Raw genomic sequence first — 105,439 nt, 5'->3', positions numbered from 1 at the left:
GAGTAGTTTTACAGGCAAAGCCGAAACGGATGATAACCACCTACTGAAGTAGGTGGTTTAGGGCTGAAAACAAAAAGGAGGACATTTGTCCTCCTCTTGATGCACTCGATCATAATTCAGTTCAATGTTTACTTGAAAGCAATAAATGATGCTATTGAACGATGTTGGAAATAGACGTGCCTATGAATCCAAGCCTAGATAGCGTTTTTTGAATGCAGAAGCTGATGCAAATAAAGCTGACGCCAAAAGTGTAATAATAAAGCCAATTGCGTACTCAAATGCTTCATTAACCAGTAGCTGATAGCAGCTCACAAAAAAAATCAATACAACTGTAATAACATTAACTCGGTGAAACCAAGGGTGTTTTACAGATAACTTAGCGTAACCTTTTGATAACATTTGACTAATCCGCCAGACAACAATTAATAGTTTTATTTATAATCAACGACGATAGTAAGGCTTTATCGTATAAAGAGAAACGACTTTTTTAATTTTTTAGCTCAACATCACACGTCATTCAGTGACGTTTGACTTTAACCTCTTGACGCTTTTTCGTTCCACTAGAGTCGGTTCTAATTGTACGACCTGTGCCTCTGTTGACTTTTCATCCAACTTTCGGACAAGAGTCTCAACGGCAGCCTGCCCCAAACGGTACTTAGGCTGATGAATGGTAGTTAGCGATGGCGACATAAATTTCGCGATATGGATGTCATCGTAACCAATAATGGACAGGTCGTCCGGCACTTTAATATCGAGCTCATTTGCGGCGTTAATCACCCCCATCGCCATCATATCGTTAGAGACGAAAATCGAGCTAGGTAATGCGCCACGCTGAGCCATTTTTTTGAACGCTTGATACCCACCCTCACATTCGAAGTCAGACTCAATGATCCAATTGGCATTAAATTCCAAGCCAGCTTCGTTCATTGCTCGCTTATAACCTTCGTATCGCATTTGCGCTTGGTGTTTAATCAAAGGGCCTGTGATGCACCCAATTTCGGTATGGCCGCAATCAATTAAGTATTTCGCCGCTAAGTAACCGCCACGAAGTGAGTTGTCTTGGATTTTATCGCTTGTAAATAGCATCGGCCCCCAGTCCATTACCACAACTGGGATATCTGGGTAACGCTCAAATACATCGATACGCTCTCCTTCTAGCGACGAGCACATCAAGATCAAACCATCGACACGCTTTTGCAATAGCGTATTAATGGATTGACGCATACGTTCGTTATCACCCTCGGTGTTACATAAAATGAGGCTGTAGCCTTTTTGGTAGCAGCTGCGTTCGACGCCTTTTACGACTTCGCCAAAGAATGGGTTGGTTGAGGTTGTCACGAGCATACCAATGGTTTTGGTACGATTGACTTTGAGGCTACGCGCCAACGCAGAGGGCGCGTAGTAGTTAAGCTCTTTTGCGGCATTGTTAACGCGTTCAGAGATCTCTTCGCTCACAAAACGCGTCTTGTTAATAACATGGCTCACTGTTGAAGTGGAAACCCCTGCCAGTTTTGCGATGTCTTTCATCGTCGCCATGTTACTACTCCTATTTTAATGAGGCGTTGTGCGCCTTATTGTTCAGCGAGAAACGCGTCCACCTCTTCGCGGGTTGGAATCGACGTTTGCGCGCCAAAGCGGGTCACAGAAATTGCAGCCGCCGCATGTGCAAACTTAATCGCTGATTCTAAAGGTAAACCTTCTAGGAGACCAGTGACGAATGCCCCATTAAATGTATCGCCCGCAGCGGTAGTATCCGTCGCTTCAACGCGGAAACCCGAGATGATTTCGCCTCGACCGTTTTGGCTTAGCCAAACGCCTTTTGCACCGAGTGTGATCATGACAATTTCTATACCTTTACCATGTAGCACATTCGCCGCTTCTTGCGCGCTTTCGTTGTCTGTTACAGTAATACCTGTCAGAACTTCAGCTTCCGTTTCATTTGGCGTAATCACGTCAATGTAAGACAGTAATTCATCTGACAATTCACGAGCTGGCGCAGGATTCAAAATTACGTTGGTTTTGGCATCTTTCGCTACACGCGCAGCTTTCTCAATGCCGCACATCGGCGTTTCCAATTGCATTAGCAAGTAATCTGCTTGGCGAATACGCTCTAAATCTGGCTCAATCGCTTCTGCTGTCAGTTTGGCGTTCGCTTCAGCTGAAATGCAAATGCTGTTCTCACCACTGTCCGACACTTGAATCATCGCGATACCTGTCGGGCAATTTGGCTGCATCTTCACACCAGTGATATCGATGCCGTCCATTTTGAAGTTTTCGCGAATGTTAATGCCGAATGAGTCGTCGCCCACACAAGCGATAAAACCGATGTCTGCATTTAATCGCGCCGCCGCGACGGCTTGGTTGGCACCTTTGCCACCTGGGATAACTTGATAGTTGCGACCATGCAGCGTCTCGCCTGGGCGAGGGAAAGAAGGCACTTGAAGAACATGGTCAGCGTTTACACTACCTAACACCACTAACTTATTCATACGGTTATCCTCGGTTCTGAATGAACCCTTTTTAAAAACTGTTTAGGAAAATACATTAGATGACTTTAACTTCTCTTCCTGATGAAGGAGTCTCGATAAAAAGCCAAAGGCATCTATACCCCACACTTTGCAGTATTTTGGGTAAGTTTGCCCTCACCTCCTAAACGACAGATATAAACGGAGGAGAGAGCAAAAATTAGGATGATTTATTGGAACTTGAAACTTACTTAGTGACTACTTTTAGTGGTACTGGGATGTACTTTTCTACTTCTTCACCTTTCAAAACTTTGTCAGCCGTTTCAACACCTAAAGCACCGATAAGGTCTGGTTGCTGAGCAATAGTTGCCGCTAGTTTGCCACGGTTAACTGCTGCAATGCCGTCTTCCGTACCATCAAAACCAACGATAACGACATCTTTGCCAGAAGCTTGAACTGCGCGAAGTGCACCTAGCGCCATTTCATCATTCTGTGCAAATACCGCTTGTACATCCGGGTTAGCCGCTAGCAGGTTTTCCATTACGTTTAGACCTTTTGTGCGGTCAAAGTCAGCTGGTTGGCTAGCAAGAAGATCCATATCGCTGCCCTTCACGGCATTCATAAAGCCTTCACCGCGCTCACGCGCTGCCGATGTGCCCGCAATACCTTCAAGTTGAATGACTTTTGCTTTTTCGCCTACTTTTTCCATGATGTAGTGGCCTGCCATTTCACCACCAATTACGTTGTCCGACGCGATGTGACTCACAACTTCACCACGGCTTGCACCACGGTCTAATGTCAACACAGGGATCTTAGAACGGTTCGCCATACGAATTGCATTAGACACTGCATCAGAATCCGTTGGGTTGATAAGAATTGCTTTTACGCCGCGAATACTTAAATCCTCGATGTTCGACAGTTCTTTACTCGGGTCATTTTGCGAGTCCAGTACAATTAAGTCGTACCCCAATTCTTTCGCTTTTGCTTCCGCACCGTCTTTCATCGTTACGAAGAACGGGTTGTTTAGCGTCGAAACCACAATCGCCATGGTATCTTGAGCTTGCGCCGCTACCGATACGGTTGAAGAAAGAAGTGCAGCAGAGATAAGAGTTGCAAGTTTTTTCATCGTTCTAGTCCTTTGTGTAGGGTGAGCCAGTACACGTCCCCTGACTCGGTTTGTATTCACTGTTTTATATATACAGATTGTTATGAATTACTTGTTTTTGTTGTCTACCAATACCGCAAGCAAGATAACCACTGCTTTTGCAATCATTTGGTAGTAGGAAGAAACATCAAGTAGGTTAAGTGCATTGTTCAAGAAACCGATGATCAGCGCACCAATCAAGGTACCCATGATACGGCCTTTACCGCCCATCAAGCTGGTACCGCCAAGAACAACCGCTGCGATAGCGTCTAGCTCGTAGCCCATACCCGCTGTTGGCTGCGCCGAAGAAAGACGAGACGTTACAATAATGCCTGCAAGCGCTGCTAACATACCGCAGATGGCGTAGACACCAATCTTCACTCGGTCTACATTGATACCTGATAGGCGAGTCGCAGACTCATTGCCGCCTAGTGCGTAAACATAGCGACCAAAGCGCGTGTGGTTAAGTAAATACCAAGCCGCAGCGAACACAACCACCATTAACCAAACAGGAACTGGAATGCCTAGCGCGTAGCCAGTACCAAACCATGCGAACGCATCTGCGGTGTCAGTAAAGCCTGTCGAGATTGGACGACCTTCGGTGTACACCATGGTCACACCGCGTAGTAACGTCATGGTAACCAGCGTAGCGATAAATGCCTGCACCTTACCCTTCGCAATAATGATACCGCTGATCGCACCTAACGCTGCACCTGCGACTAAAGCAGTTGGAACCGCCACCAGCACCGGAACCTCAAGCGCAATCATGCTTGCCGCAAAGGCACCACACAATGCCAATACCGAACCAACACTTAAGTCGATGCCTGCTGTTAAAATAACTAATGTCATACCCACTGCGATAATGGCATTCACGGAGGTTTGACGAAGAATGTTGAGAATGTTGTCGACCGTAAAAAAGTTCGGGTTCAAAAATGACACAACAACGATCAGAAAGATCAAAGCTATCAGTGATTTTTGCTCAATCAGCCACTCTTTTGTGAACAACTTCTTGTTGCCAGTTTCGGTTGGTTTGCTCATGGTATTCGTACTCATGCTGCTTCCTCATTGATCTCTTTGCCTACGGCACAGGCGAGTAATTTTTCTTGATCGGCGTCTTTCGCATCAAATTCGCCAGTGATACGACCTTCATGCATCACTAAAATACGGTCGCTCATGCCGAGCACTTCAGGCATCTCGGAAGAAACCAAGATGATGCTCATGCCTTCGGCCTTAAACTTGTTGATGAGCTGATAAATCTCTTTTTTTGCTCCGACATCAACACCACGTGTTGGCTCATCCAGAATCAGAACTTTAGGTTTCGTCATTAACCCTTTCGCAATCGCAACTTTTTGCTGGTTACCACCAGATAAGTTGCCGATGATTTGATCTCGCGTTGGGGTTTTAATGTTGAATAACTTAATAAAATCTTCCACTGCAATCACTTCGTCGCTGTGTTGAATCTGGAAGCCTTTGGTCAGCTGGTTTAGCGAACAAAGTGACATGTTCTCCTTAACTGAAAGACCTAAAACCAAACCATCGCCTTTGCGATCTTCAGAGATGTAAGCGATACCATTTGCTAAGCCATCTTGCGGGCTAACCGGGTTAATAGTTTTGTTGTCAAGATTGATAACACCATGCTCACTAGGTAATGCGCCGTAAATGACTTTCATGAGTTCAGTGCGGCCTGCGCCCATCAAGCCAGAAATTCCGAGAATCTCACCGCGCTTGAGAGTAAAGCTCACATCCTGAACGCCAGACCCAGTCAAACCAATGACTTCAAGACAGGTTTCGCCATGTTGGACATCAATACGTGGATATTGCTCTTCTAATTTTCGGCCAACCATCATTTCAATTAGGCCATCTTCATCAGTGTCGGACACCTTGCACTCACCGATAAACTTACCATCACGAAGCACTGTAATATCATCACAGATTTCAAAGATTTCTTTAAGACGATGCGAAATGTATACGATGCCGCATCCTTGCTCGCGGAGCTCATTAATCACTTTAAACAGTGATTCCGTTTCGGTATCGGTCAATGCGTCCGTTGGCTCATCCATAATGATGACTTTCGACTCAAACGAAAGTGCCTTTGCAATTTCCACCATTTGTTGTTCACCAAGGCTTAAATCGCCAAGCAATGTTTTTGATGAGTGCTTTACATTCAGACGTTTTAAAAGCTTGTCAGCTTCGTCATACATTTTGCCCCACTGGATACGCCCTAAGGAGCCAGTGAACTCTCGTCCCAAGTAAATATTTTCGGCAATCGTCAGTTCAGGAATCAGGTTCAGCTCTTGGTGAATAATGCTAATACCAGCTTCCTGTGAATCGCGTGGACCTTTAAAGGCCGCCGGCTGACCTTGATATTGAATGCTCCCCGCATCCATGTGGTAAATGCCTGTCAACACCTTCATTAACGTTGACTTGCCTGCTCCATTTTCACCCATCAGCGCCATAACACGGCCTGGATAAACATTCAGGCTTGCTTTGTCGAGTGCTTTTACGCCCGGAAACGCCTTCTCAATTTCGCTTAGTTGTAGAATGGCTTGAGTCATAATCTGTCCTCAATATCTCTGGCTTAAAAAACCACGCCCGCTTGGAAAATAACGTTCGCATATGGCGAGCATTCGCCGGTTCTTACGATAGCGCGACTTTGCGCCGTGCGTGCTTTAAACGCTTCATGTGACACGTAGCTCACTTCAATAGATTTGCCCGTTTCTTCACTCTCTTTGCTCAGTTCGTTGAGCAACGCTTCATGCAAAACTGGGCTTGCATCAGAGAACTCTTCCGCAATGATGACCCCTTCGATTTGGGACTCAGATAGAATTACGCGAACAGTATCAAGAAAACTTGGGACCCCATGCGTTAGCGCCAAATCGATTCGCTGAACATGCTCTGGGATTGGTAGACCAGCATCACATATCGTGATCTCGTCAGTGTGGCCTAGCGTCGCCACCAAGTAAGAAATATCTGAGTTAATTAGGGTACTTTTTTTCATCTCATCGACCTTTCGGTTACACGTTCATACAACCATGAGCGCCTGTTTTAAAGTGTTTTCGTTATTAACAGAAAACCCATCGAAACGTTTCGATGAAATAATAATTCGTCATCGCAATTTGACCAGTGTGAGATCGATAAGGTGTGAGAATGATCTGTAATTCAATTGTCATTGAATAGGAAAAGTGCACTTGAGTCACACTTTACCATCGAAACGTTTCGATGATGGTATTTCCCTGTCATTACGGTTAGGTTTTATACAGGGAGGAAGGAAAAGAGACGTCCAACTACTGAGAAAACCTCTAGTTAATAAGCTCGAAACCTTTCACGTCATCACAATTCTTAGATAGCTGCCTGATTTTGGAGAACGCTCATCTTACAATCTGGTTACAATTTGCCAAAACACATCATCCGTTCAGTACCTTACCTGGTACGCGACGTTTGTAGGGACACAAACGGAAACTAAGAACCATAATGAAGTTAAGCAATAGAGTCATTTTGCTTGTCGCGCCAGTGATCTTATTAAGCGCGTTAGTATCTAGCTATATTATTTATAGCATTCAAAAAGTGACGCTCATCAAGCGGGAAGACAGCTATATTCAGTTGCAGATGGAAAAGCTCGCCGGGCAGTTTCGACAAGCGAATATTTTTCTTAATAGCTATGCCTATACGCTCAGTAAAAGTGATGTATTACAAGACTATTTGGTTAATCATAACAACCCCTATCGTGAGCGAGTCTTGTTTAATCGATTAGACGAGACCGCTGAAGTATTAAGCCATGGTTACAAAGGCGATGCGAGCATGGCGATCCTCGACGGCAAACAAAACCTTCTCTACTACACAGAAAACAAATATTACGAATCATCGGGCGTGGTCGACCCAAAGGTGTTAGAGTACATATCACGAAGTTTCAATGAGAGAGAGGCTTTCAGTCACACTGGCTTTATTTATAACTCCAGTGGACAAAGCATTCTTCTTCAATATGAGGTCGTCGACAAAAGAACGGGGACTCACCCTTTGAGCTTTGACTCGAAAAATGTGTTTTTTGTGGTAGTTTCCGTATCACTTGAAGCCTTTAACGAGATTAAGCATGAAATCGAGTTTGACACGCACAGCGTGATTACTTTCGCCGACAAACCCATTTATCTTGATATTCCTCTCGCTCAAACCATTGAGCTGCTGCCGCACTTTTATGCCGTGCTTTCTCCTGCCGAATATTTAATGTGGAATAAAGTCGATAAAGTGTGGCTAGAACTTGCTTTCTCCTTTGGCGTAGCGGCGTTTTTCACCATCACATTAATCATTTTGGTGTTGTACCGCTATGTGCTGCGCCCTGTTTCTCGCCTTGATAAGCAGCTGAACGAACTTGAATCTAATCAACGTGACAATATTGAAAAGCTAGAAACAAACGATGAAATAGGACGCCTCTCTGCACGCTTTTTTGATATGTATGAGGAACTTAATGTCATCTATAAAAAGACAAAACGCCTAGCTGAAACGGATCACCTGACGCAACTCGCCAATCGCCATCGTTTTCATGAGCTTGCCACTCGTGAACTTATCTCCCCTTCGCAGTTTCTGTGGGTTGTTTACGTCGATCTTGATAACTTTAAATACGTGAATGATAAATACGGGCATGAATTGGGAGATAACTTATTAAAAGTGTTCTCATCACACATCAAGAATGCCTGTCAAAAGTTCTCGCACGATTACAACAGCCCCTGCTTTGCCGCCAGGTTATCTGGTGACGAATTTGCAATTTTGCTGAGCTCAAATCAAGAGGTAAAACGCTTGCCTGATTTGCTTGCATCAGAGCTGCTAAAACCGATTAGTAATCTCAGTTCATCTTGGAGTAATTCATTTCCCGTTACGGCAAGCGTAGGTATTGCACAATATCCTCAAGACGGTACTGACATCGCGAAGTTACTCTCCAGTGCCGATGCGGCTATGTATCAAGCAAAACGGGCAGGGAAAAATCAATACGCCTATTATTCAGCCGCTCTCAATATTGAGTCTCAAAGACGAAGTCAACTTGAACGTGCGCTCCGAAAAAGCAATGTAGAGGAAGAATTTCACCTTGTTTTTCAACCCTATATGAACAATCGAAGCAACGAAATTGAGGGGTTAGAAGTCTTGTTGCGCTGGGAAGCCGAAGGTATCGGCCCTATCCCTCCAAAGGAGTTTATTCCAATTGCAGAGCAAGCCGGATTATTTGATAAAATTGACCGCTGGGTTTTCGCCAATGCAACGGCGGAATACCATCAATTAAGGAATATTTTCGGTAAGGATATTGTTCTTTCGGTCAATCTTTCATCAGCAGAGCTAAACTCGATAGAAATGGCAAACTACATCCATGAACAAGCGACACTGCACAGTGTTAAACCAGAATGTATTGAGATAGAAATAACCGAAACCTTTGCCGCAGAACAACAAGGAACGGCTCTACTTGATGAGCTATCAAAACGTGGCTACCGTCTTGCAATTGATGACTTTGGTTCTGGTTACACATCGTTAACTCAGCTCGTTCAGTATCCGGTTCAAAAAATCAAATTTGATCGAGAGTTCCTCGTTACATTGATGAAGACCAACAACGGCCATGTGATCAAACCTATTATTGAGCTATGCCATGCCCAGAATAAAACGGTTACAGCAGAAGGTATTGAACACAATATGATGCATGAATGGCTATCGGCATACCGCTGCGACTATATGCAAGGCTATTTATTTGGCAAACCAATGACTAAAGAACAATTGAGCTTGTGGTGGCAATCGGCAAATGACGACAGTCGATTTGATGCGTCCATGGCCAGCTCAATTAGGGTTTCAAGAACATAAGTTAAGGGGAGACGTACAGCTGTCACAACTGTGGCGGCTGTATTTAGTTATATATGAGCTTCATTGATAGATGCTCAGCTTTTGTTCCCCCATACCTATATCTATGACTTTAGTCGAGTAAATCACTATTTATTCGTTTTTAAACCAGCACTTCCTTGAAATCCAAACCGGTCAAATTCAGCGCTTTGACGCTATCGTACAAGCCACCTTTTTTGTCCGTGCAAAACGTTCTGAGCCCAGCACCTTTTACTCTGAACAAGTCAGATTCATTAACGGCTTCTCTATTCAAAACGAGTTTCTTAAACGGTCTAGCACGACTTAGCTTACCATGACGAAGATTATACTCGGTAGCAGAGGTATCAATGGCATCAATTTGAGTGACAATGTTTAATGCTCGCCAAGGCTTTCCTTGTAGATTTAATGGTAAAAATTCGACATTCTCGCTCAACACATCGAGCTTATCCGCAATAGAAGCGGATACAGCAAGAGTAAAAGATCCCCATGCTGCAATATCAGGCCTGGGTAATGGCTTTTCACCCTTAACGTCTAACCATTCAATATCAATACTTTTCCAACTGGCTTTAACAGACTCTCCATAGAGTTGGATAGGTTTGCTTGCCGTTACTTGAAGAGACATTTCCAATGGCGACTCTCGCAACATTGCAAAATCATTAACATTGGGAGTGACAATAAACACTTTATTAAATGCTGTCATAACCGTCCTTAAATCAATTTGAGCGCTTTCAAACCAAACATAATAAATAGAGTTTACTTTCACGTTCAAAAATTTAATGAATTTAGATCTGGCGTTCTTATCTTTTAATTTCTAAGTTTTATTATTTATATATTTTAATCCACACGATAGAATTATTTTTTAAATTTTTACTATGTACCCTTCCTTATGTAATCGAATAAATTAGAGAATAAACAATAGCACGCATCACTTCACTTTTGTCGAGCTCATCACTCTCACTTAAACGATACATTCACAAGTTCAATTTTTGTACGACTTAGACTTGGCTTTGTCAATCGTGAATTAAAAACAACCGACTCACCGCTGTTTTACTGCCTTTTCTTACCACCCTGTTGTTTATTCATACATTATAAATGCACTTATACACATAACGATTCGGCGTTACGATTTGTTACGAGTTAAATCACAAACTTTTGAGGTATTGGATAAAGCGTAGAAAAAGAAAACACATTGAAATAAAAAGAGTTTCTAAACTACGAAAAATAAAACGCCGTTTTTATAAATTAGCAACTTCACAAATATCCTTAAACACAGTTTTATTAATTACATATATCAGATATTATTTACGCCGAAGTTTATAGAAACCATCGTTAAACTTCATATTTTATATAAGTTTCAATTAGTTAGTTTTTAACTCGAAAACTTATCGTCAACCCAATATCAAGCACCTAAGCGTGCAATAAGAAACATTGGGAATAGAATTATATTGATGTGCATGTTGTTTTAACGAATGCATGAAGCAATCGGTAAATTTGTAACACCATAGAGTTTTATTTAGCCAAGATGAAAAAGTTAATTTTATTATTTACATGTGCGCTGTTGTCTGTCTCACCTTTTGCTTTTGCAAAACAATCAGATAACGAACCCAGGGATCATTTACGACCAAAGCAAGTTGAACATGTGTTTAAACAAGCCAAGCTAGATGGCATAGTAGACTTTAAGTTGTTCAGTGACGCTTACATCGCTTATCAGAAGACACCCGATAGAAAGAAGTCGGTACTAACGATCATCGACTATAGTAAACCATCAACTGAAAAGCGTTTTTATGTGGTTGATTTAGATAAAAAGAAGCTAATCTACAATACGTATGTTTCTCACGGCGTGAACAGCGGAAAGAAAACAGCGACACAGTTTTCAAATGTCGTGAACTCGCGAAAAACATCATTGGGCACTTTTTTGACTGATACCACTTACTACGGCTCAAATGGCTATTCACTTCGATTAGATGGGCTAAGCTCTGGATTAAACGACAAAGCTCGCGAGCGTTACATTGTCGTGCACGGTGCCGATTACGCAAACCCTTCCTTTATCAAGAAGAATGGATACCTCGGACGCAGTTGGGGTTGCCCTGCTTTACCAAAGAAGTTGTCTCGCGAGATCATTGACACTATAAAAGGCGGCAGCGTTATTTACGCAAGCGCGTAATACCGATGCGACACATATGACACATATGGGGAAGAAAAAAGAAGATTCTATTTCTTCCCCAGTAATAATCCTGTTAGCTTAATCGTCCTTGTGCAACGACTCTCTTTCCATTTTCGCTTACTCGAAAGCGAAAACTATTGTGTTATTCGCTGATATACCTAAGTGCGATCAGAAAACTCTGTTCATCCCCCTTCCATCTCGTTAGTATACGCTGAGTTCATCAGACACTGGCTTTCGTCGTTATCATAGTTCCACTAAGATTCCTTAATCATGGTGGGTAACTGTGGCTTTATATGTTTAGGGTTACTTCTTGCGTTATCTACACCATATATTATTGATGCTTTCTTTGTCCCTGCTCTCAGGGCTCATCACAGCTTCATATGCGCATGAGTGGCACCACACCAAACATTACACTTCCGAGCGCCTACTTAAACTCTCTCAACAAGACGATTTTGAGCTAGCACACACTGATTTTCATGCCTCAGCTTCTCTGAGCTCTTGGGGTTCAGAAAGTTACTACCTACATATAAAGCGCGAGTTGTTCGGGCTTGTCTCCTGTCGCCGAACATCAGCTACTGATGGCGTTTTATCATCAGATTTTACTCCTGATTATTTTTTACTTATTGCTTTCTCTTCTCCACCACTACTGGAGTTGGCAAAACAAGCATCTCGCTTACCTCTAGACAGTTATGGCGGACTCATGAGTCAACGCTCTCTTTATCGCCTCTCAGGAAGAAAGGAAGCGAACTTAATGTACGTCTTTACTCATGGTCGCAACGCCTTCTCTGTTGTTTAACTTTTTATGACATACAGAGAACACGAAAATGTAACGATAAGAGCCAATATGCTCATTGTTACTAGAACCAATTTGAGGTCCATATAATGACAAGAATCGCTACAACCATCGCACTAGCATTACTATTTTCAGCGGGCTCAACCTTTGCAAACACAGAAACTAAGCCAGAAGAAATGAGTAACGACACTCTGTTAGAGTGTGCCAACGTTTCTAACGCACGTATTGCAGTTCCGGAACACAGAGCGATGTTCAGACACTACTTAATGTCTGAGAGAGACTACAGCTTTGACCAGCTATCGTCTGCCGAACTTGAATTTAAAGCAGCAGATAAGAATGAGTCTGAAGTAGAGAACATCTACAAGTCTCAGTGCAAAGAAGTTGGCGAATACCTATATAGCATTGGCTATTAAATTCGAAACCCTAACGACACTCAAAAAGAAAGGCGCAATGTATGCGCCTTTCTTTTTACTGACAAAAACCTGTCGATTAGATGTCTAATCTGCATACAAGCTTAAAAGTGCAAATCAAAGTAAACTTACTGGGAAAACTCAGACACATCCTTGGGTTTACAGAACGCTCGACGTGCTTTAACAAACAAGAAACTAAGCACTCCAATCACAAGAGTAATTATTGGTGCCGCCATTAATAGCATTGTGATCGCTTTGCTCATATTTTCTGGTAACAAAGGAAGTAATGAACCAAAACCGCATAATACCAGCGTCCATAAAATCGCACTCAACCACGCAAAGTAATGGAATTTACTAATACGTTTCACTCGCAACCCCATCATTAATGGCAATAGGGAGCGAACAACCGGAATAAACCGCGCACAAAAAAGCGCAATCAATCCATGTTTACTGAGTAATACGTCGACTTGTTCCAGGCGCTTTTGAGGAACCGCACTCACCCAGCCTTGGACCTTAGGTAAGCGATTTAGCCACTTGCCTTGTAAATAAGCCGCCCAACTTCCCAATCCCGCACTAACAGCTATCACCAACATGATCATAATTGGGTCAAGGACGCCAACCGCCGCCAGCGTACCGGATAATACGACGACACTGTCGCATGGGAAAGGTGCAGCAGGAATAAAACCACTTTCCAAAAAAATAATCACAGCAACAACAAAATAAACTAAACCTGCACTGCCTGGCGCCATTAACGCCGTGAAATCTTGATGCCAAAAGGCACTCAAGACCTGAATTATCGAATCAAACATAAACCGTTCCTAAGCATAATTAACCAAAAGTTGCAAAAACATGGAATGTGTTAGCGAGCATGTATAAAGCGGTATATGAAATTCGATTCTTTTCTCACGCCGATTCTGTATTTAAAGTGAGTAAAAATACTTTCAATACAACAACCTAAAGCCTCATTGCCGATGCGTTTTAGCCGCCTCATCGAGTAAATTGCCGAACGATGCGCCCACCATGCTACATCAAGCATTTCAAACCATTCGGGCTCTACATCGTCGTTCGAGCTCATTTCCTTAGCATGGCTAACCCTCAATACATTCCGGCTGTTTAAACTCGGATAGTCTTGTTGTATTGAAGAGATAGGATGTTCTGAAAAGTGCTTCGACTTAGCGTCAACAGCAATATTCTGGTTATGAAAGGAAAGAAAATTTGGGTGTGAGTGCGCCAGGCTCATGCTCGGAGCCAACAAGCAGAAAAGTAGTCCGAGTAAAGCAATCAGGGTCGTACGCACAAAGGTAACCAAAACCAAAATAATAAGTTCTTTTAACCCTGTGCGTAACTATTGGCAATTAGTATTCTTAATCGTTAAGAATACTAATTATTTTTCACCGTAAGGGTAGCTTTCAAACATCTTCGCGATTTCTTCTTGGATGAGAGATTCTCTTTTCTCAGAGCTCATTGACTCAGACAGTTTACGACTTGAAACGCCTTTCCAAACGACTTGATTAGCCTTTGCATCAACCAGTTCAACCACCAACTTCCCATACTTACGTTCTTTATATCTTTCTGGGCTTGAAGTGATCACACCAAAGCTATTCCAGCCATAGCCAAAGCTCACCGACGATCCTGAAGAAACAAGCTCGGATTCTTCTACGATATCATGATGTACGTAAAGGTCACCGCCACTATTTACCTTAATTAAACCCTTACCCTCAAGCTGTTCAGCAAGCCCTTGCTCAATACGTCGACCATCAATACTGGTAGGAGCTTCCGCCTGAGCACCGAAGTCAAACGTTCTGTAAGCTGAAAAGTCGGCTTGTTTATCTACATCGGTTGTAACGGTAGTACAAGCAGATACCAGCATCACCACCAGCCCTAATATCAAACCTCTCATCATGTTAAATCTCCTTTGGTTAAGCTGACTGTTTCAGCAGAATTACCCTGTGTTATACATACGCATCAACAGTAAAAAGTAATCATTTCAATATCTAGTCTTGACCATGAAACGTGACTGTTCAATAAACGAGATTAACCTTTACACAGAAAATCTTGAATATCATCAACATCTAAACACCTAAGAATTCGGTGTTTACGACCTAATTGGAAGCCTCTAGGCTTAGTAACGAAATCGCGAGTGCCACAAAAAACCAGAGACAATGAACACTTTAACATCAGTCCGCTACTTTTTTAGGCAACTGACAAACATTTGATGAGAAAAGACTTTTCTTTTTCGTCCAGTGTGGCATATTAACCGAGTCCTATCGATGCGCGGGCATCGTATAATGGCTATTACCTCAGCCTTCCAAGCTGATGATGCGGGTTCGATTCCCGCTGCCCGCTCCAATCTCTTTATCTCAATTTACTCATAAAAATCCGATGGCGGAGCGAACAAACGGCGGCAGCGTTGTTTCCATGATAAGTTTGGTCGAGTTACGTCATAAAACATGTCTTTCCATTCTGCAAACGTCACGCGGATGGGATTAAAGCTGTTTACAGGTTTAGAAACCCCATACCGAACCGTTTCCACCTCTGGTTCAAACGTTCCGAACATTCGATCCCAAATAATTAATACACCCGCATAATTTTTGTCGATGTACTGACGGTTCACACCATGATGAACGCGATGGTGAGACGGCGTGTTAAATACCCACTCTAGTGGCCCGAGCGAACGAATTGATTGGGTGTGAACAAAAAACTGTAAGCCCAGATTAAACAACACAACGAAGACAACCCATTTTGGCTCAAAACCAATAATCACCAAGGGCAACCAAAAAATCCACATCCCCGCTAGCGGATACATTAAACTTTGACGAAAGGCGGTACTGAAGTTCATTCTTTCCGAACTGTGATGAACAACGTGCGCGGCCCACATCCAACGAATACGATGGCTAGCCCGATGAAACCAGTAATAGAAAAAATCTTGCAGGACAACAAGTAAAAGAAAAGCTGAGACGCTCATTTCGATATCAAACAAACGCCAATCAAACCACCACAAATACAACTGAGCAATCAGTAAACCCGTGAGTATGTCTGTCGCTTGGTGTAAGCCCGCAAGAACAAAATTACACGCTACTTCAGGGAAGTAATACGTCGCGCTTTCAGGCAAGCGTCCCCTTCTTTGTCCGAACCAATATTCGGCAAGCATGCAGAAAAAGAAAACTGGAGCCAGAATCATCAGAAGTAATTCTGGGCGGTCCATCAACTGCGTCCAATCCATTGTGTTTCTACCATTTTGCATAGTGATCTTCAGTAAGACCCATAACTTCTTCTAACTGATGTTTGATGCCATTTCCATCGATAATATAGCCAGAGAAATAACCGATGTACTGACGAAAGTTACTTTTGAGAAGCCAAAAATTTTTCTTCTCTGAGCGTCGATTCAAAGGCGTGAACTGTAAGTTAACTCGTTTATCTTCAGACGTAATATGCCACTTTTGCCCTTCATCACTTCGTGAAAACTGAAATTGCACAGGTTGCAAAAAGTGACGCTGACCATTAATCCACAATACATTTTCGCAATAGCCAGTTTCATTAACGCCAGCTGCCAAGTTCAACCCCAGACGCCTGTCATCCTCAAAGCAATTGATACTCGCCCAGCGCCAACTTGTTTCTCGCCGGATGTACCCAGCGGAAAAATCGTAACCAGCAGCCACCTCTGAAAGATCTTGCTCTTTTCCTAATATGAACAAGTTACCTTCTACTGCTAACGCATTGTGCTTCTGAGTATATGTCCAACCCGCATAACCTGTTGGCGTACACAACATTAATGGCAAACTCATATTTTCTGGACGTAAATAGAGATCCGCATTGACTGACTCTGTCACAAAGTGGACGTGCCAAATACCATCCTTAATAGAAAACTGAACTCTTTTGTTAGCAAGATGGGCAAGACTGCACCAACTGGAAGGATGAGTTTGATAACCTATATTAAAAGGTTTCAACCATTGTTGCTCAATCAACTTATTCTTTTTAATATCAAACAGGTAGCAAAAGCCGGATGCTAAATACCGTATATCAGCAATCGCTACTCCAATGACGTAATTAGGTGTGACCAAATTGACGAACTGAAACTGCTTATAATCGCGGTAACGGCGCCACTTAGACACAGGCTTATCCATCTCATCGAGGTAGGTAAATTTATCTAGCTGTAACGATGTTGGAATTCCATCAAGGTGGCCAAACGCTGGTAGGCCATTCTGCTGAATAAACGAGTTCAGAACCTTAAGCTCATCCATATAGTTGTCTTTTCACAAGTTATCACACACAAAAACTTTAACATGACGTTAACATAAACAATTTGCGTAACTGCACAACAACATCGACTAAAGTGATTTCTGCTTGTTATATGTGAAACTGATCACTCAACCACCCGCTTACTTAGCTCGCCCTACCTATCTCAACCAACACTGCCTGGGTTAGAAGCTGCACATTCTCATCCGCAGGAAAGACCACTACAACCATTGAATCTTGGTCAAAATCACTATTTAATGGAAATACATTCACATAAACTGATTGCTTATTCACATCAAGGAAGAAATCTATGTCATACATACACGATACTATTGTTGCGTTGCAACACAGTAGCCCTGCGCAAAAAGAATTTTACCAAGCGGTAGAAGAAGTATTAACTTCTCTCGCGCCGGTAATAGAAGGCAATAATAAATATAAGGAACAAGCGATTATCCAGAGGATCGTCGAGCCAGAACGTCAAATCATGTTTCGAGTTCCTTGGGTTGATGATGCTGGAAATGTACAAGTAAACAAAGGTTATCGAGTTGAATTCAACTCTGCTTTGGGGCCGTACAAAGGAGGATTGAGATTCCATCACTCAGTCAATGCGAGCATCATAAAATTTCTCGGCTTTGAGCAAATCTTTAAAAACGCACTGACTGGCCTTCCTATCGGTGGCGGCAAAGGCGGTTCAAACTTCGATCCTAAAGGAAAATCCGACGGCGAGATCATGCGATTTTGCCAATCATTTATGAACGAGTTGTACCGTCATATCGGTCCTGCCACCGATGTTCCCGCAGGCGATATCGGCGTCGGGGCGCGCGAAATTGGCTATATGTTTGGTCAATACAAACGATTGACGGGGCGCTACGAAGGTGTGCTTACAGGCAAGAGTCTTCTTTGGGGTGGCTCACTCGCCAGAAAAGAAGCGACAGGATATGGCGCCGTCTATTTTGCAGAATGCATGCTCAACGACCGCAACGATTCATTGAAAGGGAAAACTTGCCTCGTTTCTGGTGCTGGCAACGTGGCTATCTACGCCATTGAAAAACTGTACCATATGGGAGCAACGCCGGTTACATGCAGCGACTCTCGAGGTACGATCTATCATGAGCACGGTATTGATCTTAAGCTCCTAAAACAACTGAAAGAAGTGAAAAGAGCAAGCTTAGAAGAATATTTAGAAACTTACCCTGAAGCAGAATACACACCAGAGGGCGACTATCCTAATGAAGGACATGCTGTTTGGCGATATCAGGCTGATGCTGCCTTCCCTTGTGCGACTCAAAATGAATTAACGTCAGACGACGCACTGGCTCTTATCGAAAACGGATGTATTTTGATTAGTGAAGGGGCGAACATGCCAACCACCCGTGATGCTGCCAATATTATCGTGGACTCGGACATAGCTTATGGGCCTGCCAAAGCAGCCAATGCAGGCGGCGTTGCAACCAGTCAACTTGAAATGGCGCAAAACGCCAGCATGCAAAACTGGACGTTTGAACAAGTGGATAGTCAGTTGCAAACCATCATGAAAAATATTTTCATCAATGCAAACGAAACCAGTAAAGAGTTTGGCCAACCTGGAAATTTAGTTTTAGGCGCCAACATTTCAGGCTTTAGAAAAGTCGCTGATGCAATGATTGAGCAAGGTGTCGTCTAGATGAACGAGCCAGCAGGATGACTGCTGGCTTAATATAACTCCGCAATAGGCCGCGCTTTTTGATAAAGAGCTCCACTTAATTCGCAATAAGCGTTGTCACTTCTGTTTTAACGGAGTTGGCGATAAAGCAATTCTCATGGGCCATGTGGTGCAGTTTTTCTAATTGAGATGGTGTCGGTTGTTTTTCACCTGAAAATGTTATCTTAGGGTTTAACGTTACCTTTGATACCCACTCTTTTCCGTTTTCGCCTTTTTCAAGCTCCCCTACCGCTTCATCGAAGTAACTGTCCACAACGTAACGCCGCTTTGCTGCAATAGACAGGAAAACGAGCATATGACAACTAGAAAGTGCCGCGACAAACGCTTCTTCTGGATCAACGTTTTCTTCTACGGATAGTGGTAATGGTACTACGTGGGGAGATGGAGATGCTGGGACTTGCAACCCTCCATCAAATTGCCAAATGTGTGCCCTACTATACTTATTATCCTTAAACTCTTCGCCAGCTTTACGATGCCATTTGATTAAAGCGGAATGCTTACTCATTCTAACTCCCTGATTTTCCGACGACGAATCAACACTATCCGTCCTTGCCACAGTAAACCACAACAAAATGAGTTAAGGAAAGCATCGCACTCACAGGGACTATAAAATCTGTTGAGGATCGGCATTGTTCTTCTGGATATCATCCAAAAGTCTATGAGACTGATGGATGTTGACCTGTAACCGATTGATCAGCATCTGCAACTGCTCAATCTCGGGACTTTGGTTGGCTTTAAGTTGAGTTTCCAGGGCCTCCGTTTGGCTCGCCAAAATAGGTAAACTTAGGTTCAGTGCCATCCCTTTCGTTTTGTGCAACGTCAGCTCTAATGAAGCAAAGTCTTCAGCCATAAAGTATTCAATAAGCTCATCAACAGATGTCTCAAAATCGACAATAATGCTTTTTAGCAGCTCGTCGAGCGCTTCTGGCTCATCTCGTAAAGAAGCAAACATGCCTGAGCGGGAGAGTTCTTCCTCTGTTAACCTTAAGTTCTCGATTGGCTTACGCTGCAACTGAAGCACATTGCTGTCACTCGTTAGTGGCGGATTCTGTTTCGGTTCGAGTCTGGCGGCAAACTGTTTGAGAGCGTCTGAAAAGCTCTCATGCTGTAGCGGTTTTGTAAGCACATGGTCTGCTCCTGCTTCAATAAAGCTATCATGGGCTTCACGAAATACGTCTGCCGTGTACGCAAAGAGTAATGTCTTGATACCTAACTCTTGTCGGATAACGCGTGTCGCCTCAACGCCATTCATCTCGGGCATATGGTTGTCCATCAAGATCAGGTCGTACTCGTTCTCTTTCGCCTTTTTAACCGCGATTAATCCATTTTCTGCAACATCCACTTCATGCCCAAGCTTTTCGCAAAACCCCTTTGCCACAATGGCATTCACACGGTTATCATCAGCAAGTAGTATCTTTAAATGGTGTGATTTTGCGCGAGGTTTCGGTGCTTCTTGCTGCTTTTTCGGAGCAGATTCTACCCAAGGAATCGGCAACTCAACGATAAATTGACTTCCAACGCCTTCTATACTCTTCAGAGTAATATGGCCACCCATCAAATCGGTTAGTTTTTTGACGATGGCTAACCCAAGCCCTGTTCCGCCGAACCTTCGAGTCGTTGATGAGTCTGCTTGCTCAAACGAGTTAAAAATATGCTCGTGCTTGTCTGGCGCAATACCAATACCGGTGTCGCTCACGCGCATGACCAACAACTGATTCGATTCATCTAACTCAGTTCTAACCAGCACGTGCCCTTCATTAGTAAACTTCACCGCGTTACCGGCGAGATTAAACAAGATCTGTCGTAAACGCGCACAATCCCCAGTAAATTCAGTATATTCAGAAATCTCGTTTTCCAAGATTAACTCGATATTTTTTTCATCAACAAGTGGTTTTATTGCGCTACACACCGGAGAAAGCACTTGATCGAGCTTAAACTTAGCTTGCTCAAATTCCAGTTTGTTTTCTTCAACTTTAGAAAAATCCAAAATATCGTTGAGGATAGTCATCAGATGCTGGCCAGAGTCAAGAATAACCCTAATGTGCTCTTTCGTCGTCGGCTCTTTGGTCTCTTCTGCAATCATTTGAGAAAGCCCTAGTACGCCATTCATCGGCGTTCTTAGTTCGTGACTCATTGCAGCGAGAAAATTTGATTTCGCTTTTGCCGCTCGCTCGGCTTTGTTTCTCGCCTCTTCAATTTCAAGATTCAACTGTTTTAAGTTATGCATTCGGTGATGCGACTGATAAACAAACGCGCTAACTAGAAACATCACCGCGATAAATACAAACAGCCACGTAAAACGCGCCTCACTTTGAGCAATATTGAGTAACCGATGCTCTGAGCTTTCGACAAACTCAATATAAGTGTGATCAAGCAGTTCATTCGTCAGCAATTCAATTCTTTTATCACTCGTTTGAAGCCGTTTAAGGAAGTTCGCTTCCTTTTCACTCTCAACTTCAGTTTGTGTTAGAAGCAACTGGTTGAGAAATTCAAAATAACGACTGCCACCCAATGATTGGCCGCGCTCGGTAGAAACATCTTGCTGATATAAATTGAACAACATGAGTAATGCATACCGATTTTCTACCTGAACACCAATTAACATATCAAGCTTCAACGTTGTTTGAAGCACTCGCTCCTTAAACTGTTCAAGCGTATCCCTAACTTTTATACGATTGGGTGTCACGGGAAACCAAACAGATGCCTTTGATGATTCCAACAGTGCCTGTGCTGCGATTTCTATCTCTACTAAAGATGTTGTTAACTCATAGTTTTTCCTATCTTCAACGGCATATCGGTTCACGATAACATCACGCTCTTCAATCAACTCATGTCCGATATTCATTAGCCCTGCATGAAATTCTTGAGCGTTTTTTGAATTCATATACGACATATACGCCAGTGTGCAGCACGTCAGTATCCCAATAAAAAAGCAAAAGTTGATCAGTTTGAATTTATTCATTTTCCAACACCTCTAAAATTATGGGTCTAGGTGCTGTCAACGACTGCAAGAATGCTTCAATGTCCGCGACATTCTCATCGTTCATCGTTATACCGAGCTGGGTTTTAGCCATGATTTGTATCGCGTCGGATAACTTATCGACTTGCCCATTATGAAAATAAGGACTCGTTAGCGCGACATTGCGTAAACTGGCTACTCTAAAATAGAATCGCTCTTCATCTTCTATCGTAACGAGTTGCCTGCCCGAGTCCTCTACTACTGGCTTATCCTTGAAATAGGCGAACCTTTGGATCATCGCTCCGCCGATATTTTTGCCCTGATGACACTGCACACAACCTGAAGTCTGAAATGTTTTCCAACCTCTGATTTGCTGTTCACTCAGTACATGCGTGTAACCCAATAAGTAAGCATCGAATGGTGCGCCAGGCGTCTGCAGCCCTTCAACAAACTCCACAATAGCGGACTTGATATTATGAACGTTAATCGGCAATTCACCGTCACGATTAAATAGAGCTTGATAATGTTCACTCTCTTTTACATATTGCTGTATTGTTTGCCAGTTTGAGTCCATTTCCATTGGATTATGGATTGGACCATCAATCTGAGCCATCAAGGTGTTTTCCGTACCATCCCATAAAAAACGATAATTTAACGCCGCATTAAACACTGTTATAGAATTTCTAATTCCATCACCTTTCACCCCCGTAGAGACTGGTGTATTTTCAGCGCCATTGGTTTGCAGATTGTGGCATGTCGCGCAGCTGACATTACCATTTGACGATAATTGAGGATCGCGGAAGAGATGCCAGCCAATTCTCGCTAGCTTAATATCTACATTAGGATCACCCTGTATGGGCTGAACTAGAGAGATATCACCTAACATCTTCGCGTTTCTTGCGATTGTTGTTTGGCTCAAAATGAGTGTTACAACAGCTAGTGCGATTGCGCTGAATTGCCTCATCAACTACATACCTTAAACTTGTCATTGATATGAATTTAGTTGCATTTTGGCATTTTTTCCACCGACAGGAAGTTGAAAAACCGAGTTAAGTATTGCTTTGTTTAAGGCTTTGGTTGAAGAGGGAGTAATAAGGCGAATAGGAAGAAACCTATCGCCTTATGAGTAGCTAACGTATTGAAATCTGAGTTTAGTGTAGAAAAGCCAAAAACCGTTGAAACCAAGTCACCTCTCCATACGAGATCAGATCGAAAATAGTAAAGAATACGGCACAGATAACGGCCAACTTAATCAAACGCTGAACAATAAACATAAACGTCACAATTACCAATAATTTGCTTTAGTTTACTATCTCACACAGCGTTTATATATAAAAAAGTAGTCTCCTAATTAGCCTCGGCAACTTATTCATTAGAACCTATACTCAAGCATCTCTAAGTTATTTGGATATACTTGAATTAGGATTTCAAAAAGTCCCTGTGACCACACAAGGAGGACTGCATGAAACGACTATGGATATGGTTCTTACCTTTACTCTTGATGGCCAGTCAAGCACTGGCGAATACCGTTTGGATTGTTCCTGTCAAAGGCGCTATAGGGCCTGCTACTAGCGACTATTTATCTCGTGAAATAGAAGAAGCTCAACTAAACGGTGTCAGTTTAGTGATCTTAGAGATGGACACACCAGGCGGCTTAGATAGCGCAATGCGAGATATTATTCATGCGATTACCACCTCCTCGACTCCCATTGCGACTTGGGTCGGCCCATCTGGTTCTAGAGCCGCCAGTGCCGGAACATACATCTTGCTCGCTAGTCACGTAGCCGCCATGGCTGAAGCGACAAACCTCGGAGCTGCAACGCCCGTCGCGTTAGGTGGTGCGCCTCAACCTCCTTCATCGGATGATGGCAAAGATCAAAACGCGGAAGAAACGCCAGAAGGAACCAACGAAAGCTCAGAGAAAGTTCCCGCTAAAACCGCAATGGAGAAAAAGGTAATTAACGACGCCAAAGCCTACATTAAAGGCTTAGCAAAACTTCATGGACGAAATGCAGAATGGGCAGAGAAAGCAGTAAGCGAGGCGGCGAGCTTGGATGCAACAGAAGCATTAGAATTAAACGTGATCGATTACATCGCCAATTCGCCAGAAGACTTAGTCAAAGCCATAGATGGGCAAACTGTTAAAGTAAACAATCGCACTGTGACATTGTCACTTGAAAATCCAACATGGGTTGAAAGAACGCCAGATTGGCGAGCAGAAATGTTAGCCGTTATCACCAACCCAAACGTTGCCTACATTCTAATGCTCATCGGCATCTACGGTTTACTTCTTGAATTTTACAACCCAGGAATTGGCTTACCCGGTGTGCTAGGTGGGATTTGTCTGCTTCTTGCCATGTACGCACTACAAATGATGCCCGTCAACTACGCAGGTCTTGGTCTGCTGTTACTCGGTATTGCACTAATGATAGCGGAAGCATTCAGCCCGAGCTTTGGTATTTTGGGCTTAGGCGGCGTTGTCGCCTTTGTTCTCGGTTCAATATTTCTCATGGACAGTGAGTTACCAGGATTCCAGGTCGCCCTTCCTTTGATTTTTGGTATTGCCATATTTTCCGTAGCTCTAATCGTGCTGACTGTCGGCCTGCTGCTTAAAATTCGTCGCCGGCGTGTAACGACGGGTTTAGAGACATACCCTGGGAAGGTCGCCGTGGTAAGCGATGACTTTATCGATGGCGAAGGACGCGTTCAACTCAACGGTGCGTTATGGCGAGCTAAAGCCAAAGACCATCAACAATTCAAACAAGGTGATCACGTCACCATTGTTAATGTTAAAGGGCTGACCTTAACTGTGATGCCTGATGACCGCCAAAATAAATAGGAGGCGCTTTATGATGCTCTATACCGTTGCGGTGATCGTGGTGCTGCTGTTCGCACTAGCGACCCAAATGTTCAAGGTTTTGAGAGAATACGAACGTGGGGTTGTGTTCTTTCTTGGTCGATTTCAAGAAGTCAAAGGACCTGGTTTGATCATCCTTATCCCATTTATTCAGCAAATGGTGAGGGTTGATTTACGTACTGTCGTTTTGGATGTGCCGACACAAGATTTAATTACCAAAGATAACGTTTCTGTGCGCGTCAACGCGGTCGTTTATTTTCGCGTAGTCGATCCTCAAATGGCGATTAACAATATTGAAAGCTACAGCGATGCCACCAGCCAGTTAGCACAAACCACGCTGCGCTCGGTATTGGGTCAGCATGAACTCGATGAATTGCTATCAGAGCGAGAACGCCTCAATAAGGATTTACAATCCATTCTCGATCAACAGACTGATGACTGGGGAATCAAGATTGCTACGGTTGAAGTCAAACATGTTGATTTAAATGACAGCATGGTCAGAGCCCTAGCCCGTCAGGCAGAAGCAGAACGTAACCGTAGGGCGAAGATCATTCACGCTACTGGTGAGTTAGAGGCTTCAAATAAATTAAAAGAAGCAGCGCAAATGCTCAACGAAGCACCGAATGCACTGCAATTACGTTACATGCAGACACTCACTGAAATCACTACAGACAAAACATCCACTATTATTTTTCCAATGCCGATCAATCTTGTCGAAGCTGTCAGTGATATCGCCGAAGCGGTGAAAAAGAATAAAGAGACACAAGATAAGTAAGATTCTGCCCCTAGGAAGTAACGACCACTCACGTTACTTCCTTATTTGGTACTCGCTTTAAGGATGTGCCCATCTTCTTTATCACATTCTTGTTTCATTACTTCTAAGCCCGTTTTAAAGCATGTTCGCCAAGCGGTTTCAACATCGGCATCGTACCCGGAATCACACTGTCGAACCGTTTCTAACAAACTCTCAAGCCAAACATCAAAATCCTGCGGCTCTATACCAATATCTGCACTTGCATGCTTTTTCCCATACTTTTCCACCATTTTGTGCGCTTCGGTCGAGGTATCTGCCATCATAAAAAATACGATAGACCCTCTAAGCATTCTCACTTGTTGGTGCATGTCTATACCGTCAAACTTCTGTCTAAAGTTGGCACTTTTCGACCATAAATTTTTGTAGAACAAGTCGAAAAACTCCTGATCTGAAGTACAACGTTCATAGCTATCATTAAAAACTTCAATCACGTTCATGTTGCTTTCCCCTACGCCTCAATATGAGTTTAATTTAATATCAAATAAAAGCTTCCAAATAAGGACTTTTAAGTTTCAAATCGATCAACTCACATCGATTTTCAACAAAAAGTAAAAAGTGATTTAAATAAACACCCTCTTATCAATGAAAAAATATCCATTATCATGAACCCATATTCGAGGTACGCATGGTTGTCGATGCTAGTGCATCCTCATCTGTCATCACATAAAGAGGATATAAACGTGTCCCATCAAATCATTACCGATCTAAATAGCCGTTACACTGCAAAAAAATATGATGAAACCAAGCGCGTTTCTCAAGAAGACATGGCGATAATCAAAGAAGCACTGCGTTTGTCGGCGTCTTCTATCAACTCACAACCATGGAAATTCATCGTTATTGAAAGTGATGAAGCGAAGCAACGTTTCCACAATACGTTTGCAAATATGCATCAGTTTAACCAACCACACGCGAAAGCCGCATCACATACGATTCTGTTTGCTTACGATCCTAAATTTACTAAAGAGAAATTTGCGAAGCGTGTGGATGCAGAAGTAACATCTGGCCACTTGCCAGCGGAGATGTACAACAACTTTATGGGTGCTTACGCTTTTGCCGATGCAAATACGGACGAAAATGGCTTCAACGGAAACTGGACAAAAGCACAAGTCTATTTGGCACTAGGCAACCTACTACACACATTGGCACGACTAGGCATTGATTCAACACCGATGGAAGGTGTCGATCCGGCTCTGATTGGAGAAGAGTTTAAAGAAGAGCTCGAGGGCCATATTTGTGAAGTTGCGCTGGCAATTGGCTACCATAAAGATGGGGAAGATTATAATCATGGTCTTCCAAAAGCACGCCTTGCAATGGATGACGTAATTACGACTCTATAGTCGACCATTGTCTTAGCTTAGCGACTTAAATCATTATTTAAACTAAAAAGAGCCGCATTAATGTGCGGCTCTTTTTTACTTGGTTCTGCGTCAACGTTACGCAACTTGCTCTGACTTAAAATTACCAAGCAATGCATCGTAAAGCTCATTGTCGCTTAACACACCAACCAACTTATTATCTTCAACCATAAGCAGAGGCTGATTGCTACGCTGTTTAAGTTCAATCGCTTCTCGCATACTGATTTCTGGACTAACCTGAACCAGAGAGTTTTCATTAACTTCGTCAAGGTTCGAAGAGTCGCTCTTCCATTGAATCAACGATTTATCTTTATCCGCTAAACTTAACCCCTTGCTCTCTTGTATCACCCAAATATCTTTGTCAGGGCAAATCAGAACACGCGTATCTTCGCGAACCAAATCGTCACGCATTAAGGAACGTCCCTTCAGTACATTTAATGGATTAGTGTGAGCAACAAAGTCCGCCACATAATCGTTTTCTGGAGCAAGAATGATCTGTTCTGGCTTGCCATGTTGAATCAGCTTTCCTGATTCCATAATGGCGATGTTGTTGCCGATTTTAAGCGCCTCATCCAAGTCGTGACTTACAAAAAGAATGGTTTTGTTTAGCTTTTCTTGAAGCAGAATCAATTCATCTTGAAGCTGAGCACGAATCAATGGATCAAGTGCTGAAAACGGTTCATCCATTAACAAGATATCAGTGTCCATCGCAAACGCTCGCGCTAGGCCAACACGCTGCTGCATACCACCAGAAAGCTCGTGCGGGAATTTGGTTTCCCACTCAGATAAACCGACCATTTCGAGCTGTTCACGCGCCTTTTTACGACGCTCTGCTTTACCAATGCCTTGCATCTCTAGACCAAACGCTACATTGTCTAACACCGTTAACCAAGGCATCAATGCAAACTTCTGAAACACCATGGACACGCGGTGCGTACGAAGGTGGCGCAGTTTCTGTTCGTCACAGTTAGAGAGCTCAACCATATCGTCGCCATCTTTAATTTTCAGAGAGCCACGAGAAATATCGTTCAATCCGTTAACCGTTCGCAGCAAACTTGATTTACCCGAGCCTGAAAGCCCCATCAAGACACAGATCTCACCCTGTTTCACGTTCAGCGAAACATTATCAACCCCAACCACTTGGCCAGTTTCATCAATGATTTCTTGTCGAGACTTCCCTTGATCTAGTAGTGCTAGCGCCTGTGCTTGTTGCTGACCAAAAACGACATCAAGATTTTTAATAGTAATAGCGTCCATGATTATGCCTCCTTCTGGTTTGGTGCTTTACACAAGCGATCAAGAATGATGGCAACGAGTACAATCGCTAAACCAGCTTCAAAACCTTGCGAGATGTTTACCGTATTCAGTGCGCGTACGACTGGTTTACCAAGTCCATCAGCACCAACAAGCGCCGCAATGACTACCATAGACAGAGACAACATAATGCACTGCGTAACGCCAGCCATAATACTTGGCAATGCCGCAGGTAACTCCACCTTAAACAGTAGCTTCATACGGCTGGCACCAAATGCTTTACCCGCTTCAAGTAGCTCCTCCGGCACTTTAATAATGCCGAGGTACGTCAATCGAATTGGCGCAGCGATAGCGAAAATGATGGTCGAGATTAGACCAGGGACAATACCTAAGCCAAACAGAACCAAGGTTGGAATTAAGTAAACGAATGTCGGGACGGTCTGCATTAAATCGAGTATTGGCCGCAACAAGGTGTATAACCAAGGACGGTGCGCCGCCATAATGCCCAACGGCACGCCAATTAATACGGAAATCGTTGTCGCTGCAAACACAAGGACAAAGGTTTCCAGCATTTCTTGCCAGTAACCAAGGTTGAGAATTGCGAGTAAGGCCAACACGATAAATACGACAAGAGGAATGCTGCGATGTAAGAACCAAGCAATTGCCGCCGTCATAATGATTGGCGCTGCAGGTGGCATCCATTTAAAAATGTCCACCACGAAAAGAATGATCGTTTCAAGTGTAATAGAGATTGCATCGAAAAAACCCGATGCATTGATGGTTAACCAATCGACGCCAGTTTCCATCCATTGGCCCAACGGTAGTTTGTTGTCCGTAATAAAATTCAAAATAAAACCTTTGTGTTAATGAAGCGGGCAAAACTGCCCACTTTTTAAAAAAAACGAGCTCAAATACTGCTTATTAAGCGTTTGTTTTTAAGTAGTTTGTAATAGCTGTTAGCGCATCTTGGCCATCTACCGTTTTCACGCCCTCTAGCCACGCTTCAATTTGCTCTTGGTTTGCATTCAACCATGCTTGCGCTGCTTTTGATGGCTTCTGTTTCTGGTTAAGAATCGCTTCCATCAGTTCATTTTCCATTTCTAGGTTAAACTCTAGATTTTTCACTAGCTGACCTACATTTGGACACTCAGCGAGGTAATTTTTACGTACGTTTGTGTAGACGTTCGCGCCGCCGTAGTTAGGACCGAAGAAGTCATCACCACCCGCTAGATATTCCATTTCAACGTTACTATTCATTGGGTGCGGCGCCCAACCTAGGTACACAATCCATTGATTGCGGCGTGCGGCACGTGATACTTGAGACACCATGCCAGCTTCACTGGACTCAACTAGGCTGAAATCTTTTAGGCCGAATGCGTTGCTATCAATCATTGACTGAATTAAGCGGTTGCCATCGTTTCCTGGTTCAATGCCGTAAATGCGATCTTTAAATTTGTCGGCATGTTTTACTAGGTCAGCGAAGTTGGTTACGCCTGCGTCATAAACGTATTTTGGAACCGCTAGCGTGTACTTTGCGCCAACGAGGTTCGCGCGTACGGTTTCAACAGTACCTGCATCACGGTATTTCGCGATATCACCTTCCATCGTTGGCATCCAGTTACCTAGGAAAATGTCGATATCGCCATTAGCCATAGAGGAGTAAGTTACAGGCACAGACAGAAGATCAGTCTTCGTTTTGTACCCCAACCCTTTAAGTAACTCTGATGTAACGGCAGTGGTCGCAGTGATGTCAGTCCAACCTACATCTGCGAAACGAACCGTTTCACATTGGTTGGCGTAAGCGCCTGTTGCTAAAGTACTTAGTGCAATTGTTGAGAAGATTTTTGTCATCTTAGACATGTTGAATTCCTTGTAATGATTACTGACTTTTTCATTTTATGAGATCGAATCGAGATCTCTTTTTGGCGGATGCATTCGTTGCATCTCTTGCCAGTCCGGTGCAATCCAAACTGGTACGTTGTTCGACGTTTCTAGGGCGTTATCCAAAATCATGTCCGCGGCGCGTTCTGCCACCATAATCGTTGGCGCATTTAAATTACCGTTCGGAATAGTTGGGAAAATAGAAGAGTCCACCACACGCAAGCCTTGAATACCGCGTACTTGGCATCGCTCATTTAAGACGGCTAATGGGTCATTATCTGCGCCCATTTTGCAGGTACAAGATGGATGGTAAGCACTCTCGACGTTTTGCTTCACCCATTCATCAATCTGTTCATCCGTTGTGATGTTCAGACCGGGTTGGATCTCATCCCCACGAAACTCATCCATGGCTGGCTGATTGAGGATCTCGCGAGTAAGGCGAATACAATCACGCCAATCCTGCTTATCTTGTTCAGTGGAAATGTAGTTAAACTCAATCTTCGGCTTATCATTCGGATTCGCAGAGACAACTTCGACCGACCCGCGACTTTCTGGCTTGTTAGGTCCAACGTGCACTTGGAAACCATGACCATCAAAAGCAGCTTGCCCGTCATAACGCATTGCCGCTGGCAAGAAGTGATATTGAATATTTGGCCACTTTAGCCCTTCTCGAGAGCGGATAAATGCACACGATTCAAAGTGGTTAGTCGCACCAAGGCCTTTGCGAGTTAATATCCACTCAGTGCCAATCAAGCCCTTGCTCACCAAACCTAATTTGCTGTTGAGCGTGATAGGTTGTTTACAGTGATATTGGAAGTACACTTCTAAGTGATCTTGCAGGTTTTTACCTACCCCCTCCAACGAGTGTTTCACCTCAATGCCCGCTTTTTCTAATACTGCCTTAGGGCCAATGCCTGAAAGCTGCAACAGCTGAACGGAGCCAACCGAACCCGCACTCGAAATCACTTCATTATTCGCAAAACATTGCTGAATTGAACCTGACTTTTCAAATTCAACGCCTACCGCTTTCTTGCCTTCTGCACCAGTTTCTTCTAATAAAACTCGATGAACCGTCACCCTCTTCATTAGGGTGAAGTTTTTGCGTTTTTTAGCGCGGCTTAAGTATGCATTAGAGGTCGAAGCGCGTACGCCTTTGTCGACGGTCATATGCATTGGGCCAAAGCCCTCTTGCTGATAACCGTTGTAATCTTTTGTTTCTGGGTAGCCCGCTTCTTTGCCTGCATCAATAAAAGCTTGGTACAGTGGATTGAGCTTCATATCGTTGCCGTTACATGTGCCGACTGGACCGTGATCGCCCCGATATTCATCAGCACCACCAATCCAAGACTCTGCTTTACGGAAATAAGGCAAACACGACTGATAATTCCAGCCTTTCGCGCCTTCCTCTTCCCACTGGTCAAAGTCACAAGCGTGTCCGCGAACGTAAACCATGCCGTTGATAGATGAGCTACCGCCCAGAACTTTTCCGCGAGGACAATGAAGTTGGCGACCATCCAACCCTTGCTCTTCAACCGTCTCAAACTGCCACGCGTATTTTTCAGTGTTCATCGGGTAAGAAAGCGCTGTTGGCATTTGGATAAAAATACTTTTATCCGACCCACCCGCTTCGAGTAATAGGACCGAATTTTGACCACTTTCACTTAAGCGATCCGCTAACACACAGCCGGCCGAACCCGCACCGACGATGATGTAATCGTAGTGTTGTTGCATTTTTATTCTCCTAGGAGTTAATACTCATCACCGTAGATAAGTGAACGAAATTAGCGTAGGAAAAATGCTTGAGAACAAGGCGGAAATTTTGATAAGTAGTTAACCTACAATCAAAATTGACAACGTAGTTATCGAGCATTTTAACAAGCTAAAGTGGTCAGTTATCTACTATGAGTAGTATCATTTGTAAGGGCTTTCGAAGTCGCTTAGCTGAACCAGAACACTCTTCGTTTGTGTGTAATGTTTAAGGGTTTCGACTCCGTTTTCACGGCCAACACCTGATTGCTTGTAGCCGCCAACTGGCATTTCCGCAGGTGAGTCACCCCATGTGTTCACCCAACAAATACCCGCTTGAATTTGATGGATCACACGGTGCGCACGAGATAGGTTTTGAGTAAATACACCTGCCGCTAAGCCATAATCGGTGCCATTTGCACGCGCAATCACTTCCGACTCATCGCGGAATTTCAGAACTGACATTACCGGGCCAAAGATTTCTTGTTGAACGTGGCTCATGTCATCATCGCAATCGACAAATACGGTTGGAGCAACAAAGTTACCATTGGCTAGGCCATTGTCTGTTACTTTGTAGCCGCCAGTCAGTAACGTCGCGCCACTCGCTTTCGCGGCTTCAATCGCTCCTAGAACTTTCGATTCATGATCTTTAGAGATTAGCGCGCCAATTTGCGTGTTCTCATCAAGCGGATCGCCGACGACTAACAGCTCGGTTCGGGCTTTAAGCTGTGCGATAAAGTCGTCATAAATACCTTCATGGACAAATACACGTGTACCGTGCGTACAAACCTCACCTTGGGTGTAGAAGTTCGCCACCATGGCCGCAGAAACGGCATCGTTTAACTTCGCATCATCAAAAATAATCAGTGGAGACTTACCACCAAGCTCCATCGTTACTTGTTTTAGTGTCTTAGCGCTGTCACTCATGACGACTTTACCGGTGCCTGACTCACCCGTGAATGACACTTTTGCGATATCAGGATGCGCCGTTAGCATCTGTCCTACTCGGTAATCCCCTTGCACGACATTAAATACGCCATCTGGCATGCCCGCTTCTGAATAAATTTCGGCGAGCTTAAGCGCCGTTAATGGTGTTTCTTCTGATGGCTTGAAGATCATTGCGTTGCCCGCAGCCAGTGCTGGCGCCGATTTCCACATCGCAATTTGAATTGGATAATTCCAAGCGCCAATACCCGCGCAAATGCCCAATGGCTCACGACGTGTATAGAAAAACTGATCGTCGCTGAGCGGCTGCTGTTCACCTTGTAGACTTGGAGCAAGGCCAGCGTAGTACTCAAGAACATCGGCACCTGTTGTGACATCAACCGCGATAGCTTCTTGAATGGGCTTACCAGTATCTGCCACTTCCAATGCAGCCAGCTCGTCATTACGCTCACGTAAAATGGCAACGGCTTTGTGTAAAATACGGCTGCGCTCAATCGCAGTCATCGCCGACCATGCAGCAAAACCTTTCTTTGCCGATTCAATCGCTGCTTGAAGATCGTCTTGGTTCGCTTGTTTAATGTTGGCCAATGGCTCACCATTCGCCGGATTGTAAGTGGTGAAGTGTTCATCTGAACACCCGTCGTACATCGCACCATTGATATAGTGTGCTTTCATTTCCATTTTGAAGACCTGTAACTTTTATATTTTTTCAGAATAAAACGTAAGTTGTTTTTCGAGATAATCGTTGATGATGATTCTCGCTCTTTCTGCATCAATGCCTTGCGGGTTGAGCGTTCCGCGCAGCCAAATTCCATCAATAAGTGATGCAATACCATGAGCAACCAATTCAGCCTGCTCTGCATTTAATAATGCTTTGAGTTCTTTTCTTAGGTGGGACAATAGACGTCGTTCGTTGACACGCTGCAAACGCTTGAGCTGCTCGTCATGCATTGAGTACGACCAAAACGCCAGCCAAGTCTTGGCAACTTGGTTTTCTGCCTGATAGCCGACAAAATTACCATCAATGATGGCGTTAATTCTTTGGTGATGAGCATCACTTGGCAGCTCACGTAACTTCTGTGTGATAGTGGACGAAAGCTGACGCAAGATTTCGCGCATCGTTTCCTCCAGCAATCCGTGCTTACCACCGAAATAGTGGTTGATAATCCCCGTTGATACACCGGCTTCTTTGCTGATTAACGAAATACTCGCCGCGTGTAAACCGACTCTATCAATCACTGACATTGTCGCTTTCACAAGCTGCGGTTTTCTGATTTCAGGCATCCCCACCTTTGGCATTTTGCGTCCCTGTTATTTTTAATTGAACGGTTAGTTAAATATAAAATGCCTGAAAATTAATTCGAACTCAAATTATTTTTAAAGAAAAATGTTAGTAAAAAAGGATGAAAAGTTGAGGGTGTACGAAAAATTGCTCGGTAAGAACTTGTCGGGATAACTAGATTTCAGTTTAAGAACAAACAAATAAAGCAAGCAAAATCAGACACTTAAATGTCGATCCATTTTTAAAACGATGATGAACGAGTTGATTTTTGAACAACAAAAATCTGTGCCACAAAAAATTTATATCGACCACTAATCATTTCACCTGTACATGGTTTGTTTGTACAAAGAATAGACACTCTAGTTTGTTATAGTTTTGTAGACACAAGTGGCATTCGCACTTTGAAGGTGAAGGAGGCAAAAAGAGAGGTTATATTGAACGCCATGAATATGCGATTCGATATCTCCTTAAGCCATTTTTAAGTAATATCGCCAAGTGACTTTAAGATTTTAGATTCAGCGTTTTATATTCGAAGCAAGGATCTCAAAGTCACTTGGCTATCAAAGTAAATGGGAGGGATAAGTTCAGATTCATCGTGCGATGAGCCTGAACTTTTGATTTCTGTTACGCTAGCGAGCGACCTTTCACGCAGTTGCGTCCGTTCGCTTTCGCTTGATAAAGCAATTTATCGGCCTGATCGCAAAGTGATTTAAAGCTCATCTCATTATCTTCAGTGGTAACGACTCCAAAACTACAGGTCACTCTCACTTCTTCTTTCTGTTCCGTAACAAAGCCATGTAGGGATAAAGCGCTACGTAAACGTTCGGCAGTAATAAGGGCGTTTTCATGGTCTGTATTGGGCATAACAACAACAAACTCTTCACCACCAAAGCGAGCAACAATGTCGTTCTCACGTACAGTTTCCTCCAACACTTTGGCAACGCCCGTTAGTACGGTATCTCCAAACACATGCCCATAGGTATCATTTACCTGCTTGAAATAATCCACATCGATTAACGCTAAAGTTACTGGCCCCGATTGTGGCTTATTTGGCACCATTTTCTGTTTATCGAGTTTGCTATCTACCCATTTATTTAAAGCTAGATAACCGTACTTAACTTGCTCGACTTGCTCAAAAACAAAGTGTTGTATTTTTTTTTGCTTAGATTGAGGTACCGGTTTCTCTTTTCGCTCACGCCTCACTTCTACTGGCTTAGTGAACCAGTCCTCTAAAAAACGGCGATTGAACAACCCTGTCAATGTGTCTGTCTTTGCGAGGCGACGCATTCTGAAACGCGAGCGATTGACGACGAGAAATACTACCGCCATCAAAAATAGAACACCGATGAGCGCAAGTAGCGCTTCACCCAATAAGTAAAAAGTACGACGGTTATTTTCTAGCTCCATACGCTGCAAAACATTGTTCCAGTTGAGATCTTCGTTCTCATATTCAAGTCGTTCCAACTCAAATAACGTCTGCTGGCGCTCAAGATTTTCAACTTCTCTTTGATTGCTAAATTGGATAAATTTATCGTGATAGTTACCGTAAGTTTCGAATGCTAGTTTAAAGTCATTGCTTCCCGCATAGGCCATAGCGGCGACTTTTAGTAGCTCCATTTGCTGTTGCTTGACGTATCGACTCTCTATAATCTCCGGCAGCATTGGCGCGATCATCGCTAAAAGTATTTCAAATTGCTGCTGCTCTAACATATATTCGGCTTGTAACAACTTAAATGTTGCCAAATACGCGCTAGACGTTTCTCTGTACTGTAAATTCTCCGCCAGCTTCAAGTGGTTAACCATCTTCTTTTCTTGTTTCGTCTCGCGATATAAAGCTGCAAGTTCAAGGTTAACTCGAAATCTAAAGCGTCCATCACCGATAATTTGAGCCAGCTTTAACGCTCGCTGATATGACGCTATCGCCTCTTCGTATTGGAACTGTGCTTTATGAAGTTTCGCTATCGTCAAAACGCTCAACAACTCATTGAACGACATACGCCTATCCCTAAAATAGCGATATGCTTGTTCCAAAAGCGCCTCAGATCGGTCGTAACCCTGAATTTTGACAAGTACGTCACCTAGCTCTAGTGCTGCACGTTCGACCAGCCCGTGAACACCTGAAGATTCAGCCGCATCCATGGACGACATAAGTGCAGCATAGGATTTTTTAAACTCACCTTGCTCATCGTAATAGCGTCCTTTTAGCAACAGGATTTCTGATTCAAGTTGCTTATCACCATTCTCACGCGATGTTTCCAACAAGCTATCCAACGCAGAAAGCGCGGTATCGATATCGCTCTTTCCAACCATAGTTCGCATCTGAATCAACTTAAACAGGAGATACTCATGGCTCTGTGGACGCACAAGCTCCAATCCTTTTTGAACGACACTCTGACTCTCTTCTACGCGCCCTAGCAGCTCTAAAACCGTGGCCTTGGCAAGCCAGTAACGCACCAACAGCGCTGTTGGTTGGTTTTGTAGTAAAGACTCTTCTTCTAACGCTTCAATCAAAGCTAAAGAACTCTGAGGTAATGCGTAAATTTGATTTTCGATGCCTTCTAACGACTGTAAAAACTTACCTTCCTGTTCCACCTTTTCTGTGGAGGCCTGAACAGAAAAACACAGACACCCCAATAATAGCGGCATCGTCCTAAGCGAATGAAATAGTGACATTATTGCTCTTCCCTAATGGGTAGTTACTTCAGTGTAATTGAGAATTCTGATTATTTATTATTAAGACAACTGAAGGTTATTCAGTCAGCCTCATATTCCCATGTATTTTGCGCTGAATAATAAATCACCATCTTTAGATGCCGAAATAGTTTTCGGTTACAATATGACCAATAAGAATGTTTTTTACACACCAAGAATGACGATCTCGTTAGTGAGACAAAAGATCGTCTTAGTTGTGAGTTGATACATTTACATGACAAGCAATATAGAACTAACCATTCACATTAGAAATAGAATCAATTTTTATACCGTTCGATGAGATAGCAGTCGACCATGCATCCAATACATTTTTCAGATAGAAGCAATAAAAGAAAGGAGAAAATGGAAGGAAGCGGACAATCAAACTCGCTCCCCTTTTTTATGTTGCAGAAGGGGTTACATTCGCATTCCGCCATCGACTTCGAACACTCTTCCGGTCACGAATTCGTTGGTTAACACGTATTTTATGGTCGATGAAATTTCATCCGCCAAACCTAAACGTCCAACCGGAATCATTCCGATTAAACGTTCCATCGCTTCAGGTTTTATTTGGTCTGTCATGGCAGTTTTGATGACACCCGGAGCAATCGCCACTGAGCGAATTCCGAAACGCCCTAACTCTTTCGCCCACACCGTTGCCATGGTGGCTACCGCCGCTTTAGATGCTGAATAGTTGGTTTGACCAATATTCCCGGCACGCGCAACGCTGGATATGTTGATCAGAACCCCTTTGCTATCGGTGTTCAGCATTACCTTGCTCGCTTCACGGCCACACAGGAAAGTGCCTGTTACATTCACATCTAGAACAGACTGAAATTGTTCCAGCGACATCGTGTTAACCTGACCATCTTTGACTTTAATGAACATACCATCACGCATAATACCTGCGTTATTGATAACGCCATTGAGCTGCTTGAAATCTGCCTCAATTTGCTCAAAAGCACTGCACACCTGCTGTTCGTCAGTCACGTTCGTCACATAAAAACGAGCGGTAACGCCGAGAGATTCACATTCCGCTTTCGTTTCAGCCAGTTGCTCTGAATTGAGGTCGATAAGCGCAAGATGAACGCCATTTTCCGCCAGTGACAGTGCCATTTGTTTACCCAGCCCCTGCCCTGCCCCCGTGATCGCAATGACCTTATTTGCTAACTCCATAAGCGCTCCTTAGGCCTGATTTTGCTTTTGGTAGAACTCAAACAAGCTTGAAAAATCTTTTTGCCCGTTGCCCTGACCGTTGTGAAAATTAAACAGATTACGAGCCAAGCTGCCCATTGGCGTTGATGTTTGACAGGCAACTGCCGCTTCCATCGCAAGACCCAGATCTTTAGCCATTAACTGGCTCATAAAGCCGCCTTGATAACCATTGCTTGCAGGCGTATTTTCCATCACACCTGGACAAGGGTTATACAGCTCTAGCGCCCAGTTACGCCCTGAACTTTGCAACATGATGTCGGAAAGCACTTTGGGATCGAGTCCGTTTTCCATCCCTAAATTGAGTGCTTCACAGGTGCCGCTCATCAAAATGCCCAACATCATGTTATTGCAGATCTTCGCCACCTGACCAGCTCCAGCATCGCCTGCATGGAAGATGTTTTTACCCATGTGGCTAAGCACCGCTTTGGCTTGAACAAAGTTCTCTTGTGAGCCGCCAACAATGAAAGTTAACGTACCTGCTGCTGCGCCCGCAACGCCACCAGATACTGGTGCATCAACAAAACTGATACCAAGTTGCGATGCTTTTTCGCCAACCAAACGAGCAGTCGCCGGATCGATGGTGGAAGAATCAATCAGCAAGGTACCTGATTCGACGCTATCTAAGATGCCATCTTGACCAAGATAAACGCTTTGAACGTGTTGGCTCGCTGGCAGCATAGTGACAACCACGTCAACACCTTGTACTGCCTGCTGAACGGAATCGGCACTTGAAGCGCCCAATGCGGTCAACTCCTCAACTGCGTTTGGGTTCAAATCAAATACTTCGACGTTCAAGCCCGCTTTGAGTAGATTCTTAGCCATAGGCGCACCCATGTTACCAAGGCCAATAAATGCAATTTTGTCCATATCGTATTTCTTCCTTGTACTAAAGTGCCGCTATAGCTACCGACGATGCGGTCAGTGGGTATTCTGCTGAGTCAATTGGCGAGAAGAAGCGCTCCAAAACTTGTGGCGTTACGTCAGAAACCGTGCGATGTTGCCAAGTCGGTTGATTGGTTTTATCAATAATCAGCGCACGAACCCCTTCTCTAAAATCACCTTCTAAGCCACAACGTAGTGTTAGGTTAAATTCCATATCAAAACACGCTTTCAAAGAGAGGTTTTGATACTGCGTTAACTGCTGATAAGTGATACTGAGCGACAACGGACTGCCATAGTTCAGTGACTTCTGCGCATTGACGAACCACTTGTTATCAACGTTAGCACGGCTGATTGCATCAACAATTGACGCTAAGTCACCCGAACATAACTGCTCAATCAATTCCGCATAGGGCATCAACATCCCTTCGGTTGGCTCGTCCACGTGTACCGAACGCAGCGTAGTGGCGATTTTTTCGTTGATGTTCGCTTCACCTTTCCAACTTACCGATGCAAGCAGATCCAGCAGCACTTGCTTGTTTTCTGGCTGTGCAATCCATTGGCTTAACCCCAACGCTTTCATATCTGTTGCGTTAATTTGGCAAGCCGTCAAACTTAAGAACAGTGCCAAATGTTTTGGCAACTGGTTCAGGAAGTACGTCGCGCCTACATCTGGGTAAAGGCCAATTTTAATCTCTGGCATTGCAAAGCGTGTGGTGGTTTCTGCAACGCGATGACTTGCTCCCATAAACAGGCCAACTCCCCCGCCCATCAAATAACCATGTCCCCACGCAATGATCGGTTTTGGATAAGTGTGAATAAGATGGTCACAGCGATATTCGAGGTCAAAGAAGGTTTCCATCGCTGAAAATGCAGAATCAAAGTCTTGCTCTTTGTTTTCAAGTGCACGGTAGATCGCTTGAATATCGCCACCAGCACAAAACGCTTTTTCACCTTGAGCATGCAAGAATACCGCGACGATGCTGTCGTTCGATTGCCACTCTACCAGTTGGTTATAGAGCTGCTCGATCATCACGTAACTCAGCGCGTTGAGAGCAGCTGGATTATCAAGCTCCAACACACCAATGGCAGAACCGTCAGCACATTCTATCTGTGAAACATTTACTGTACCTGTCATTTGGCCTCCGCTAGCTGTTTGTCCATTGTGGCTTACGCTTCTGCAAGAAGGCATTCACACCCTCAGTCTGATCTTGTGTATTGAACAGCTGTAAGAAGAGTTCACGCTCCAAGACCAATCCGGCCGCGTGAGTTTGGCTGCGTCGGCCTTGAATAAGCGTTTTGCATGCAGACACGGATTTCGGCGATTGGCTCGCAACACGCTGTGCAAGTTCCATAGCCGCTTCCAGTGCTTGGCCTTTCGCCACCACTTCTTCGACTAAACCAATTTTTTCCGCTCGCTCGGCCGTCACACGCTCACCACACAAGATCATACGCTTCGCCCAACCTTCACCTACCAACGCGGTCAGGTTTTGTGTCCCACCCGCACACGGCAGCAAACCTACCGACGCTTCAGGAAGTGCCATTTGTACTTGTTCTTCTGCGATGCGAATGTCGCACGCCATTGCCACTTCCAAACCGCCACCCATCGCGTAACCATTAATTGCCGCGATGGAAACCCCATCGAATGCAGAAAGCGCTTCAAACGCTTCACCAAATGCGAACGCCATATCTGCTGCTTGCGATTTATCGCCGGATGCAAAGTTGTTGAGATCCGCTCCAGCAGAAAAGAATTTCTCACCTTCGCCTGTTAATACCAACGCATAAATAGAGCGATCATTGCTAAGTTCAATCGCCAACTCTTTTAGCTGATTTAGAGACTCCAGCGTCCAGGTGTTTGCTGGCGGGTTACTAATCGTGAGCTTGGCAATGTGCGCTTCACGTTCCAATTTGATTTGTGCAATCATAATCATTTCGTCCTTTAAACAGTATCAATCTAAACCAGCTCAACGCCCTCGGTGAGTAAACGTCTTGCAACGATCAAACGCATAATTTCGTTGGTGCCTTCGAGGATTTGATGAACGCGAACATCTCTGAAGTGGCGCTCTACTGGATATTCTTTGATGTAGCCATATCCTCCGTGAATCTGCAGAGCTTGGTCACATACCTTAAAGCCAACATCGGTGGCAAAGCGTTTTGCCATTGCACAGTACGCGCTTTTTTCTGCATGTTGGGCATCGAGTTTTGCGGCAGCAAGTCGCACCATTTGACGCGCGGCAACCAGCTCAGTAGCCATATCAGCCAACTTGAATTGCAGGGCTTGGAATTGCGCCAGTGAACGTCCGAACTGTTTGCGTTCAGTCATGTATTGTTTGGCTTCGTTCAGTGCTTGTTGTGCCGTGCCGACGGAACAAGTAGCAATGTTGATTCGGCCGCCATCCAGACCAAGCATGGCAAACTTAAAACCTTCGCCCTCTTCACCCAACAGATAGTCGGCAGGAATGCGGACATTTTCGAAGGTAATCATGCGAGTTGGCTGGCAGTTCCAACCCATTTTGGCTTCTTTTTTACCGTAGCTAATGCCTTCGCAATCAGCAGGAACAACGAATGCAGAAACGCCACCCGCTCCTTCACCACACGAACGCGCCATCACGACCAATACATCTGTATCACCCGCACCCGAGATAAACACTTTTGCTCCATTGAGGACAAACTCATCGCCATCACGCACTGCGCTAGTCGTTAGAGAAGCGGCGTCAGAGCCGGCATTAGGTTCGGTTAAACAGTAGGAAGCGAGCTTTTCACCCGAAATTAGATCCGCGCTAAATTGCTGCGCCACTTCTGCTTTGGCAAAGCTGGTGATCATCCACGTCGCCATGTTGTGAATGGTCATAAACGCAGTAGTCGCGGTACAACCCATAGCCAACTGCTCGAAAATGATCGCCGCATCCAAACGAGATAACCCTAAGCCACCATGCTCTGGCGGCGTATAGATGCTCAGAAAGCCCAGCTCACCCGCCTGACGCAGTACATCTTTAGGGAAGTGATGGTTTTCATCCCACTCGGCCGCATGAGGCGCTAACATTTGGTCTGCAAACTGCTTTGCTACTTCGGCAAACGCGAGTTGATCTTCGTTTAATTCAAAATCCATCTTGAAGTCCTAAGGTCTAATTCGTTGCATTTGTATCCGAGCCAAGCCCACTTAAACGGTGGCGCTTGGCTAGAGGTGTCGCTAATCCAGTAATTAGCTAAGTTGAATGGTCATGTTTGGACCGCTTGGAATGTCATCTTCAAACCAACGCGCGGTGACAGTTTTCGTCTCGGTGTAGAAGCGAACCGCTTGTTTACCGTAAGCATGCAGGTCGCCGTAGAAGCTGCCTTTCCACCCAGTAAATGAGAAAAATGGCAATGGCACTGGAATCGGCACGTTGATGCCTACGTTACCTACTTCGATATTGTGTTGATACTTTCTCGCGGCAGCGCCGTTCGCCGTGAAAATAGACGTACCATTACCAAAGCGGTTTGCATTGATCAGTTCAATCGCTTCATCTAGGTCATCCACTTCCATAGTTAACAGCACAGGCCCGAAAATTTCTTCCTGATAAATCGACATGTCTGTGGTCACGTTGGTAAATAGTGTTGGCCCCACCCAGTTACCGTTCGGAAAGCCAGGCACTTGGCAGTCTGTCCCGTCCAGAACACAATTCGCGCCTGACGCTTTGCCTTCATTAATCAGATTCACCACTCGCAGCTTCGCTTGAGGGCTAATCAGCGGACCATAACCGGCGGTTTCATCATCCCACGCGCCAGGCTGAACCTGAGCTAACGCCTCTTTAAGCTCTGGAATCCATTCTTTGGTTTCGCCGACAAATACGGCAACCGAAATCGCCATACAGCGTTGGCCTGCAGCACCAACTGACGCGCCAACTAGGTTATTGATGACTTGCTGTTTGTTTGCATCCGGCATGATGACCATGTGGTTCTTAGCACCTGCAAATGACTGCACGCGTTTCAGGTTGTCTGTACCTGTTTTGTAGATGTACTCACCAACGGGCACAGAGCCAACAAAAGAGATCGCACGAACAGCTGGATCAGTCAGAATGCGGTCGACTTGCTCTTTGGTCCCGTGAACAACTTGCAATACGCCTTTTGGTGCGCCAGCTTGTTCAAACAGCTCCGCCAGTTTCATTGCCGTTAGTGGCACTTGCTCTGACGGCTTCAAAACAAAGGTGTTGCCACAAGCGATCGCCATCGGGAACATCCACAATGGAATCATCGCAGGGAAGTTAAACGGTGTAATGCCAGCACAAACGCCGAGCGGTTGAATGTAAGAGTAACCATCAATATTGGTCGCGACGTTCTCAACCGTTTCGCCCATCATTGAGCTACAAATGTTCGCCGCTTGTTCTACGACTTCAATCCCACGCCAAATGTCACCCTTTGCATCCGCGAGGGTTTTGCCTGTCTCACTTGAAAGCAGTATCGCCAACTCATCGTGTTGCTCTTTTAACAGATGTTGGTAGCGCAACATCAATCTAGCACGCTCCGGCGCTGCAACTTCTTTCCAGCGTTTGAACGTTTCTGTTGCGCTGGCAATCGCCGCATTCATTTCCGATTCCGTGGCACAAGGTACTTGTGCAATCACTTCGTTGGTTGCCGGGTTGGTTACATCTAGCCATTGTTTTGAATCGGAGATGGCAAATTCACCACCGATATACTGCTTTACTTGTTCTGTCATGATGACATCCTTGTATTTTTCAGCTTGTTACTGACTACTGTTATGTAAGTGAAACTTTGTTGAGAGTGATTTAGCAGATTTCAATCGCGATAGCGGTAGCTTCGCCGCCGCCAATACAAAGCGATGCAACGCCACGCTTACCACCAGTTTGTTTTAGCGCATGAATCAAAGTGACAAGGATTCGATTGCCACTTGCGCCTATTGGATGCCCCAGCGCACACGCCCCTCCGCGAGGGTTCACTTTGCTCTCGTCCAGTTCGAGAGCTTTCACCGCGTATTGAGTCACGATAGCAAAAGCTTCATTGATTTCCCAAAGGTCCACGTCTGATTTGTCCCAGCCCGTTTTTTCCAGCAGCGATTCAATCGCGAAGACTGGTGCGATGGTGAACTCATCAGGCTGTCTTGCATGCGTGCTGTACGCGACAATTTTGGCTAGAGGCTGAAGGTTTTCCTGACGACCAAACTCACTATCGACTAAGATCATTGCCGACGCACCATCCGAAATGGAACTAGAGTTTGCTGCGGTTACGCCGCCATCTTTGGCAAACGCAGGGCGTAAGGTAGGAATTTTAGTGACGTCGAGTTTGCTCGGTTGCTCATCATCTACAACCAAGGTTTCGCCGCGCCGACTTTTTACGTTAACAGGCACGATCTCTTCTTTGAACAAACCTTGCTCGATTGCTTGCTGCGCACGAGTCACCGACTGCTGCGCCCAGGCATCCATACTTTCACGGCTGAACTGATACTTTTGCGCCGTCTGTTCTGCAAAGACACCCATCAGCTCGCCTTGGTAGGCATCCTGCAAACCGTCATAAAACATGTGATCAAGCACTTGCTCGTGACCTAAACGGAAACCATCACGCGCTTTCTTTAATAGATAAGGAGAAGACGACATGTTTTCCATGCCACCAGCGATGACAGCATGCGCATTACCAGATTGAATAAGGTCATATGCCAGCATCACGGTTTTCATACCCGATCCACAAACTTTGTTCAGTGTCGTACAACCAATCGATTGTGGCATTTCAGCTTTAAGGCTTGCTTGTCTTGCAGGCGCTTGCCCCACACCGGCGGGTAAAACGCACCCCATCAACACTTCGTCTATTTTGTGCACATCGAGTTGGCTTTCGGCTAGCGCCCCTTGAATGGCTTTCGCACCGAGTTCCGTGACATCTGTTGAAGCTAATGCACCTTGAAAAGAGCCGATAGGCGTTCGCTTAGCGGCAACAATCCATGTTTCATTTTTCATTCCATTAACCTTTTGTTGACGTTTACGTCATAACTATACTAACATTTACGTTAACGTCAAGTTTGAGGTTATTGTTTGTTCGAGTGATTCTTTGATTTCGAGTAAATGCGAGTGATATCAAGGCTCAAGAGTGGATGTTGTTTGTTTACTTTAACGTTAACGAATTGTATATTCATGTAAATGTTATACGAAAGTCGTAAGGTTAAGGAATGAACACATTTAAGATCAGCGAGCTCGCGAAAGAGTTCGACATTACTACTCGAAGCATTCGCTTCTACGAAGATTTAGGTCTCCTAACTCCAGAACGTAAAGGCAACACTCGAATCTACAATGGTCGTGATCGAATTCGACTAAAACTGATTTTGCGAGGTAAGCGATTGGGCTTTTCTCTTGCAGATATCAAAGAGTTATTTGAACTCTACGATACCGATCAAAGTACTGAGCAGTTGAACTATATGATTCGGTTGATCGAAGAGAAGAAGGCAGCATTGCAACAGCAAGCAAACGACATTCAAGCGGTAATGATGGAGTTAAATGCTGCGCAGTTGCGATGCCAAAACACACTGAGATCCATGAAAGGCGAAAAAGTCACCTAACACCTCAACTCTGGGATGTAGGTGACGTAAAGGCAAGGACACGCAATGAAATCTACCTACTCTTCCCTGAACTTTGTTTATGACGAAAATACCGATTTGCTTCGCGAGCAAATCAATAGTTTTGCTGCAAGAGAAATTGCGCCGCTAGCGCAATCTATCGACCAAACTAACGACTTTCCAAACCATCTTTGGTCCAAATTAGGTGACATGGGTCTTTTAGGTGTGACCACCAGCGAAGAGTTTGGTGGTGCAGGCATGGGCTATCTCGCCCACGTTATCGCTATGGAAGAAATCAGCCGAGCATCCGCTTCGGTTGCGTTAAGTTACGGCGCCCACTCCAACCTTTGCGTCAACCAAATCCACCGTAACGGCACACAAGCGCAAAAAGAGAAATACCTACCTAAGCTCATCTCCGGTGAACATATCGGCGCCCTTGCTATGAGTGAACCCGGCGCCGGCTCTGATGTGGTCTCTATGCAGCTTAAAGCCGAACGTAAAGGCGATATTTTCCTGCTAAACGGCAACAAAATGTGGATCACCAACGGCCCTGATGCACACACCTATGTTGTCTACGCAAAAACCGACCCAAGCCAGCACTCCAAAGGCATCACGGCATTTATTGTGGAACGCGGATTCCCTGGATTTACTCAAGCACAAAAACTCGACAAGTTGGGTATGCGCGGCTCGAATACGTGTGAGCTGGTCTTCCAAAACTGCGAAGTCCCTGCGGAAAACATTCTCGGCGAAGAAAACCAAGGCGTGAAAGTATTGATGAGCGGCCTCGACTACGAGCGTGTGGTGCTTGCAGGCGGCCCACTTGGCATCATGCAGGCGTGTATGGATATCGTTGTGCCTTACATTCACGACCGTAAACAGTTCGGTAAATCCATCGGTGAATTCCAGCTAGTTCAAGCAAAAATCGCGGATATGTACACACAAATGAATGCCGCTAAAGCGTATGTTTACGCCGTCGCTGCCGCTTGTGATCGTGGTGAAACCACACGTAAAGATTCTGCTGGCGCGATCCTCTACAGCGCAGAGCTGGCAACCAAGATGGCACTGGATGCGATTCAACTACTTGGCGGTAACGGCTACATCAACGAGTTTGATACGGGCCGTTTGTTGCGAGATGCCAAGCTGTATGAAATCGGTGCGGGCACTTCAGAAATTCGCCGCATGCTTATTGGTCGCGAATTGTTTAACGAAAGCGCCTAATCAACATACCTAGGCGTTCTGAATCTAAATAAATTCCTTATTCAACCTAAATCTTATTCAACATAGATAAAGGCGGGTGGTGTCACCCGTCTACCGAATGGAGATCGGCTATTTATGGCTTGTTTGACGACCAATATTAATACCCACTCAGAGCAGTATCAGGAAAACTACCGCTCTATGGCGTCACTTGTAGATCAACTTTATACCGTGACTGCCCAAATAGAAGATGGTGGTGGTGAGAAAGCCCGCGAGCATCAGCAGAAGAAAGGCAAACTTCCGGTACGTGAGCGCATTCTTGCCCTCCTCGATCCCGGTTCATCCTTCTTAGAAATTGGCCAGTTCGCGGGTTGGGATGTGTATCCAGATTACGTTCCATGCGCGGGCGTAGTAGCGGGTGTTGGCGTAATTGACGGCACCGAGTGCATGATCGTCGCCAATGACGTGACGGTAAAAGGCGGCAGTTACTACCCACTTACGGTGAAAAAACACTTACGCGCACAAGAAATTGCAAAAAAATGCCAACTGCCGTGTGTTTACTTAGTCGATTCTGGCGGCGCTAACCTACCCCGCCAAGATGAGGTCTTCCCAGACAAAGACCACTTCGGTCGTATTTTCTATAACCAAGCCCGAATGTCAGCCAAGGGTATCCCGCAAATCGCTGTGGTCATGGGGCTATGTACCGCTGGCGGCGCTTATGTTCCTGCGATGTGTGATGTTTCCATCATAGTCAAAGAACAAGGTACGATTTTCTTGGCAGGTCCACCTCTTGTAAAAGCAGCGACAGGTGAAGAAGTCAGCGCGGAAGATCTTGGTGGCGCAGACGTTCACTGTCGCACCTCTGGTGTGGCGGACTATTACGCAGAAAATGATCACCACGCGTTAGAGTTGGCAAGACAAGCGGTTTCACAAATCAACCACTTGAAACCCGTTCAACTCAAGCAAAAAGCACCTCAGGAACCACGTTTTCCTGCCCAAGAGCTGTACGGCATCGTCGGAACCGATCTTAAAAAGCCGTTTGATGTTAAAGAGGTCATTGCCCGAATTGTTGATGATTCCCAGTTCGATGAATTTAAAGCCTTGTTCGGCGAAACCTTGGTCTGTGGCTTTGCCCATATTCACGGTATGCCGATTGGCATTGTCGCTAACAACGGCATTCTATTTTCGGAATCAGCACAAAAAGGCGCGCATTTTATTGAGCTGTGCGCACAACGCAAAATTCCTCTGCTCTTCTTGCAGAACATCACGGGCTTTATGGTCGGTCAGAAGTACGAAGCCGAAGGCATCGCCAAACATGGTGCGAAAATGGTAACTGCTGTTGCGTGTGCAGACGTGCCGAAGTTTACCGTGGTTATTGGTGGATCGTATGGCGCAGGAAACTACGGCATGTGTGGCCGCGCTTATGATCCAACCATGATGTGGATGTGGCCAAACGCGCGCATCTCCGTCATGGGTGGAGAGCAAGCGGCTGGCGTGATGGCGCAAGTGACCCGCGATATCAAAACTCGCAAAGGTGAAAGCTGGAGCGCGGAGGAAGAAGAAGCGTTCAAACGTCCAATTGCGGAGCAATATCAGACTCAAAGTCACGCTTATTACGCCAGTGCTCGTTTGTGGGACGACGGCATTATTGACCCTGCGAAAACCCGTGATGTTGTCGGCATTGCTCTGTCTGCTGCGCTTAATGCGCCAATACCAGACAGCAAATTTGGCATCTTCCGTATGTAGCCGGATGCAAGGCAAACCTTAACTCCTCGCGAATACCGATGTTTATACAAGTAACGGTTAGCGAGCATTGGAATAGAGACTGAAATGTCAGACAAAGGAAGTCACATGACCGGACTACTGCTTGAAAAAGACAGCAATGGCGTTGCTTGGTTGAGCCTCAATCGACCAGAGAAACACAACGCGTTTAATGATGAATTAATTGCTTCACTTATCGAAACCTTGGAAAAACTTGAGAGAGACGACTCTCTACGTGCATTGGTACTAACGGCGCAAGGGAAACACTTTTCTGCGGGTGCGGATCTTGGCTGGATGCAGTCAATGGCCACCAAAACCGAGAGTGAAAACCTGCAAGATGCACAGCAACTAGCAAAACTTTTGCATACGCTGGATACCTTTAGCAAACCGACTATTGCTATGGTGCATGGCGCTGCATTTGGCGGCGCACTTGGGCTTATCTGCTGCTGCGATATCGCTATTGGTACACCTGAAAGCCGCTTCTGTTTGAGTGAAGTGAAGCTCGGTTTGTTACCCGCCACCATCGGACCTTACGTAATCCGAGCGATTGGACAACGACAAAGCCGACGCTACTTTTTAACCGCGGAACTGATTGATGCCGAAACCGCGCTATCGATGAGTATTCTTCATCAGATAGACGCTCAACCACGTGAAGCCGTCAATCGCACCATTGATCACCTGCTCAACAACGGTCCACAAGCCATGCAGGCTGCAAAAGCACTTTGTTTACGCTGTGATAACCAACCTATCGATCATTCATTAATTGAATACACCAGCCAAGCTATTGCAACCGCTCGCGTGTCCAGTGAAGGACAAGAAGGACTAGCTGCATTTTTTGAAAAGCGCGCCGCCAATTGGAGGAATCATGTTTAAAAGAATACTGATCGCAAACCGCGGTGAAATTGCCTGCCGAATCATTAAAACCGCAAAAAGCATGGCTATCGAGACGGTAGCCGTCTATTCCGAAGCGGATCGCAGCAGCTTACATGTTAAACAAGCGGATTTCGCTGAATTCATTGGCCCCGCTCCTGCGAGTGAATCGTATCTCGATATCGATGCGATTATCGGCGCTGCGAAAAAATGGCAAGCCGATGCTATCCACCCTGGGTATGGTTTTCTTTCCGAGAACCCGAAACTAGCCAAAGCGTGCAGCGAAAATGGCATCGCCTTTATTGGCCCTTCCACCAGCGCAATTGAAGCAATGGGTTCGAAGTCGCAAGCCAAAGCCATCATGTCTGAGGCGAACGTACCATTGGTTCCGGGCTATCACGGCACAGACAACAGCGTAGAGCATTTATTAGCAGAAGCGGAAAAAATCGGTTACCCAGTGATGCTTAAAGCAACCCAAGGGGGCGGCGGTAAAGGCATGCGAGTGGTCAATAGCGCAGCCGAAATGCCTCTGGCCATCGACGGTGCGCAGCGTGAAGCACTTTCAAGCTTTGGCGATAAGCAGCTTCTAATCGAAAAATGTATATTGCAGCCTCGCCACGTTGAAGTTCAGGTATTTGCTGACCAACATGGCAACTGTGTCTATCTTTCTGATCGCGATTGCTCCATTCAACGCCGTCACCAAAAAGTAGTCGAAGAAGCACCAGCTCCCGGTCTTAGTGATGAACTGCGTAAACAAATGGGTGAAGCTGCGGTTCAGGCCGCTCAAGCGATCGACTATGTTGGCGCTGGCACGGTGGAGTTCTTACTCGATAGCCGAGGTCAGTTCTACTTCATGGAGATGAATACCCGTCTGCAAGTTGAACACCCTGTCACTGAATTGATCACTGGCGTTGATTTGGTGGAGTGGCAATTCAAAGTCGCAGCTGGCGAGCATTTACCTATTTCACAATCTGAAATCACCCACAACGGTCATTCAATTGAGCTGCGAATTTACGCAGAAGATACAGACAATGACTTTATGCCGTCGACTGGCCGCATTGACTACTTAAAAGAACCCGTATCAGACAGTAATGTGCGCCTAGCGTGCGTACGCGTTGATAGTGGTGTTACCCAAGGCGATAGCATCAGCGAATATTACGATCCAATGATCAGCAAGCTGATCGTCTGGGGGCAAACTCGTGATATCGCTCTAAACCAGCTTAAGCAGGCGTTAACTCAATATCACGTACGTGGCGTAACGACAAACATTGGTTATCTGCACAGTATTATTTCGCAGCCAGCCTTTGCCGAGATTGAGCTCGATACAGGTTTCCTCGTCACACATCAACAAGGCATAAATGAGCAGCAAGACGTGTCGGATTCAATCTGGCTTACATTGGCGGCGGTTGCTCGCTGGAATGATCTCATTTCAAAATCAGACAGCTCAACGTTACCCGCGCCAACCAAACGAGGTTTTAGACTGTCGGTTGACAACGTTTACCGATTTAACTTCACGGATGCCAATGCCAACCATCAGGTACGTTTGCAACAATCATCGCAAGATACAGGATCTCACTTCACTGTCCGATGTGGTGAGGAGCTGCATCAGGTCATCCTGCTTGAAAGTGACAACCAGTTTATCGTCGATATTGATAATGTGCGTTACACCTTTAATGCACTTAGCGATGAACAAAGAACAACACTATTTTATCTTGGTCAGCAGCGCACGTTCGCTCATCAACCTAACTTTGACTCTGCAAAAGATGTAGATGATGAACTAAGTCCAACCGCACCACTCAACGGCATAATTTCAGCAGTTATGGTGGCTAAAGGTGACGAAGTGGCGGCGGGCGATCCGCTTTTGGTACTCGAAGCAATGAAAATGGAATACACCATCACGGCTCCGGTAGCAGCAAAAGTCGACGAATTGTTTTATCAGCACGGGGACCAAGTACAGCACGGTTCCATCCTGCTGAATTTGTCTTTGATATCGGATAACGTCAGTGAAGATAAGGAGCGCGAGTATGCTACCAGCGAAAGTTAATATCGTCGAAGTCGGCGCTCGTGATGGTTTACAAAATGAAACGTCAGTGACGCTGGTTGATAAAATCCGTTTGATTAACCAACTAAGCAGCAGTGGCTTAAAGCATATTGAGGCGGGATCTTTCGTCTCTCCAAGGTGGGTGCCTCAAATGGCCGATTCCGATCAGGTGTTTGCTGGTATCTCAAAAAAGCCTGACGTGGTTTATAGCGCGCTCACACCAAATCTCGCAGGGTTAGAACGTGCGCTGGAAAGCGGTGTAAAGCGAATTGCGGTGTTTGGCTCCGCTTCAGAAACGTTCAGCCAGAAGAACATCAACTGCAGCATTGCGGAGAGCCTTGCCCGTTTTGAACCCGTTATCGAATTGGCGAACCAGCACAACATACCTGTGCGCGGGTACTTGTCTTGTACCATGGTGTGTCCATATGAGGGAGTAATCAAGCCAGAGCAAACTACCAAGGTCGCCAATACGTTGTTTGATATGGGATGTTATGAGATTTCGCTCGGTGATACTGTCGGTAAAGCAACACCTAATCGCGTTATCGCCATGCTGGATTCGTTGTTAACGCTACTGCCAAAAGACGCGCTCGCAGTACATTTTCATGACACTTATGGACAAGCATTAGCCAATATCTACCAAGCCTTGTTAATGGGCATCAACACCATTGATAGCGCAGTAGCGGGGCTCGGCGGCTGCCCTTACGCGAAAGGAGCCAGTGGCAATGTTGCAACGGAAGATGTACTTTATCTGTGTGAGCAACTTGGGATTGAAACGGGCGTTGACCTTAGCGTCATCAATGAAGCGGGTTGGCAAATTTGCCGTGCGTTAGGAAAGTCTCCTGCTTCTAGGGTCGCATTAGCTCTGGGCGATCCGTATAGCTTGTAAATCATCAACAACCAATCAGGTAATGTATTTCAACGGGCATGCAGACGTACGTGCCCGTTTTTTGTTGTTACTCATAAAAACCTTAACGCTCAACGGTCTTCATCACATTAATTAGTATCTGATTTCAGCTACAATTTAGTTTCAAACCGAACATATAAAACAGGATCAGGTAAATGCTCATAACATTTCGTTGTCGAAGCCACTCAAACGTCACAATGTTTGGTGATATTGCATTAGATATGCTCAAAATGATGGGTCACAGCGGCACGGTGCCGGGATCAATTTCCGCTCAAGATGTTCCTGACGCGCTATCAAGATTAACTTCTGCTCTATCTGCGAAAAATGCAGCTGAAGAAAACCTCCCTACTGATGTAGACGAAGAGGAAGAACAAGCAGAGCCCGCGGTAAGCCTAGGACGCAGAGCGTTTCCACTGATTGAGTTGCTAAAATCAGCAATCAAAGAAGAATGCGAAGTCATGTGGGACAACCAATAACGCCTTCAAACTTGTTTCTAGCGAGGTGAATCCGTGTTGTGACCGCCTCGCTATGGTTACTCGACACCAAGATAAGAACACCAATACCGCTTATCGCCCTATCCGTTTCTCTCCCTAGACAACTTGATTTCCCCATCAATGTGCACATCTCGTTGTGGAAACGCGATTTCAATGCCGTGCTTTTCGAAAGCTTCGTAGATTTCAAAACGCATGGCACTTGCGACCGAGCGAATACCGCCCTCAACCGTTGAGTTAATCCAAAAATAAGATTCGAAGATCAAAGCATTGTCACCAAAGTCTTGAAAAAACACATCTGGCGCTGGCGAACTCAGAACTTGCGCTTGCTGCGAAGTCACTTCCGCCATTAAGGCAGCAACCTGTTTGACATCGCTCCCATACGCGACACCGACGACGACAGAGCCACGAACTAATCTGTCGCATAACGTCCAGTTGATCACCACGTTCTCAATCAACTGACTGTTGGGTATGAGCATATGAACACCATCGGTTCGCCTGATTCTCGTTGAGCGTGTATTTATTTGCTCGACAGTGCCTTTGGCGCCCTCAACCTCTAAAAAGTCCCCAATTCGGATTGGCTTTTCACCAATCAAAATCCAGCCACTTATGAAGTTGTTAATGATGTTTTGCGCACCAAAACCGAAGCCGATAGCGATGGCACCAGACAGAAAGGCGAACGCGGTGATTGGCACATTGATCATCGAAAGTGTGGTCATAAAAATAATGGCTAGAGCGATGACAAATAATATCCGTTTAACCAAATGAATCACGTTAGGATCTTTCCCCGATGAGGACATTCTTGACGTAACGGTTTTGATTAAAATTTTGGACAACCATAAAGCGACAATCACCCATGTCGGCACCATCAATATCGCCCATAACGTGATAGGTTGTTCGTTAAAGGTAAACAGTGTTGTTTCTAAAAATGAAATGACCCGTTCGAACATAAAGTGCTCACTCTTGATTCATCGTTGCCAGCAAGCCAGAGCGCATAAGTCATAAATTTTTGGATCAATCGATAGCGCAGCGGCTCAATTAAGTTCTTCTTATTAACTATATTGTAATCTACATAAAACGCTTCGAGTGGTTTCCCACTTTGGCTTCAACCGATTAAGCCATTTAGGGAATACGTCTTTGTGAACTAAACGAGCCAATCAACCAACTGGATACGCAAGGCAAATCAGTGATAACTTTCTGATTTTTAAGCATCAAATTTTCACTTCGAATCACTCTCACCTATTATGCACCTTATTGCAAATAACATTGATGGAATGATTGTTATGTCAGAACTGACTCGGATGCGCTCTGGAGAAACCTATAATTGTCTGGATGAAGAACTAAAGCTAATGCGCGCCAAAACTGCGCAGCTTGTCTTCCAATTTAACCACGAGCCAAACCCAGATATCCGTAGACAACTATTGGCGGAAATGGGCGTCCAATTAAAAAACAGCGCCTGTATAGAGCCACCGCTACAACTTACCTACGGTTGTCACTTGTCCATCGGAGAAAACACCTACATCAACTGGGATGCCATTATTCTGGACAATGGGCAGGTTGAGGTTGGCGCGAACGTCATGATTGGGCCTAGAGTGCAAATTTACACAGCCGCTCATTCACTCGATACACAAAGACGCTTAGCCGGAGATGAGATCGCCAAACCGGTAACAATTGGCAATAACGTTTGGATTGGTGGGGGCGCAATCATACTGCCGGGCGTGACCATTGGCGATGAGGCCGTCGTCGGCGCTGGCTCTGTCGTAACCAAAGACGTTGCGCCGGGCGATCGAGTTGTTGGAAATCCGGCGCGCTCCATTAAACCAAAAAACTGAAGAAAGTCGCTATTTCGCCAAATGCTCGCGAATAATATTAGCGAGCAGATTGAGAGCATGAACATATTTGTCATTGAGCTCAAAAGAAGCGTTAAGACGAATACAGTGATCGTATTGTTCTGTCAGGCTGAACATCTTTCCCGGTGCGATGCTGATATTACCTTTTAGCGCTTCTCGATATATCTGCAAGGCATCAATATGCTTGGGAAGCTCTAACCAAATAAAGTACCCACCGCTTTGGCTTAACACTTTGACTGCTTCAGGTAACAGCTCACTAAGCAGAACCGTCATCTTACTTTTACGTTCAAACAGCTTTTTCCGTAACTGCTTCAAATGAGATTCATAATTGCGGCTTGTTAAATAGTGTACCAATGTCATTTGCACTGGTGCACTCGTCGCTAATGTACTCATTAACTGTAACTTTTGTACCTCTAGCGCCCGCTTTCCCGCCGCAACCCAACCAATACGTAGCCCTGCGATTAATGATTTTGAAAACGAGGAGCACAACATGGTATTGCCCGTGTCATCAAACATTCTTAGTGGATAAACCGAGTCATTCCCTGCATGCAGTTCGCTGTACACGTCATCTTCAATCACTGGCACGTTATATCGCTGTGTCAGTTCAATCAGCTTTTGTTTTTTCTCGTTGGAAAGCGTAAAACCCAGAGGATTCTGGAAGTTCGACATCAGCCAGCACGCTTTCACATCGTGTGTTTGCAGCGCTCGTTCCAATGAGTCTAGGTCAATGCCCGTGACTGGGTCTGTTCTTACTGAGAGCGCTTTCAAACCTAACCGCTCTAAGGATTGCAATGCACCATAAAATGCAGGCGACTCCACAACCACCCAATCTCCCGGTCTTGTGCTGGCTTGCAAACTGAGCGTTAACGCCTCCAGCGCGCCTGCCGTAATGACAATTTCATCGGGTGAAATTTCAATGCCTTTCGCAGCATAACGCTTCGCGATGATGGTGCGTAATTGTTCGTTTCCCGGCGGTAAGTTATCAAAGGTGGTGGAAATCGGCATATTGCGAGCGGCTGCGCTCATCGCCCGATTCACGTGATAGCGTGGATACAAACTTGGGTCTGGATAGGCAAAGCCAAAATTGATCATGGATGGATTTTTACTCGCCTGCAGAACATCAAAGATAAACTCATTGATGTCTACCTGCTCTGTCCACGAAACCGCGGCTGGCGCTTGGGGTTCATTTGAACTCTTAATATTGGGAGCGACTCGATAACCAGAGCGCGGCTGTGACGTTACCCAGCCTTGAGATTCCAGAATTTGATAGGCATGCAACACCGTCATCAAGCTTAAACCCGAGTGTTCAGATTGGCGACGCAGAGAAGGCAGCTTGTCACCCGGATGCCATATCCCCGATTTTATCTGCCTTTTAAGCTGTTCCACTAACTCTTGATACTTCGCCAAACGCAAATCCCCTTCCCTAAAGCCGAATTCAAAATAATAACACTTCAATATTTAATCTGTTATAGGTTTATAGTCACTGTCTGTACCTACTTCCCTCATTCCGCTCCTCTTAAAATAGCTCTCTCATAAAACTTAAAAGATCAAAGGAAGTTTAATGTTTGGCCTCGACGCATTTATGCTTGCACGGATACAGTTCGCCTTTACGGTATCCTTTCATATTATTTTCCCCGCTATCACCATAGGTTTGGCCACCTATCTCGCAGTGCTGGAAGGCTTATGGCTAAAAACACGCAATCCCGATTACCAAAAGCTCTATCATTTCTGGTCGAAAATTTTTGCGGTTAACTTTGGGATGGGCGTTGTATCTGGCCTTGTCATGGCCTATCAATTCGGCACCAACTGGAGTGGTTTCTCCGACTTCGCTGGTTCTATCACTGGCCCATTACTGACTTATGAAGTGTTAACGGCATTCTTTCTCGAAGCCGGATTTCTTGGCGTAATGCTGTTTGGTTGGCGTCGCGTCGGCGAAAAGCTGCACTTTTTTGCAACCTCGATGGTGGCGTTAGGAACGATCATTTCGACGTTCTGGATTCTCGCCTCCAACAGTTGGATGCAAACGCCACAAGGCTATGAAATTGTCGACGGACGTGTGGTGCCAACCGACTGGTTTGCTATCGTTTTCAATCCTTCATTTCCTTATCGTTTGGCGCACATGAGCGTCGCGGCTTTCGTCAGTTCAGCACTCTTTGTAGGCGCGTCAGCCGCTTGGCATTTATTGAGAGGCAATCAATCGACTGCGGTAAAAACCATGTTTTCGATGTCGCTCGGGATCTTAGTGTTCCTTGCGCCACTCCAAACCGTGATTGGCGATGTGCACGGGCTAAACACTCTGGAACACCAGCCCGCCAAAATCGCTGCCATCGAAGGACATTGGGATAACAGTGATGGCAAACCAACCCCATTGATATTGTTCGGCATGCCAAACATGGAACAAGAACGCACAGACTATGCCTTAGAAATTCCTGTTTTAGGAAGTTTGATCCTACGCCACAGTTTAACTGAGCCAATCCCGGCACTGAAAGACTTCCCGAAAGAGGAACGACCGAACTCACCTATCGTCTTTTGGTCATTTCGAATCATGGTCGGGCTAGGACTTCTGATGATTTTACAGAGCTTCTACAGCATATGGTTACGAAAAAAGAACACGCTTTATACCTCGCGTTGGTTCCTCAAGTTTTCATTATTTATGGGGCCATCTGGTCTTATCGCAATACTCGCTGGCTGGTTTACGACAGAGGTTGGTCGGCAACCTTGGGTCGTTTATGGCGTACAAAAAACGCGTGATGCGGTTTCTGCACACGGAGACCTACAAATGAGCATCAGCCTGCTGTGTTTCCTTGTTGTGTACAGCTTGGTGTTTGGTTTTGGGTATTACTACATGATCCACCAAATCAAGAAAGGCCCCGATGCAATCGAACACGATGAGCACGACATGACGACCGTTTCAGGCCGCATCTAGAATTTGTCACAAAGTTAAGGTAGAGAATATGCATTTTGATTTATCCGTGATTTGGTTCGCGATCATCGTTTTTGCCACTTTGATGTACATCATCATGGATGGCTTCGATTTGGGTATTGGAATACTGATGCCCTTCATCAAGGATGAAAAACAAAAAGACGTCATGGTCAACAGTGTCGCGCCAGTTTGGGACGGCAACGAAACTTGGATTGTGCTTGGAGGCGCATCTCTATTTGGCGCTTTTCCGATGGCTTACGCGGTAATTATTGAAGCGCTAACCATCCCTTTAACGTTGATGTTGATTGCTTTGATCTTTCGTGGCGTCGCGTTTGAGTTTCGCTTTAAAGCATTGGAAAATCACTTAAAGTTCTGGGATCGCTCTTTTATGGTCGGCTCGATTTTAACCACGTTTTTCCAAGGCATCGTTGTTGGCGCGGTAATTCAAGGCTTTGCGGTGGAAAACCGCGTCTTCGTAGGTAGCCAACTCGACTGGCTCAGCCCTTTTCCCATCTTTTGTGGTTTGGGTTTAGTCGCAACGTACGCGCTGCTTGGTAGCACATGGCTCATCATGAAGACGGAAGGTGAACTGCAAAACACGATGCACCGCTTCACTAACAAAACACTACTGGCGATGATCTCCGCATTAGTCATTGTGAGCGCTTGGACTCCACTTGCTTACCCTGCCATTGCGGAAAGATGGTTTTCTCTGCCTAATTTGTTCTACTTACTGCCCGTACCTGTCATTACTGGGCTGGTATGTTTGAAGATTGCCGACTCCGTTAAAAAGCGTAAAGAGCGCAGCCCTTTCGTGATGGCGTTAGTGATCGTGATTCTCGGGTTCGCTGGGCTTGGCATCAGTATCTGGCCAAATATCATTCCTCCTAGCATATCAATATGGGAAGCAGCGGCTCCTGCAAGCAGTCAGCGCTTTATGCTCGTTGGAGCAGTGATCATCATCCCGATTATTCTGGCTTACACCTTTTGGAGTTACTACGTCTTCTCCGGAAAAGTAAAAGAAGGCGAAGCGTACCATTAACGAGTTGATAAGGAGTGAGTATGAAAATCAAAAATTGGTGCCGCCAATGGGCTTGGATGGTTGGAATATGGGTCGTTAGCGTCGCTGCATTAGGGTTAGTGTCTATGTTATTTCGCGTCATGATGACCGCTGCAGGGTTAAAATCTTAGCTCGGCACGTTTAAGTCAATAAAAAATGGATGCCTCTAGATCTTGTGTAAGAGCTAGAGGCGTTTGCATTCAAGTCCGACTTTTCACGTGTGCAGACAATACGATCGTAGATTCTAAACCGCGAGCCACTTCAAAATAACCACCAGCACGAGATAGCTGACGAGCCGTCAATTTTTCTTTGCCTAGCTTTTCAAACCAATAAGGCGCCAATGAGCACTGAGCCGAACCTGTGGCAAGATCTTCTGAAATACCGATTTTAGGTGCAAAGTAACGCAGCACATAGCCACTATCAGAACTTTGAGCCGTCACGATGACAGCATGAAACTCATCAATTTTAATCAGCTCATCAAAGTTAGGTTGATAGCGAACAACATCATCTTCTGATTCGAGAACAACAACCAAATCACGCGTTGTAAAAGCATCTACGGGGTGATTGGAAAAGCCTGAAATACCCAAGGGGATGGCATGAGGCTTGGCTAGCCAACTTGGCATCACTATCCGATACATTCCATCCAGTCCAGTAACGGTAACATGACCATACTGACTTTGTAGAATGACCTCGTTCTTATGATAGTTGGAAATGATTGCAGCGCCTGCGCCCAAACTTCCGTGTCCGCATAGGTTGATCTCTCCTTCTAGGCTAAACCAGCGAATGTGGTAGTCACTGCCAGACTGAACCACAAATGATGTGACAGGTTGAGCGACCTGATGAGTGATTTGAAGTAATTCAGAATCACTCAGCCAGTGATTTAGTTCGACAACGCCACATGGATTACCTTGAGCTAACTCATCACAAAATACATCAAATATTTGCGCTTTAATCATCCATCACCCTTGCGGTTTAACCATGCATTAAATCAAGGTCCTCGTCATTATCATCTCGATAAAAACGAGAGTTCAGCTATCAAGTCAACTTGATGTAGGTAATATATACGACAACAGAGTCGCAATCTTCAGTAAGTTTTGTTCGTTGGGTACAATCGACAGGTTATATGACAAAGCTTTAAGCCTCAACATGACCGATGTGCATGGCTACTTTTAGCGCTTGTTTATTGAGATTAGACGCCTCCCAAGCAACAACAACACGACTAGTGAGAGGGATATCCTCAATCTCGGCGACTGTCGCGGAATCATCGAGATGTTCAGCCAGTGAGCGCGGAACGAGAGCGATACCTAACCCAGCCTGCGCCATGGCAATCGTCGTACGAAGTTGCGGTGCTGCGAACTGTGGTTCGAGCCTTACTCCTGCGTCGGCAAAAAGTGTGCTCATGCCATCAAACAATGCGGGTCCAGTCTCTCGTGGAAACAGTAAAATTTTATGGCCTCTCAACTGTTTCATCTGGATACAGGGATATTTTGCCAGTTCGTGCCCCGCCGGAATCACCGCGACAAACGGGTCGTTAAACAACACCTTGTGCTCAAAAGGCTCACTGGCGTAACAGGGTAGCCGCATGATTGCGAGATCAAGTTGTTTGCTTTTTAACTGAGTGGCAAGCTCTGGCATTGATAGTTCCGCCGTCTGTAAATGAACCCCATTCTCTTGAATACGCCCAATCCTCTCCAATACCTTAATGCAGGTTGATGTTGACGTCGCGAACGCGATTTTAACCTGCGTATTTTCACCACGGGCAATCTGTCGGGCTTTTGCTTTAGCGCGTTCCACATCAGCAAGAATATTTACCGCATCCGTATAAAAGACTTGCCCTGCATGGGTCAGTTCTACTCCTCTAGACAAGCGCTTAAATAAGTCCACGCCAAGCTCGTGCTCTAGCTTTTTGATTTGTTGACTCAAAGGAGGTTGCGCAATCCCTAACTGTTCAGCTGCTCGGGTAAAGTGACGAGTCTCGGCGACCGCGACAAAATACTTCAGGTAGCGAAGTTCCATATATTTTCCATATCAAAATAAATCTTTTTTATATTGGATTTAGCACCGTGTAGAAGTCAATCTAAATATACTCTTCATTGCATAACTGGTCTTACTCATGCGTGGATTTTATAACCCTCTATGCGCTTGTTCGCTTGAAGTAGCGAAAGAATTTTCTGAATACCATCACGTTACCGGAGATGGTGAGATTTATCAGACTTCGTTAATGAGTGCTTTGATAGCTGGTGTTTACGAAGGCTCAACAACCATAGAAGAACTGCTGAAACATGGGGATTTTGGTTTAGGTACGTTCAATGAATTGGATGGTGAGTTGATTGCTTTTGATAAGGAAGTTTTTCAACTCAAGTCGGATGGCTCCGCAAACCCGGCAGACCTAGCGCAAAAAACGCCCTTTGCTGTCATGACTTTTTTTAAACCTGATATCGAGCTGCCACTGACATCGCGCATGTCACGTCATGAAGTCCATAACCTCATAGACGACATGGTTCCAAGCGATAACCTATTTTGCGCAGTGCGCATTGATGGCGTTTTCGATTCAGTTCGCACTCGTACCGTACCTAAACAAACACGCCCTTATCGGCCAATGCTTGAAGTGGTCAAAGAACAACCAACATTCCGCTTCACGCATAAGCAAGGCGTGGTCGCCGGCTTTCGCAGTCCTAAATACACGACTGGCATTAATGTGCCCGGCTATCACGAACACTTTATTACCGATGACCGCCAAGGAGGTGGTCATATCCAGGATTACAGCATTTCGTCAGGGTTCCTCCAGATTGGCAAAGTCTCACGGCTAGTGATTGATACCCCAGTATCGACAGACTTCCTCAACGCCAATTTGGCTCCGGAAGATATAAATACCGCCATAGAAAAGGCGGAAAAGTAACAAAGTCAGGCAAATAATAAGGACAACAAATGCAATCCAAACCTTCAAATAAAAATGGAGCTCAGTTGATCGCTCAACAGCTAGAGTCTCTCGGCATTAAGTACATTTTCGGTATTCCTGGTGCAAAAATAGATCGACTGTTCGATGCGATTGAAGACACTAACATCCAAATGATTCCGGTACGTCACGAGGCTAACGGCGCGTTTATGGCGGGCGTTATGGGAAGACTAACCGGCAAAGCAGGCGTCACAATGGTTACGTCAGGCCCTGGCTGTGGAAATCTAGTTACGGGGGTTGCAACAGCAAACTCCGAAGGCGATCCGCTGATTGCTATCGGTGGTGCGGTGAAACGAACTGACCAGCAAAAACAAACACACCAGAGCATGGATACCGTCAGTATTTTTCGCTCTATAACTAAGTTCAGTGCTGAAGTGCAGCATGTGGACGCCGCAAGCGAGATCATGGCGAACGCATTTCGTATCGCAGAGTCAGGTCGTCCTGGGGCTTGCTTTTTGAGTCTCCCCCAAGATGTTTTATCCGAGCAAACCCAAACGGACATTATTGTCCCCTCGCCTTACACACAGCCTGGTTGCGCAGACATCGCAGCAATCGAAGAAGCGGTCAGTCGAATCAGTAAAGCAAAGCGCTGTGTGGTTTTACTTGGCCTTCACGCGAGCCGCAGTCAAAACGCTGCTGCTATCGCTCGGTTTCTTCAAAATACGCAGCTACCCGTTGTCGGCACTTACCAGGCCGCCGGCACGGTAGACATCAATTACTATCATCACTTTGCTGGGCGTGTCGGTTTGTTTAATAACCAACCTGGCGATGTTTTACTGCGGGACGCCGATTTAATTCTCACCATCGGCTTTAGCCCAATAGAGTATGACCCTGAGCTTTGGAACAGCCACCGCAACCCAGTGATTCACCTCGATATTGAACCAGCAGAATACCAACTTAATTATCAGCCTTGTGTTGAAATCGTCGGAAACATTGCGCAGTCATTAGACAAAATGGGCAGCTATATCTCTGAATATGCTCGCCTTTCCCCAACGGCACTTTCAGTACTGGAAGAGGTAGCACTGCAACGGCAAGTGATCAAGACCTATCCCAATGTCTATAACAAGCAAGGGTTTCATCCACTGGCGCTAATTAAAGCCATGCAATCCATCATCACACCAGATACCACGCTATGCCTTGATATGGGGAGCTTCCACATCTGGATCGCTCGTTACTTAAGCTGTTTTCGAGCTCGCCAAATGCTGGTGTCTAACGGCCAACAAACGATGGGCGTTGCACTACCATGGGCCATTGGTGCCAGCCTACTAAAACCTGGTAGCAAAGTGGTATCGATATCGGGAGACGGCGGTTTTATGCAATCGAGCATGGAGTTAGAAACCGCGGTTAGACTGAACTGCAATATCGTCCATATTGTGTGGGTTGATAACGCCTACAACATGGTAGAAATGCAAGAGATCAACAAATATCAGCGCTGCTCTGGTGTGAAATTTGGACCAATTGATTTCAAGGCCTACGCCGAATCATTTGGCGCGAAAGGCTTCGCAGTGACTAGTCAACACGAATTGCTACCGACATTGAATAAAGCCATGGACGTTGAAGGACCAGCAGTGGTGGCTATCCCCGTAGATTACAGCGACAACGACAAACTGATGTTGCCGCGCACAGAGAAAAATCAAGATCCCGTTTTTGTAAGTTTCGAAGGAGAAATCGCATGAGAGGATTAAAAAATAAAGTCGCACTCGTGACTGGCTCTGCCAATGGCATTGGTTTGGCCATCGCAAAACGTTTGTATGAAGAAGGCGCAAACGTCGCTCTTGCCGATTGGAATGAAGAGCAGTTGGCAAACGCCGTTGAGGGCTTTGATAAACAGCGTGTGTCTGCGCATTCCATTGATGTTTCTGATCCAGACAAAGTCGCAGCACTGATTTCTGATGTTGTTACCCGTTTCGGTAAACTGGATATTTTAGTAAACAATGCTGGCGTACATGTCCCTGGTACCGTGATTGAAGGTAGTGTGGAAGACTGGAAGAAGATCTCTGGTGTAAACATTGATGGTGTTGTTTATTGCGCGAAATTTGCTTTACCTGAACTCTTAAAAACGAAAGGTTGTATGGTAAATACCGCGTCCGTTTCCGGTTTGGGTGGTGACTGGGGTGCCGCATTCTATTGCGCGAGTAAAGGCGCAGTGGTGAACCTTACCCGAGCGATGGCATTGGACCATGGTGCGGATGGGGTAAGAATTAACGCCGTATGCCCAAGTTTAGTAAAAACCAACATGACAAACGGCTGGCCGCAGGACATCCGCGATAAATTCAATGAGCGCATTGCGCTTGGCCGAGCAGCCGAACCTGAAGAAATTGCGTCTGTCGTGACTTTCTTGGCAAGTGATGACGCATCTTTCATTAATGGCGTAAACCTACCTGTAGACGGCGGTGCCACCGCATCAGATGGTCAACCTAAAATAGTATAAGCATGAAATAGACAGATCAGTAAGAGACGTTCTACTACCTTTCGGATCGATGCTGATCTGTCGCTTTACGCTCTGAGCACATAACCCGTGCCAGCAATAAACTCAACCACTCAACCGCTGTTAGAGATATCTCAACAACTTAAAACCAGCAACGAGAAATTAATTTTTCACACAAACCGACAAACTATGTGAGCATTCCATCAGGCATAGAGTAAAGACTTATGTATCAGCGATTCACAAAGAACCAGAAAGTTTCCGCGAATACTTCTTCAAAAAGATTAAAAGCGACTAACGTTTCTGCCACACCATCCATTGTTCTCTGCCTTTAAAAACCTCAACACTGTTTGCCACCACTGAGGATTCCACAAGCTTAAACGCCGGCTCTAGATAACCCTCCAACTCCCCACTTCGCAAACAAAATGGAGGGAAGCGTGATAGGTAATTATCATCAATGACGAAAAAACCAATTAGAAAACCTCCGCTTGGCAATAATTTATCCACCATAGAGAAATATTCTGACCACATGTCTCTCGGTAGTGCTGCGAGAAAGGCCCGCTCGTAAATGACATCAAACGATTGAGAAAAATCGGCATTAAATACATCACCCAATACGACTTTATCTTTGTAGTTACCTAACGCTGATTGCGCCATTTTTACCGCTTCTTGGCTGTAATCCATCGCGATCACGTCATGCCCATATTGAATAAAAGTGCTCAGTTCATAAGCGGCACCACACCCAGGAATAAACACTGAATGGCCTACATGAAGTGAATTGTCGAGATAGTCCTTGAGTTCTTGAGGTGTCGATTGGGCATCCCAAGGCATAGTGCCTCGGATAAACAAATCATCCCAGAATTGTGTGTTAATCATTGGTGCCTGTTTCATTTACCCGCTCCCTGATTGCGGTAGTAAAAAATAAAGGGATACGCAGCGCAATGTGGTATCCCTTTTCTAGCCTTTTGTCTGAAGTTGTTAGTTTTTTATGACAACCACTTTCTACTGCACTTATGCCACCAATGAGTTAACTGCGAAGATCATTGATTAACGGCTGCTCCGCTTGGTTCGGTACAAACTGGACATTGCCTTTCAGTTTAGTGACAGACTGGAGTGTTGCTTGAATGTCCTCTGCTGATACATGCACATCATGACAACAGAAAGTAATGGCATCGTTGAAGCCATCGCGCTCAATTTTCAAGGAGCCTTTAATATCGTGGCGACGACAGACTTCTTGGATCTGATGCGGATAAACAAACAGCCCTTTTACTTTCACCGCGGAGTCTGCTCGTCCCATCCAGCCCTTAATTCGTGCATTCGTGCGTAGCGAATCCGAGCCCGTTTCTAGGTATGCCGATAAATCTCCCGTTGCGTAGCGAATCAGCGGGAACTTCTCATCGAGCGACGTTACAACGACTTCACCGACTTCTCCCGGTTGTACAGGAACACCATCAGGATCAACGATTTCAACAATAATATCTTCGGCAATCACTAATCCTTGTTCACCAGACACTTGATAAGCAATCAAACCAAGTTCTGCGCTTGCGTAGGCTTGAAAGACTGCAATGCCTTTTTCCTCAAACATCTGTTGCATGTCTGCTGTAACCGCTTCACCAGAGACCAGAGCTTTCTCAAAGCTAGGCAGCTCATCGTATTTCTCTTGGTACTTTTGTAGCAACGTCAGCAAATAGGAAGGTGTACCAGTGTAACCATTAGGTTGAAGCTGTTTAATTGCCTCTATTTGCGCTTCGGTATTGCCTACCCCAGCCGGAAATACCGAACAGCCACAAGCCCTTGCGCCACCATCCATAATAAATCCGCCAGGAGAGAAATGGTAAGAGAGCGTGTTATGCACTAAATCACCCGCACAGAACCCAGCAGCGTGAAACGCGCGCCCCATACGCCAGAAATCGGCCTCATCCGTTTGAGCCTCATATAAAGGCCCAGGAGACTGAAAAACACGCGCCATTTGACCAATGGCAACGCTATTTAAGCCACCAAACGGCGGTTTAAGTTGCTGCTGATTAGGTACATTGAACTTACGTGTAATCGGGAACTGAGCAAGCCCTTCACGATTGTTTGCCAATGTAGGATCTAACTCAGAAAAATGCGCTGCGTAATGTTCGCTATTGGCTTTCGAATTCTCAATCAGCGCTGGCAAACGTTGAAACAGCGACTCTTCTCGCGCCTGTAGAGACAACGATTCTTTCGCATCAAATAGTTCGTTCATCCTTGCTCCTTACAACCAACGCTTACGACGTTTGTAAGATTTCAGATTCTTAAAGCTCTTGCGATCTTCATCGCCGCCGCCAAGGTAGAATTCTTTTACGTCTTCATTGTTTAGCAATTCGTGCTTGCTGCCATCTAGTACGATTTTGCCTGATTCCATGATGTAACCGTAATCGGCCGCTTGAAGAGCGAAGTTGGCATTCTGTTCAACCAAAAGCATGGTAATACCTTGCTCTTTGTTGATCTTGTTAATAATGCTGAATACTTCTTTAACTAGCAGTGGAGAAAGCCCCATAGACGGTTCGTCCAACAAAATCATCTTCGGTCGAGCCATTAACGCTCGGCCAATCGCTAACATTTGTTGCTCACCGCCAGACAAATAGCCCGCCAGGCCAGTGCGCTCTTTGAGTCGCGGGAAATAGTCAAACACCATTTCGATGTCTTGTTCAACTTCGTTGTCAGTGCGTGTATAAGCGCCTAAGCGAAGATTTTCTATTACCGTCATATCTTCAACAATTCGGCGCCCTTCCATAACTTGGAAGATGCCCGAACGGACGATCTCTTCCGGGCTTTTGTTGTCTATACGCTCGCCCATGAAGTTGATTTCGCCGCGCGTCACTTCACCATCTTCGGTTTTCAATAAACCAGAAATGGCTTTCAACGTTGTGGATTTACCCGCACCGTTGGCGCCCAGTAAGGTCACAATCTGCCCTTTTGGAACTTCTAAACTCACACCGCGAAGTACTAGTATTACTTCGTCGTAGACGACTTCAATGTTGTTCACTGAAAGCAGTATTTCTGCCGGTTCGATATTCGTTGCTAATTCAGCCATCAAGCTACTCCTTGCTAGGGTGAGAGTGTTCTCTCACCCATCCTTATTTTCAGTAAGCTTTGTTATTAATAAGTCGTAGATTAGTAACCTAGCCAATCGTCACGACGTGACAATGTCACCTGAGATACTTTCTTAATATCAACTGCGCCGCCATCGTTGTTGCCCATAAAGACGTTCACGGTTGTTGTGCCTCGGTGATCTTCCGGTTTCCAGTTCGCAGGGACACAAACACCTTCTAAGCCTTGTGGTACCCAGTTGTCATGGACATACATGCCCTTCTTGATGTTTTCACCTGTGATACCACCGTTGTCTTTCGCCCACTCCATCGCTTCTTTCATATAGAACGCAGAACAAATACCGCGAATGTAATGGTGAGTTCTGAATTCGCCCGGCTCTGATTCAGACTGCTTAGAAATCTCACGAACCAGCTTCATGCCTTCGTTATCGTCTCCCCAAAACGCCGTCATACCTGGGAAAACGTAATCTTTAAGGCCATCGCCTGCTGCTTCAAGCACTGGCTTGTCGCCGCCCCAAATGTTTGCCATGTACTGGAACTCTGTCCCAACCGTGTTACAAGACTTCACTAGTGAGATAACCGAGCTACCGATATTGGCAATGTAACCGTAGTTGGTGCCTGACTCTTTCAGCGACAAACATTGCGCTTTGAAGTCCCCTGGTTTTAGTGACACAACGACTGGGTTTTGCACATCAAAACCAAGCTCTTTGGCGTACTCTGCACACGCTTCTTTTGGCGCATTCGGGAATGGATGGTTATCGCCAATGTGCGTAAATTTCGGCGCACCTTGATTGCCCTTAGATTCCCAATCTTCTTTCGCCCACTTAACTAGCGCACGGCACGCATCTGAGTACGACGCACCATAAAAGAAATTATAAGGCGCTGGTTTCGCGGTTTTTGGGTTTTTGCCAGTTGGGTCAGTTAAGTGACCAGAGTAAGAAGCAGAGAACACCGGCACTTTGTCTTTGGTAACAAACGAAATAAGCGCTTCGGTATCCGCCGTACCCCAACCTTGCAGCGCAACCATGTCTTTACGCGCAACCCAACGTTTATAGTTAGAAATCGCCACTGGTACTTTGTACGCCATGTCTACTGTTTCAAATTCGAGCTCGGTACCGTTAATGCCACCGTTTTGGTTAATCCAACGCAATGCGTCTCGCACGCCAGAACCATAAGGCTTGCTCACATAGGCAGTTGGTCCAGAAAAGTCGACTAATTGCCCGACAAACACAGAATCTTTTGCCCAAGTTGCGGTAGTAAACAGTGCAGATGACAGCACCAACGTTGTCGCTAAATGTCCTTTGTTCATAACTCGTTGTCCTTGTTATTGAGGTATATTCCACTTAATTCCACGTTAATATGAGAACGGATAGTGTTTCCAATATGCTCGAATCTGTTGCCAGCGATGCGATAATCCTTGAGGTTCGAAAATGAGGAACAGCATGATGACTAGACCAATCGCCATTTCTTTGAAGTAAGCCAGACCATCAGTGAAAGCGGTGGTATCACCAAACGCTGAAAGCCCCGTTACGCCAAACTCCAAAACTTCAGGCAGCAATACGATAAATATCGTCCCCATCAATGTGCCTTTGACTGAACCCAAGCCACCAATGATGATCATTGCCAAGAACTGGATAGACATCATGATGGTGAAGCCTTCTGCTGATACAAACCCTAGATAATGTCCGTAGAGTGCACCCCCGATGCCCGCATAGAATGCACACACTCCAAATGAGAGCAGACGATACTTGGTTAGGTTGATGCCCATGATCTCTGCTGACAGATAGTGATCTCGTACTGAGACAAACGCGCGACCGTCACGAGAACGGATTAAGTTTGATGCCCACATATACATGAAGATCAGCGCAAACAGAGCGATGTAGAAGAAGCTTTCGTCAGTCGTAAACTCAAAGCCAAACAAATTAATTGGGTTCGCGCTTGCACCGTATGAGCCGCCACTGAACCAATCTGCGCGAGCAAAGAAGTCCTCTAGAATAAACTGCGCCGCCAACGTTGCGATAGCTAGATATAAACCTTTAATTCGAGCCGCTGGCAGACCAAACAGCATCCCCACAATCATGGTTAAGTAACCCGCAAGCGGAATCGCAAACACGACTGGAATGTTAAACTGGTTATTTAGCCAAGCCGATGCAAAGGCGCCAAAGCCAAAGAACGCACCGTGACCTAGCGAGATTTGTCCGGTAAAACCAACCAAAATGTTTAAGCCCAATGCCGCGATACCGAGGTATGCAATCTGAATAAACAGGTTTAGGAAGTAAATATCCAAGACCAGCGGTGCTGCCAGCATGGCGATGACACCTGCAATCGCAAGGCTTCTGATGGTTTTGGTTTCAAAAATTGGCGTATCGCTTTTGTATGTGGTTCGAAAGTCCCCACATGGGCGCATGCTAAGTTGAGCCATGTTATTTCTCCTTAAATACGCTCAATATCTTTGGTACCAAACAGGCCATATGGCTTGAAGGCAAGAATGATTAACAGCACATAGAATGGTGCGATGTTGTATAAGTTACCCACTTGCAGGTATTGGCTATCAAAAAACTCAGCCAAGTTTTCTAGCACCCCGATGGTGATACCACCGACAATTGCGCCGACTACCGAATCTAAGCCACCTAAAATAACGGCTGGGAAAACTTTGATACCAATAATGGATAGCGCGTCAGATACGCCGTTAACGATACCGATAACAATCCCTGCTGTTGCAGATACCATTGCCGAAATGGCCCAACTGATGGCGAACACTTTCTTGATGGAAATGCCAAGACTCTGGGCTACTTGCTGGTTGAATGCCGTTGCGCGCATTGCCAGACCCATTTTGCTGAATTTGAAGAACCAGTAGAACGCGCCCATGATGAGCATTGAGAAGATCAAGCTCAGAATGTAAGCAAACTCAACATTCAAACCTCCGATATTCACCACGTTGGTTTCGAACACTTGCGGGTACGAAACAGCCGAGACGCCGAATATCCACTTCATCAGCGCTTGGAAGAACATAGATAGACCGATGGTCACCATGATCACAGAGATAATCGGTTCACCAATCAACGGTCTGAGCACAATGGTTTGCACGGCGATACCAAAAATCATCATGAACGCGAGCGTGAGTAAAAAACCGATAAAAAATGGTAACTGTAGGTGTACCAATGCCGCCCAACATACCCACGCGCCAATCAACAAAAACTCACCCTGAGCAAAGTTGACCACCTGGGTCGATTTGTAAATCAATACAAAGCACATGGCGACAACGCCATACAACATGCCAACGATCACGCCATTAATGACGAGTTGCAGTAATAAATCCGTATTCACTATGCGATCCTCCGTTGTTCGCTATCCACTAGTGTTGGCTCATGCTCAATAAGCGTTTCAATAACTAGCGACGTTTGAATGCGTGTTTTGGTGCCATCTTGATAAGTGATCACTGTATCGACATCGACTTTTGGATCGTCGCTGTAGATGGTTTCGATGATGTCTCCGTATTTCTCTGCAACCACACCACGGCGTACTTTACGTGTGCGAGTTAGCTCTCCATCGTCGGCATCCAGCTCTTTGTAAAGTAGAATGAATTTGCTGATCTTCTGTGCATCCGGTAGGGATTCGTTCACTTTTTGAACTTCTTCACGAATCGCTTGGTACACTTCTGGTTGAGCAGATAAGTTGGTGTAGTTGGTAAATGCCAAGCCGCGTTGCTCTGCCCACTTCGCGACAATCGCATAGCGAATACAGATGATGGCAGACAGCCAAGGTCGACCTTTACCTACCACCACGGCTTCTGCAATAAACGGCGAGAACTTGAGTTTGTTTTCGATAAACTGTGGCGAATAACGGTCGCCATGGCTGGTTTCCGACATATCTTTCAGACGATCAATCACCACCAAGTGACCGGAATCTTTAAAATAGCCCGCATCGCCTGTGTGCATCCAACCATCTTGAACATCTTCATCATATGCTGCTTGGTTGTTTAAGTAGCCAGTAAACATGCCTGTACTTTTCGCGATGATTTCACCAACGCCATTGCTGTCCGGGTTGATGACTTTCACATCTGCATTATCAAACGCAACACCAACGGAATCGTAATCCACATCATCCGCTTGGTGCACGGTGTATGCGCCACACATTTCGGTCTGACCATAAAGCTGCTTAAGTGGCACACCAATAGCTTGTAGGTAACGGAAAGTATCCGGTCCCATCGCCGCACCGCCGGTTGCCGCAGATGTCAGGTTCGAAAACCCTAAACGGTCACGCAGAGCACGCAGAAGAATCCATTCAGCCAACTTAGAGCGTTTACCCTGCTCCAGCGCTTTGTTGGCTAAGCTCATGCCCAGTTTGTACATCTTTTGCTTAAACGGTGTCGAATCCATCATTCGTGCAGACACGTCTGCCACAATGTTTTCCCACACACGTGGCGCTAACAGCACAAAGTTTGGACCGATTTCACGCAAGTCGGACATCATGGTTTCTTGTTCTTCCACAAAGTTAACGATTTGACGAGAAATCAACGCCTGACCAACCACGTAAACCTGCTCCATAATCCAAGGCAAAGGCAGAACAGAAACGTAGTTGTCGCCTGGGGAACGAGGGTCTGCACGCAAGTAAGCCGCACAGTGATCCAAGAACGTGCCACTGTGTAGCTGAGCCAATTTTGGTTTAGAAGTCGTACCCGACGTAGTACAAAGAATTGAAAGATCGCTGCCTTTGGTTTCAACAACCATATTGAGATATTTGTCTGGGTCCGCTTTATCAATCAGCTGACCTTTTTTGTAGACCTGTTCAACATCAATTAATCTTGGATCATCGTATTTACGCATTCCACGAGGATCGCAGTAAATAATGTATTCAACGCTAGGAATTTCATCACCAAGCTCAAGCAGCTTGTCGCATTGCTCTTCATCTTCGGCAATCACGACTTTTGCTTTGGCATAGTTGATAAGGTACGCCACCTCTTCGTGCATAGAATCTTGATAGATGCCCAGCGAGAAACCTTTGATCGCATGTGCCGCTAACTCGCCCCATACCCATTCAGGACGGTTATCACCTAGCAAACCAACGACATCTTGCTCACCAATACCTAAATCTTGTAGTGCCAGTGCCATCCACTTGACGCGGTTTTCATAATCCTTCCAAGTGAACTCTCGCCATATACCAAACTCCTTTTCACGCATTGCGACTTGCTCGGGCCAGTTCTTGGCATTGTGTTGCAACACTTTTGGAAAGGTATCTAAGCGGGTTATATATGCCCAATCATTATGTTGCTGTGCCATTATGCACTCTCCTCTAATGTCGGTAGCTCTTCGCCTAAGTACGCTTGTTTCACATGTGGGTTGGCCATCACTTCTTCAGGCTCACCTGTAGCAATGTGTTTCCCGAAATCCAAAACCAAAACGCGATTAGAGATGTCCATGACCACGCCCATGTCGTGCTCAATCATGATGATCGTGATATCTAATTCTTCATTCAGATCCATGATGTAACGTGCCATGTCTTCCTTTTCTTCCAAGTTCATACCTGCCATTGGTTCATCAAGCAGCAGTAACTTAGGTTTTAAGGCAATGGCACGAGCAAGCTCTACACGCTTACGTAAGCCGTAAGATAGGGTGCCTGCAGTCGCTTTTCGGATGTGCTGGATTTCTAGAAAATCGATCACGTCTTCCACATATTTGCGGTGCGCCATCTCTTCTTTCTGCGCATTAGAGAACCAATAGAGTGGCCCCGTGACGAAGTTGTTTTTTAGTAGGTGGTGTCGGCCAACCATGATGTTGTCCAGTACCGACATGTGAGAAAAGAGCGCTAAGTTTTGGAAGGTTCTTCCCAACCCTAACTCAGCTCGTTGGCTAGGTGTCCGTTTAGTTACATCATCTCCAGCGAAGATTACAGAGCCTTTGTTTGGTGTGTATCGACCAGAGATGCAATTGAGCATTGAGGTTTTACCTGCACCGTTTGGGCCAATGATTGAAAAAATTTCCTTTTCATTCACATGGAAGCTCACGTCAGTTAAAGCTTTCACCCCACCAAAAGCCAATGAAATATCGTTTACCTGCAACAGAGGCGATTCCGATACCATAGTTGATCTCCCTTTCGTTATTTTAAGTGCGTTCCATTGAGCACTATTTGATCAAACCTAACTTTGATACTGGTAACCGCTTTTACACCTATGCATCAACTTTGTATTCAGTTTACGTAAACGTCAATTTAAAATCAGAATAGTGCCTGAAAGATTAAGTTGCAATCGAGTTCATCGAGAAAGATTTGAACTAACGCAAACTTTAAGTAAATAAATTGTTAATAAAAATTATTCTCAAACGCTTACATATTTGGATAGTTCGGACCACCACCACCTTCTGGCGGAGTCCAGGTAATATTTTGACTTGGATCTTTGATGTCGCAGGTCTTACAGTGGATACAGTTGGCCGCATTTATTTGCAGCTCTGGCTGCTGCTCCCCCTGTACGATTTCATACACGCCAGCCGGACAATAGCGCTGTGCTGGCTCTGCATATAATTCAAGGTTCTGCTCAATAGGGATCCGCTGGTTCTCCAGTCGTAAGTGGCATGGTTGATCTTCCTCATGGAAGATATTGGATAGATAAACGGAAGAGAGGCGATCGAAACTTAACACGCCATCAGGCTTCGGATAGACAATTTCATTGCTGTTTTCCGCCAATAACAGAGACTGATGATCAGGCTTATCACAGCGGATATGCCACTTAGCTTTACCTTTTAACACGTTATGTTCCAGCAGCGCTAAACCACCGCCCAGCCACGATCCAAAGCGGTGGATTCCACTTGAGAAGTTACGTGCTTGATAAAGCTCTTCATACAGCCAAGACTGTTTGAAATGCTTTTGATAATCAGCAGTAACTGACTGACTCTCAAGGGCTTCACATACTGCTTCAGCGGCAAGCATTCCAGATTTTATTGCGGTGTGTGTGCCTTTGATTTTAGCGCCGTTAAGTGTTCCTGCATCACAGCCAATTAACAAGCCACCAGCAAACTGCTGCGTGGGAAGCGAATGAAAGCCGCCCTTGGTAATCGCTCTCGCGCCATAGCTAATAGGCTTCCCATTTTTGAGGTATTGCTCAATCAACGGGTGGTGTTTAAAACGTTGAAACTCATCAAATGGACTCAAGTGCGGATTCTTATAATTCAAGTCAACAATCAACCCGACGGCAACTTGGTTTCCCTCTAAATGGTAGAGATAACTGCCACCTGTAGCTTCATTTGATAACGGCCAACCTAATCCGTGCACTACTAAACCTTGCTGATGCTGCTCTGATGGGATTTCCCACAGCTCTTTAAAACCGATAGCGTAGTGTTGAGGCGTTTTCTCTTCAGCAAGATTAAATCGGTTAATCAACTGCTTACCAGTATGCCCCCGTGCGCCTTCAGCAAATAAAGTAAACTTCGCTCGCAGTTCAATACCAGGTTCGAAATTTCCTTTTTGTTCACCATTTTTATCTAATCCCATATCGCCCGTGATCACGCCACAAACACGACTATCTTCATCGATGATCGCTTGACTGGCGGTAAAACCTGGGTAGACCTCCACCCCTAAGTTCTCAGCCTGCAACGCCATCCATCGGCATAGACTGCCCAAACTTATGATGTAATTACCTTTGTTATGTAACGTATTAGGCACCGCCCAAGAAGGCAGTTCATGACCATTGATGTCATTGCCTAGATAGTAGGTTTTATCTTGGTTTACTTTGGTATTGAGCGGCGCGCCTTTCTCTTCCCAGTCGGGAAAAAGCTCATCCAAACTCCGCGTTTCAAACACCGCACCCGATAAAATATGCGCTCCAACTTCAGAACCTTTTTCTACCACGCAAACAGAGAGGTCTTGTTTTTTTTCTGCTGCTAATTGTTTGATTCGGCATGCCGCAGACAAACCTGCGGGACCAGCGCCTACAATCAGAACATCAAATTCCATGCAGTCTCTTTCCATGATTGCATTCCTTTTTCTTTGCATGTTGCCAACTTGTTAATCAACAATATATTTAAAGTTGACGCAAACGTAAAGGTAAATTAACATCATTTTAAAGACGTCATCACATCGTCTTCACTGTAAACACATAGTCTTCACTGTAAAAGGAATCTAACGTGAAAATACTAGTGCCAATCAAAAGGGTCATTGATCCCTACGTTAAAGTTCGCGTGAAAGCGGACCATAGCGATGTTGAAACCAATAACGTCAAGATGACGATTAATCCATTTTGCGAAATAGCCGTTGAAGAAGCCGTACGACTAAAGGAGCAAGGTATTGCAGATGAAGTCATCGTTGTCAGTGCCGGCGGTAGCCAGTGTCAGGAGCAACTACGTACTGCGCTTGCGTTAGGTGCCGATCGCGCTATTCATATCGATACTGAAGACAAAATAGAGCCATTGGTCGTCGCTAAGCTGCTCAAAGCTCTGGTTGAGCAAGAACAAGCACAGCTTGTGATTACGGGTAAACAATCCATTGATACTGACAACAACCAAGTGGCTCAGATGCTGGCCGCCCTACTTGACTGGCCTCAAGCAACTTTCGCTTCCGACGTGAAGATTGAAGATCAAAAAGTTCAGGTCGTGAGAGAAGTGGACGGCGGCTTGATGACGGTCACGATGAACTTACCTGCGGTGATCAGTACTGACTTACGCCTGAATGAACCGCGTTTTGCCTCTTTGCCTAATATCATGAAAGCTAAGCGCAAGCCGTTAGATACCATCACACCTGACAGTCTGGGTGTTGAAGTGGTATTTAGCCAAACCATTCAAGAAATCACACCGCCAGCGCAAAGAAAAGGTGGCATCAAGGTTGAATCTGTCTCAGAGCTTCTCGATAAGCTGCGTAACGAAGCGAAGGTGATTTCATGAAGAACTTAATCATAGCAGAGCATGACAATAACCAATTGCATGCGGACACACTCAAAGTGGTTAATGCAGCAAAACAAGTCAGCCAAGACAATGTTTTGATCGTAGTGGGCCACCAGTGTGAAGAAGTCGCTCAGCAAGCTTGTCGCGTTGATGGTATATCAAACGTAATTTGTGTCGATGATGAGCAACTTAAGCATCAATTTGCCGAGAGTATCGCACCTACTGTAGTGAGTATTGCTGAAGGTTTTGACGCAATCTGGGCTAGCTCATCATCAAAAGGGAAAGATCTTGCACCGCGAGTAGCAGCGAAGTTCGGCGTTGGGCAAATTTCCGATATTGTCCAAGTTATCGATGAAAACACTTTTGTCCGCCCTATTTACGCAGGAAACGCATTTGCCAAAGTGACCACCAGCGACAAGGTTCGCGTCATCACCGTGCGCGCGTCTGCGTTTGAGCCGGTTACTTGTCACAACCAAGCTGATATTAAGCATCAGCAGGTAACTATCTCAGCTCCAATGGTTGAATTGGTTTCTGTCGATAAAACCGTGTCAGAGCGCCCTGAATTAAGCGCGGCAGAGGTGGTTGTGTCAGGTGGACGCGGGGTCGGTAGCAAAGAGAACTTCGCATTGATCGAACAAGTGGCCGATAAACTAGGTGCTGCCATTGGCGCTTCTCGCGCGGCGGTTGATGCCGGGTTTGTTGCCAACGACTTACAAGTGGGTCAAACCGGTAAAATCGTTGCACCTAAGCTTTATATAGCGGTTGGGATTTCCGGTGCCATCCAGCATCTTGCAGGAATGAAGGAATCCAAAGTGATTGTCGCGATCAACAAAGATCCAGAATCTCCTATCTTTGAAGTTGCCGACTATGGATTGGTTGGTGATTTATTTGAGGTACTACCTCAGCTTGCCGAACAACTTTAAACGATCAGTTAAGGGGCGAACACTGCTATGTTCGCCCCTTTATTTTGTTTTTGGTCATATTCAAAAGAATTGAAATTAGAGGGACCTATGCCAAATTCTGCACCTATTTGGTCACCATCTGCTGAGCGCGTCAGCAATAGCAACTTATTACGGTTCATCGAAAAGGTTAATAAAGACAAAGCCGAAGGTACCGTAATCAACAATTACACGTCTCTACACCAGTGGTCCATTGAGCACAATGATGAATTTTGGCGACATACTTGGCAGTTTTGCAACGTAATCGGAGATATAGGTTCGCAAATCAAGAGCCTTGGCAGTCCCAAATGGACACAAACAGGTTCTAATCATCACCATGTAAATAGAGACACAGTATGGTTTGCTGACGCCACGCTGAACTACGCAGAGAACCTCCTATCTCAGGCTGAGCAATCACCAGAGCGTGAGTTTATTGTTTTTAGCAATGAAAGCGGTGAACACAGACAACTCACCGGTAAACAGTTGCTTGAACAAGTTTCTGCCATTCAACAATGGCTACTCAATTGTGGTGTCGGTAAAGGCGATGTCGTTGCGGGTTATTTGCCCTACCTTCCTGAAACCGTTATTGCCATGCTGGCCACCACCAGTCTTGGTGCCATTTGGACTTCAACCTCTCCTGATTTTGGTATCGATAGCGTCGTAGAGCGTTTTGGTCAGGTCAAACCGAAAGTTCTTTTTTGCTGTGATGGCTACCAGTTCGGAGGCAAAGCTTTCGATATGACGAACAAGAACACCACTCTTAGTAGTAAGTTAAGCAGTGCCTCCGAAGAGACTACTATTAGCGTATGCCAAATCGAATATTTACAAAACGCTGAGAGTGCTAGCACTTCTGAGTTTGTTTCTTGGTCCGATATTACTCACCACTTTTCTCCACAATCAATTCAATATCAACCAACGCTGTTTAATGACCCGTTATTCATTTTGTATTCTTCTGGTACAACAGGTCAACCTAAGTGTATTGTCCATTCCGCAGGCGGTACCTTGCTCAATCACCTCAAAGAACATCAACTGCATTGCGACATCAAATCGCAAGACAAGGTTTTCTACTACACAACATGTGGTTGGATGATGTGGAACTGGCATGTTTCCGCTCTTGCGAGTGGTGCTGCCTTAGTGATTTACGACGGTAGTCCGGTTTACCCTGATCACTCCGTCTTATGGCAATTAGCAGAAGAACATAGCGTGTCGCTGTTTGGTACTTCAGCGAAATACTTAGAAGCACTGGAACAGGCAAACTGCTCTCCAAAACTAGAACATAACCTGAAGTCACTCAAAACTCTTTGCTCAACTGGTTCGGTGCTTTACCCAGAACAATTTAGTTATGTCTATCAGCACATCAAGCAGGACTTACATCTCGCTTCTATCGCTGGCGGCACGGATATTTGCGGATGCTTTGTACTGGGAAACCCTATCTCACCAGTTTACAAAGGTGAATGCCAAGGCGCAGGGCTGGGAATCGACGTGCGTGTTTTGGACGACGAGGGAAAAACCATTACACAGCAACGCGGCGAACTAACTTGCAATAACTCACTACCTAACTTCCCTATTGGCTTCTGGCACGACAACGGCGAACGCTATCACAACGCTTATTGGAGCAAGTTTACCGATATCTGGCACCATGGCGACGATGTGATGCAAACCGAACATGGCGGTTTTATTTTTTATGGCCGTAGCGATGCGACATTGAATCCAGGCGGCGTACGAATCGGCACCGCTGAGATCTATCAGCAAGTGAACGCGTTACCCGAGGTCGAGGACTCCATCGCCGTCGGCAAGTTAAACCAGCAGTCTGAAGAAATCTGGTTACTAGTAAAACTCGCTCACAACGTCGAGTTAACCCAACAACTCACCGATTCAATTCGCCAAACATTGAAAACAAAATGTTCACCGCGCCATGTCCCACGACAAATTTTTGCTATCAGTGATATTCCTAAAACTCGCTCAGGCAAATTGGTTGAGCTAGCAGTGAAACAATTGGTAAACGGACAAGCTGTAAAAAACATTGGTGCTATTGCTAACCCAGAAGTGCTGGAAGAAATTAAAACGCTTTTCAACATAGAAAGTGGCGCCACTGTCAATTAGAGACTCAACAAGTCTTCCAACAATACAGACGGGTATAACCTAACTATATTTTAGCTCGCTCGATAACTCCTCCCCACTTTCGTGGAAACTGAGCGAAATATGCTTCATGTACACAAAAAAGGTGAGATAATTCTATCTCACCTTTGAGCCATATGAGCTGGAGCATTAGTTTGGGGGTTAAGCTTTTATCAGTTGGCTCATATCTTCGCGAACTTGTGGCACCGTTAAACCAACGATGATTTGAAGGCTCTCTTGATTTCTAACAATATTCACCGCTCCGTGCTGTGTGAAAAATGCGTTCTCCTTTACCAGAGAGACATCTTTAACTTTAACACGCAGACGCGTCGCGCAATTAGTTAACAAGTCAATGTTTTCTTTTCCACCCAAACCTTCAATAAAGGCACTAGCTTGTGACGGACTTGCGCTACTGCTATGGACCGCTTTCGCTTCTTTGTAGTCAGCTTTGGAATACAACTTACTATCTGCACCTTCACGCCCCGGAGTAAGTATGTTGTATTTTAAAATAAGCGCGCGAAACGTAACAAAGTAAACACCAGTAAACATGAGACCAATAATAATCTGAATCACGTATGTTCCTGCATGGTTACCAGCCAAAGGCAACCAGTTTTGGAAAATGAAGTCTATCAAGCCAGTCTGAAAGTTACCGGAAACACCAAACATAAAGGCGATCGTTGCCATTGTCGCAGATAACAACGCATGCAAAGCAAACAGCGCAGGTGCGATAAATAAGAATGTAAACTCTATTGGTTCGGTTATCCCTGTAAGAATTGCTGTGATTGCGGCTCCGAGCACTAACCCCATCACCATCTTTTTATTTTCTTTTTTCGCAACTGAATAGAGTGCTAGTGCGATACCCGTACAACCAAACACTTTACCCATTCCCGTCAACATCAAACCACCCTGAGGAAATTGTGTCGTTAAACTTTCCGAGCTCTGGGCGAATGTCTGTATATTTTGAATCCAATAGGCAACCGTTCCGCCATCGACTGCAACTGGCCCATAAAAAACGGGACCATATACGAAATGATGCAACCCCGTTGGTATCATGATTCGCTCTAAAAACGTAAATAGCCATACCCCTAACGATCCAGCAGAAACCAAAAATGATTGCAGATTGTTAATACCATGCTGAATACTTGGCCAAGTCAAACAAGTTAGAATTGCTATCACGACCATAATGGGGAAACTAATGATCACAACCAATGGCGTTCCGCCAAATACAGCCGCCCAATCCGGTAGCTTTTTATCAAAGAATCGGTTGTGAACCCAAACAGAGAGACTTGCAATTAAAATGGCACCTAGTAAGTTGGTATCAAGCGTTAGAATGCCACCAACTTCAGTCAAACCTCGCTCACCTTCCGTATAGTTCACGCCCAGTTCTGGTCCCCAAAATTGAAGGATTCCACCAATAACGTAGTTAAACGTAATGTAGGAAACGAGTGTTGCAAGTACAGCGCGACCAGATGCTTTTTTAGCTAAAGCGATAGGTAACCCAACGGCAAAAATAAGTGCCATATTTTTAAATACAGCGAGAGATGCCTGTAAAATGATCGTCGAGACTTTAACCCAAGCACTCCCCTCTAGTGCCCAAGGAAACACTTCTTGATTTAACAGCACAACAGAGAAACCCAATAACATGCCCGCTGCTGGAAATAATAGAACGGGAACAAACATCGCGGCTCCGAACCTTTGAATAATGTCTTTCATATAAACCTCTTGTTTCATTCACGGAGCCTACAAGTAGGCCCCGAACGTCCAGTTGTTATTGAAAAAATTGAGGAAGGTAGGCTTTATTTTCTTCTAGTAATTGTTTTGTTATTTCTTTAGCTTTTGGCACATTAACCACGGTACGGTTAAGTGTGAGTGCATTAATCAGCTTTTGCTGACTTCCTTCGTACCAAGCATCCACAACTAATTTCTCGTAACCAAGTTGGCTCTCAATCATGGCTTTTTGGAAGGTTGGGATTTTTCCTACAGTAAAAGCTTTCGGTCCATCACTAGTTAGCGCAGCTGGAACTTCTACCATGGCGTCATTTTGTAAATTTGTAATAGCACCATTATTCGGTACGATGACGAGATACACATCGCTCAAGTTGTAGGCTAGCGAAGCCGCGACTCTCACCATGTATCGACCATGGATATCGGCATGCAGTGTTTCGTGCTTCGTGGTGCCCGCTTCAATTATTCTTGCGTTCAATTCGAACACTCGTTTCTCACGGCCGTTAATTACCTGCCTTGCGCGAGTATTGTTGATATCCTCTTTCGCCACCATTTTTTCAGGGTACAAATAGTACTGAAGATACGTATTCGGCAAAAACTCTGGATTATCAGCAAGCATTGTTCTCATGTTTTTGAATGTGGCTTGCCACGATGGGTCATCCGCTATTTCCGCATCAACCGCACTGATCCCTTCTTTTAGGATGATATTTTTAATTTTGTCCGTTAAGTCTTCACCCTGTTTGTTACGAATTTTGGTAAACCAGCCATAGTGATTAAGCCCAAAATATTCAGGAACGAAGTCCCAAATTTCACATCCTAACAATTGCGCATAGCTGACCATAATCGCTGCTGGCATATCACAGATATTTAGAATTCGCTTATCATGCGGAAATTCACGATTTAAAGCTTCAGCGACAATTGCCGCCGGGTTGGTGTAATTAAGAATCCACGCATCTGGACACGTTTGTCGGATCTCATTCACTAGCTGGATCATGTCGCCGATAGAGCGAAGTCCATATGCCATTCCTCCCGCGCCACATGTCTCTTGCCCAACACAAGAGTTGGATAGCGGGATTTGTTCATCGCGCTCGCGCATGGCCAACCCACCAGTGCGGATCTGGATAAAGAAAAAGTCCGAATCTGCGAATGCGACAGATTTATCCGTTGTATAAACAAACTCTTCAACTTCTGGATAGTGTTCTCGCAATAGAATTTCAGTAGCTAATGCATTCGATTCTTGGCGTTTCTCATCTATGTCGTAAAACACGACTTTTGCGAGTGGAAAGTTATCTTTTTCGGCAATAAGGCTGTTCATCATACCAAGTGTGTATGTACTGCCAGCACCAACAATCGTTAATTTTTGACGTTTCATTTCGCTACCTCAAATGTTTACCCTGAAAATGTATAAAATAAGTATTAATACTTTATGATACATTTAAAGTGTAAGCACAAAGATACGAGATAAAGATCACACAAAGATCCTAAAGAAAAGTATTAACTACATCTCAGATCACATTCTTGCTATCATGATCCAAGACTTAGCGAGGTATTATGAAACCCAAATACATAGACATTGCGGAACGATTAGAAAAAAAGATCAAAGATGGGGAACTACAACCTAAATCGATGCTTCCAAAAGAGAGTGATTTGCAAGAAGAGTTTTCCGTAAGCCGCGTAACCATCAGAAAAAGCTTACAAATTCTGGTCGACAATAATTTAATTAGTCGGACAAGAGGTAGTGGAACTTATGTAAACGATCTAAAAGCCCAACATGATGCCTTACATTTGCTGGGTTTTATCGAGGAAGTCAGTAAACAGGGGAAAACGCCTAGCTCTCAAGTCATAAAGTTCGAACTTAAAAAACCGAATGAACAGGTTGCTAAGCAGTTAAATCTCTCGCCCAATGATGATACATATGAAATACATAGACTCAGATGTATTAATGATGAGCCTGAAATTTACGAAGTCACTCATATGCCAGCAGTGTTATTTCCAGACTTGAGCATAGCCATAATGAATGGTTCTAAATATGAGTACATTGAAAATAGCAAAGGATTGAAAATTGCGAAAAGCAGTCAGTCTGTCAAACCGTATTTGTTAGATGCAGAGACGGCCTCATACCTGAATGAATCAGAAGCTTCCCCTATTCTAAAAGTTGAGTCCACTGGTTACCTAGAAGATGGTCGTGCATTTGAATATACCGTCAATTACTTCCGACTTCATCAATACAGCTTCGAGTTTATTTCAACTAGGACGTAGTACTATTCGACGCTAATGGTTAATCATTGCGCCAAATCTTATATCCGACCTCTCGCATTGCTCTGCCGAGCAGGTGGGAGGCGACTGGCGCAGTGAGAACGATAAACAACATCGTACCGATAACCCGAGAGATCACGGTAACTTCAGGGAGTGAGAAAGCGACCGCTAATAACAAGCAGCTCACTCCGACAGTTCCAGCTTTGGTCGCTGCATGCATTCGGGTATACAAATCAGGAAGCCTCAGGACACCTAGACTTGCAACCAAGGTCAACAATGTTCCTAAGCATAAAAATAGTCCAATCAACACGTCCATTATTCTTTCTCCTTTCTTTTAACGATCAAACGTGCAAATGCGATCGTGCCGAGAAATGCGACCAAACCTAATGTAATGGCGATGTCTAACAGAGCGTCCTCACCGCTGTCTAAGGTGTAAACCGTAATAAATCCGATAGTGATAAATGAAATCAGATCTAACGCCACAACTCGATCAGCTAGCGTTGGTCCTAGAATTAAACGAGCAAAAGCCATAACAAAGCTGAGTAGTAGCCCAGAATAGGCAAAAGTGACCGTTATTTGCAGCCAACTATCCACGCGTCACCTCCAAAATTCGATGCTCTAACCCATCTTTAATTCCGCGAATAACCTCTTCATGTTCAGGTGCAAACATGGCATGAACGATAAGATACTTTTTATCAGCCGTAACATCCAAACTAAGCGTACCCGGTGTTAAAGAAACCATGTTCGCCAGTAATGTGATTTCTAGGTCAGAATCGACCTCCAGAGGGACATAAACGATATCAGGCTGACTCAAATGAGTAGGTGTCACGACGTCCCACACCACTTTCGCAACCGATATAACCATTTCATAAGCGAAGTACGCCAATAACTTCAATGCAGATGCAAAACGTTGAAAGTAGCTCGTTTTCAATCCAAATGGTTGACTCAACCTTAAAGCAAAAAAACCGACCGTAAATCCGACAACAAAATTCAGACTCGAATAGCTGCCATTAAGCATCATCCACGCTAACGCTAAGAAAAAATTGAGGAATAGATAGATCATGTATTTCCTCCTAACACCACTCTGATGTATTCAGTCGGATTTAACAGTTGTTCTGCAGCTTGAACGGAAAATTGATAAAAAGGCTCCGCCACTAAGCCAATGATTAGCGTCAACGTTGTCAATACAATAATTGGAACGCAGTACAACCAATGTACTTTGGCCTGCAGAGTCTGTTCTGGCTTCTCTCTAAATGGCTTTTTCCAAAATGCCTCACTCCAAATTTTCGTCATCGAGTAGACGGTAAGCAACCCCACCAATAACGCGGTACCTGCTAACCAGTAATATTCAGCCTGTATGCTCGACTTGATGACCAATAGCTTTCCCCAGAAACCCGATAGCGGTGGGAAACCGGCCAGAGAAAACGCAGGGACAAGAAACAAGAACGCCAACCAAGGCATAGCTTTATATACCCCACCCAAATGTTCAAGTTGACTAGAGCCATATTTGCGCTCGATGAATCCACCTATTAAGAACAAATTCGCTTTTACAATGATGTGATGAACAATGTAGAAAATGGCACCGGCTAAAGCTAAGGGAGTGTAAATAGCCAACCCCATGATCATATAGCCTATTTGGCTAATAATATGAAAAGAAAGAATTTTCTTAATGTCGAATTGGCTAGCCGCTCCTAAAACGCCCGTTAACATGGTTAGCCCTGCGACCCAAATTAACGTCGGTTGCCAGCCACTCTCGGCGAGCGGAAATACTAAGGTGAAGACTCTTATCAACGCGTATACACCGACTTTAGTAAGCAACGCTGCAAACAGTGCCACCACACCGCTTGGCAACGTGTGATAAGAAGCGGGCAACCAAGCAAATAAAGGAAAGAGTGCCGCTTTAATAGAGAAGGCAAACAAAAACAGCGCGGACAGCATCATGTTGATGCTCAATTCATTTCCCCCAACTTTGGTGTAGAGATCGGCCAAGTTCAAGGTGCCCGTTGCGCCATACAATAAACCGATAGCAAGTAAGAATACCAGCGTCGAAATCAGGTTCAACATCACGTACTTTACTGCACCATCAACTTGAGTTTTCGTTGCATCTAACACCATTAAACCAAATGATGAAATGAGCATGACCTCAAACCAAACATACAGATTAAAAATATCTCCAGTCAGGAAAGCGCCATAAACGCCAGCAAGCAACACGTGCATTAGCGCATGGTAATTGCTATAGGAGGGCTTTCGGTGAAGGTCCGCCATCGCGTAGAAAACACATATCGCACCAATCACCGCCGTTATCATCACCATAGCAACGCTGAGGTAATCTGCGACAAACACGATACCAAATGGCGCACTCCACTGACCAAAAGCAACGGCTTGAATACCATTATTTATGATGTTTTCTGTGAGAAAGCCCGCAACGAAAAGGTTCGAAATCGCACTTACACCGCTCAACCACTCAACACTTTTTGTTGAGCGACGGACGAAGAAGATAGTCAACGCCGTACTCAGCGAGAGAACAACCGGTAACGTAAGCAAAATCGAACTCATTGACCCTCCTCAGAACGTTGCATTTCATCGACGTTTGCAGTTCCAGTGTCTTTATAAGCTCGATAGAACAGCATTAAAGCAAAAATAAGTAGTCCAAAACCGATGACTATCGCAGTTAAGATAAGCGCTTGAGGTAAAGGATTTGCCGCGCTATCTGGTGGTAAAAGAGCATTATCGCCAATCAATGGCGGCTCTCCAGGCGTCAGCCTTCCAGCGGTAAAAATAGCAAGGTTAACCGCACTACTGAGTAACATGATGCCGAACAAAAGGCGCAAGATATGCTTTTCAAGCATTAAATAAACACCTGCTGCGACAAAGACTCCAACGACAACACTCCAGACTATTTCCATCACTCTAGCTCCTCATTAATACGAAGCAGCATACCCATCACGCCACCTATAACGGCAAGGTAAACACCAACATCAAAAACCAATGGCGTCCCTAGTGGTATCACGTCTTTCCACCACAGTCCGGTCAAAAACGGTTTATCAAACGCAAAGCTCAAAGCACCAGAAACTAAGCTCAATGCGATGCCAGATAACGCAATGAGAAACGGTTTGAAATACAACCTAGAACGAACGTATTTCGGTGATTCCGCGAACATGAGAAGTGATAAACCAATAACGGCAATCAACGCACCAATAAAGCCACCACCCGGTTCGTTATGACCACGTAACAACAGATACACTGAAAATACGAGCATGAGTGCCGAAACAATGTGTGCCGTGGTTGCAAAAATTAATGATTGGATACGATTTTGCTTTTTCGCTCTTGTCTTAAGCAAACTCACTGCCGCAATCCCAGCAATAACAACGACGACAACTTCTCCCAATGTATCAAATGCGCGAAAGTCGACCAGAATAACGTTAACAATGTTTCGCCCATGTCCACCCGGGACACTGTTTTCTGCAAAGAAATCTGACACCGAAGAGTCCATCGGCTGAGACGTGATTCCTAACAAAAGTAAAGTAACCGAAACTCCTATCACACCTGCTATGCAAATATTCGCTACTTTACGTCTTATTGAATGCTTGGGCACGGTGGTTAGACGTGGCATATGACGCATTAACAATGCAAGAAAGACCACCATTAATGTTTCCACTAACAGTAAAGTCTTCGCAACGTCCGGGGCGCTATAAATCATAAAAACAAGCGTAGTCATGAAGCCAATCATACCAAGCGCAGAAATCGCAAGAAGTCTTGCGTGGGACAACGTACATACGAGCGCAGCACCAATCAACAATAAGGCGATACCAATCTCATAGAAAGTGACACTTGAAAGTTCGCCAACCAAAGGCAGAGGAATAAGCGCTACCTGACTCAGTAACGCAACGGCAAGTACCGTGAAAAATAATAGGACATAGCGACTCAATTTCTTTTGCTGTAACCGCGCCGTTTGCCACTTCGCCACTGTCATCATGCCATCTAATAGTCGTTCAAAAATATTCTCCGCTTTGGGGACGAATAGATGTAACCGCTGAAAAAATGCAGACACAGTAGGATAAACACGGTACACCACATACCCCAACGCTAGCGTAATAACGCTTAACACTAACGGTACATTCACGCCATGCCATAGTGATGTCTCTTTAAGAGTTGCTGTGGGCAGAATGTCAGCAGAGCCCGGAAAAATAATATTGCGATCTAACCAATTCAAACCGAATAACGGAACTAGGAGGCTGCCAACTGCCAAGAGCAAAGGCGAGATCCACATGGCTTTTTTTGTCTCAACTGGCTTAGTTTCAATCGGCACGAGATCACGGCGAGCAAAGAATGGTCTCGCAATAAGCATAATGGTTAGCGCGACCATCAGTATATTCACGATTAAAAGTACAAAGGCGATCCAGTTATTGAGCTCTACTGCGGATTTGTACATATATTCTTTGCTCAAAAAGCCTAACAACGGCGGGAACCCCGCTTTAGACAATGCAGCCAAACTCCCCGCAACCATGCTGATGACGAGAACTGACTTCAGGCCGTACAATTGATCAATATCTCGTGTTCCTGTCGCTTTGTCGATATTACCCACCACCATAAACAGCGCAGCTTTATAGAAAGAGTGAGCGAGAATAAACATCAATACTGCACTAACGGCCAAATCTGTGCCCATACCTAGTAATAATGTTAATTTACCCAAAGCAACATTCGTGCTGTAGGCTAGCATCAGCTTCAAGTCAGTTTGTTTTAATGCGACAAATGTGCACCAAATGGCCGTGATACTCCCAGTGATGACTAAAGCATAAAACCAGATCTCGCTATGGGCATAAACTGGCGATAAACGTGCTAATAGGTAAATGCCTGCCTTTACCATTGTTGCCGAGTGTAAATACGCACTGACCGGAGTGGGAGCTGCCATCGCGTTAGGTAGCCAAAAATGAAACGGGAATTGCGCAGATTTAGTAAATGCACCGAGTAGTATGAGCACTAGAGATGGGATAAACCATTCATGTTGCGCAATAGTGTCTGCCTGCTCGATAATGGTATTTAGCTCATAACTCCCTGCCATTGCTCCCAGCAAGATAAGACCAGCTAGCAACGCTAGTCCACCAGCACCGGTAACAATCAGCGACTGCAAGGCGTTTTTCCGAGACGTTTTATTTTCGTGATTAAACCCGATCAGTAAGTAAGAAGTGATGGTGGTGAGTTCCCAGAAAACAAATAACAACAGAATGTTATCGCTCATCACAATCCCTAGCATGGCAAGCATGAATAGGGTTAGATACAAATGAAAGGAAAACCGGCTATCACTTTCTCGTAAATAAGCCAAAGCGTAGATTTGAATCAGTGCGCCAATCCCACTGATCAGTCCCGCAAAAAGAAATGAAAGACCATCTAATCTAAAGCTAAGGTTGATATCGAGGTTTGGTATCCATTCCGCATTCCAGCTCACGCCTGCAGGATTATAGATGTAGAAGAGAAAAGAGAAGATTAAAACTGGCAGCGCAGGGAAAATCAGTAAGACCAACTGATTATCTAGGTTTTTCGGCAGGTTTTCTTTACCCGTTATGTTATTCAACATCGCAGCCCATTCGTTATTATAAGAAGGTACGCCCTATTCGGCGCAAATGACAAACTCCACTGTATTGTTTTAGCCCAAGCGCTTCAAAAACGATCATGAAACCAAGGGAAAAGTAGCAAACAGTAATCACTGAGTGCTACTTAGAGGAACGCCGATACAAACCGCTATTTGCTGTCTGCTACGGCATAAGAACGTAGGTCACTACTTACGTGTTCTTGGCTGAATGTATATGGATTATAGTCATCAGCTAACTCGAATGCATCGTAGGTGCAGTCACCGATATCATTTCTCGGACAAACATAAACATTCGAACGTTCTATCATTTCTGTGTGGCATTTCGGGCATAGGTTTTTCATGTCACTCTCCTCTGATAACTTATTGATACATTGATAATTCCATGTTCTAGAGATCCATCTCCCTCCTTTACCTAAAACAATCACTTAAACCCAACTTTGTTACACCCCAATTACTGAATCGGTGAGACAAAACCATCGGGCTTAAGAGCGACCAAACTACAGTTAATCGATTGCAAAATATTTTCAGCCGTATTACCAATGACATAGCCAGATATACCAGTCCTCGCTAAGGTACCCATGACCAACACGTCTACCTCAATACTTTCTACGTAATCTGGAATCTTTTCGTCGGGTTTTCCATGCAGGTGGTGAATCACAATTTCACCTGTAATCCCAGACTCCTCCAACAGCTGTTGCAGAGCTTGTTTATGATCGGCTTTTGCCTTGTCGAGTTCATGTTTCAACTCAGCATCATCGACTTGAATCCAAGCGTTATCATTTAGGTAGTTTTCTAAGTAATACTCCCAGCAAGAAATCACGTGTAAACGACTATCGCAGGTGTCGGCAATCGAACGCGATAATTCGAGTAAACGCACGGCTAATGAGTGCTGTTCATCGCTTGCCGTTAATGGGTCGATAGCCACAGCAACACGGCGCTTATCTCTTGGCTTATCAATTGGTCGGTGCAACCAAAGCGGACAAGGGCATTTTCGTAACAGAGTCATATCAATAGCTTTGAAACCCTCAGCACCTTCACCGAGCGGTTCAGCTTCTTTGATGATGAGATCTTTGTTATCAGCTAATGCTTCTTGAATAATACAGACAGCGGGCTTTTCACTGCTTTTCACAGTAAGAGGAAATGCGAGATCCTCTTCAGAGAGTCCCAGCTTCTGTCTGTATTCGTGAATACTTTGTTTGAGGGAGTCTTGCAGCGATTGCTCATAACTTTGCTGATACTGGATCATGTCTGTTGGGAAATCAGGACACGCTATTAGCCCTGAGACAGGCACTTTGTTGCTAGATGCAATCCTCATCGCTTGTTCGAGGGCGTCACTATGGCCTGGCAATCCTTGTGTTGCAAAAAGTATGTTTGCGAATCGTTTCATACACACCTCCTTGTTTGGTTAAATGTTAACCACCCACAAAGTATAATACCTAACGGATAATTGTAACGGCTTGTGACGTTGATGAAATCAATTCTCATTAAGAGACGGATATTGCTTCATTTTGTTTTACGTCACACTCTCCTTTCTTCACAACTATCGCCTTCGACCTAAATAAATTCCGCTACCTAAAGTTGAGACCAAATAAAAACCCAAATTACTCAAAGTTTTTTCTCACCTTGAGTAACTTGGGTATAAGCAATAACACACTTAGTGTACGGATTTAAATGGATGACCTAAATTTTCACGCAACTTAGTTTAAAGATGCCATCTCAATCACGAATCGATATGCAAAGTTTTACGGCTTTAGTGACCTAAAATCGCCGTAACTCAATGTTAAGGTTGTTGTTTTGTCGGTGCCAAAGCAATTTCACGAACACATACACCTTGCGGTTGCTGATAAGCAAACAGCACTGCTCGTGCAATGTCGTCTGCTGCCAACACGCCGCCCATATCCACCTTCCAGGCGTCATAACCATCTTTAATATCTTGAGACGTTGTATGTGAAAGTAATTCCGTTTCCACTGCACCAGGTGCAATCGTCGTAACGCGAACATTCGATGACGCAACTTCTTCACGTACGTTTTCAGAAATAGCATGAACCGCAAATTTGGTACCGCAATAAGCAGCATGATCAGGGAATGTTTTCTTGCCCGCGATAGAGCTGATGTTAATGATCGTACCACTGTTACGTGCTTTCATAGGTGCTAGGACGGACTGCATGCCATTGAGCAAACCAATTACGTTCACATCAAACATGCGCTTCCACTCCGATGCTTCCTGAGTATCTATCTGACCTAGAAGCATAACGCCTGCGTTATTTACAAGTGCATCTACCGGACCATACAACGCTTCAGCTTTCTCAATTGCAGCCTCAAAAGAAGCTTTGTCGGTCACATCTACCTTTTCACAAAGCGTATTTGGTAAGTTTAATGCTTCCAAACGTTCTACACGTCTTGCTAACAAAAGAAGAGCATGGCCCTGTTCACTGAAGTGACGTGCAATCGCTTCACCAATGCCTGAACTAGCGCCTGTAATAACAATTAACTTTTTCATTTTGAATCCTTAATCGAACGGTTTACATCAGTGGCGGTAAGTTTAAGAAAACTTTGTTTGTTGATATATACCGACCTAGTTGAAACACTGTTGTTATACTGCAACAATACTTTTTTGAATTATGAAGAAGTCATCATGCAAACACACATCAACCTTGCGGATATTCGCTCTTTCGTCCTAATCGCTCAACTAGGAAACTTCACGAAAGCAGCAGAGCAACTTGGCGTTTCTCGCTCACACGTTTCACGTCAAATAACAAATCTGGAGCAACAGATTGGTGTCACTTTGCTACAAAGGACCACTCGAACACTGAACCTCACCGAAGCAGGCAAGGTTCTGTATAAACAGTGTGAAACTGCCCTTCACAATATTGATCAAGCTGTTATGGCAGTGGTTGATGATGTGGAAGACTTAAGAGGTGACATTCGTATCAACTGTGTGGGGGGCTATTTAGGAGAAGACGTTGTCGCAGATATCGTTGCTCAATTTCTAATCCAACACCCACAAGTGAGCATTAACTTAGATTTTAGCAGCCATCGTGTCGATTTAATCGCGGATGAATTCGATATCGCTTTTCGAATGGGAAAGTTAGACGACTCCAACTTTATCGCTCGCAAACTGATCGATGTGGAAATGGGGACATACGCAAGCCCAAACTATTTAGAAACATATGGCTATCCTTCTCATCCAAAGGACTTAGAAAAACACGTTTGTTTGACAGGTAGTGTGACACGGTGGGCATTTGAGAACACGAATACAAAGCAGTCAACTGAACACCAGATACGTGGACAGTTACGATGTAAGAGTGGCAGAGTAATGATAAAAGCAGCCCTGGCGGGAAATGGCATCATCCGTGTGCCAGCACTTTATTGTCAACAAGAACTCCAGACAGGCAAGCTAAAAGAAGTGTTTACCAATTGGAGCATTCCGAGTGTGGAATTTTCACTCCTTTATCATCACGACCGACATCAACCAAAACGCATCCGAGCCTTTGTTGATTTTACCACGCAATACTTTCGCAAACTGCAGAGTAAAGACAAGTAACCTGCACGTTGGTACCTGTCTATGTATGCTTTATAGGCTGAGCCTGTGAACCTGGGGGTTGTTCTAGAAAGAGTGTGAGCATTTTGACGCTTAAGGCTTGGTTTTCATAAACGTCAGAGGTGTTTGTCCAGTTTGCTTTTTGAAAAATGCAATAAAAGCACTGTCTGACGAAAACTCCAGCCAATCGGCAACTGCGCTGACTGGCATGCCCGTTGATAACAATTCAACGGCTTTTAAAAGCCTCCACTGTTGCCGCCAATCTTGATAATTCATACCCGTTTCCGACTTAAATAATCGTGTTACCGTCTTGGTGCTTGCCCCAACTTTGCTTGCAAGAGTAGTAAGCGAAGGAGCTAGAAATGAAGGTTCAACCAACTCTCGACGAAACGTTGTTAAGCGCCGATGCGATGGCAAAGGCAACTGAAACGAATAACGTTTCGCAGCATAAAACTCCTCCCAAAAAAGCGCCGTCGTATTTACCATCTCGCTGCTAGGCTTATCCCACTCCCAAAATGACATTTTATCAATAAGAGCTTGGAGTAAATTATTCACTTCTATCATCGTGATCTTACTCGGACAGGCAAACTCCTCACAATCAAAATACAAAGATCGATACGCCACCACATTCGTCATTAGTGCACGATGCGGCGTATTAGGTGGGATCCAAACCGCCTTTGTCGGTGGCAAAATACAAATCGAGTCTTCCAGAGCAAAACTCATACAACCTTGAGGTGCGTACAATAACTGCCCTTTCTTGTGCATATGCATACCTGAGTCGTGCTTGCCAATATCCGCAGCAATTCCCACTACATAATTAGTAATCTTGTCTGCATCAAATTGTGTTTTTTCGTTAATAAGCGCCATTTTGTCCGAATATTGATGTATTTGGTTTTTATGTTGTTATTAGATCAATCATAGCCTCATTTATACTGCCCGCCAACTTCATTAACGATGGGTAACAATATGAATACTAAGCCCTCTTTATGGCTCATGCTGGTTATGTTGATGTTTCCGCAAATTGTAGAAACCATCTATAGCCCAGCGTTGAGCTCAATCGCTCTATCATTTGATGTAAACCACGCACAAGCAGCCCAAACATTGTCGATCTACTTCCTAGCTTTTGCCATTGGCGTTGTAGTTTGGGGAGTTCTCGCAGATAAACTGGGAAGAAGGCCCACCATGCTTATTGGGCTCTTTATCTATGGTTGCGCATCTTTACTCGCAACTCAAACCGAAAGCTTTGCTGTTGTCATGGCCGCGCGAGCCCTAAGCGCATTTGGTATCGCGGTAGGATCCGTTGTCACACAGACCATGCTTCGTGACGCGTTTGACGGTCAAGAACTGAGTAAAGTCTTTAGCTTAATGGGGATGGGTATATCAATCAGCCCGGTAGTTGGCATGCTATTAGGCGGGCAGCTTACAGCGCTTGGTGGATACCGTTATGTGTTTTTTGCCTTGTTTTTAATCGCGTTAGTATTGCTCGCTTATAACGTTATTAAGCTTCCTGAAACACAGAAGGAACAGACACCAGTACGGTTGCATCAACTTAGCTGGGAAATGGTAAGAGACGCGCGAATTTGGCGCTCAGGATTATTGGTTGCTTTGTATAACATTGCTCTATTTTCTTATTACCAGCTTGGCGCATTTACTTTCTCAGCACTTGGGTATAACTCCGAACAATTTGGATACAGTGGCATGGTACTGGGGTTAGGCACTCTGCTTGGGAGTTATTTAAACAAATCCCTAGTGTCTAAAAATGTTCGAAAAAGCCAACTACTTTGGCTCTCAGCAGTATTGCTTAGTTTGGGATCAGTCGGTGTGTTGATTCTGAGCCAATCAATCTGGTTTGTTGCTCCAATGGTGTTAGTCGTCATGTCTTATGGGATTGCGATACCCAATATACTCAGTGACGCACTTGTTGATTATAAACAACAGGTAGGTAGCGCAGGCGCTTTATTTGGGCTCATGTACTACATCATGATCGGGACGGGATTAGCGATGGCTGGAACAGCACAAAACTTAGGTGTCGTTCTATTAGCATGTAGCTGTTTAGCGATTTTATTAGCGTTTTCTAAAAGGCAAGTTCATACCAACTTGTGACCAGATACTACGCATTGCTTGCCTAATCTTCCGAAGATTGGTCTACATCTTTTCTAACGGTTAACTAAAACGTAAATAAAAAGCGCCTGTCGGCGCTTTAATTATCCATAGATCTTATTGCCATGTTGGCTCACCGTACTCTGCACAACGTTGCTTGTCGTAATTTTCAATGCGCCCGCGTTTACCTACAAACTGAACCTGAACAACCATTCCAGCTTCAACATATTCACTGAAATAATCGCAAGAAACACGAAAACTAGTATCGCGTATCACAATTGGTACCCATTCATAGCCGCCGCTGCGTGGTAAGTAAGACTTGAAGGTAATGACCCCGTCATCTGAAACGTTGATTTCTTCATCATATTCATTCAACTTATAAAAACGTTGTCCATCAAACTCTGCCTTTGCTTTTTCAATTATTTCCTTCGTTGCTGTCGATTGCATCGGCGTATTTGACACCAGTTGACACCCAACAATAGATGTCAATACGGACAAAGCCAAAGCGAGTTTAGTTATTTTATTCATTTACCTAACCACTGTATAATTATTCAACACTTACCATTTTAAAAGGAGGGAGACCATACTTTATTTTAAAGAAAATAAAAAGCGCCTTTCGGCGCTTTTTATCTGAACATTTCTTATCCAAACATCTCGAGTAAATTTTATAGAAAAGCTAACTCTTTATTACAATGAATTTTATTTAAGCTCTCACTGGAATCTATTGCTATTTAATCCCAAGCTTCAAACTCATTAGGCTTTACGTGTTTTATTTTTAATCTAACGTTGGGATCCAGAGCTGTTTCAGTTCCCAATTCACTGTAGTACTCAACAGCATTTTCATCTTCAATCATGTCAACGAAGCTAGCAACGACACTCAACCGTCCACCACCTCTAGTCAATGAAAAGTACGCATTCTTGTTTTCATTTACTTCAAATTTCAAAGGAATGAATTCAGGTTCTTCAAGAGAAATATCTATCCATTTATAGTTATCTAAACTCTTCCCTTTTCGTTGGGCATAAACTGTTTTCAACCCATTTTCGTCAACAACGAAGTACATCGAATTCTCGGCTTGATTAAAACAAGCTTTCAAGCCACCGCCTTTATTTTCCAAATTACATGTAAATACAAAAGGGTCTTGTTCGCAGCCTGAGTTTACAAAAAATGGGAAGCGTAAAAATCCAAAACACTTATTATGATTAACAAGCAAGGATATCACCTTTAAATTTTAACTCTTAATTTTTTGCATGCGTATAAAAATAACTTTTAATTCTATTATAATAATGAATTAACGCACTCCACTGATTTTATAAACATGCAAACATTAAATTATCATCCCTTACATGTTAACTTAAATATTCACCCTTATTCGTTCAGCTCCTATATTCGCCGTCTTACCACTCATATAGTTTTCAGAGCTCTCACTATGATTTCAGTTCTCAAACCAACAAAAGAAGCGAACTATTTATCTAATTTAGCATTAAAACAAACATCTTCATCATTCTTAAAAAGTTTTTACATTACTAAATATATATTTGGCAGTGTCAACATTGATATTATACAAAAAGTTAGTAGAAAAATTATCATATACTATCTAATCTCAATTATGACTTTGAAATAGATTTCACTCATCATAATTAAAACTAGTCAACTCTTCAGCATCAAGTACAAACTTTCTAATGTCAATAATTCGGTCAAGATAACACTGGCGTTGTAATAGTTGTCCCGCTTGACCACCTTGATAAATTTCAGCATAAATTGCACATGACTCAGAAGCGACTCTATACTCTTTTTCTACATTATTAGAAATAATCTTTAAAATTCTACCAATATCTGAATTGGTTTTATTAGTGTCAAAAACCTTATTGATCAATGACTGATTAAATTCAATTTCCTTGTCAATACAACTAAAAGCCTTATCAATAGAGCCTGTGGAGTTATTCGTACACTGCTTGTAGCTATCAGTATAATCGCTAGCTATCGATGAAAATGAAAAAAGTAATACTAGTAAGCCAAGTAATTTCATTAATTTTCCTCTATAATTGCATTTTGGTCTAAAAGCGCCAAAAGTTTAATCTTCTCACTAAGAGCACGTTGTCTTAAACCACCCCACCATGTAGGGGAGCTCTTAAAAAGTAAGTGTGTTTTATCATGTTTATAGTTTTGAACAAGCTCGATAATCTCTCTGCTAGAAAGCTCAGTACTTTTACCAACAGCTCTTGATATTAAAGATGTTCTTGCACCAAACTGGACGCTAGTTGACCATATCATGTCAAGTATTGCAGCTTCGTTAGTATTTTTGATAATACCTTCTGAGATAAGCTTATTATAAAGTGGGTCAAAATGTGTTTCTTTTATAAACTTGTGCTGTGCATTTCTAAAGCCAACCGCATCACTATTTGCTATACGCTTCCAAGTTTCATCAAACGCATCACTACCTACGGTCAACTCACAAAAATGGTCTCTATATTTAGAATTTTTTACAAAACGATGCACAACTTTAAGATTAGACGACAACTGGTAAACACCATATGATTTACCACCATGATCCCCTCTACCTGACGAAATAACCCCCGGGCCTCTTCCACCTGATTCATAAATTTCAGATGTTTTACCCAGTTGCACGACGAGTTTTGGAGACAGATTGAATAAGGAGAACGGCCAATAATGCCAAAGACTCTTATCACCGCTTAGTTGCAAATCACCTTGTAAATCTTGCATCCATGAGAACTTATCTGCTCTTTCCAGTTCGAATTGCGAGAAAAGATCAAAGCTATCCATCACTTGATCGCGCCATGGGGAGTTACGGTAGTCCTCTATAGTCACAAAACCAGCGGAGCACTTAATATCTAGAGCTTCCTTTGCGGTCTGATGGATTGATTCATAAAGACTTTGTGACGACTCTGTATGCCAATCTGTAGGATGTTTCACAATAAATCGCTCAAAGTGTTTACGCTTACCGTCTAAGTATACTTTGGCATCGCGAGCAGTGAACGAGGAGAAGTCCGTTACTTGATCTTCTGTCACAGATTCAAGTAATTGCTGAATAAACGAATTACTCATATCAACGGCACCGCTACTATCGGCCCCATCGAGAACAACAAGTGGATTTTCTTCCGCATTTTTGGGAGAAATCTGTTTTTTTAAAAATTCGGGCGGCTCCTCAAAAGAGAACATCTCGATATGCACACGATTATCTTCTTTCTTAGTTCCAATTGCATCGTTACTGTACTCATGCAGTCCCATGTAACCGATATCTTCCCCAGCTGAAACCTTTATCCCCTCTCTAAATAGGAGTGGGAGTAAAGAAACCACACTACCGTCCCTAATCATTGCCGCCTTGTCCGACATCCATTTAGGTTCTGAAACTGGTTCTGATAGGACAGCAGAGGAATCTTCTAAAATGTCAAAGTCACTATTGAGACCCGAAGCAAACCAAACAATCTTGTTTAACAGTGCTTTTTCGCTACCACTTGCCGATTTACCATTCTCTACCACACGGCACTTTATCATTTTGTAGGTATTTTTGTCGATCTGGTATGGATGGGTCTCCTTCTCTTCTGCATACAGGTATTCAAGTAATGTTCCTTTAGACATCGACTGTTTTTTTTCACCAGAATTAGTAGGCACATCACTATGTTTGAAAGTGCGTACATTTCTCGCTTCTTGTAAACGGTAACGCGTGGTTATAGATGAATTGGCGCCAATATCTGAAGGTGGCGCAAGGTGCATATAAAGTGTATAGAACTTAAATACATCTTCATTATCTTCGGGGTTTACAGCCTCATGCTCGATAAGCACAAAGTTATTACTATACTTAAACTCTTGCTCTTGGTACGTTGATGTTAGGTAATCAGGATTTATGCGAAATGCCACTATTTTTCCATCAAGCATCGCTTGAATAGGTCTGAGCCCTTTCCCCCACGGTAACATTTTTGATGTTAAGTGAATGCCACTATGCCAACCGTACCCTTGTCCTATTAAATAACGACCGCTCTTAGCTTGATCAAACAATTTCGTAAAATCACTGAGCGTGTAGTAAGCGTCACCTTCTCGTTGCGCTATCGGAAAAACTGCATCCATGATTTAAATGTCCTAGTCAGAAAAGTTATCGTCAAAAGTGACAAATGATGGGCGGTTCAAGTTGTTTGACTTCGTGTACACCACCGCATTAACCCTACCTAAATTAGTAGCAAAGCTAGATTGGCTCGCTATGTTAACGGTACTCCCAAGGGCCATTGCCGATATAGAAATTAGGGTGTCATTTTTGGTTTCGAAAATTTGGCTAATGACGTCAGGAAGTGCTTGTTTGAAGTGGTTAAGTGCTTTTTTATAACCGTTTATACCCTCTTCAACAGAACTCAACGATCTTGCAGAAGCTTGGCTTTGTATGAAATCTAAACGACCGATGATTTCACTGTTTAGCTCATCGATGTATGAACAGATTTGATTGTTTATCAACGTCCATAAAACAAACTGCAAATACTTCACAGTATTTCCAGTCCCTAAAAAGCGAAGCTTCGCTAATAATTCATAGGGAGGCTCAAACACATCAGCCTGATATAAGACTCTCAATATATCGCCATTTTCGTGCACTTGCTCCAAGAGCAGTTCAACTAAAGGTTCATATTTCTCTAGCGCAGTAGTATCAGTTTGGATGTGATAAAGTGCCGAAACATAAGCATCAGAAAAATCTTTAGAGTGATTTTGACTAATCGCATAAGGAGACGATATACGGCTTTGCTCTAACACAATATCTTTAAAGTCATCATCACTGAAGGATGGGGACATCAATATCCCCCAGTCATTAGCAACCCCAACACGATCTTCCCAAAATGGCGAGCGGCGACCTGCGACAAACGTACAAAAATCATTCGGATCAGGGTAAGTTTCCGTCACAATATTTTCAGCTAAAGATTGGTTCGGCGTATAAGAGTCTTGAGTTTCGCTGAGCACTAACTTGCATTCTTTTAGAGCGAGACCATTAACAGTTGCTTTTCCGCTAGAATCCAGCACTCCACTCCCAATGACAGCACCTGAAGGTTCGACTAAAGAAAATTGTGCATTAGAGTAAGGGAGCCCATTTGGATATTTGCATTCTATATCCAGCGTATACGTCCCTTCCTGCTCTTCCGTCACAGAAACCGATGGGTTTTGTGCGCCACCCAAACACATAGTGTTAGCTTTGTTCATGGTCATTTGATCGGACAGGCGACATACGCCCTTACCTTCAAACTTAACTGTTGGTGAAGCTGAAATGAATTTTGCTTCGGCTTCTATCGTGCCTGAGGAAACGCCTTTTCTGTCACCGCCCGCATCGCCGGTACTTTTTGAGAACGTACTGCCCTTGATAGCGACACTGTTACCGCCATCCATAGAGACTGTCGTAGTCCCACCAGCAAGGTCTGCTGATTTAGCATTGTTGCCATAAGGGATAGGAACGACTGGCTTGCCGACCTTAGTTAAACAAACATCTGGGAGCGTTGCATTCGCTTCACCACCTGAGCCTTTATGAACTATCGAAAGTCCATTCGCACCAACTGTTACGCCCATAACCAATCCATTTGAATTTTATTGATTGAATGATAAAAGAGATCGCACATTGCAATCTCTCTAAATGACTAGTGAATTTCACTAAAAGACCAGTGATATTCACAATAAGCCCTAAAACTGGCAGAAGATCTCATTTTTAGATTTCTGGTTATCTATACACTTCAAGCAGTTGCTGAAATTTTAAGTCTATGACGATGTAGGTTGCCGCATACATAAGCGCAAACGTCATCGCACTAAGACTCAAGATCAGCTTGGGTGAAATTACCCTTTTTAACGGCTTCTTTAGGTATTTAGCTTTAAGGTTGATTAAAGAAACTTTTTCTTGTTCTGCTAGGCGGTCATCTCGCACTAATCGATAAATGGTGCTGCCAATTTCCGCTAACTTTTCGTTACCACGCTCTTCACGGCCGTACTTGCCTTGGAAACCAAGTTGAAGCAATAAATAGAGAAACTCTATAACGTGACGGTATTTGCGAGGGTCGGCTTTTAAGCGGTCGAGAATAACGAAGAACTTATCACCACCAGACGTTTCATTATGGAATTCAGACAGTAAGCTGTTCTGGCTCCAGTGACTATTTGCCCCCCATTCTTGCCGACAAACAGATTCATCAATCGCCGCACACAAGCAGTAACGAATTACAAGAACCGAAGCACGATCGAGCTCCATTTCATTAAGTTTTCGTTCGCCTTTTCGAATCTCACGTGCCACTTGTTCACGAAATGGCATCGGGTCATCAAGCCAAGGGATCGAAGACATACAAGACAGACTGGCGATCAACCATGAGAACTGGTCCACTAGCGGGTTAATACCCATGTTATCGATAGATAGATCTTGTACTGCGATGTTTCTCGACAAGTCAGGCGCTGGCATTACCTCCATTGGTTTGCCAGGCTCTGGTTGGAATAAGACTACGGTGACGTCGGTTTCTGCGTAACTCATAGACGAACGGCCCAAAGTTGCAATGATAAGTTAGCGAAATCGCCCGCAACGTGAATCGCAATCGCAGCAGTGTTCTTCAATGCCATCCACTCTTCGCCCGTTTTATCGAGCTCGAAATAGGTGTAGCCAGCGTGATACGGCAGCGCACGTGGCACTACTGGCATTGGTTTGATCTCAATCCCAGGCAGTTGAAGGTTAATCAAGTCACGTATGTTATCGATAGAACCGATCTTCGTTTGGCTGACAAACTGGGTATGCAGGACATCCAAGGTCACGTCAGCTTTAACTGCGAGGATAAAGGTCGTCGTATCGATGATCTTATTGTCAGGGATTGCTGCCGTTCTGATGCCATAGTTCTGATCTTTTAAGGTCAGTGGAATTGCTCTTTGCTCAGACATCACGCTCAATGTCATTTTCGCACTGTCTAGGACGCGAGAAAGACAGCTAGTAAGATCACCATGATTGTACTTCGTAAACTCAATAGGTCGGCGTGTCGTTGAGCACAGCGTCGAAAGCTCACCTTCTGCCTGAAGAAGAATTCGATACAAAGACTCAGGATGCACAGCTTCTGTGCTGGCGAAATGCCAAAACAAGGGTTCGTATCGGTTGAGCGCTTGCAATAGCATAAAGTCAGAAACCGATGATACACCTTGTTGATCCACCACCCCTAATCGCTGAACTATCGATTCCGCGCGATGCTTCAACATAGAAGCAAACTCGGTCGCAAATTTACTCAGTACTGTCGACGCATGAATATCGATACAGGTAGGAATGAAACTATCATCTAAGATCACGCTGCCATCAGGCTTCACTTCTGAGATCTTTAAGATCGGAATAGACGTGTAAGCACTCTTATCTTCATGATCGTACATTAAGCAAAAGTTAAGCTTACCGACGACGATATTTGCCATGTCTTCCGAATCATAACAAGCGTCAACCGCTTCTTGAGATTCCATCGTATAGCGCGCACCGTCTTTTTTGGTACCAAACAACTCAGAACGTTCCGATGGTAACGGACAGCACAAATAAACGACTTTATCGGCAATAGAAGGATCTACATCTTTCACTTCAGGCAGCTCGGCAAGCAACGGAAGCTCAAATGGTGTCCGGTCTTGTAAAATACCTTCAGCACGAGTAATACCGATTTTACCCAGTGCTAGTAACTGAGAGTTGATTTCTAAACGTTTAATTCCCCAATGCAAAGGCGATGCATTGGCACTCAGTAGGCTCGATAGTTTACTTTGCGAACGATCGAGTTGTTGAAAATGCTGCGGCTTCATGAACATTCCATCTTGCCAAACAACTGGATTGTATAAAGACATGTTTCTATCCCTTAAAAGTAAACCTGTTCAATGCCGCGAGTGTTATCAGAAATTAACTCACTGCCCTCTAACTTGAGCTTGATGTAGTACTCGCTCTTCTCTTCAATAACTTCCACTTTTCGCCATGACGAACCATCAATATCACGAAAAGCCACTGAAAAACCGACGGCACGAGTGTCAGGGTCTAGCGTTAGCATTTCATGAACTTTTCCACCTGGCTGTATTTGATATTCGTAACGTTTGATGTACTCATCACCCAACGACGCTTTATCGCTCTCAAACAAGGCAAAGAAATCTAAGCTTCGGAACAATACTGGCGAACTTAATTCGTGAAGACGGAGAATAACTGGAGATGACTGGCCCCCATTTCTCACATTGAGTACAGGTGATGCCTCAATAACCAATTCAATCGACGAAGTTTCTGGTGTGATACCTGTGGACTCTTTAAATTGATCCCACATGGAACAACCGGACAACATGGCAAATCCGAGTAATACGGCGATACTACGCATGGTTTCCCTTAATCACTTTGTTATAGTTTTTCTTAATCAGCCCTTTTAAGGATGTTTCATTAAGCAGGCGACGATTATTAGTGTAGAAATCTAGGTATTCGGCCCACAGCTTTGACTTAGTTGAGAACAAAGACTGGCTAGCGACCCTGTTAGCAAATGCTACGGGATCGTTCGTTTCAGACTGTTCTAAAACGAGCTCATTCAGTGCTTTGTTAAACATAACTTGGTGGTCGTTCAGCTCATCGAGCATTTGTTCAACCAGTTCATTTGGAGCCAGTAATTGCTGACTATTCAAAGTGAGCATTAGCTCTGCAATGTTCGAGTTAGCCTCACTCGCACTCTGCTCATCCTTTAACGATTCCACTTCGTGCAACTCTTTCTGTAGGTTATCAATACATAAACGCAAGCAAGTGCCCATTTGCTTGAATAACTGCGCCTCGTTTGTCATCAACTCTGGATTTCGAATACCCAAACCATCAAAAAACGCTTGCGCTATATCTTGAGAGCAAACGGCCGCATCAGTATCGACTTGTGCTTTCGTCGTACTGTTTATCGCGTGCTCTGCCGTAGGTATTTGAAGTTGCTGATTAGTGTTAGGAGAAGGCGTAAAAGATTGGGTCATCTCTTCCCATTTTGACCCTGTGTTAGCCTGCTCTACGACCATCTCAGTAACATTAGGCGTACGATGTTGTCTTTGAATAGTGCTATCTGGGGCTACCGTGCCAGGTTGCATCACCTCAGCTGAGGCAATATCGGCTCTATGTGCCTTACCGCTTTCTGGCGCTAATGCATCATTGACTGATGCGTTACTCTTGGTTTCCGCAGCCATCCAGTCTTCAGGGATTAGGCTTGGCTGATCGAATTCGGAATATATACTGAAACTGTCATCGACCACCTGACGCGTGCTTTCCACGGTTCTAGGTTGTTCAGATTCTGTACGCTCATTATCACGAATTAAGTAATCGTCATCTCGCTGCATCGAAAAGTTAAGGTGAGCAACAGGATCATGACAATCAATGTCATCCTGTTTAGTCTCCATAAACAAATCTTCTAAGGCACCGACTTTTTCTTCCTCTTCGACAACCGCATCTCCTAGACTAACCAGAGGATCGCTAGATACTCGCTCAGGAGCAATATCAGCGGCGATGTCTAGTGTTGAGGTAACGTGCTCAAGAGAAACACCAATCTCATATTGCCCTAAAGAAATGATGTCGCCATCAACTATCGCAATGGGTTGATTTTTTAGTATTTTATTCCCATTTACCATTGTGCCATTAGTTGATACGTCACTTATATAGTAGGTATCTCCATACACGCTGAGCAAACAATGAGTGCCCGATATAAAGCGGTTGTGATCGGCTAAAGACACGCTACAGCTTGGGGAACGACCTATCGAACCACCACTTTCAGGCATTTCAATATGCTTTGCACCGGTGTATTCCTCTGGACACTTTGAGATAAATAAAACTAGCTGATTTGAGTACATTTACGAACCTCAAAAGAGCAAAGAAACTGATAGTTCAAGCCCACCAATTCCATCATTTACAACCGGAAGGATATAAGAGGCCTGCGGGATAATTTGTATATGGGCGTCAGGATTACTGCCTAACTTTATAGCAGTACCAAGGGTCACAACCGCACCTAACTCAAACTGGTCGATATCTTCAACACTCTCATAACGATAGCCCTCTTGGTCTACTTGCCAACGATTAGAATATTGCGAGTAACCGACAGACAAGCCCGCACCAACATATGGCGTGAAAACACTCCAAGAAGTCAACGCATATTGAGGAACAACACGAAGTTCATAGTTCGTCGCTTCTTGATATAAGCCGTTTGCTGGCGCTTCAATATCTTCTGCTAGATAGTTTAGCCCTAACCACCAACGCCAACGGTTATTGTTTTCATCAATAGGACGAGTATGAACCAAGCCGAACCTAAGCGTATCCTGCTCACCACTTTTACCTTCATCGTATTTAATGCTATCGATAGTCAACATACTGGTAGAGAGTCCATATCGCTCCCCTTTTGCCATTGCAACAGAAGAAAATAGACACATGGCTGAAATCAGCCCAATTTGACTTGGTTTTAGCATTTCGTCCCTCTAGGAAAACCGATATTCTACTTAGAGGCGAAAGATATCAATTATATTCTCTTTTTCAATAAGCCTAAAAAAACACCTATAATTTAATACATTTCAACTATCAGGTTGGTTGTTTTACCTACAAACAAAAACTAAAGAACCGACTACAGATTAAGTGACGAGACAGTAAATCTTTCTATTTAAATAGAAGTAACAGAATTTGATTGCTAATTGAACAAAACGTAATCTCCGATAACAATTTAGTTACTTTTTAATCAACGTTCTCATCTTCATATATAAGTTTCTTCTTATAAATAGACTTAACTATTGATATTAATATTATGAACAAAGATCACACTAAAAGTAATTTAATTTCTTTTAATGAATTTTTATTATCTAATCCGCTTATTTTGTCTATAGAATTGCGGCAGATGTGCACTGCTTATAATTTAATATAACAGTAGTGAAATCCTATATAACTTAATACTTCTATATGATCAGTTGGAACTTTCCTTATGTTTTTTACCGACTTCGCTCGAAGACCAATCGATGAAAATAACCCAAGCGGCTCTAATCCTAATGGTTCTGAGGATTTTGACGAAATTAAACGTCAAATAAACAACCTGAATAAAGTCACAGGGAGAGTCTCGTGGAAAACGGTTCAAACACTCTCAAAAAAGATCTTGAGTACCCAAGCGAAAGACCTACGTTGTTGCTGTTACTTTACCGTTGCATCAACCTATAACGACGGCTTAAGAGGCCTTGTTGAAGGGTTAAACTCAATACTTGATGTGTGTGTCGTATATTGGTTCAACGCGTATCCAGAGCATTCAAAGTCAAAGGCACGAATGAGCGCTATTGAATGGATGGTAGAGCATACTGAAAAACGAATTAATAAGCATCGGGCGTTACCAGAAGAGCTTCCATTGATAGAGGCAGCACATCAATTATGCTTGAGGATTGAGGAAGAGCTTCGTCTTCATTACGGTATTGAAGCGCCGTCATTAGGTCGCATTCGCCGTATTTTGAATCAATGGATTGAGCAGATAAAAGAACAACAGATTGCGGCTGAGTTACGCGAGAAAAAACAGGCTTTGTTGCGTAATTCGATGGAACTAAATCAGGAAGTTACGATCTGATCGGTTACATCAGTTAATCATCGTAGCC

At 44.4% G+C, this 105,439-nt stretch carries 92 protein-coding genes, 1 tRNA gene and 2 pseudogenes; 30 read left to right on the top strand and 65 right to left on the bottom strand.

Features of this window, described 5'->3' with window-relative positions; genetic code table 11:
• Positions 1 to 513: 513 nt before the first annotated feature.
• The 6 genes from R7Z49_RS17590 to rbsD all read right to left on the bottom strand — a co-directional run bounded on the left by R7Z49_RS17590 (position 514) and on the right by rbsD (position 6,607).
• Positions 514 to 1,536 carry a substrate-binding domain-containing protein gene (locus R7Z49_RS17590; RefSeq protein ID WP_025767871.1) on the bottom strand — a complete coding sequence of 341 codons (1,023 nt, stop codon included), beginning with the start codon at positions 1,534 to 1,536 and terminating at the stop codon, positions 514 to 516.
• A 35-nt stretch (positions 1,537 to 1,571) separates the two neighbouring features.
• A complete protein-coding gene (rbsK, locus tag R7Z49_RS17585) occupies positions 1,572 to 2,489 on the bottom strand; it encodes a ribokinase (protein WP_017820311.1) in 918 nt (305 codons plus the stop codon).
• A 223-nt stretch (positions 2,490 to 2,712) separates the two neighbouring features.
• Complete coding sequence (gene rbsB / locus R7Z49_RS17580) at positions 2,713 to 3,591, bottom strand: ribose ABC transporter substrate-binding protein RbsB (RefSeq protein WP_186585385.1); 879 nt, start codon at positions 3,589 to 3,591, stop codon at positions 2,713 to 2,715.
• Between the two features lie 87 nt (positions 3,592 to 3,678).
• On the bottom strand, positions 3,679 to 4,662 hold the full coding sequence (gene rbsC / locus R7Z49_RS17575; RefSeq protein WP_005382618.1) for a ribose ABC transporter permease: 984 nt from the start codon (positions 4,660 to 4,662) through the stop codon (positions 3,679 to 3,681).
• A complete protein-coding gene (rbsA, locus tag R7Z49_RS17570) occupies positions 4,659 to 6,164 on the bottom strand; it encodes a ribose ABC transporter ATP-binding protein RbsA (protein ID WP_005373147.1) in 1,506 nt (501 codons plus the stop codon). The genes rbsC and rbsA overlap by 4 nt, the downstream gene beginning before the upstream one ends.
• Positions 6,165 to 6,187: 23 nt before the next feature.
• On the bottom strand, positions 6,188 to 6,607 hold the full coding sequence (gene rbsD / locus R7Z49_RS17565) for a D-ribose pyranase (protein WP_005382620.1): 420 nt from the start codon (positions 6,605 to 6,607) through the stop codon (positions 6,188 to 6,190).
• 473 nt (positions 6,608 to 7,080) lie between these two features.
• On the opposite strand from rbsD, the gene R7Z49_RS17560 reads away from it, so the two are divergent.
• The gene (locus tag R7Z49_RS17560) at positions 7,081 to 9,441 is read left to right on the top strand and encodes an EAL domain-containing protein (protein WP_167416090.1); all 2,361 of its coding nucleotides are present in this window, start codon (positions 7,081 to 7,083) and stop codon (positions 9,439 to 9,441) included.
• Between the two features lie 139 nt (positions 9,442 to 9,580).
• Here R7Z49_RS17560 and R7Z49_RS17555 read toward each other — a convergent pair whose 3' ends face one another.
• Entirely contained in the window at positions 9,581 to 10,156 is a 576-nt protein-coding gene (locus tag R7Z49_RS17555) for an imm11 family protein (protein ID WP_025767876.1), read from the bottom strand.
• Between the two features lie 822 nt (positions 10,157 to 10,978).
• Here R7Z49_RS17555 and R7Z49_RS17550 point away from each other — a divergent pair.
• The 3 genes from R7Z49_RS17550 (at position 10,979) to R7Z49_RS17540 (ending at position 12,826) form a co-directional block, all read left to right on the top strand.
• Positions 10,979 to 11,620, top strand: a complete 642-nt coding sequence (locus R7Z49_RS17550) for a murein L,D-transpeptidase catalytic domain family protein (RefSeq protein ID WP_025767877.1) — start codon at positions 10,979 to 10,981, stop codon at positions 11,618 to 11,620.
• A gap of 337 nt (positions 11,621 to 11,957) precedes the next feature.
• Complete coding sequence (locus tag R7Z49_RS17545) at positions 11,958 to 12,416, top strand: hypothetical protein (RefSeq protein WP_017633653.1); 459 nt, start codon at positions 11,958 to 11,960, stop codon at positions 12,414 to 12,416.
• A gap of 86 nt (positions 12,417 to 12,502) precedes the next feature.
• Complete coding sequence (locus tag R7Z49_RS17540; protein WP_042522561.1) at positions 12,503 to 12,826, top strand: hypothetical protein; 324 nt, start codon at positions 12,503 to 12,505, stop codon at positions 12,824 to 12,826.
• A 125-nt stretch (positions 12,827 to 12,951) separates the two neighbouring features.
• Here the strand turns inward: R7Z49_RS17540 and R7Z49_RS17535 are convergent, their stop codons facing one another.
• The 3 genes from R7Z49_RS17535 to R7Z49_RS17525 all read right to left on the bottom strand — a co-directional run bounded on the left by R7Z49_RS17535 (position 12,952) and on the right by R7Z49_RS17525 (position 14,726).
• The gene (locus R7Z49_RS17535) at positions 12,952 to 13,632 is read right to left on the bottom strand and encodes a DedA family protein (RefSeq protein WP_047101379.1); all 681 of its coding nucleotides are present in this window, start codon (positions 13,630 to 13,632) and stop codon (positions 12,952 to 12,954) included.
• Between the two features lie 50 nt (positions 13,633 to 13,682).
• On the bottom strand, positions 13,683 to 14,120 hold the full coding sequence (locus R7Z49_RS17530) for a hypothetical protein (protein ID WP_230856625.1): 438 nt from the start codon (positions 14,118 to 14,120) through the stop codon (positions 13,683 to 13,685).
• Between the two features lie 87 nt (positions 14,121 to 14,207).
• The gene (locus R7Z49_RS17525) at positions 14,208 to 14,726 is read right to left on the bottom strand and encodes a DUF4136 domain-containing protein (RefSeq protein ID WP_005382627.1); all 519 of its coding nucleotides are present in this window, start codon (positions 14,724 to 14,726) and stop codon (positions 14,208 to 14,210) included.
• A gap of 371 nt (positions 14,727 to 15,097) precedes the next feature.
• Here R7Z49_RS17525 and R7Z49_RS17520 point away from each other — a divergent pair.
• Positions 15,098 to 15,172, top strand: a tRNA-Gly gene (locus R7Z49_RS17520).
• 16 nt (positions 15,173 to 15,188) lie between these two features.
• Here R7Z49_RS17520 and R7Z49_RS17515 read toward each other — a convergent pair.
• Positions 15,189 to 16,046, bottom strand: coding sequence for a sterol desaturase family protein (locus R7Z49_RS17515; protein WP_005373167.1), 858 nt, complete (start codon positions 16,044 to 16,046; stop codon positions 15,189 to 15,191).
• Positions 16,047 to 16,053: 7 nt separating this feature from the next.
• Entirely contained in the window at positions 16,054 to 17,064 is a 1,011-nt protein-coding gene (locus R7Z49_RS17510) for a DUF2804 domain-containing protein (RefSeq protein WP_318111867.1), read from the bottom strand.
• Positions 17,065 to 17,369: 305 nt separating this feature from the next.
• Between R7Z49_RS17510 and gdhA the strand changes: the two genes are divergently transcribed.
• Positions 17,370 to 18,722, top strand: a complete 1,353-nt coding sequence (gene gdhA, locus R7Z49_RS17505) for an NADP-specific glutamate dehydrogenase (RefSeq protein ID WP_025767881.1) — start codon at positions 17,370 to 17,372, stop codon at positions 18,720 to 18,722.
• Positions 18,723 to 18,798: 76 nt separating this feature from the next.
• Here the strand turns inward: gdhA and R7Z49_RS17500 are convergent, their stop codons facing one another.
• From R7Z49_RS17500 to R7Z49_RS17490, 3 genes are all read right to left on the bottom strand, one after another.
• Complete coding sequence (locus R7Z49_RS17500) at positions 18,799 to 19,266, bottom strand: OsmC family protein (protein ID WP_025767882.1); 468 nt, start codon at positions 19,264 to 19,266, stop codon at positions 18,799 to 18,801.
• A gap of 99 nt (positions 19,267 to 19,365) precedes the next feature.
• Positions 19,366 to 21,723: an ATP-binding protein gene (locus tag R7Z49_RS17495; protein WP_262652564.1), complete on the bottom strand. Its 2,358-nt coding sequence runs from the start codon at positions 21,721 to 21,723 to the stop codon at positions 19,366 to 19,368.
• Positions 21,716 to 22,684: a cytochrome-c peroxidase gene (locus R7Z49_RS17490; RefSeq protein ID WP_182015896.1), complete on the bottom strand. Its 969-nt coding sequence runs from the start codon at positions 22,682 to 22,684 to the stop codon at positions 21,716 to 21,718. Before R7Z49_RS17490 ends, R7Z49_RS17495 begins: the two co-directional genes overlap by 8 nt.
• Before the next feature lie 498 nt (positions 22,685 to 23,182).
• Here R7Z49_RS17490 and R7Z49_RS17485 point away from each other — a divergent pair, with 498 nt between their 5' ends.
• Together R7Z49_RS17485 and R7Z49_RS17480 are read left to right on the top strand one after the other, a co-directional pair.
• On the top strand, positions 23,183 to 24,559 hold the full coding sequence (locus R7Z49_RS17485; RefSeq protein WP_186585387.1) for an NfeD family protein: 1,377 nt from the start codon (positions 23,183 to 23,185) through the stop codon (positions 24,557 to 24,559).
• A 10-nt stretch (positions 24,560 to 24,569) separates the two neighbouring features.
• The gene (locus R7Z49_RS17480; RefSeq protein WP_005373196.1) at positions 24,570 to 25,352 is read left to right on the top strand and encodes a slipin family protein; all 783 of its coding nucleotides are present in this window, start codon (positions 24,570 to 24,572) and stop codon (positions 25,350 to 25,352) included.
• A 41-nt stretch (positions 25,353 to 25,393) separates the two neighbouring features.
• On the opposite strand, the gene R7Z49_RS17475 is transcribed toward R7Z49_RS17480, so the two are convergent.
• Positions 25,394 to 25,828 (bottom strand): globin, encoded by a 435-nt coding sequence (locus R7Z49_RS17475; protein ID WP_017633662.1) that lies wholly within the window; start codon positions 25,826 to 25,828, stop codon positions 25,394 to 25,396.
• Between the two features lie 243 nt (positions 25,829 to 26,071).
• On the opposite strand from R7Z49_RS17475, the gene R7Z49_RS17470 reads away from it, so the two are divergent.
• Positions 26,072 to 26,728, top strand: coding sequence for an NAD(P)H-dependent oxidoreductase (locus R7Z49_RS17470; protein WP_064354707.1), 657 nt, complete (start codon positions 26,072 to 26,074; stop codon positions 26,726 to 26,728).
• 96 nt (positions 26,729 to 26,824) lie between these two features.
• On the opposite strand, the gene choV is transcribed toward R7Z49_RS17470, so the two are convergent.
• The 14 genes from choV to R7Z49_RS17400 form a co-directional block, all read right to left on the bottom strand.
• A complete protein-coding gene (gene choV / locus R7Z49_RS17465) occupies positions 26,825 to 28,003 on the bottom strand; it encodes a choline ABC transporter ATP-binding protein (protein WP_042523602.1) in 1,179 nt (392 codons plus the stop codon).
• Positions 28,004 to 28,005: 2 nt separating this feature from the next.
• The gene (gene choW, locus R7Z49_RS17460) at positions 28,006 to 28,848 is read right to left on the bottom strand and encodes a choline ABC transporter permease subunit (protein WP_005392552.1); all 843 of its coding nucleotides are present in this window, start codon (positions 28,846 to 28,848) and stop codon (positions 28,006 to 28,008) included.
• Positions 28,849 to 28,921: 73 nt separating this feature from the next.
• Positions 28,922 to 29,860 (bottom strand): choline ABC transporter substrate-binding protein, encoded by a 939-nt coding sequence (locus R7Z49_RS17455; RefSeq protein ID WP_005382646.1) that lies wholly within the window; start codon positions 29,858 to 29,860, stop codon positions 28,922 to 28,924.
• 36 nt (positions 29,861 to 29,896) lie between these two features.
• Positions 29,897 to 31,612, bottom strand: a complete 1,716-nt coding sequence (betA, locus tag R7Z49_RS17450) for a choline dehydrogenase (protein ID WP_005373209.1) — start codon at positions 31,610 to 31,612, stop codon at positions 29,897 to 29,899.
• A gap of 180 nt (positions 31,613 to 31,792) precedes the next feature.
• Positions 31,793 to 33,253, bottom strand: a complete 1,461-nt coding sequence (gene betB / locus R7Z49_RS17445) for a betaine-aldehyde dehydrogenase (RefSeq protein ID WP_025767886.1) — start codon at positions 33,251 to 33,253, stop codon at positions 31,793 to 31,795.
• Between the two features lie 18 nt (positions 33,254 to 33,271).
• Positions 33,272 to 33,871 carry a transcriptional regulator BetI gene (gene betI, locus R7Z49_RS17440; protein WP_017820329.1) on the bottom strand — a complete coding sequence of 200 codons (600 nt, stop codon included), beginning with the start codon at positions 33,869 to 33,871 and terminating at the stop codon, positions 33,272 to 33,274.
• Between the two features lie 607 nt (positions 33,872 to 34,478).
• Complete coding sequence (locus tag R7Z49_RS17435; RefSeq protein WP_411913023.1) at positions 34,479 to 36,500, bottom strand: diguanylate cyclase; 2,022 nt, start codon at positions 36,498 to 36,500, stop codon at positions 34,479 to 34,481.
• Positions 36,501 to 36,962: 462 nt separating this feature from the next.
• Positions 36,963 to 37,721 carry an SDR family oxidoreductase gene (locus R7Z49_RS17430; RefSeq protein ID WP_054576059.1) on the bottom strand — a complete coding sequence of 253 codons (759 nt, stop codon included), beginning with the start codon at positions 37,719 to 37,721 and terminating at the stop codon, positions 36,963 to 36,965.
• 9 nt (positions 37,722 to 37,730) lie between these two features.
• Positions 37,731 to 38,627 carry a 3-hydroxyisobutyrate dehydrogenase gene (gene mmsB, locus R7Z49_RS17425; protein WP_138940142.1) on the bottom strand — a complete coding sequence of 299 codons (897 nt, stop codon included), beginning with the start codon at positions 38,625 to 38,627 and terminating at the stop codon, positions 37,731 to 37,733.
• 19 nt (positions 38,628 to 38,646) lie between these two features.
• Positions 38,647 to 39,777, bottom strand: a complete 1,131-nt coding sequence (locus R7Z49_RS17420; protein ID WP_042523593.1) for an enoyl-CoA hydratase/isomerase family protein — start codon at positions 39,775 to 39,777, stop codon at positions 38,647 to 38,649.
• Between the two features lie 10 nt (positions 39,778 to 39,787).
• The gene (locus R7Z49_RS17415; protein ID WP_042523591.1) at positions 39,788 to 40,564 is read right to left on the bottom strand and encodes an enoyl-CoA hydratase; all 777 of its coding nucleotides are present in this window, start codon (positions 40,562 to 40,564) and stop codon (positions 39,788 to 39,790) included.
• A gap of 29 nt (positions 40,565 to 40,593) precedes the next feature.
• The gene (locus R7Z49_RS17410) at positions 40,594 to 41,748 is read right to left on the bottom strand and encodes an acyl-CoA dehydrogenase family protein (protein WP_053307598.1); all 1,155 of its coding nucleotides are present in this window, start codon (positions 41,746 to 41,748) and stop codon (positions 40,594 to 40,596) included.
• 93 nt (positions 41,749 to 41,841) lie between these two features.
• Positions 41,842 to 43,335: a CoA-acylating methylmalonate-semialdehyde dehydrogenase gene (locus tag R7Z49_RS17405; RefSeq protein ID WP_213986365.1), complete on the bottom strand. Its 1,494-nt coding sequence runs from the start codon at positions 43,333 to 43,335 to the stop codon at positions 41,842 to 41,844.
• Positions 43,336 to 43,405: 70 nt separating this feature from the next.
• Positions 43,406 to 44,584 (bottom strand): thiolase family protein, encoded by a 1,179-nt coding sequence (locus R7Z49_RS17400; protein WP_318111862.1) that lies wholly within the window; start codon positions 44,582 to 44,584, stop codon positions 43,406 to 43,408.
• 209 nt (positions 44,585 to 44,793) lie between these two features.
• Here R7Z49_RS17400 and R7Z49_RS17395 point away from each other — a divergent pair, with 209 nt between their 5' ends.
• The 7 genes from R7Z49_RS17395 to R7Z49_RS17365 all read left to right on the top strand — a co-directional run bounded on the left by R7Z49_RS17395 (position 44,794) and on the right by R7Z49_RS17365 (position 52,423).
• Complete coding sequence (locus R7Z49_RS17395) at positions 44,794 to 45,180, top strand: MerR family transcriptional regulator (RefSeq protein WP_005373242.1); 387 nt, start codon at positions 44,794 to 44,796, stop codon at positions 45,178 to 45,180.
• A gap of 45 nt (positions 45,181 to 45,225) precedes the next feature.
• On the top strand, positions 45,226 to 46,395 hold the full coding sequence (locus tag R7Z49_RS17390) for an isovaleryl-CoA dehydrogenase (protein WP_005373245.1): 1,170 nt from the start codon (positions 45,226 to 45,228) through the stop codon (positions 46,393 to 46,395).
• Between the two features lie 114 nt (positions 46,396 to 46,509).
• Positions 46,510 to 48,117: a carboxyl transferase domain-containing protein gene (locus R7Z49_RS17385; RefSeq protein WP_137282718.1), complete on the top strand. Its 1,608-nt coding sequence runs from the start codon at positions 46,510 to 46,512 to the stop codon at positions 48,115 to 48,117.
• A gap of 105 nt (positions 48,118 to 48,222) precedes the next feature.
• Positions 48,223 to 49,005: an enoyl-CoA hydratase-related protein gene (locus R7Z49_RS17380; RefSeq protein WP_017633676.1), complete on the top strand. Its 783-nt coding sequence runs from the start codon at positions 48,223 to 48,225 to the stop codon at positions 49,003 to 49,005.
• Positions 48,998 to 51,046 carry an acetyl/propionyl/methylcrotonyl-CoA carboxylase subunit alpha gene (locus R7Z49_RS17375; protein ID WP_186585392.1) on the top strand — a complete coding sequence of 683 codons (2,049 nt, stop codon included), beginning with the start codon at positions 48,998 to 49,000 and terminating at the stop codon, positions 51,044 to 51,046. Before R7Z49_RS17380 ends, R7Z49_RS17375 begins: the two co-directional genes overlap by 8 nt.
• Positions 51,027 to 51,929, top strand: a complete 903-nt coding sequence (locus tag R7Z49_RS17370) for a hydroxymethylglutaryl-CoA lyase (RefSeq protein ID WP_017633678.1) — start codon at positions 51,027 to 51,029, stop codon at positions 51,927 to 51,929. The genes R7Z49_RS17375 and R7Z49_RS17370 overlap by 20 nt, the downstream gene beginning before the upstream one ends.
• Before the next feature lie 173 nt (positions 51,930 to 52,102).
• Positions 52,103 to 52,423 (top strand): DUF1840 domain-containing protein, encoded by a 321-nt coding sequence (locus R7Z49_RS17365; protein WP_005373256.1) that lies wholly within the window; start codon positions 52,103 to 52,105, stop codon positions 52,421 to 52,423.
• 98 nt (positions 52,424 to 52,521) lie between these two features.
• On the opposite strand, the gene R7Z49_RS17360 is transcribed toward R7Z49_RS17365, so the two are convergent.
• Positions 52,522 to 53,388 carry a mechanosensitive ion channel family protein gene (locus R7Z49_RS17360; RefSeq protein WP_017633679.1) on the bottom strand — a complete coding sequence of 289 codons (867 nt, stop codon included), beginning with the start codon at positions 53,386 to 53,388 and terminating at the stop codon, positions 52,522 to 52,524.
• A gap of 333 nt (positions 53,389 to 53,721) precedes the next feature.
• Here R7Z49_RS17360 and R7Z49_RS17355 point away from each other — a divergent pair, with 333 nt between their 5' ends.
• The gene (locus R7Z49_RS17355; protein ID WP_025767897.1) at positions 53,722 to 54,270 is read left to right on the top strand and encodes a sugar O-acetyltransferase; all 549 of its coding nucleotides are present in this window, start codon (positions 53,722 to 53,724) and stop codon (positions 54,268 to 54,270) included.
• 9 nt (positions 54,271 to 54,279) lie between these two features.
• Here the strand turns inward: R7Z49_RS17355 and R7Z49_RS17350 are convergent, their stop codons facing one another.
• Positions 54,280 to 55,695 carry a PLP-dependent aminotransferase family protein gene (locus R7Z49_RS17350; RefSeq protein WP_176311490.1) on the bottom strand — a complete coding sequence of 472 codons (1,416 nt, stop codon included), beginning with the start codon at positions 55,693 to 55,695 and terminating at the stop codon, positions 54,280 to 54,282.
• A gap of 154 nt (positions 55,696 to 55,849) precedes the next feature.
• On the opposite strand from R7Z49_RS17350, the gene R7Z49_RS17345 reads away from it, so the two are divergent.
• From R7Z49_RS17345 to R7Z49_RS17335, 3 genes are read left to right on the top strand one after another with little or no spacing between them, the layout of a single operon-like run.
• Positions 55,850 to 57,214, top strand: a complete 1,365-nt coding sequence (locus tag R7Z49_RS17345) for a cytochrome ubiquinol oxidase subunit I (protein WP_086047473.1) — start codon at positions 55,850 to 55,852, stop codon at positions 57,212 to 57,214.
• 28 nt (positions 57,215 to 57,242) lie between these two features.
• Positions 57,243 to 58,250, top strand: coding sequence for a cytochrome d ubiquinol oxidase subunit II (cydB, locus tag R7Z49_RS17340; protein ID WP_047101326.1), 1,008 nt, complete (start codon positions 57,243 to 57,245; stop codon positions 58,248 to 58,250).
• Positions 58,251 to 58,270: 20 nt separating this feature from the next.
• Complete coding sequence (locus tag R7Z49_RS17335; RefSeq protein ID WP_005373267.1) at positions 58,271 to 58,399, top strand: DUF2474 domain-containing protein; 129 nt, start codon at positions 58,271 to 58,273, stop codon at positions 58,397 to 58,399.
• 69 nt (positions 58,400 to 58,468) lie between these two features.
• Here R7Z49_RS17335 and R7Z49_RS17330 read toward each other — a convergent pair whose 3' ends face one another.
• Together R7Z49_RS17330 and R7Z49_RS17325 are read right to left on the bottom strand one after the other, a co-directional pair.
• Positions 58,469 to 59,224 (bottom strand): PhzF family phenazine biosynthesis protein, encoded by a 756-nt coding sequence (locus tag R7Z49_RS17330; RefSeq protein WP_186585396.1) that lies wholly within the window; start codon positions 59,222 to 59,224, stop codon positions 58,469 to 58,471.
• A gap of 178 nt (positions 59,225 to 59,402) precedes the next feature.
• On the bottom strand, positions 59,403 to 60,284 hold the full coding sequence (locus R7Z49_RS17325; RefSeq protein WP_318111860.1) for a LysR family transcriptional regulator: 882 nt from the start codon (positions 60,282 to 60,284) through the stop codon (positions 59,403 to 59,405).
• Positions 60,285 to 60,381: 97 nt separating this feature from the next.
• On the opposite strand from R7Z49_RS17325, the gene budA reads away from it, so the two are divergent.
• The 3 genes from budA to R7Z49_RS17310 are packed head-to-tail and all read left to right on the top strand — an operon-like array spanning position 60,382 to position 63,655.
• Positions 60,382 to 61,167 (top strand): acetolactate decarboxylase, encoded by a 786-nt coding sequence (gene budA / locus R7Z49_RS17320; protein ID WP_005382707.1) that lies wholly within the window; start codon positions 60,382 to 60,384, stop codon positions 61,165 to 61,167.
• Between the two features lie 29 nt (positions 61,168 to 61,196).
• Positions 61,197 to 62,900 carry an acetolactate synthase AlsS gene (gene alsS / locus R7Z49_RS17315; RefSeq protein ID WP_047008215.1) on the top strand — a complete coding sequence of 568 codons (1,704 nt, stop codon included), beginning with the start codon at positions 61,197 to 61,199 and terminating at the stop codon, positions 62,898 to 62,900.
• Positions 62,897 to 63,655 carry an SDR family NAD(P)-dependent oxidoreductase gene (locus R7Z49_RS17310; RefSeq protein ID WP_047101310.1) on the top strand — a complete coding sequence of 253 codons (759 nt, stop codon included), beginning with the start codon at positions 62,897 to 62,899 and terminating at the stop codon, positions 63,653 to 63,655. Before alsS ends, R7Z49_RS17310 begins: the two co-directional genes overlap by 4 nt.
• Before the next feature lie 288 nt (positions 63,656 to 63,943).
• On the opposite strand, the gene R7Z49_RS17305 is transcribed toward R7Z49_RS17310, so the two are convergent.
• The 9 genes from R7Z49_RS17305 to R7Z49_RS17265 form a co-directional block, all read right to left on the bottom strand.
• Positions 63,944 to 64,540, bottom strand: a complete 597-nt coding sequence (locus tag R7Z49_RS17305) for a methyltransferase domain-containing protein (protein WP_085569108.1) — start codon at positions 64,538 to 64,540, stop codon at positions 63,944 to 63,946.
• A gap of 136 nt (positions 64,541 to 64,676) precedes the next feature.
• Positions 64,677 to 65,879 (bottom strand): phenylacetate--CoA ligase family protein, encoded by a 1,203-nt coding sequence (locus tag R7Z49_RS17300; protein WP_262651184.1) that lies wholly within the window; start codon positions 65,877 to 65,879, stop codon positions 64,677 to 64,679.
• A gap of 9 nt (positions 65,880 to 65,888) precedes the next feature.
• Positions 65,889 to 66,710, bottom strand: coding sequence for an ABC transporter ATP-binding protein (locus tag R7Z49_RS17295; protein WP_005373283.1), 822 nt, complete (start codon positions 66,708 to 66,710; stop codon positions 65,889 to 65,891).
• Positions 66,711 to 66,790: 80 nt separating this feature from the next.
• Positions 66,791 to 68,035 carry an ABC transporter substrate-binding protein gene (locus R7Z49_RS17290; RefSeq protein ID WP_005373285.1) on the bottom strand — a complete coding sequence of 415 codons (1,245 nt, stop codon included), beginning with the start codon at positions 68,033 to 68,035 and terminating at the stop codon, positions 66,791 to 66,793.
• A gap of 45 nt (positions 68,036 to 68,080) precedes the next feature.
• Positions 68,081 to 69,148: a branched-chain amino acid ABC transporter permease gene (locus R7Z49_RS17285; RefSeq protein WP_005382737.1), complete on the bottom strand. Its 1,068-nt coding sequence runs from the start codon at positions 69,146 to 69,148 to the stop codon at positions 68,081 to 68,083.
• 11 nt (positions 69,149 to 69,159) lie between these two features.
• Positions 69,160 to 70,053, bottom strand: coding sequence for a branched-chain amino acid ABC transporter permease (locus tag R7Z49_RS17280; RefSeq protein WP_005373295.1), 894 nt, complete (start codon positions 70,051 to 70,053; stop codon positions 69,160 to 69,162).
• Positions 70,053 to 72,005, bottom strand: a complete 1,953-nt coding sequence (locus R7Z49_RS17275; RefSeq protein ID WP_318111859.1) for a long-chain fatty acid--CoA ligase — start codon at positions 72,003 to 72,005, stop codon at positions 70,053 to 70,055. The genes R7Z49_RS17280 and R7Z49_RS17275 overlap by 1 nt, the downstream gene beginning before the upstream one ends.
• Entirely contained in the window at positions 72,005 to 72,805 is an 801-nt protein-coding gene (locus R7Z49_RS17270) for an ABC transporter ATP-binding protein (protein WP_005373297.1), read from the bottom strand. Before R7Z49_RS17270 ends, R7Z49_RS17275 begins: the two co-directional genes overlap by 1 nt.
• A gap of 242 nt (positions 72,806 to 73,047) precedes the next feature.
• Complete coding sequence (locus R7Z49_RS17265) at positions 73,048 to 74,685, bottom strand: electron transfer flavoprotein-ubiquinone oxidoreductase (RefSeq protein WP_318111857.1); 1,638 nt, start codon at positions 74,683 to 74,685, stop codon at positions 73,048 to 73,050.
• A 155-nt stretch (positions 74,686 to 74,840) separates the two neighbouring features.
• Here R7Z49_RS17265 and R7Z49_RS17260 point away from each other — a divergent pair, with 155 nt between their 5' ends.
• The 3 genes from R7Z49_RS17260 (at position 74,841) to R7Z49_RS17250 (ending at position 78,634) form a co-directional block, all read left to right on the top strand.
• On the top strand, positions 74,841 to 75,593 hold the full coding sequence (locus tag R7Z49_RS17260) for an electron transfer flavoprotein subunit beta/FixA family protein (RefSeq protein ID WP_186585400.1): 753 nt from the start codon (positions 74,841 to 74,843) through the stop codon (positions 75,591 to 75,593).
• Complete coding sequence (locus tag R7Z49_RS17255; protein WP_186585401.1) at positions 75,590 to 76,516, top strand: electron transfer flavoprotein subunit alpha/FixB family protein; 927 nt, start codon at positions 75,590 to 75,592, stop codon at positions 76,514 to 76,516. The genes R7Z49_RS17260 and R7Z49_RS17255 overlap by 4 nt, the downstream gene beginning before the upstream one ends.
• A gap of 87 nt (positions 76,517 to 76,603) precedes the next feature.
• Positions 76,604 to 78,634 carry an acetoacetate--CoA ligase gene (locus R7Z49_RS17250; RefSeq protein WP_186585402.1) on the top strand — a complete coding sequence of 677 codons (2,031 nt, stop codon included), beginning with the start codon at positions 76,604 to 76,606 and terminating at the stop codon, positions 78,632 to 78,634.
• Between the two features lie 177 nt (positions 78,635 to 78,811).
• Here R7Z49_RS17250 and R7Z49_RS17245 read toward each other — a convergent pair whose 3' ends face one another.
• Positions 78,812 to 80,362 (bottom strand): alpha-glucoside-specific PTS transporter subunit IIBC, encoded by a 1,551-nt coding sequence (locus tag R7Z49_RS17245; protein ID WP_258489480.1) that lies wholly within the window; start codon positions 80,360 to 80,362, stop codon positions 78,812 to 78,814.
• A 55-nt stretch (positions 80,363 to 80,417) separates the two neighbouring features.
• Positions 80,418 to 81,746, bottom strand: a complete 1,329-nt coding sequence (locus tag R7Z49_RS17240; protein WP_005373308.1) for a 6-phospho-alpha-glucosidase — start codon at positions 81,744 to 81,746, stop codon at positions 80,418 to 80,420.
• 179 nt (positions 81,747 to 81,925) lie between these two features.
• On the opposite strand from R7Z49_RS17240, the gene R7Z49_RS17235 reads away from it, so the two are divergent.
• The gene (locus R7Z49_RS17235) at positions 81,926 to 82,633 is read left to right on the top strand and encodes a GntR family transcriptional regulator (protein WP_005373312.1); all 708 of its coding nucleotides are present in this window, start codon (positions 81,926 to 81,928) and stop codon (positions 82,631 to 82,633) included.
• Positions 82,634 to 82,652: 19 nt separating this feature from the next.
• Here the strand turns inward: R7Z49_RS17235 and mnhG are convergent, their stop codons facing one another.
• The 9 genes from mnhG to R7Z49_RS17190 form a co-directional block, all read right to left on the bottom strand.
• Positions 82,653 to 82,946 carry a monovalent cation/H(+) antiporter subunit G gene (mnhG, locus tag R7Z49_RS17230; RefSeq protein WP_005373314.1) on the bottom strand — a complete coding sequence of 98 codons (294 nt, stop codon included), beginning with the start codon at positions 82,944 to 82,946 and terminating at the stop codon, positions 82,653 to 82,655.
• Positions 82,946 to 83,224: a cation:proton antiporter gene (locus tag R7Z49_RS17225; RefSeq protein WP_005373317.1), complete on the bottom strand. Its 279-nt coding sequence runs from the start codon at positions 83,222 to 83,224 to the stop codon at positions 82,946 to 82,948. Before R7Z49_RS17225 ends, mnhG begins: the two co-directional genes overlap by 1 nt.
• Entirely contained in the window at positions 83,217 to 83,693 is a 477-nt protein-coding gene (locus R7Z49_RS17220; RefSeq protein WP_017633702.1) for a Na+/H+ antiporter subunit E, read from the bottom strand. The genes R7Z49_RS17225 and R7Z49_RS17220 overlap by 8 nt, the downstream gene beginning before the upstream one ends.
• Positions 83,690 to 85,186: a proton-conducting transporter membrane subunit gene (locus R7Z49_RS17215; protein ID WP_033906422.1), complete on the bottom strand. Its 1,497-nt coding sequence runs from the start codon at positions 85,184 to 85,186 to the stop codon at positions 83,690 to 83,692. The genes R7Z49_RS17220 and R7Z49_RS17215 overlap by 4 nt, the downstream gene beginning before the upstream one ends.
• Positions 85,183 to 85,536 (bottom strand): Na+/H+ antiporter subunit C, encoded by a 354-nt coding sequence (locus R7Z49_RS17210; RefSeq protein ID WP_017633704.1) that lies wholly within the window; start codon positions 85,534 to 85,536, stop codon positions 85,183 to 85,185. The genes R7Z49_RS17215 and R7Z49_RS17210 overlap by 4 nt, the downstream gene beginning before the upstream one ends.
• Positions 85,536 to 88,205 (bottom strand): hydrogen gas-evolving membrane-bound hydrogenase subunit E, encoded by a 2,670-nt coding sequence (gene mbhE, locus R7Z49_RS17205; RefSeq protein WP_213971746.1) that lies wholly within the window; start codon positions 88,203 to 88,205, stop codon positions 85,536 to 85,538. Before mbhE ends, R7Z49_RS17210 begins: the two co-directional genes overlap by 1 nt.
• 164 nt (positions 88,206 to 88,369) lie before the next feature.
• Entirely contained in the window at positions 88,370 to 88,561 is a 192-nt protein-coding gene (locus tag R7Z49_RS17200) for a hypothetical protein (protein ID WP_213971745.1), read from the bottom strand.
• 110 nt (positions 88,562 to 88,671) lie between these two features.
• A complete protein-coding gene (locus tag R7Z49_RS17195; protein ID WP_213971744.1) occupies positions 88,672 to 89,607 on the bottom strand; it encodes a universal stress protein in 936 nt (311 codons plus the stop codon).
• 393 nt (positions 89,608 to 90,000) lie between these two features.
• Entirely contained in the window at positions 90,001 to 90,720 is a 720-nt protein-coding gene (locus R7Z49_RS17190) for an SDR family oxidoreductase (RefSeq protein WP_005373333.1), read from the bottom strand.
• Between the two features lie 135 nt (positions 90,721 to 90,855).
• Between R7Z49_RS17190 and R7Z49_RS17185 the strand changes: the two genes are divergently transcribed.
• Entirely contained in the window at positions 90,856 to 91,764 is a 909-nt protein-coding gene (locus R7Z49_RS17185) for a LysR family transcriptional regulator (RefSeq protein ID WP_005373334.1), read from the top strand.
• Positions 91,765 to 91,854: 90 nt separating this feature from the next.
• Here the strand turns inward: R7Z49_RS17185 and R7Z49_RS17180 are convergent, their stop codons facing one another.
• Positions 91,855 to 92,628 (bottom strand): AraC family transcriptional regulator, encoded by a 774-nt coding sequence (locus R7Z49_RS17180; RefSeq protein WP_186585408.1) that lies wholly within the window; start codon positions 92,626 to 92,628, stop codon positions 91,855 to 91,857.
• Positions 92,629 to 92,727: 99 nt separating this feature from the next.
• Here R7Z49_RS17180 and R7Z49_RS17175 point away from each other — a divergent pair, with 99 nt between their 5' ends.
• Entirely contained in the window at positions 92,728 to 93,864 is a 1,137-nt protein-coding gene (locus R7Z49_RS17175; protein ID WP_053307573.1) for a multidrug effflux MFS transporter, read from the top strand.
• A 114-nt stretch (positions 93,865 to 93,978) separates the two neighbouring features.
• On the opposite strand, the gene R7Z49_RS17170 is transcribed toward R7Z49_RS17175, so the two are convergent.
• The 10 genes and pseudogenes from R7Z49_RS17170 to R7Z49_RS17125 form a co-directional block, all read right to left on the bottom strand.
• Entirely contained in the window at positions 93,979 to 94,389 is a 411-nt protein-coding gene (locus R7Z49_RS17170; protein ID WP_318111851.1) for a hypothetical protein, read from the bottom strand.
• A 203-nt stretch (positions 94,390 to 94,592) separates the two neighbouring features.
• On the bottom strand, positions 94,593 to 95,081 hold the full coding sequence (locus R7Z49_RS17165; protein ID WP_258489478.1) for a hypothetical protein: 489 nt from the start codon (positions 95,079 to 95,081) through the stop codon (positions 94,593 to 94,595).
• 405 nt (positions 95,082 to 95,486) lie between these two features.
• Positions 95,487 to 95,888: a hypothetical protein gene (locus R7Z49_RS17160; protein ID WP_104980543.1), complete on the bottom strand. Its 402-nt coding sequence runs from the start codon at positions 95,886 to 95,888 to the stop codon at positions 95,487 to 95,489.
• On the bottom strand, positions 95,888 to 97,945 hold the full coding sequence (locus R7Z49_RS17155) for a vgrG protein (protein ID WP_104980542.1): 2,058 nt from the start codon (positions 97,943 to 97,945) through the stop codon (positions 95,888 to 95,890). Before R7Z49_RS17155 ends, R7Z49_RS17160 begins: the two co-directional genes overlap by 1 nt.
• A gap of 902 nt (positions 97,946 to 98,847) precedes the next feature.
• A pseudogene (locus R7Z49_RS28125) lies at positions 98,848 to 99,415 on the bottom strand (DUF4150 domain-containing protein); the annotation flags it as partial.
• 148 nt (positions 99,416 to 99,563) lie between these two features.
• Positions 99,564 to 100,355, bottom strand: coding sequence for a type IVB secretion system protein IcmH/DotU (gene icmH, locus R7Z49_RS17145; RefSeq protein ID WP_025767903.1), 792 nt, complete (start codon positions 100,353 to 100,355; stop codon positions 99,564 to 99,566).
• Positions 100,352 to 101,677 (bottom strand): type VI secretion system baseplate subunit TssK, encoded by a 1,326-nt coding sequence (gene tssK, locus R7Z49_RS17140; RefSeq protein WP_005373357.1) that lies wholly within the window; start codon positions 101,675 to 101,677, stop codon positions 100,352 to 100,354. The genes icmH and tssK overlap by 4 nt, the downstream gene beginning before the upstream one ends.
• Before the next feature lie 11 nt (positions 101,678 to 101,688).
• Positions 101,689 to 102,189, bottom strand: coding sequence for a type VI secretion system lipoprotein TssJ (gene tssJ / locus R7Z49_RS17135; RefSeq protein ID WP_005386118.1), 501 nt, complete (start codon positions 102,187 to 102,189; stop codon positions 101,689 to 101,691).
• Positions 102,182 to 103,675, bottom strand: a complete 1,494-nt coding sequence (locus R7Z49_RS17130) for a type VI secretion system-associated FHA domain protein (protein ID WP_318111848.1) — start codon at positions 103,673 to 103,675, stop codon at positions 102,182 to 102,184. Before R7Z49_RS17130 ends, tssJ begins: the two co-directional genes overlap by 8 nt.
• Positions 103,676 to 103,684: 9 nt before the next feature.
• Complete coding sequence (locus R7Z49_RS17125; protein WP_017633753.1) at positions 103,685 to 104,284, bottom strand: hypothetical protein; 600 nt, start codon at positions 104,282 to 104,284, stop codon at positions 103,685 to 103,687.
• Positions 104,285 to 104,787: 503 nt separating this feature from the next.
• Here R7Z49_RS17125 and R7Z49_RS17120 point away from each other — a divergent pair.
• Positions 104,788 to 105,366 (top strand): annotated as a pseudogene (locus R7Z49_RS17120) (type VI secretion system ImpA family N-terminal domain-containing protein); the annotation flags it as partial.
• Between the last annotated feature and the right edge of the window lie 73 nt (positions 105,367 to 105,439).

This window comes from Vibrio sp. 1562, from assembly GCF_033340155.1.
Classification (GTDB): domain Bacteria; phylum Pseudomonadota; class Gammaproteobacteria; order Enterobacterales; family Vibrionaceae; genus Vibrio; species Vibrio alginolyticus.
This window is presented reverse-complemented; position numbering and strand designations above follow the sequence as displayed.

Excerpts from the sequence above, each read along its gene's own strand:
- R7Z49_RS17360 (WP_017633679.1), bottom strand. The coding sequence starts at position 53,388 with ATGTTCGAACGGGTCATTTCATTTTTAGAAACAACACTGTTTACCTTT.
- R7Z49_RS17590 (WP_025767871.1), bottom strand. The coding sequence starts at position 1,536 with ATGGCGACGATGAAAGACATCGCAAAACTGGCAGGGGTTTCCACTTCA.
- R7Z49_RS17430 (WP_054576059.1), bottom strand. The coding sequence starts at position 37,721 with ATGGAGTTAGCAAATAAGGTCATTGCGATCACGGGGGCAGGGCAGGGG.
- R7Z49_RS17540 (WP_042522561.1), top strand. The coding sequence starts at position 12,503 with ATGACAAGAATCGCTACAACCATCGCACTAGCATTACTATTTTCAGCG.
- R7Z49_RS17400 (WP_318111862.1), bottom strand. The coding sequence starts at position 44,584 with ATGAAAAATGAAACATGGATTGTTGCCGCTAAGCGAACGCCTATCGGC.
- rbsD (WP_005382620.1), bottom strand. The coding sequence starts at position 6,607 with ATGAAAAAAAGTACCCTAATTAACTCAGATATTTCTTACTTGGTGGCG.
- R7Z49_RS17545 (WP_017633653.1), top strand. The coding sequence starts at position 11,958 with ATGCTTTCTTTGTCCCTGCTCTCAGGGCTCATCACAGCTTCATATGCG.
- R7Z49_RS17255 (WP_186585401.1), top strand. The coding sequence starts at position 75,590 with ATGAAGAACTTAATCATAGCAGAGCATGACAATAACCAATTGCATGCG.
- R7Z49_RS17550 (WP_025767877.1), top strand. The coding sequence starts at position 10,979 with ATGAAAAAGTTAATTTTATTATTTACATGTGCGCTGTTGTCTGTCTCA.
- R7Z49_RS17310 (WP_047101310.1), top strand. The coding sequence starts at position 62,897 with ATGAGAGGATTAAAAAATAAAGTCGCACTCGTGACTGGCTCTGCCAAT.
- R7Z49_RS17180 (WP_186585408.1), bottom strand. The coding sequence starts at position 92,628 with ATGGCGCTTATTAACGAAAAAACACAATTTGATGCAGACAAGATTACT.
- R7Z49_RS17355 (WP_025767897.1), top strand. The coding sequence starts at position 53,722 with ATGTCAGAACTGACTCGGATGCGCTCTGGAGAAACCTATAATTGTCTG.
- choV (WP_042523602.1), bottom strand. The coding sequence starts at position 28,003 with ATGGACGCTATTACTATTAAAAATCTTGATGTCGTTTTTGGTCAGCAA.
- R7Z49_RS17560 (WP_167416090.1), top strand. The coding sequence starts at position 7,081 with ATGAAGTTAAGCAATAGAGTCATTTTGCTTGTCGCGCCAGTGATCTTA.
- R7Z49_RS17270 (WP_005373297.1), bottom strand. The coding sequence starts at position 72,805 with ATGGTATCGGAATCGCCTCTGTTGCAGGTAAACGATATTTCATTGGCT.
- R7Z49_RS17285 (WP_005382737.1), bottom strand. The coding sequence starts at position 69,148 with ATGGCTCAACTTAGCATGCGCCCATGTGGGGACTTTCGAACCACATAC.
- R7Z49_RS17130 (WP_318111848.1), bottom strand. The coding sequence starts at position 103,675 with ATGTACTCAAATCAGCTAGTTTTATTTATCTCAAAGTGTCCAGAGGAA.
- R7Z49_RS17490 (WP_182015896.1), bottom strand. The coding sequence starts at position 22,684 with ATGAGGCAATTCAGCGCAATCGCACTAGCTGTTGTAACACTCATTTTG.
- R7Z49_RS17455 (WP_005382646.1), bottom strand. The coding sequence starts at position 29,860 with ATGTCTAAGATGACAAAAATCTTCTCAACAATTGCACTAAGTACTTTA.
- R7Z49_RS17365 (WP_005373256.1), top strand. The coding sequence starts at position 52,103 with ATGCTCATAACATTTCGTTGTCGAAGCCACTCAAACGTCACAATGTTT.
- R7Z49_RS17245 (WP_258489480.1), bottom strand. The coding sequence starts at position 80,362 with ATGAAAGACATTATTCAAAGGTTCGGAGCCGCGATGTTTGTTCCCGTT.
- R7Z49_RS17510 (WP_318111867.1), bottom strand. The coding sequence starts at position 17,064 with ATGGATGAGCTTAAGGTTCTGAACTCGTTTATTCAGCAGAATGGCCTA.
- R7Z49_RS17200 (WP_213971745.1), bottom strand. The coding sequence starts at position 88,561 with ATGAAAAACCTATGCCCGAAATGCCACACAGAAATGATAGAACGTTCG.
- R7Z49_RS17405 (WP_213986365.1), bottom strand. The coding sequence starts at position 43,335 with ATGACAGAACAAGTAAAGCAGTATATCGGTGGTGAATTTGCCATCTCC.
- gdhA (WP_025767881.1), top strand. The coding sequence starts at position 17,370 with ATGTCATACATACACGATACTATTGTTGCGTTGCAACACAGTAGCCCT.
- R7Z49_RS17190 (WP_005373333.1), bottom strand. The coding sequence starts at position 90,720 with ATGAAAAAGTTAATTGTTATTACAGGCGCTAGTTCAGGCATTGGTGAA.
- R7Z49_RS17375 (WP_186585392.1), top strand. The coding sequence starts at position 48,998 with ATGTTTAAAAGAATACTGATCGCAAACCGCGGTGAAATTGCCTGCCGA.
- R7Z49_RS17125 (WP_017633753.1), bottom strand. The coding sequence starts at position 104,284 with ATGCTAAAACCAAGTCAAATTGGGCTGATTTCAGCCATGTGTCTATTT.
- R7Z49_RS17335 (WP_005373267.1), top strand. The coding sequence starts at position 58,271 with ATGAAAATCAAAAATTGGTGCCGCCAATGGGCTTGGATGGTTGGAATA.
- R7Z49_RS17305 (WP_085569108.1), bottom strand. The coding sequence starts at position 64,540 with ATGAAACAGGCACCAATGATTAACACACAATTCTGGGATGATTTGTTT.
- R7Z49_RS17220 (WP_017633702.1), bottom strand. The coding sequence starts at position 83,693 with ATGATCTATCTATTCCTCAATTTTTTCTTAGCGTTAGCGTGGATGATG.
- R7Z49_RS17250 (WP_186585402.1), top strand. The coding sequence starts at position 76,604 with ATGCCAAATTCTGCACCTATTTGGTCACCATCTGCTGAGCGCGTCAGC.
- R7Z49_RS17380 (WP_017633676.1), top strand. The coding sequence starts at position 48,223 with ATGACCGGACTACTGCTTGAAAAAGACAGCAATGGCGTTGCTTGGTTG.
- R7Z49_RS17240 (WP_005373308.1), bottom strand. The coding sequence starts at position 81,746 with ATGAAACGTCAAAAATTAACGATTGTTGGTGCTGGCAGTACATACACA.
- rbsK (WP_017820311.1), bottom strand. The coding sequence starts at position 2,489 with ATGAATAAGTTAGTGGTGTTAGGTAGTGTAAACGCTGACCATGTTCTT.
- betA (WP_005373209.1), bottom strand. The coding sequence starts at position 31,612 with ATGCAACAACACTACGATTACATCATCGTCGGTGCGGGTTCGGCCGGC.
- tssJ (WP_005386118.1), bottom strand. The coding sequence starts at position 102,189 with ATGCGTAGTATCGCCGTATTACTCGGATTTGCCATGTTGTCCGGTTGT.
- rbsB (WP_186585385.1), bottom strand. The coding sequence starts at position 3,591 with ATGAAAAAACTTGCAACTCTTATCTCTGCTGCACTTCTTTCTTCAACC.
- R7Z49_RS17275 (WP_318111859.1), bottom strand. The coding sequence starts at position 72,005 with ATGGCACAGCAACATAATGATTGGGCATATATAACCCGCTTAGATACC.
- R7Z49_RS17160 (WP_104980543.1), bottom strand. The coding sequence starts at position 95,888 with ATGAAATTACTTGGCTTACTAGTATTACTTTTTTCATTTTCATCGATA.
- R7Z49_RS17195 (WP_213971744.1), bottom strand. The coding sequence starts at position 89,607 with ATGAAACGATTCGCAAACATACTTTTTGCAACACAAGGATTGCCAGGC.
- tssK (WP_005373357.1), bottom strand. The coding sequence starts at position 101,677 with ATGTCTTTATACAATCCAGTTGTTTGGCAAGATGGAATGTTCATGAAG.
- R7Z49_RS17500 (WP_025767882.1), bottom strand. The coding sequence starts at position 19,266 with ATGAGTAAGCATTCCGCTTTAATCAAATGGCATCGTAAAGCTGGCGAA.
- R7Z49_RS17480 (WP_005373196.1), top strand. The coding sequence starts at position 24,570 with ATGATGCTCTATACCGTTGCGGTGATCGTGGTGCTGCTGTTCGCACTA.
- alsS (WP_047008215.1), top strand. The coding sequence starts at position 61,197 with ATGCAATCCAAACCTTCAAATAAAAATGGAGCTCAGTTGATCGCTCAA.
- R7Z49_RS17395 (WP_005373242.1), top strand. The coding sequence starts at position 44,794 with ATGAACACATTTAAGATCAGCGAGCTCGCGAAAGAGTTCGACATTACT.
- R7Z49_RS17535 (WP_047101379.1), bottom strand. The coding sequence starts at position 13,632 with ATGTTTGATTCGATAATTCAGGTCTTGAGTGCCTTTTGGCATCAAGAT.
- R7Z49_RS17420 (WP_042523593.1), bottom strand. The coding sequence starts at position 39,777 with ATGACAGGTACAGTAAATGTTTCACAGATAGAATGTGCTGACGGTTCT.
- R7Z49_RS17265 (WP_318111857.1), bottom strand. The coding sequence starts at position 74,685 with ATGGAAAGAGACTGCATGGAATTTGATGTTCTGATTGTAGGCGCTGGT.
- mbhE (WP_213971746.1), bottom strand. The coding sequence starts at position 88,205 with ATGTTGAATAACATAACGGGTAAAGAAAACCTGCCGAAAAACCTAGAT.
- R7Z49_RS17390 (WP_005373245.1), top strand. The coding sequence starts at position 45,226 with ATGAAATCTACCTACTCTTCCCTGAACTTTGTTTATGACGAAAATACC.
- R7Z49_RS17325 (WP_318111860.1), bottom strand. The coding sequence starts at position 60,284 with ATGGAACTTCGCTACCTGAAGTATTTTGTCGCGGTCGCCGAGACTCGT.
- R7Z49_RS17370 (WP_017633678.1), top strand. The coding sequence starts at position 51,027 with ATGCTACCAGCGAAAGTTAATATCGTCGAAGTCGGCGCTCGTGATGGT.
- rbsA (WP_005373147.1), bottom strand. The coding sequence starts at position 6,164 with ATGACTCAAGCCATTCTACAACTAAGCGAAATTGAGAAGGCGTTTCCG.
- R7Z49_RS17415 (WP_042523591.1), bottom strand. The coding sequence starts at position 40,564 with ATGATTGCACAAATCAAATTGGAACGTGAAGCGCACATTGCCAAGCTC.
- mnhG (WP_005373314.1), bottom strand. The coding sequence starts at position 82,946 with ATGGACGTGTTGATTGGACTATTTTTATGCTTAGGAACATTGTTGACC.
- R7Z49_RS17290 (WP_005373285.1), bottom strand. The coding sequence starts at position 68,035 with ATGAACAAAGGACATTTAGCGACAACGTTGGTGCTGTCATCTGCACTG.
- R7Z49_RS17410 (WP_053307598.1), bottom strand. The coding sequence starts at position 41,748 with ATGGATTTTGAATTAAACGAAGATCAACTCGCGTTTGCCGAAGTAGCA.
- R7Z49_RS17555 (WP_025767876.1), bottom strand. The coding sequence starts at position 10,156 with ATGACAGCATTTAATAAAGTGTTTATTGTCACTCCCAATGTTAATGAT.
- icmH (WP_025767903.1), bottom strand. The coding sequence starts at position 100,355 with ATGAGTTACGCAGAAACCGACGTCACCGTAGTCTTATTCCAACCAGAG.
- R7Z49_RS17345 (WP_086047473.1), top strand. The coding sequence starts at position 55,850 with ATGTTTGGCCTCGACGCATTTATGCTTGCACGGATACAGTTCGCCTTT.
- R7Z49_RS17170 (WP_318111851.1), bottom strand. The coding sequence starts at position 94,389 with ATGAATAAAATAACTAAACTCGCTTTGGCTTTGTCCGTATTGACATCT.
- R7Z49_RS17475 (WP_017633662.1), bottom strand. The coding sequence starts at position 25,828 with ATGAACGTGATTGAAGTTTTTAATGATAGCTATGAACGTTGTACTTCA.
- R7Z49_RS17215 (WP_033906422.1), bottom strand. The coding sequence starts at position 85,186 with ATGAGTTCGATTTTGCTTACGTTACCGGTTGTTCTCTCGCTGAGTACG.
- R7Z49_RS17185 (WP_005373334.1), top strand. The coding sequence starts at position 90,856 with ATGCAAACACACATCAACCTTGCGGATATTCGCTCTTTCGTCCTAATC.
- betB (WP_025767886.1), bottom strand. The coding sequence starts at position 33,253 with ATGGAAATGAAAGCACACTATATCAATGGTGCGATGTACGACGGGTGT.
- mmsB (WP_138940142.1), bottom strand. The coding sequence starts at position 38,627 with ATGGACAAAATTGCATTTATTGGCCTTGGTAACATGGGTGCGCCTATG.
- rbsC (WP_005382618.1), bottom strand. The coding sequence starts at position 4,662 with ATGAGTACGAATACCATGAGCAAACCAACCGAAACTGGCAACAAGAAG.
- R7Z49_RS17300 (WP_262651184.1), bottom strand. The coding sequence starts at position 65,879 with ATGAACGAACTATTTGATGCGAAAGAATCGTTGTCTCTACAGGCGCGA.
- cydB (WP_047101326.1), top strand. The coding sequence starts at position 57,243 with ATGCATTTTGATTTATCCGTGATTTGGTTCGCGATCATCGTTTTTGCC.
- R7Z49_RS17515 (WP_005373167.1), bottom strand. The coding sequence starts at position 16,046 with ATGGATTGGACGCAGTTGATGGACCGCCCAGAATTACTTCTGATGATT.
- R7Z49_RS17175 (WP_053307573.1), top strand. The coding sequence starts at position 92,728 with ATGAATACTAAGCCCTCTTTATGGCTCATGCTGGTTATGTTGATGTTT.
- R7Z49_RS17155 (WP_104980542.1), bottom strand. The coding sequence starts at position 97,945 with ATGGATGCAGTTTTTCCGATAGCGCAACGAGAAGGTGACGCTTACTAC.
- R7Z49_RS17495 (WP_262652564.1), bottom strand. The coding sequence starts at position 21,723 with ATGAATAAATTCAAACTGATCAACTTTTGCTTTTTTATTGGGATACTG.
- R7Z49_RS17385 (WP_137282718.1), top strand. The coding sequence starts at position 46,510 with ATGGCTTGTTTGACGACCAATATTAATACCCACTCAGAGCAGTATCAG.
- R7Z49_RS17435 (WP_411913023.1), bottom strand. The coding sequence starts at position 36,500 with ATGCCGCTATTATTGGGGTGTCTGTGTTTTTCTGTTCAGGCCTCCACA.
- R7Z49_RS17330 (WP_186585396.1), bottom strand. The coding sequence starts at position 59,224 with ATGATTAAAGCGCAAATATTTGATGTATTTTGTGATGAGTTAGCTCAA.
- R7Z49_RS17295 (WP_005373283.1), bottom strand. The coding sequence starts at position 66,710 with ATGGCTGAATTAGCAACGAATATCGAACCGGCAGAAATACTGCTTTCA.
- R7Z49_RS17235 (WP_005373312.1), top strand. The coding sequence starts at position 81,926 with ATGAAACCCAAATACATAGACATTGCGGAACGATTAGAAAAAAAGATC.
- R7Z49_RS17525 (WP_005382627.1), bottom strand. The coding sequence starts at position 14,726 with ATGATGAGAGGTTTGATATTAGGGCTGGTGGTGATGCTGGTATCTGCT.
- R7Z49_RS17485 (WP_186585387.1), top strand. The coding sequence starts at position 23,183 with ATGAAACGACTATGGATATGGTTCTTACCTTTACTCTTGATGGCCAGT.
- budA (WP_005382707.1), top strand. The coding sequence starts at position 60,382 with ATGCGTGGATTTTATAACCCTCTATGCGCTTGTTCGCTTGAAGTAGCG.
- betI (WP_017820329.1), bottom strand. The coding sequence starts at position 33,871 with ATGCCAAAGGTGGGGATGCCTGAAATCAGAAAACCGCAGCTTGTGAAA.
- R7Z49_RS17210 (WP_017633704.1), bottom strand. The coding sequence starts at position 85,536 with ATGGAAATAGTCTGGAGTGTTGTCGTTGGAGTCTTTGTCGCAGCAGGT.